Genomic DNA, 112511 nt, shown 5'->3' on the forward strand with positions numbered 1-112511 from the left:
GGTGCGGAAGACCTTCTGCAGGGCCGGGTCCTGGCTGGTGAACAGGTGCTGGATGGCGAAGCTGAGCACCAGGTTGTTGAGGCGCTGCATGCCCAGGCGCGCGATCACCTCCTGCAGGTTCACGCCCTGGCGCAGGTTGCGCAGCATCGGGGTCTCGGCGAATTGCAGCAGGTAGGCGGCGAGCGGCGGGTTGCTGTGCAGCAGACGGGTGACCTGTTCCAGTGAGGCGTGCTCGGACGCCAGCAGCTTGCGCAGGCGCAGGGACGTCTCCGGCATCTGCGGCACCTTGGCGTTGCCCTTGAGGAAGCTGCTGTAGAGCGAGAACTTCAGGCCATCGTGGCGGTTGTCCATCGGATGCGATCTCCATGTTCCACCTTGATTGACAAGAGTAGAGGGCATTTTTTAGGGTGCCCGACCATTGAGCGGCCTTCGCCCGCCTCATCCGCGCCGCAAGGCGCCAGAGAACTGGAAGAGACATGACCGAGACCGTTGATCGGATAAAGCTCGAAGCGGGCTGGAAAGAAGCCCTGCGCGAGGAGTTCGACAAGCCCTACATGAAGGCGCTGGGTGAGTTCCTGCGCGCCGAGAAGGCCGCCGGCAAGGTGATATTCCCGCCCGGCCCCTTGATCTTCAACGCGCTGAACTCCACCCCGCTGGACGAGGTGAAGGTGGTGATCATCGGCCAGGACCCCTACCACGGCCCCGGCCAGGCCCATGGCCTGTGCTTCTCGGTGCAGCCGGGCGTGCCCATCCCGCCGTCGCTCCTGAACATCTACAAGGAGCTCAAGCGCGACCTGAACATCGACATGCCCGACCACGGCCACCTGCAGAGCTGGGCCGAGCAGGGCGTGCTGCTGCTCAATACCTCGCTGACCGTGGAGCAGGCTCGCGCCGGCTCCCACGCCAACCAGGGCTGGCAGCCGTTCACCGACCGGGTGATAGAGGTGGTCAGCGCGCACCAGCCGAACCTGGTGTTCCTGCTGTGGGGTTCCCACGCGCAGAGCAAGCAGCGCCTGATCGATTCCACCAAGCACCTGGTGCTGCGTTCCGCCCACCCTTCGCCGCTGTCGGCCTACCGCGGCTTCCTCGGCAACGGCCACTTCAGCCGCTGCAACAAGTTCCTCGAACAGCACGGCCTGGCGCCCATCGACTGGCGCGTGCCGCCGCTCTGACGGCACTGGCGCATGGCGTCGCGCGCTTTGGCGTGAGCCGCCATGCGTCGGATCAGCCCTCGCTATAGCCTGCCGGGCATCCCCAACGGCCCAAGACAGGACGCCCCATGCCCGCTTCCACCCCGATGCTGATCCTCCATGTCGGCGGCGAGCTGCTGCTGGCCAGCGCCTGCCTCCTGGCCGCCTGGCTCCACGGGCGCGAGCGCCAGGGCTGGCGCGCGGCGGGCTTCGTCTCGATGGCGCTGGCGGCGCTTTTCGGGGCTGCGCTCTATGCGGGGCTCGGCGCCCTTGACGAGGCGCACCGCCAACTCGCGTTCATCTCTTCGCGCATCGGCCTGCCGCTGATCGCCTTCGTCTGGCTGCGGGGCGCGACGCGTCACCTGGTGATGCTGGGCCTGGCGGCGGCGATGCTGCTGGCGCCGCCCGCCGTCGCGCTGGCGGGCAATGCGCTGGCCCTGGCGACGCTGGCCTGGCCGGGGCGTTCCCGGCGCTGGGGGCTGGCGGTGGCCGGTTCGCTGGCGTTCCTGTTGGCGGGGCTGGTGATCGGTACCCAGGGCGACTGGCTCGGGATTCCCCGGGTCGACCTGTTCCACCTGTGCCTGGCCACGGCAGTGCTGGCCTGGATCGGCGCGCGCCTGCGCGGCTGAGGCGGGCTCAGGCCGTCGGGCACTGCAACTGCTGGATGTCCTGCCGCAGGTCCTGCAGCCGGGTGCGCAGGCGCTCGCGCTGGCTGGCGCTGGCGTCGTTGAACAGGTCGGCGAGTAGTTGCGACAGGGCGACCTGGCCCCGCTCGAAGTGGACCCGGTAGGCCTCGCTCCAGAACGCCTCCCGCTCCTGCAGCAGGGCGGCGATGCGCGGTGCGAAGCCCGCGCCGTCGCGTTCGGCGAGGGCGTTGCGCAGGGCTGATTGCCAGCGCTTGCGGTTGTCCACCCACAGCGCATTGCTGTCGCCCAGGCTATCGGCCCAGGCATCGACCGTCGCCTGTTGTTGCGCGGAGAGCTTGCCGAACCAGGGCTTGAGGCGTTTCTCCATGCGTTCGCGGCGTTGCTCGATCTGCTCGTCGCGAGGGATCAGGTGTTCCCGGCGCAGCGTGCGCTCCTTCTCGTCCAGCGAGGCGTTCAGCTCCTCCACCTGCCCGGCGCTGAGGCCCTGCAGCAAGGTGACGGTGGTCGGGGTGATCTCCACGGCGACGGCGTCGACCGCCTCCTTGAAGAGCTGCATGTGGCCGAGCAAGGCGTCGGCGTCCAGCTGGTCGGCCTGGCCCAGGCGCTCCACCTCCTGCAGCCAGGCGGCGTAGCGCGGCAACTGGGTGCTGCAATGCCAGCGCAGGTGCGCCTGGATGCGCGGTTCGAGCCAGGTGCGCTGGCTCCTGTCGAGGCTGACGTAGTCGGCGATGGACCAGGGGATCAGCCAGTCGAGGTTGCGGTAGGCGAGGTCCAGCCGGCTGCAGGCGCCGAGGGTCAGCAGCAGCGCCAGGAGCGTCAGCCAGCGGGTGGTGCGGTGGAGGCGCGGACGTGGCATGGGGGATTACCGTCGGCGGCAGGCGATGGGCAGAGGATAGGGCAGGGCCCCCGCCAAGCGGAGCGTGGGGACATATCCGTTAATCAAATGGCCGCTCCTCGTGGGAGCCAATCCATTCGCGATACGGCCTCGCTGTACTGGGTGCCAACCTACGGGCGGGCGCGCTGGCGCCAGCGGCGGTAGATGGGTTCGGCGAGGAACAGCACCAGCAGCAGGCGCAGCACCTGCAAGGCGGTGACCAGGGGGACGGAGAGCTGCAGGGTCTCGGCGGTGAGGCTCATCTCGGCGATGCCGCCGGGCATCATGCCCAGGGTCAGCGAGCGGATGTCCAGGGCGGTGAGCCAGCCCAGGCCGAGGGCGCAGAGGGTGGCGGCGCCGATCATCAGCGCGGTGCCCAGCAGGGTGCGGGCGAGGAAGCTGGGGGCGCGGCGGAAGAAGGCGCGGTCGAAGTGGCAGCCCAGGCCGCTGCCGATCAGCAACTGGCCGACCTGGCTGGCGCCGGGCGGCAGGCCCAGGTGCAGGTCGTAGAGGATGCTGGCGCCGGCGCTGACCAGCAGCGGGCCGAACAGCCAGGGATTGGGTTGGCGCAGGCGTTGCCAGAGCAGGGCCAGCAACCCGCCGGCGGGCACTAGCAGGGCCAGCCAGGCCCAGTCCACCGGCGCCGCCGGGTGCAGCGCCGGGCCGTCGCCCAGCAGCAGCTTGAACACCGCCGGCACGCAAAGCACCACGGCCACCACGCGCAGGCTCTGCCCGGCCGCCACGCGGCTGGGGGAGGCGCCGTTGCGCAGGCCGAGGTTGACCATTTCCCCCGAGCCGCCGGGCATGCTGGAGAAGAAGGCGGTGGCCGGGTCTTCCCCGGTGCGCCGCAGCAGCCACACGGCGGCGACGCTGGAAAGGGTGGTGAACAGGGCACCGAAGAGGATCAGCCAGAAGTGCGCCAGCACCTGCTCCACCACAGCGGGGGAGAAGTGCAGGCCGATGCCGATGCCGATGATCCATTGCCCGGTCTTGCGGCCCCCCGGCAGGTCACGGATCTGCCAGGGGGTGGTGCAGCGGAACAGGATGACCGCCACCAGGGCGCCGATCATCCAGGGCAGCGGCCAGTGGGCGAGGCTAGCCAGCAGCCCGCCCACCGCGCCCACCAGCGGGGTGGCCCACCAGGCGCGCCAGCCCTCAGGCACCGGCCAGCGCCTTGCGCTGGGCGCTGCGGCGGCGCCAGATGCGCACCAGCGGCAGGGCCAGCATCACCAGCACCAGGGCCCAGGTGCCGAGGGTGATGGGGCTGGACCAGAGGATGCCCAGCTCGCCGTTGGAGATCGACAGCGCACGGCGCAGGTTCTGCTCCATCAGCCCGCCGAGGATGAAGCCCAGCAGCAGCGGCGAGAGGGGGAAGTCCAGCTTGCGCAGGATGTAGCCGAAGATGCCGATGGCGACCATCAGGAACAGGTCGAAGGTGGTGGCGTGCACGGCGTAGACGCCGATGGAGGTGATGATGGCGATCACCGGCACCAGCACCCAGTTGGGCACGTTGAGGATGCGGGTGAACAGCCGGATCATCGGGATGTTGAGGATCACCAGCATGAGGTTGGCGATGAACAGCGAGGCGATCAGGCCCCAGACGATGTCCGGCTGCTGCTGGAACAGCATCGGGCCGGGGGTGATGTTGTAGAGGGTCAGTGCGCCGATCATCACCGCGGTGGTGCCGGAGCCGGGAACGCCCAGGGTCAGCATCGGCACCATGGCGCCGCAGGCGGAGGCGCCGATGGCGGTTTCCGGGGCGGCCAGGCCGCGCATGTCGCCCTGGCCGAACTTGCCGGAGTCGCCGGCCAGCTTTTTCTCGGTCATGTAGGCCACGGCGCTGGCCAGGGTGGCGCCGGCACCCGGCAGCACGCCGAGGATGAAACCCATCACCCCGCAGCGCAGGTTGACCACGGCCACCGAGGCGGCTTCCTTGACGTTGAACAGCATGCGCCCGGTGGCCTTCACGGCAACGTGGCCGTGATGGGTCTTCTCCAGCAGCAGGAGGATCTCGCTCACCGAGAACAGGCCCAGCACCAGCACCACGAACTGGATGCCGTCGGCGACGTGGATGCTGTCGAAGGTGAAGCGGTAGACGCCGCTGTTGGCGTCGATGCCGATGGTGGAGAGGAACAGGCCGAGCAGGGCGGCGATGAAGGTCTTCATCGGCCGGTCGCCGGCCATGCCGCCGAGGGCGACGATGGCGAACACCATCAGCACGAAATATTCCGCCGGACCGAAGGCGATGGCCCATTTGGCCAGCAGCGGGGCGAACAGCACCATGCCGCAGGTGGCGATGAAGGCGCCGATGAAGGAGCTCCAGGCCGACAGCGACAGGGCGACACCGGCCAGGCCCTGGCGGGCCATGGGATAGCCGTCGAGGGTGGTCATCACGGTGGAGGCTTCACCGGGGATGTTGAGCAGGATGGAGCTGATGCGCCCGCCGTACTCGCAGCCCAGGTAGACGGCGGCCAGCAGGATCAGCGCCGACTCCGGCGGCAGGCCGAGGGCGAAGGCGACGGGGATCAGCAAGGCCACGCCGTTGATCGGGCCGAGGCCCGGCAGCAGGCCGACGATGGTGCCGATGAGGGTGCCCACCAGCGCGGTGACCAGGTTGTAGGGGGAAAGGGCAACGCCGAAGCCCTGGCCCAGGTAGCTCAAGGTTTCCATGTCATCACTCCAGGAAGTCGAGGACGCCCAGCGGCAGCGGCACGTCGAGGGTCTTGTCGAACAGCAGGTAGAGGCCGACGCTGATCAGCAGCGCGGCGATGGCGCTGGGCAGCCAGCGACCGCCGTAGAGGCGCGCCATGAAGACGCCGACGAGGCTGCTGGAGAGGATGAAGCCCAGCGGCTCGAAGAGCGCGGCGTATACCAGCAGCAGGGCGATGCAGGCGGCCACCTTGCGCAGGCTGGCGGCGTCCAGCGGTTGCTCGTCGTGCTTGTGCGCCACCGGGGTGGGGCGCAGCGTCAGCCAGAGCAGCGCGGCGGCCATCAGCCCCAGCATCAGCAGGGGGAAGGCACGCGGGCCGACCGGCTCGTAGGAGAAGGCGGCGCGGTAGTCCCAGGCCAGCACGGCAAAAACCAGGCATGCAGCGAGCCAGCCCAGACTGAACAGGCGTTGAAAAAGCATGGTGAATTCCTCGCGGGTCGAAGGCGCGGAGGGCCGGCTGGCGGGGCGCTCAGCCGGCTGCGGAGGTGAGCCTTACTGGGTCAGGCCGAATTCCTGGGCCATCTGCTTGTACTGGGCGACCCGCGTCTTCACGTAGGCGTCCAGCTCCGGGCCGGTCATGGCGAAGGGGAACAGCTCGCGCTGGTCGCGCAGCTTGATGAAGTCCTCGGAGGCCAGCAGCTGGTCGAAGGCGGCCTTCCACCAGGCGTAGTCCTCGTCGCTGACCTTCGGGCCGAGGTAGAAGCCGCGTACCACCGGCCAGGTGATGTCGTAGCCCTGCTCCTTGGCGGTGGGGATGCCCGACTTGTCCTCGCCCGGCAGGCGCTCGTCGGAGAGCACGGCGAGGATGCGCATGTTGCCGGCGAGGATGTGCGGCATGGAGTCGGAGATGTCGGTGCTGCCGACCTGGATGTGCCCGCCGAGCAGGGCGGTGGCGATTTCGCCGCCGCCTTCCAGGGCCACGTAGCGCAGGTTGCGCGGGTCGATGCCGGCGGCCTTGGCCAGGAGGGCGGTCTGCATCCAGTCCTGGCTGCCGACGGTGCCGGAGGAGCCGATCACCACCTTGCCCGGGTCGGCCTTGAGGGCTTTGACCAGGTCGTCGAGGTTCTTGTAGGGCGAGTCGCTGCGCACGGCGATGGCGCCGTAGCTGGTGCCGATGCCGGCGAGCCAGCGCACGGCGTTCTCGTCGAAGCGGCCGAACTTGCCCTGGGCCAGGTTGAGCAGCGAGCCGCTGGACCAGGCGGTGATGGTGCCGGCGTCACCGGGGCGCTGGGCGACCACGGCGTTATAGGCCACCGCGCCGACGCCACCGGGCATGTAGGTGACGCGCATGGGCTTGCTCAGCAGCTTGGCGTCCATCAGGGCGCTCTGCGCCAGCTTGCAGGTGAGGTCGAAACCGCCGCCGGGCGCGGCCGGGGCGATGCACTCGGGGCGCTTGGGCTCGGCCAGCAGCTGGCTGGAGAGCAGCAGGCCGGTGGCGAGGAGGGCGAGGCGGGTGAGGGCGATCTTCATCGGTGTTCTCCTGTGGAGTCTTATTGTGGATCACCAGATCGGCAGGGCGTAGCTGACGATCAGGCGCAGCTCGTCCGCGTCACGGGCGAAGGTGGAACGGAAGCCGGCGTGGCGGGCACGGAAGGTGAGGTCCTTGAGCGTGCCGCTCTGCACCACGTACTTGAACTCGACGTCGCGCTCCCAATCGCGGCCTTCCTCGGCGCTGGCGGTGACCTGGGCGTTGTCGCTGGTGATGTAGCGGGTCATGAAGCTCAGGCCGGGCACGCCCATGGCGGCGAAGTCCAGGTCGTAGCGGGCCTGCCAGGAGCGCTGGTCGGCGTTGGCGAAGTCGTTGATCTGCACGAAGTTGACCAGGAAGGGGTCGGTGCCATCGACGTAGGCGAAGCCGGTGTCGCCGCTCATGCGCTGGTAGCCGAGGCCGACCTTGTGACTGCCCTGGCCGTAGCTGACCATGCCGTTGAGCGCGCGGTTGTCCACCTTGCCGGCGGCGGCGCGGCCGCTGTCGTCGCTGATGGCGTAGCGCAGGTCGGCGCTGAGGGTGCCGGCGCCCAGGGGCTGGCTGGCGAGCAGGCCGAAGAAGTGCTGGCGGTAGACGTCGTCCAGCTCGGCGAAGTAATAGCGCCCGGTGAGCTGCTTGCTGAAGGCGTAGTCGGCACCGGCGAGGTCGAAGTGCGAACCGCTGGCAGCGCTGGCGAAGCGGCGGTTCTTGTTGTTCAGGGCGATGTCCTCGGAGTTGGTCGAGGCGCGGTCCTTGACCTCGCGCAGGCGACCGCCGTTGAAGGTCAGGCCTTCGATCTCCCTGGAGGTGAGCAGGCCGCCTTCGAACACCTGGGGCAGGATGCGGCTGTCGCTGGCCTTGACCACCGGCAGTTCGGGGATGTGGCTGCCCAGGCGCAGCTCGCTCCTGGAGAAGCGCACCTTGGCGGTGAGGCCGAGCTTGCCGTATTCGTCCGGGGTGCCGCCGTCGTCCTGCACCGGCAGCAGGTCGGTGCCGCTCTGGCCGCGACCGGAGTCGAGCTTGATGCCGAGCATGCCGAGTGCGTCCAGGCCGAAGCCGACGGTGCCTTCGGTGTAGCCGGACTCGATGTTGAGGATGAAGCCCTGGGCCCATTCGTCGCGGCGGGACTGGCCGTCGCCGTCACGGAAATCGCGGTTCAGGTAGATGTTACGGGCTTCGAGGGTCGCCGAGCTGTCCTTGAGGAAGTCGGCCTGGGCGAAGGGGGCGAGGGTGCAGCCTGCGAGGGCGAGGGTGAGGGTGCGAACAGGCGGCAGCGCCTGCCGGGAGGCAGTGAGCATCGTTGGTCTCCAATTCTTGTTTTTGTTAGCGCGGGCCCGACCAGGAGCCTGCGTCTGTGGGTGGTTCTTGCCACCCTGGCCGGATGCTAGGGCCTGAAACTTTCGCCAGGCTTTCAACGTGAAAGAAATCTCCGGCGTCATTCACAGCGGCTTTCCGGCCGTTACACTTCAGCCCGATCGCCGTTCTCCGGAGTACACCGCCTTGCGAATCCTGCTGGTCGAAGACCACCCCCAACTGGCCGAGAGCGTCGCCCAGGCCTTCAAGGCCGTGGGCTGGACGGTGGACGTGCTGCACGACGGCGTGGCCGCCGACCTGGCCCTGGCCAGCGAGGACTACGCCCTGGCGGTGCTCGATGTGGGGCTGCCGCGGCTGGATGGCTTCGAGGTGCTGGCGCGCCTGCGCGGGCGGGGCAAGACGTTGCCGGTGCTGATGCTCACCGCGCGTGGCGAGGTGAAGGACCGGGTGCACGGCCTCAACCTCGGCGCGGACGATTACCTGGCCAAGCCCTTCGAGCTGTCCGAGCTGGAGGCACGGGTCAAGGCGCTGTTGCGGCGCAGCGTGCTCGGCGGTGAACAGCAGCAGCGCTGCGGTCCGCTGCTCTACGACCTGGGCACCCGGCGCTTCAGCCTGGACGAGGAGGTGCTGACGCTCACCTCCCGCGAGCAGTCGGTGCTGGAGGTGCTGATCGCCCGGCCCGGCCGGGTGATGAGCAAGGAGCAGCTGGCTTCCCAGGTGTTCGGCCTGGACCAGGAGGCGAGCCCGGACGCCATCGAGATCTACATCCATCGCCTGCGCAAGAAGCTGGAAGGCAGTGCGGTGCGCATCGTCACCTTCCGTGGCCTCGGCTACCTGCTGGAACACCAGGATGCGTGAGGCCGGCAGCCTGCGCGGGCGGTTGCTGCGGCGCCTTGCGGCGCTGCTCGCGGTGCTGCTGGTGATCGGCAGCCTGACTGCCTACTTCAACGCCCGCGATGCCGCCGACACCGCCTACGACCGCACCCTGCTGGCCTCGGCCCGAGCCATTTCCGCCGGGCTCTACGAGGCTGACGGACGGCTCAAGGCGGACGTGCCCTATGTGGCCCTGGACACCTTCGCCTACGACAGCGCGGGGCGGATCTTCTACCAGGTGACCGATATCGAGGGGAAGCTGGTTTCCGGCTACGAGAACCTGCCCGGCCCGCCCAGGGGGACGCCGCGCACCGACGACTACCCGGCCCTGGCGCGCTTCTACGATGCGCGCTACGACGGCGTCGACGTGCGTGTGGTGAGCCTGCTGCGGCCGGTGAGCGAGGAAAGCATCAACGGCATGGCGGAAATCCGCGTGGCCGAGACCGAGGAGGCCCGCGAGCGCCTGGCGCGGGGCCTGCTGGTGGATACCCTGTGGCGCCTGGCGGTGATGTCGCTGGCGGCCCTGGCCCTGGTGTGGATGGTGGTGAGCGCGGCCCTGCGCCCGCTGAACCAGCTGCGCAACGCCGTGGAGGAGCGCCAGGCCGATGACCTGCGCCCGCTGCCGGTGGTGGCGGTGCAGACCGAGCTGAAGCCGCTGGTGGATGCGCTGAACCAGTTCACCGAACGCCTGCGCGGGCTGTTCCAGCGCCAGGCGGATTTCATCGCCGATGCCTCCCACGAGTTGCGCACGCCGCTGGCGGCGCTCAAGGCGCGGGTGGAGCTGGGATTGCGCGAGCGGGAGCCTGCGCAGTGGTATCGCACCCTGGAGGACACCGCCGCCAACACCGACCGGCTGACCCATCTGGCCAACCAGCTGTTGTCCCTGGCGCGCATCGAGAGCGGCGCGCGGGCCATCGCCGAGGGCGGTGCCGAGCGCATCGAACTGGGCGCACTGGCCCGTGAACTGGGCATGGCCCTGGCGCCGCTGGCCCATGCGCGGGGCATCGCCCTGGCCCTGGAGGCGGAGGATTTGGCCTGGGTGATGGGCGAGCCGACGCTGCTCAACGAGCTGCTCAGCAACCTGGTGGACAACGCCCTGGCGCACACGCCCAAGGGCGGCAATGTGACCCTGCGGGTGCTCGCGCCGGCGGTGCTGGAGGTGGAGGACGATGGCAGCGGCATTCCCGCCGAGGACCGCGACAAGGTGTTCGAGCGCTTCTACCGGCGATCGTCGCAGGTCAGCGGCGCGGGGCTGGGCCTGGCGATAGTCGGGGAAATCTGCCGGGCGCACCTGGCGGACATCAGCCTGCATGACGGTGTCTCGGGTGGCTTGCGGGTGCGGGTCAGCTTTCCGCCGGCCTAGGGCAGCATGCTCAGCGGTTGCTGGGCTTCGAGCAGGTAGCGGGCGACCTTGCCGCTTTCGCGCAGGTGTGCCAGGCCTTGGTTGAAGCGGGCCATGCGCTCGGCGTTGGCCGGGTCGGCGCGCGACAGCAGCAGGTGCAGGGTGTCGCTGCGCAGCGGTTGGGCATGGAAGCTGACGCGAGCGCGCTCGGCGCTGGTGAAGTTGTCCTGGAGCATGGCGATGGCGACGATCTTGTCCACCGGGAACACGTCGATGCGCCCGGCCAGCAGCATGCGCAGGCCCTGTTCCTCGCTGGGCAGGCGCTGCACCTGGAGGTGCCCCTCGGCCTCGGCGCGCTGGAAGGCTTCGCCATAGTCGTAGCCGAGGGTGGCGCCGAGGCGCAGGCCGGCGAGGTCCTCGACCCGCTGCCAGTCGAGCGGGAGGTCCTTGCGGTGGAACAGGTAGTAGCCGCTCTCGATCACCGGGTCGCTGACGAAGAAGCGCGCCTCGCGTTCGGGATTGCGCAGCCAGACCGCGCTGCCGTCGCGTTCGCCGCGTTCGGCCAGGCGCAGGGCGCGGGCCCAGGGATAGAACTCCCAGCGCACGTCGATCCCTTCGAGGGCGAACGCTTCGGCGACGATGCGCGAGGCGACGCCCTGGTGAGGCAGCTTCGCGCCGAGATAGGGCGCCCATTCACCATTGGTGAGGCGCAGTTCCTGGGCGGCGCAGGCGCCGCTCAGGCAGAGGGAGAGGAGCAGGAGTAGGGCGCGCATCCGTGACTTCCTTGGACTCCGGAATGACCGGAGTCTAGCGACGTTTTCGCGGATGCGCGTTGCAGCAGTATTACTGCAGCATGCCCATGGCCGCTTCCATGGCGGCGGAGAGGTCTTCGTCGGCCTGCATGTCCACCTGCGGGTCGAGGCCCAGCTTGGCGAACGCCGGGATCTGGCTCCAGTCGAGCTGGGTGTAGGGGTGCTCGCTGCCCAGGTAGCTCTGCAGGGTGGCGACCTGGACGATGTCGACGTAGTCGGCCTTGGGCGAGTTGCGGGTGAAGTCGAGGAACTGGCTCGGCACCTGGGCGATCGGTTCGGGGAATTCCCAGGCACGCAGGATGCGGTCGCCGATGATCGGGTGGATGCGCTCGATCACGTGGTTGAGGCTGATGGAGTCGGCCAGCAGCTCGTAGTGTTCCTCGGCGTAGGTGAGGATCGGCAGCACGCCGATCTGGTGCACCAGGCCGGCCAGGGTCGCCTGGTCCGGGGCGAGGCGGGTGTAGTGGCGGCAGAGCACGTGGCAGATGCCGGCGATCTCGGTGCTCTTGTTCCACACTTCGCGCATCTTGCGGTCGACCACGTCGGAGGTGGCCTGGAACATCTGCTCCATGGCAAGGCCCGTGGCCAGGTTGCAGGTGTAGTTGATGCCGAGACGGCTGATGGCCATCTGCAGGTCGGTGATTTCCTTGTTGGTACGCAGCAGCGGGCTGTTCACCACCTTGATGATGCGCGCGGTGAGGGCGGCGTCGTTGCCGATCACCTTGGACAGGGCCGGGATGCTGACATCCGGGTCTTCGGCAGCTTCGCGCACCTTGAGCGCGACTTCGGGAAGGGTGGGCAGGACCAGCTCATCGTTGTCGATGGCGTTGATCAGGTCTTGTTGGACGCGTTCTGCAAGCTTGCTCATGGATGCTCTCTTGAAAAGGGGACGGGCCGGTGCTGTCTAGCGCTGAATCTCGCGGTCGGCATCCAGGGTATAGGGCAGTGTCAGCAGGTCGAGGGTAGGGCCATCGGCCGTCCCCAGGTGGATCCGTCCGTCATTCACCGCATCTTCCTGGAGTACGGCGAGCAATTCGAATCCCTGGCCTGTCGGTGCGGCCAGCACCACCTCGCCCACGCTGCTCGAATGCACGGGCGAGAAGAGTTCGGTGCCCGGCGCCGGGCGTTCTCCGGCGGACAGGGCGAGGCGTTGCAGGCGGCGCTTGAGCTTGCCCAGGTACTGCATGCGGGCGACGATTTCCTGCCCGGTGTAGCAGCCCTTCTTGAAGCTGACGCCGCCGACGGCCTGGAGGTTGATCATCTGCGGGATGAACAGCTCGCGGGTGGCGGCGAAGACCTGGCCGACGCCGGCGCGGACCTGGGCGAGCAGCCAGGCGTCCAGGGGCGCCTCGGGCAGGTGCGCGGCGATGCGGGTGCGCAGGGCCTCGGCTTCGGAACGTGGGGCCCAGAGTTCACTGCGGCCGTCGGACAGGCGCAGGGCAATCAGGCCGTTGGCGCGGGCGACGCTGTCGGCGTCCTGCGGCAATTCGAGGCCCAGGCCCTGCAGCACGTCGTCGCCCTGGGCGAGGCCGAAGCGCACCCAGTCGGGGCTTTCGTCACCGAGGGTAGACTTGGAGAACACGGCGTATTTCTTCAGGTCGGCCAGTTGCGCTTCCAGCAATTGGGCATCGAGCGCCAGCAGGAAGCCGTCGCCTTCGGCGAGGATGCGGAAGCTGGAGACCATGCGGCCCTTGGGGGTGCAGCGGGCGCCGAGGCTGGTGGTGCGCTCGTCCAGGTAGGCGAGGTTGCAGGTGACCTGGCCCTGGAGGAACTTGGCGGCGTCCACGCCACGTACGGCGAGCAGGCCTTCGTGGGTGAGCGGGCAGAAGAATGCTGAGTCGGCCATCGGTGATCGCAGGAATTGGGGGCTGGGGCGTCATGATAGAGCCCGCCATGCCGGTTGTCAGCGGGTGCCGCATGCGGCTCGGGTCGTTATAATGCCGGCCTCTTCCCTGGAGGCGCTCTGATGGCCGACGCAACTGAACTGAACCGACTCTTCTGGCACAGCCGCCGCGGCATGCTGGAGCTCGATGTGCTGCTGGTACCTTTCGTCCGGGAGGTGTACCCGAGCCTCGATGAGACGGACCAGGCGCGCTTCCGCAAGCTGCTCGAATGCGAGGACCAGGACATGTTCGGCTGGTTCATGCAGCGCGGTGAGCCGGAAGATTCCGACTTGCGGTACATGGTGAAAATGATCCTGGACCGTGTCCAGCCCAAGTAGCGCCTTCGAATGCCACTGGCGCCCTTCGCGGCGCCTGCTGGTGCTCTACCTGTCGCTGTTGTCCCTGGCGTTGGTCGCCGTGGCCTGTGCCGAGCTGCCCCGGTGGGTGCAGCTGGCTTGCCTCTTTGCCTGCCTGGCTCATGCGGCCTGGACCTTGCCGCGCCAGGTGCTGCTGGCGTCTGCCTCATCCATCCGTGGTTTGCGCCTGGACGCCGACGGCTGGCGTCTGCGGCGCCACGACGGGCAATGGTGCGCCGTGCGCCTGAGCCCGGACAGCCTGGCGCTGCCCATGGCGGTGCTGCTGGTCTATCGCCCCGAGGGCGCGATCATGACGCGGGGCCTGTGCATCCCCGCGGATTCACTGGATGCGCGGAGCCACAGGCGCCTGCGCGTGCACCTGCGCTTCAATCGCCATAGATGGGTGGCGCCAGGATAGTGTCGCGGGCCTCGGGCAGCTGGTCGGGATAATCGAGCGTGTAGTGCAGGCCGCGGCTTTCGCGGCGTTGCATGGCCGACTCGATCATCAGTTCGGCGACCTGGGCCAGGTTGCGCAGCTCGATCAGGTCGCGGCTGACCTTGTAGTTGGAATAGAACTCGTCGATCTCGCTGAGCAGCAGGCGCACCCGGTGCTGGGCGCGCTGCAGGCGCTTGTTGGTGCGCACGATACCGACGTAGTCCCACATGAATCGCCGCAGTTCGTCCCAGTTGTGCGCGATGATCACGTCCTCGTCCGAGTCGGTGACCTGGCTGGCGTCCCAGGCCGGGAGGCGGGCGGGCAGGGGGATGGTGTCGAGCTGGGCGAGCATGTCGTGGGCGGCGGCGCGGGCGTAGACGAAGCATTCCAGCAGCGAGTTGCTGGCCATGCGGTTGGCGCCGTGCAGGCCGGTGAAGCTGGTCTCGCCGATGGCGTAGAGGCCGGGGATGTCGGTGTGGCCATCGCGGTCGACCACCACGCCGCCGCAGGTGTAGTGGGCTGCGGGGACCACGGGGATCGGCTGGCGGGTGATGTCGATGCCGAAGTCCAGGCAGCGCTCGTAGACGGTCGGGAAGTGGCTTTTGACGAACTCGGCCGGCTTGTGGCTGATGTCCAGGTAGACGCAGTCGATGCCCAGGCGCTTCATCTCGTGGTCGATGGCGCGGGCGACGATGTCGCGCGGGGCCAGTTCGGCACGGGGGTCGAAGCGCTGCATGAAGCGTTCACCGTTGGGCAGCTTGAGCAGGCCGCCCTCGCCACGCACCGCTTCGGTGATGAGGAAGCTCTTGGCTTGCGGGTGGTAGAGGCAGGTGGGGTGGAACTGGTTGAACTCCAAGTTGCCCACCCGGCAGCCGGCGCGCCAGGCCATGGCGATGCCGTCGCCACAGGCGCCGTCGGGGTTGCTGGTATAGAGGTAGACCTTGGCCGCGCCGCCGGAGGCGAGGGCGGTGAAGCGGGCGCCGTAGGTGTCGACTTCGCCACTGGCGCGGTTGAGCACGTAGGCGCCGAGGCAGCGATGCCCCTCGAGGCCGAGCTTGCGCTCGGTGATCAGGTCGACGGCGACGCGTTGTTCCAGCAGTTCGATGTTCGGGCGCCGGCGGGCCTGTTCCAGCAGGGTGTTGAAGATGGCGGCGCCAGTGGCGTCGGCGGCATGGATGATGCGTCGATGGCTGTGGCCGCCCTCGCGGGTCAGGTGGAATTCGAAGCCACCGTCTTCGCGGGCGTTTTCGTCCTCACGGGTGAAGGGCACGCCCTGGTCGATCAGCCACTGGATCGCCTGGCGGCTGTTCTCGACGGTGAAGCGCACGGCGTCTTCCCGGCACAGGCCGGCGCCAGCGACGAGGGTGTCCTGGACATGGGAATCGACGGTGTCGGTGTCGTCCAGGACCGCCGCCACACCCCCTTGTGCCCAGTAGGTTGACCCGTTGGAAAGGTCACCTTTACTCAATACCGCGATGCGCAGGTGCTCGGGCAACGTCAGCGCCAGGGTGAGGCCGGCGGCACCGCTGCCGATCACCAGGACGTCGTGCTGAAAGTGTTGGCTCATGTCGGGATCCCGCGTAAATGCGGCCACTAGTATATAGAGGGGGTGGGCGGCACAATAGCGGGCTTATGTCCGGCAGAGAATCCCGGGAACTTTCTTAGTCCCCCTGGTTTCTTACATCCGTCGCACATGAGGTGACGTGCTTGCTGAGTTGTGCCGCGGAGCGTTTCCTGCGTTCCTGGCAGCGGCAAATCAGGCGAAAAATTATCCGCGCAGCAGTGGCCAGTGCTCTGCTGCGCGATTCCGTGCAAGACGGAAACAGTCTTGTAGGAAGCTTGCTTGGAGGGGAGAACTTTTGCGCAACGCCCGAGTCTATTTTGGCAAGCCGATCCAGTGGCTGGCGCAGTGCCCCTCGAGCTCCAACGAGGAGTGTCCATGCTAACCCAGGAACAGGATCAGCAACTGGTCGAACGGGTGCAGCGAGGCGACAAACGAGCTTTCGATCTTCTGGTGCTGAAGTATCAGCACAAGATTCTGGGTTTGATCGTGCGATTCGTCCACGACGCCCAGGAAGCTCAGGATGTTGCTCAGGAGGCCTTCATCAAGGCCTATCGCGCACTCGGGAATTTTCGCGGTGACAGTGCTTTCTATACATGGCTGTACCGCATCGCCATCAACACGGCGAAGAATCATCTGGTGGCGCGCGGTCGGCGCCCGCCGGATAGCGATGTGAGTGCCGAGGATGCGGAGTTCTACGATGGCGACCATGCCCTCAAGGACAACGAATCACCGGAACGTGCATTGCTGCGGGATGAGATCGAAGGCACCGTCCATCGGACCATCCAGCAACTGCCGGAAGATTTGCGTACTGCGCTGACTTTACGTGAATTCGATGGTCTGAGTTACGAGGACATTGCCAGCGTCATGCAATGCCCGGTTGGTACGGTTCGCTCGCGTATTTTCAGGGCGCGAGAAGCTATCGATAAAGCCCTGCAACCTCTGTTGCAGGAATCCTGAGACAGCGGCGACAGCTAAGAGAGGAATCGCCATGAGTCGTGAAGCCCTGCAGGAATCGCTGTCCGCGGTAATGGATAACGAAGCGGATGAACTGGAGTTGCGACGTGTGCTCGCGTCCAGCGGCGATGAGGAGCTCCGTTCCACCTGGTCTCGCTACCAGATAGCGCGTGCCGTCATGCACAAGGAACTGATCGAGCCGCGCCTCGACATCGCTGCTGCGGTTTCCGCCGCGTTGGCTGATGAGGCGGTGCCGGCACAGGCCGCTCGTGGTCCTTGGCGCAGCCTTGGGCGCCTGGCGGTTGCCGCTTCGGTGACGCTGGCCGTGCTCGCTGGTGTGCGCATGTATAACCAGGACGAGGTGGGTGCTCAGCAGTTGGCCCAGCAAAGCGCTCCGCAGCCGGTGATCAGTGCGCCGCAAGCCAGCAAGGACACCGTTCTTGCCGGTTACAGCACTGACTCCCAAGGCGTGCGTCCGCCGCTGTCCGGTGCCGCGCAAGCGACCTCGGGTTGGCACGATCAGCGCCTGCCGGCCTATCTGCGCCAGCATGCCCAGCAGGCCGCCATGAGTGGGTCTGACAGTGCGCTGCCTTATGCGCGCGCCGCCAGCCTGGAAAGCCGCTAAGGAGAAACATGCGCGCATTTCCACTCTTCGTGTTGCTCGGCGGTGGTTGGCTGGCTCAGGCCGCCCACGCCGCCGATGCACAGGACTGGCTGAAGCGTCTCGCTGACGCCGAGCAGCGGCAGAATTTCCAGGGCACCTTCGTCTATGAGCGAAGCGGCAGTTTCTCCACTCACCAGGTCTGGCATCGCGTCGATGCCGGCAAGGTGCGTGAGAGGCTGCAGCAACTCGATGGGCCCGCCCAGGAAATCCTCCGTGTGGATGGACGTACCGAGTGTGTGAGTGGGGCGCTTTCCGACCAGATGGTCGATGGCCAGGTCTGGCCGGCCCGCGATCTCGACGTCGCCCAGGTGGCAAAGTCCTATGACCTGAGCCTGGTGGGTGAGTCGCGGGTGGCGGGGCGCCAGGCCGTGGTGCTTTCCCTCAACCCGCGCGACCAGCATCGGTACGGCTTCGAATTGCATTTGGACCGGGAGACCGGCCTGCCGCTCAAGTCGTTGATGCTCAACGAGAAGGGCATGTTGCTCGAGCGTTTCCAGTTCACCCAGATCGACACCACGCAAGCACCCAGCGACAGCCAGCTTCAGGCGGGGCAGGGCTGTGAGCCCGTGCGCTACGCCGAGGCGCCGAAGGCCCTGGCCAACAGCTGGCGCTCCGATTGGCTGCCGGAAGGGTTCGCCCTCACCAGTGCTGTCCAGCGTCGTAGCCCGGTGTCGTCGGATCCGGTCGCTTGCCTGCTCTATGGCGATGGCCTGGCGCGCTTCTCGGTCTTCCTCGAGCCCCTGCACGGTGCGTCCGTGGAAGATGTGCGGGTCGAGCTTGGTCCGACCGTTGCCGTATCCCGTCGGCTCGGCACCAGCGAAGGTGACGTGATGGTGACGGTGGTGGGCGAAATCCCCGTGGGAACTGCGGAGCGTATCGCGTTGTCTATGCGTACGGCCGGAACCGCAGCCCCCCAGGCGGCCCAGTGAATTGAGCGACGCCGGGGCGGAGCGGCCATGTCCATGCGAGCCCGTCTGGGTTCATGGTCTGAGCGCTCCTCGGCGTTGGTCCCCGCAAGCGAATTCTTGGTTATGGTGTATCGGGCTGGGGGATTTCCCCGGCCCGAATTGCGTTTGCCCGCCGGGCCGTTCGGCTCGTCACGGGTTCACATTCCTCGTTTCATGACGGGAGCTGTATGTCGATGCTAAGCATGAAATCCTGCATGTCCGCGGTCGCGGCCCTGCTGCTGCTCGGTCAAACCCTTGTCGCCCGGGCAGAGCTGCCCGACTTCACCCCGCTGGTGGAGGAGGCCTCTCCGGCGGTCGTCAACATCAGTACGCGGCAGAAGCTTCCGGATCGCGCCGTTGCCGGCAACCAGGCCATGCCCGACCTGGAAGGCCTGCCGCCCATGCTTCGCGAGTTCTTCGAGCGCAGCATGCCGCAGATGCCGCGTAACCCGGGCGGTGGTCGCCAGCGCGAGGCGCAGTCCCTGGGCTCGGGTTTCATCATTTCCAAGGACGGTTACGTCCTGACCAACAACCATGTGGTGGCCGACGCCGACGAGATCATCGTGCGCCTGTCCGACCGCAGTGAGCTCGAAGCCAAGCTGATCGGTGCCGACGCGCGCACCGACGTGGCCCTGCTCAAGGTCGAAGGCAAGGACCTGCCCATCGTCAAGCTCGGCAAGTCCGACGCCCTGAAGGTCGGCAGCTGGGTGCTGGCCATCGGCTCCCCCTTCGGCTTCGACCACTCGGTGACCGCCGGTATCGTCAGCGCCAAGGGGCGCAGCCTGCCGAACGAGAACTACGTGCCCTTCATCCAGACCGACGTGGCCATCAACCCGGGTAACTCCGGTGGCCCGCTGTTCAACCTGGACGGCGAGGTCGTGGGCATCAACTCGCAGATCTTCACCCGCTCCGGCGGCTTCATGGGGCTGTCCTTCGCCATCCCGATCGACGTTGCCATGAGTGTCGCCGACCAGCTCAAGGCCGAGGGCAAGGTCAGCCGCGGCTGGCTCGGCGTGGTGATTCAGGAAGTGAACAAGGACCTGGCCGAATCCTTCGGCCTGGACAAGCCCGCCGGTGCCCTGGTGGCCCAGGTGCTCGACGACGGTCCCGCCGCCAAGGGCGGCCTCCAGGTCGGCGACGTCATCCTCAGCATGAACGGCCAGCCGATCGTCATGTCCGCCGACCTGCCGCATCTGGTCGGTGCCCTCAAGCCGGGTAGCAAGATCGACCTCGACGTGGTCCGCGAGGGTTCGCGCAAGAAACTGGCGCTGACCATCGGTTCCCTGCCCGAAGATGGCGAGGAAGTGACCTCCACTGGCGCGCCGCAAGGTGCCGAGCGCAGCAGCAACCGCCTGGGCGTGCTGGTCGCCGAACTGTCCGCCGAGCAGAAGAAGAGCCTCGACATCAAGGGCGGTGTGGTGATCAGGGAAGTTCAGGACGGTCCCGCCGCCCTGATGGGCCTGCGTCCGGGTGACGTGATCAGCCACCTGAACAACCAGTCCATCGACTCGGTGCAGACCTTCGCCAAGGTGGCCAAGGAACTGCCGAAGAATCGCTCGGTGTCCATGCGCGTGCTGCGCCAGGGCCGTGCCAGCTTCATCACCTTCAAGCTTTCGGAGTAATCCGATGCACTGAAAAAGGGCGACCCGGGTCGCCCTTTTTCATGTCTGCGCTCCGCCATGCGGACGTGACGCCCGCGCTGCCGATCAGGTAAACTCCCCGGCTATTTTTCGGCAAGCAACCGGCTTGCGGCTTTTTTCGAGTGTCGACCCCGTGAGTGACCTGAGTCATATCCGCAATTTTTCGATCATCGCCCACATCGACCATGGCAAGTCGACCCTGGCCGACCGCTTCATCCAGATGTGCGGCGGCCTGTCCGATCGCGAGATGGAGGCCCAGGTGCTGGACTCCATGGACCTGGAGCGCGAGCGCGGCATCACCATCAAGGCCCACAGCGTGACCCTGCACTACAAGTCGCAGGATGGTAAGACCTACCAACTGAACTTCATCGATACCCCCGGCCACGTCGACTTCACCTATGAAGTCAGCCGCTCGCTGGCCGCCTGCGAAGGCGCGCTGCTGGTGGTGGATGCCGGCCAGGGTGTCGAGGCGCAATCGGTCGCCAACTGCTACACCGCCATCGAGCAGGGCCTGGAAGTGATGCCGGTCCTGAACAAGATGGACCTGCCCCAGGCCGAGCCCGAGCGGGTCAAGGAAGAGATCGAGCACATCATCGGCATCGACGCCTCCGACGCGGTGCCGTGCAGCGCCAAGAGCGGCATGGGCGTGATCGACGTGCTCGAGCAGCTGGTCAAGGTCATCCCGCCGCCCGAAGGCGAGATCGACGCGCCGCTGCAGGCGCTGATCATCGACTCCTGGTTCGACAACTACCTGGGCGTGGTCTCCCTGGTCCGCGTCAAGCACGGCCGGGTGAAGAAGGGCGACAAGATCCTGGTGAAATCCACCGGCAAGATCCACCAGGTGGACAGCGTCGGCGTCTTCACCCCCAAGCACACCGAGATGGCCGACCTCAAGGCCGGTGAAGTGGGCTTCATCATCGCCGGCATCAAGGACATCCTCGGTGCCCCCGTGGGCGACACCCTGACCCTGTCCAACACCCCGGATGTCGATGTGCTGCCGGGCTTCCAGCGCATCAAGCCGCAGGTCTACGCCGGCCTGTTCCCGGTCAGCTCCGACGACTTCGAGGACTTCCGCGAAGCGCTGCAGAAGCTGACCCTGAACGATGCCGCCCTGCAGTACGAGCCGGAAAGCTCCGAGGCCCTGGGCTTCGGCTTCCGCATCGGCTTCCTCGGCATGCTGCACATGGAGATCATCCAGGAGCGCCTGGAGCGCGAGTACGACCTGGACCTGATCACCACCGCGCCCACCGTTATCTTCGAAGTGGTGCAGAAGAACGGCGAGACGATCTACGTCGACAACCCGTCCAAGCTGCCCGACCTGTCGTTCATCGAGGACATGCGCGAGCCCATCGTGCGTGCCAACATCCTCGTGCCCCAGGAACACCTGGGCAACGTCATCACCCTGTGCATCGAGAAGCGTGGCGTGCAGCGCGACATGCAATTCCTCAGCAGCCAGGTTCAGGTTTGCTACGACCTGCCGATGAACGAAGTGGTACTCGATTTCTTCGACCGCCTGAAGTCCGTGAGCCGCGGCTATGCGTCCCTGGACTACAGCTTCGACCGTTTCCAGTCGGCCAACCTGGTCAAGCTGGACGTGTTGATCAACGGTGAGAAGGTCGATGCCCTGGCGCTCATCGTGCACCGCGATCAGGCCCACTACAAAGGCCGCGCGCTGACCGAGAAGATGAAGGAGCTGATCCCACGGCAGATGTTCGACGTGGCGATCCAGGCGGCGATCGGTGGTCAGATCGTCGCGCGTACTACCGTCAAGGCGCTCAGGAAGAACGTTCTGGCCAAATGCTACGGCGGCGACGTGAGCCGTAAGAAAAAGCTGCTGGAAAAGCAGAAGGCCGGTAAGAAAAGGATGAAGCAGGTCGGCAGTGTGGAGATTCCACAGGAAGCCTTCCTCGCAGTGCTCAAAGTGGATAGCTAGGGTCTATGTCGATCAATTTCCCGCTTCTGTTGGTTCTCGCCGTGGCTGTCTGCGGCGTGCTCGCTCTCATCGATCTGGTTCTGCTGGCTCCGCGCCGGCGCTCCGCGATTGCCGCCTACCAGGGGCAAGTCAGCGAGCCCGACCCGGAGGTGATGGAAAAGCTCGACAAGGAGCCCTTGCTGGTGGAATACGGCAAGTCCTTCTTCCCGGTGCTGGCCATCGTGCTGGTGCTGCGGTCGTTCCTGGTCGAGCCTTTCCAGATTCCGTCCGGGTCGATGAAGCCGACCCTGGAGGTGGGGGATTTCATTCTGGTCAACAAGTTCGCCTACGGCATACGCCTGCCGGTGGTGGACACCAAGGTGATCGAAGTCGGCGACCCGCAGCGTGGTGATGTCATGGTGTTCCGCTATCCCAGCGATCCGAACATCAACTACATCAAGCGCGTGGTCGGCCTGCCGGGCGACCGCATCGCCTACAGCAGCGACAAGCGCCTGACCGTCAATGGCGAGCAGGTGGCCGAGAAACTGGTCGGCGACGAGCCCGGCACCCTGGGCAGCTCCCGCCTGTACGAGGAGAAGCTGGGCGAGGCCGAGCACCTGATCCGCAAGGAAATGAAGCGCTATCGCATGGAGCCGGGCAAGGAGTGGGTGGTGCCGCAAGGGCATTACTTCATGATGGGCGACAACCGCGACAACTCGAACGACAGTCGCTACTGGAACGACCCCAACATTCCCAAGGACCTGCTCGGCATGGTTCCGGACCGCAACATCGTCGGCAAGGCCTTCGCCGTGTGGATGAGCTGGCCGGACCCGAAGATGAACAACCTGCCCAACTTCTCCCGCGTAGGCCTCATTCACTGAGGCCAGCCGACTTTCGCTTTTGCGGCGCTGTTCAACGCAGCGCCGCCCGCTATATATAGTCTTGCAACGGGCCAGCCGGCCCGCATAACAACACCGACATTGAGGTCATCATGACGTTTGCGCATTCGCAGAGGGGCTTGTCGATACTGGGCTGGCTGGTTGTCCTGGCCATCGTGGCGTTCCTGGCCAGCACTGCTTTCAAGGTCATACCGCATTACATGGACTATTACGCGCTCGAGAAGCTCATCAAGTCCGTGGAGAACGAAAAAGGCCAGGCCATCTCCACGCCGCGCGACTTCCTGGACTACGTGCGCAAGGGCATGATGGTCAACAGCATCCGTGACATCGACCTGGAGAAGGCCCTGCAGGTCAAGGTCGAGAACAACGACTTCTATGCCACGCTGAAATACGAAAAACGCGAGCCGCTGATCGAGAACCTCGACCTGGTGGTGCATTTCGACAAAGAATTCCGTGTGCGAGTCCCGTGAGCGTATCCCTCAGCCGTCTCGAGCGTCAGCTCGGCTACACCTTCCAGGACCAGGGTCTGATGACCCTGGCCCTGACCCATCGCAGCTTCGCCGGGCGCAACAACGAGCGCCTGGAGTTCCTCGGTGATGCCATCCTCAACTTCGTCGCCGGCGAGGCGCTCTACGAGCGCTTTCCCCAGGCGCGCGAAGGCCAGCTCTCGCGCCTGCGCGCCCGCCTGGTCAAGGGCGAGACCCTGGCACTGCTGGCCCGGGGCTTCGAGTTGGGCGAGTACCTGCGCCTGGGCTCCGGCGAGCTGAAGAGCGGTGGTTTCCGCCGCGAGTCCATCCTCGCCGATGCGCTGGAAGCGCTGATCGGGGCCATCTACCTCGATGCCGGCATGGATTGCGCGCGTGAGCGCGTGCTGGCCTGGCTGCACAACGAGTTGGAAGGCCTGACCCTGGTCGATACCAACAAGGACCCCAAGACCCGCCTGCAGGAATTCCTCCAGTCGCGGGCCTGCGAACTGCCCCGCTATGAAGTGGTGGATATCCAGGGCGAGCCCCATTGCCGCACCTTCTTCGTCGAGTGCGAAGTCGCCCTGCTGAATGACAAGACCCGAGGCCAGGGTGCCAGCCGACGTATCGCCGAACAGGTGGCGGCGGCGGCAGCACTGGTGGCCCTGGGCGTGGAGAACGGCCATGACTGAATCGAACAACCCGCGCTGCGGCTACGTGGCTATCGTCGGGCGTCCTAACGTCGGCAAGTCCACGCTGCTCAACCACATCCTCGGGCAGAAGCTCGCGATCACCTCGCGCAAGCCCCAGACCACCCGCCACAACATGCTCGGCATCAAGACCGAGGGCGAGGTCCAGGCCGTCTACGTCGACACCCCCGGCCTGCACAAGAACAACGAGAAAGCGCTCAACCGCTACATGAACAAGACCGCCTCGGCCGCCCTCAAGGACGTCGACGTGGTGATCTTCGTAGTGGACCGCAACCGCTGGACCGACGAGGACCAACTGGTGCTCGAGCGCGTCCAGTACGTCCAGGGCCCGGTGATCCTGGCCATCAACAAAACCGACCGCCTGGACGACAAGGCCGACCTGATGCCGCACCTGGCCTGGCTCCAGGAGCAACTGCCCAACGCCGAGGTGGTGCCCATCTCCGCCCAGCAGGGGCACAACCTCGACACCCTCGAGCGCCTGGTCGCCGAGCGCCTGCCCGAGGGCGAGCACTTCTTCCCCGAGGACCAGATCACCGACCGCAGCAGCCGCTTCCTCGCCGCCGAACTGGTGCGCGAGAAGATCATGCGCCAGCTGGGTGCCGAACTGCCCTACCAGATCACCGTCGAGATCGAGGAGTTCAAGCAGGAAGGTCGCATCCTCCATATCCACGCGCTGATCCTGGTGGAGCGCGACGGCCAGAAGAAAATCATCATCGGCGACGGTGGCGAGCGCATCAAACGCATCGGCCAGGAGGCGCGCAAGGACATGGAGGTGCTGTTCGACTCCAAGGTCATGCTCAACCTCTGGGTCAAGGTGAAGGGCGGCTGGTCGGACGACGAGCGTGCCCTGCGTTCCCTGGGCTACAACGACCAGTAACCGATGCAGACCAGTGCGCAACCGGCCTTCGTGCTGCATAGCAGGGCCTACCGCGAAAGCAGCGCACTGGTGGATTTCCTCACCCCGGAAGGTCGCCTGCGCGCCGTCCTGCGGGGTGCGCGGGGCAAGGCCGGTACCCTGGCCCGGCCCTTCGTGCCGCTTGAGGTCGAATTCCGCGGCCGCGGCGACCTGAAGAACGTGGGGCGCCTGGAAGGCGCCGGCATCCCCCACTTCCTCACCGGCGAGGCCCTCTTCAGCGGGCTCTACCTCAATGAGCTGACCATCCGCCTGCTGCCGGCCGAAGCGCCGCACCCCGCGATGTTCGACCACTATGCCGCGACCCTCCAGGCCCTGGCCGCCGGCCGACCGCTGGAGCCGCTGCTGCGCGCCTTCGAATGGCGCCTGCTGGACGAGCTGGGCTATGGTTTCGCGCTGGACCTCGACCTCAGCGGCGCGCCCATCGTCGCCAGCGGCATCTACCGCCTGCTGCCCGACGCCGGCCTGGAGCCCGTCGGTCAGTTGCAGCCCGGCCTGTTCCAGGGCGCCGAGCTGCTGGCCCTGGCCGAGGCCGACTGGAGTGCCCCCGGTGCCCTCGCTGCGGCCAAGCGCCTGATGCGCCAGGCCCTGGCGCCCCATCTCGGCGGACGGCCGCTGGCCAGCCGCGAACTCTTCATGACGATCAAGGAACTTACCCGTGACTGAAGCCAACCGTGTTCTGCTCGGCGTCAACATCGACCACGTCGCCACCCTGCGCCAGGCCCGCGGCACCCGCTATCCGGACCCGGTGAAGGCCGCCCTGGATGCCGAGGAGGCAGGCGCCGACGGCATCACCGTGCACCTGCGCGAGGATCGCCGACACATCCAGGAGCGCGACGTGCGCGTACTCAAGGAGGTCATGCAGACCCGCATGAACTTCGAGATGGGCGTGACCGAGGAAATGCTCGCCTTCGCCGAGGAAATCCGCCCCGAGCACGTCTGCCTGGTGCCGGAAACCCGCCAGGAACTGACCACCGAAGGCGGCCTCGACGTTGCCGGCCAGGAAGCGCGGATCAAGGCCGCGGTCGAGCGCCTGGCCCGCCTGGGCAGCGAAGTCTCCCTGTTCATCGACGCCGACCCGGTGCAGATCGAAGCGTCCCATCGCGTCGGTGCCCCGGCCATCGAGCTGCACACCGGCCGCTATGCCGACGCCCACACCCCGGAGGAGGCTGCCCGTGAGCTGCAGCGCATCCGTGAAGGCGTGGCCCTGGGCCTGAAGCTGGGCCTGGTGGTCAATGCCGGCCATGGCCTGCACTACCACAACGTCGAGCCGGTGGCCGCCATACCCGGCATCAATGAGCTGAATATCGGTCACGCCCTGGTGGCCCACGCGCTGTTTGTCGGCTTCAAGCAGGCGGTGGTCGAGATGAAACAGCTGATCCAGTCGGCGCAAGCGTCACGAGCTTGAAGCTTGAAGTGCCGTGTAGGGTGGGTCGGGCGGCGTTCCGTGAGCGTAGCGAAACCCACGTGGTCGCGGTTCGATATGACTCCGAAAGGGTGGACCGGTGAAGCGGGGTCCACCCTACGCCCAGGCTGTGAAAGCAGATAAGCCCGGGGGTTGACGATCTCCACCGATCCCCCAGGCTCTTCCAGCTTCCAGCTTCCAGCTTCCAGCTTCCAGCTTCCAGCTTCCAGCTTCCAGCTTCCAGCTTCCAGCTACGGCTTGCGTGCCACCACCACCGCCCGTGCCGGGGCAGGGAGCCCCTCGATCGTGCGGCTGTGGTCGGCGGGGTCGAGGAACTCGGGCAGCGACTGGAAGCGCATCCACTCGGTGCTGCGCTGCTCGTCGACGCTGGTGACGCTGACGTCCACGCAGCGCACATCGACGAAGCCTGCACGGCGCAGCCACAGTTCCAGCGCCGGCACCGATGGCAGGAACCACACGTTGCGCATCTGCGCATAGCGGTCCTCGGGCACCAGCACCTGCTGGGCGTCGCCTTCCACCACCAGGGTTTCCAGCACCAGCTCGCCGCCACGCACCAGGCAGTCCTTGAGGTCGAACAGGTGGTCGATGGGCGAGCGGCGGTGATAGAGCACGCCCATGGAGAACACCGTGTCGAAGCCCTCCAGCCTGGCCGGCAGCTCTTCCAGGGCCAGGGGCAGGTGCCAGGCGGGCAGGTCCGGCAGGAAGCGCTTCATCGCCAGGAACTGGCAGAAGAACAGCCAGTTGGGGTCGATACCCACCACGCTCTCGGCGCCGGCGCCGAGCATGCGCCACTGGTAGTAGCCGTTGCCGCAGCCCACATCCAGCACCCGCTTGCCGCGCAGGTCGAGGTGCGGCGAGACCCGTGTCCATTTCCAGTCCGAGCGCCATTCGGTGTCGACGTGCACGCCGAACAGCTCGAAGGGCCCCTTGCGCCAGGGGATCAGCCCCTGCAGGGCCGCCTTCAGCGTGGCGCGGGTGGCGTCGTCGCAGGGGCCGTCGAGGGCGAAGCGCCGGGCCAGCTCCACGCTGGTCGGGGTCAGCGCGGGCAGGGCCTCCACCGCCGCGCCCCAGCGCGCCAGGTCACCGTGGCCGACGGCCAGCTTGGCGTCGAGCTGGGCGGGCAGGTCGGCGGCCCAGTCCTGCAGCGGGCTGCCCATCAGCGTCTGCTGCAGGGCGTCGAGATCGAGCGTACGGATCATGGCAGGGCGATCAGCGAGGCGAAGTTGAGGCACTGGAACCAGGGCACCACGCGGGAGAAGCCGGCCGCCAGCAGGCGTTCGCGGTGCTCCTCCAGGCTGTCCGGGCGCATCACGTTCTCCAGGGCGCTGCGTTTCTGGGCGATTTCCAGCTCGCTGTAGCCGTTGGCGCGCTTGAAGTCGATGTGCAGGTCGGTGAGCAACTCGTGCTCCGCCGCGTCGTTGAAGCGCAGCTTCTCCGAGAGGATCAGCGCGCCGCCCGGCAGCAGCGCCTGGCGGATGCGCGCCAGCAGCGCCTGGCGCTCCTCGCGGGCGACGAACTGCAGGGTGAAGTTCATCGCCACCAGGGATGCGGGCTCGAAGTCCAGAGCGAGGATGTCGGCCTCCAGGACTTCCACCGGCAGCAGCTCCTGGTACATCGAGTCCTGGGCATGCAGGTATTCGCGGCAGCGCTCGACCATCGCCGCGGAGTTGTCCACGGCCAGCACCCGGCAGCCTTCGCTGCGCACATGGCGACGCAGGGCCTGGGTCACCGCGCCGAGGGAGGCGCCGAGGTCGTACAGGCGAGTATTGGGTTGCGCGAAGCGGGCGGCCAGCACGCCGATGTTCTCGACGATGGTCGGGTAGCCCGGCACCGAGCGCTTGATCATGTCCGGGAACACCTTGACCACGTCCTCGTTGAACGCGAAGTCGGTGACTTGTGCCTGAGGCGTGGCGTAGATGCGGTCGGGGTTGTGCTTCACGGGGCCGGTACCAGCTGGTGGAAAGGCCGGCATTCTAGCCAAGACCGCGCCCGGCCAGAATCCCGGCGTGCCGATCGGTCGAAAATCAGCGTCGCCCGTGCAGCACCGCCGAGGCGACGATGCCCAGCTGCCCCAGCCAGTAGGTGAGCATGATGGCCAGCCCGGCCGCCTCGAAGGGCGCCACGAAGCGGTTGATTCCCAGCAGGCTGTCCGAGACCACGAAGCACAGCGCCCCCGCCGCCGCGACCCGCACCGAACGCCGCCCCGGCTCGCTGGTGCCCAGGCGGGCCAGGGCGCGCCAGAGCATCGCGCTGATGGTCAGGGCATAGAGTGCCACCGGCACCAGCAGGCCGCCGAGGCCGCCCCGGGCCAGCACCGCGAACATACCGATGCCGAACAGGGCCGCCGCCAGCAGCGCCAGGGGCGCCAGGCGCCGGGTATCGGACAGGTAGGCGCCGATATAGGCCAGGTGGCCGAGCAGGAAGGCCGCCAGGCCGAAGACGAAGAAGTCCGGCGACCCCTGCAGGAGCATGTCGCCGGCCAGGCACAGCAGCAGGCCCAGCACCACCCAGCGTCGATAGTGGCCGGGTGGGGCGCTGCGCGACAGCCAGGCGAGGAGGGCGAGGATGGGCACCGGCTTGGTCAGCAGGCACAGGGTCGACAGGTCGTTGGCATCTCCATACAGGTAGGCCAGCGCACCGGCCTGCCCGATCAACAACCACGGCATGGAGAGCTCCTCGTGCTGGGGGGAGGGCGCCGTGCGGCGGCCCGGCGGGCTTCATGGCCCTGCGCCAGTCTGCGCATCGACGCGATCGGGCTCCAGGCGCAAAACGCCAGGTGCAGTCGCCGATTGCGCCGCTAGACTGAAAACGCACCCCGCTACGAGGACAACGATGTGATGAAGACGGTGACTCGTCTGCAGGCCGGATTCCTGCTGGCGATCGGCATGCTGGCACTCAATATCGTGCTGCCGCTGGCCACCACCCGCTGGGTCGGCAGCGCCGAGCGCCAGCTGGAGCGGCATGAACACACCGCGCGCGAGCTGACCGACCTCCTGTCCTCCCTCAAGGACGGAGAAACCGGCCAGCGCGGATTCGCCCTGACCGGCCGCGACGACTACCTGACCCCGCTCTACCAGGGCTACGGCGATGTCGACAAGGACATGGCTCGCTTCCGCGTCACCCTGGCCGGCGACGAACTGTTCGACGACCTGCAGCTGCTCGCCAGCCTGATCGCCGAGCAGCGCGCGTTCTTCGCCCGGGTCATCGAGCTGCGCCGGAGCGACGGGCTGGCCGCCGCCAGCGAGCTGGTCGGCACCGGCAAGGGCAAGCAACTGATGGATGCGATCCGCCTGCGCCTCGGCGAGATGCAGGGGGTGGTCGAGCAGCGCGTGCTGCTGGCCAAGCAGGAGATCGACTGGCGTGGCTGGGCCGGGATGGCGATGCTGGGGCTGATCACCCTGCTGGACCTGCTGGTGATCGCGCTGCTCTTCCATTTCACCTTCCGCCTGCTGCGCGAGGGCCGCGAGGCCCGTCTGGCCCAGAACCTGCTCAGCGAGCAGCTGAGCCTGGGCATGCAGCGCGTGGAACTGCGCAACCACCAGATCTCGTTGTTGAGCCGCATGGCTGGTGCCCTGCATTCGGTGAACGAGTTCGACGAGTGCTTCGGCATCATCAGCCGCTTCGCCGGCCAGCTGTTCCCGCAGAGCGATGGTTGCCTGCACCTCTACCATCCCTCGCGGGACGTACTCGAAGAAGCCGGCCGCTGGGGCGGCTGGGAGGCCGGCAGCGTCGAGCTGTTCGAGCCCGACGACTGCTGGGCCATCCGTCGCGGGCAGAGCCACCTGGTGCTGGACGTGGACAAGGACCTGGTCTGCCCGCACCTGCACGAACGTCACCTGGCCCGGAACGGGTCGCTTTGCGTGCCCCTCATGGCCCAGGGCGAACCCCTGGGGGTGATGACCCTGTGTGGCGGGGGCACCGACCTGGAGCTGGCCGAAGCCTTCGCCGAGCAGGTGTCCCTGGGCGTGGCCAACCTCAGCCTGCGTGAGAGCCTGCGCCAGCAATCGGTGATGGACGCCCTGACCGGCCTGCACAACCGCCGCTTCCTCGACGAGACCCTGCGCCGCGAATTGCTGCGTGCCGGTCGCAAGCAGTCGCCGGTGATCGTCGTGCTGCTGGATGTGGACCACTTCAAGCGCTTCAACGACACCTTCGGGCATGAAGCCGGCGACCTGGTCCTGCGCCACCTGGCGCTCGAAATGAAGCGCCACGTGCGCTCCAGCGACCTGGCCTGCCGCTACGGGGGCGAGGAGTTCGCCCTGGTGATGCCGGAGATCAGCCTCGAAGATGCCATCGATCGCTGCGAGGCGCTCCGTCTCGGGGTCACGCGCCTGCAGATCCGCTACGGCGGCCAGCCCCTGGGGCCCATCGCCATTTCCCTGGGCCTGGCTTGCTTCCCGGCCGATGGCGAAAGTGCCGATGCACTGCTGCACGCAGCCGACAGCGCGCTGTACCAGGCCAAGCGCGCCGGTCGCAACCAACTGTGCCTGTACCAGGGCATGCGCGGCCAGCACAGCGTCACCGCCGAGCCCTAGGCGTGGCGGTGGACTGCATGGGGATTGTGAGCGTTTCGCCAGCAGGGCCCGCCAGGTCGCGGGCCCGCGCGGTCAGTCGACGCTGACCTGGCAATCGAAGGTCTGCTCCGGCGCCACATCGGCTTCCCAGGGGCGCTGGTAGACCAGCAGCAGACGGCCTTCGCCGCTCTGCGCGGCGTTGAAGCGCCAGGTGGATTCGCCGGCGCCGCCTACCAGGCCGGCTTCCTCCGGCGTGTCGTACACCTCAGGGCCGAGGCTGCGCAGCACGCCTGGCGCGGCGTCCTTCACCACCCAGCGAAAGCCCGTGGTGGGGTTGCTCGGCAGGGTCAGGACCAGCAACTGGCCCTTGTCCAGCTCGATGGGGCAACTGCTCTGTTTCTGCACCACCAGGCTGGTGGATTCGTGGGCGCACGCGGCCAGCAGCATCAGGGCGGCGGGCAGCAGCAGGCGGGGAAGGCGGGCAGGTTTCATGGACGGCTCCGTCGTTCAAGGGCCGGAGCAGCATATCCGCTGCTCCGGCCCCTGGGTAGGCACCGCAGGGCTCAGCCGAACAGCACCTTGGCGACATCCGAGAAGCGCCGGGCGAAATGCACCGTCATGCCCTCGCGCAGGTAGTCCGGCAATTCCTCGTAGGAGCCGCGGTTGGCCTCCGGGATGACCAGTTCGAAGATCTTCTGCCGCCGCGCGGCGATCACCTTCTCGCGCACCCCGCCGATGGGCAGCACCTGGCCGGTGAGGGTCAGCTCGCCGGTCATGGCCACGCCCTTCTTCGGTGCCTGGTCGCGGGCCAGGGAGAGCAGGGCGCTGGCCATGGTGATGCCGGCGCTGGGGCCATCCTTGGGCGTCGCGCCTTCCGGCACGTGGAGGTGGACGAAGGCCTGGTCGAAGAAACCGGCGTCGCCACCGAACTTCTTCAGGTTCGAGCTGATGTAGCTGTAGGCGATCTCGGCCGACTCCTTCATCACCTCGCCCAACTGGCCGGTGAGCTTGAAGCCCCGGTTCAGCGTATGGATGCGCGTCGCCTCGATCGGCAGCGTGGCGCCGCCCATGCTGGTCCAGGCCAGCCCGGTGATCACGCCGGTGCCCGAGAGCAGCTGCTCCTTGCGGAACGGCGGCATGCCGAGGAAGGGTTCCAGATCCTTCTGCGCGACCTTGATCCTGGTCGCCGGGTCCTCCAGCAGCCTGACCACCGACTTGCGGATGATCTTGCCCAGCTGCTTCTCCAGCTGGCGCACCCCGGCCTCGCGGGCGTAGCCCTCGATCACCGCGGTCAGCGCGCCGTCGGTGATCGACAGGCGCTCCTTCGGCACCCCGGTGCGCTCCAGCAGGCGCGGCCACAGGTGGCGCTTGGCGATGGCGTGCTTCTCCTCGGTGATGTAGCCGGACAGGCGGATCACCTCCATGCGGTCCAGCAGGGGCCCGGGGATGGAGTCCAGGGTATTGGCCGTGCACACGAACAGCACCTTGGACAGGTCCATGCGCAGGTCCAGGTAGTGGTCGAGGAATTCGACGTTCTGCTCCGGGTCCAGCGTCTCCAGCAACGCCGACGCCGGGTCGCCCTGGTAGCTGGCGCCGAGCTTGTCGATCTCGTCGAGCATGATCACCGGGTTCATCACCTCCACCTCCTTCAGCGCCTGCACCAGCTTGCCGGGCAGGGCGCCGATGTAGGTGCGGCGGTGGCCCTTGATCTCGGCCTCGTCACGCATGCCGCCGACGCTGAAACGGTAGAAGGGGCGCCCCAGCGATTCGGCGATCGACTTGCCGATGCTGGTCTTGCCCACGCCGGGCGGGCCCACCAGCAGCACGATGGAACCGGCGATCTCGCCCTTGAAGGCGCCGACGGCGAGGAATTCGAGGATGCGGTTCTTGATGTCGTCGAGCCCCGCGTGGTGCGCATCGAGCACCTTGCGCGCATGGCCGAGGTCGAGCTTGTCCTTGCCGTACACGCCCCAGGGCACGCTCGTGGCCCAGTCGAGGTAGTTGCGTGTCACCGCATATTCCGGCGAGCCGGTCTCGAGGATCGACAGCTTGTTCAGCTCCTCGTCTATGCGCTTCTTCGCCTGCTCCGGCAGGACCTTGCCCGCCAGGCGCTGCTGGAACTGCTCGGCATCGGCGCTGCGGTCGTCCTTGGTGATGCCCAGCTCCTGCTGGATGATCTTCAACTGCTCCTTGAGGAAGAACTCGCGCTGGTGCTGGCCGATCTTGCGGTTCACCTCGGCGGAGAGCTCGCTCTGCAGGCGCGCCACCTCCACTTCCTTGCGCAACAGCGGCAGCACCTTCTCCATGCGCTTGAGCACCGGCACCGTGTCCAGCACTTCCTGCAGCTCCCGGGCCGGGGCACTGGTCAGCGCGGCGGCGAAGTCGGTGAGCGGCGAGGGGTCGTTGGGGCTGAAGCGGTTGAGGTAGTTCTTCAGCTCCTCGCTGTACAGCGGGTTGAGCGGCAGCAGCTCCTTGATGGCGTTGATCAGCGCCATCCCGTAGGCCTTCACCTCGTCGCGCTGGTCCGCCGGGTTGCGTGGGTAGTCCACCTCCACCAGGTAGGGCGGGCGATGGCGCTTGAGCCAGCCCCGGATGCGCACCCGTGACAGGCCCTGGGCAACGAACTGCAGCTTGCCGCCCTCGCGGCTGGCGTGGTGCACGCGCACCAGGGTGCCGTGTTCCGGCAGGGTGGACGGGTCGAAGTGGCGCGGGTCCTCCGGCGGGTTCTCCATGAAGAACAGCGCCAGGCAGTGGTGGTCGGTCTTGGCCACCAGCTCCAGGGTCTCGGCCCAGGGCTCCTCGTTGACGATCACCGGCAACACCTGGGCCGGGAAGAACGGGCGGTTGTGGATGGGGATGATGTAGACCGTGTCCGGCAATGTCTGTCCGGGCAGGACCAGGCCTGTGCTGTGCGGGGCGGTCGCTTCTTCGACCAGATCGGCGTTGATGTCCTGATCGCTCATTGGGCACCTGGTAGCTGGGAATTTAAGGCGTGTGGTCGGGGCATGTGAGGCAGATGGGGCTGTATCGCGGGCTTTTCAAGCGCCTGGATCGCCCTCGTGCTGCCGGGCGGTGCTGGGCAACGGCTGGCCACTTGCCTAAAATGCGCACATTCTGACCACGACCCGCCATGCTAGTTGCCCGCCTTCTGCGCCTCGATGAACAGGCCCACGCCCACGCACACGGTCATCACCAACTGGTGATGTCCCTGGCTGGCCGCGCCGAATTCGAGGTGAACGGCCGGGGCGGCGAGGTCTGCCGCATGCGCGCCTGCCTGGTGCCGGGGGATGCCGAACACCAGTTCGCCGGCATGGGCGAGAACCGCATGCTGATCCTCGACCTGGACGAGCAGGGCACCAGCAGCGAAGACCGCGAACTGCTCGTGCGCCTGTTCGAGACCCCGCGCTACCCCGAGCTGGACGCCGATTTCCAGAACCTCCTCAGCTACGCCGGCGCCGAGCTGGCGCGCTACGGCAGCGACCCGATCCTCGCCCGCTCCCTGGGGGGCGTGCTGCTGCGGGCCCTGCACCTGCGCCTGTTCGGCGACTCGCCCCGGCGCCCGGTCGGTGGGCTCGACCTGGAGCCCCTCGACGCGCACATCCGCCAGAACCTGGCGCGGCGCATCAGCGTCGCCGAGCTGGCCCAGGTCGCCTGCCTCAGCCCCAGCCATTTCCACGCCCAGTTCAAGGACAGCGTGGGCCTGAGTCCCCACCAGTACCTGCTCAAGACCCGCCTCGATCGCGCCGCCCGGCTGCTGCGCGAAAGCGACCTGGCGCTGGTGCGCATCGCGGAGGAATGCGGCTTCTCCAGCCAGAGCGCGCTGACCAACGCCATGCGCCGCTACCTCGGCCTCACCCCCCGGCGGCTGCGCAGCGGCCATTGAGGCGAAGGTGATGGCCAGTTGCTTCCGTCCCCCGCGTGAAGTTCCGCCGATCGACAGCTAATCTGCAATCCAACTGGTTCGCACAGGCCAGGGGCATGGCGCACGAACCGGCCCCTGCCAGCCGTTGAAAGGGTGGAAGACGACATGCTGCGCTTCACTCCATGGGCCCCCGTGGTGGGCCTGATCGGTCTTTTGTGTTGCCTGGGCGGTACGCTCTCGGCGGCAACCCTGCAGGCCGAGGTGGTCGATGGCCATGGCCAGCCGCTGGGCGATGCGGTGCTCAGCCTGAAGGGCCCCACCGGCAGCCTCCCCCTTCCCGACAAGGGCGTGATGGACCAGCGCGACAAGCAATTCGCCCCCTACGTACTGGCGGTGCGCACCGGCACCGCCGTGAGCTTCCCCAACAGCGACAACATCCGCCACCACGTCTACTCCTTCTCACCGGCCAAGCGCTTCGAGCTGCGCCTCTACCAGGGCACGCCGGCGGCCCCGGTGGTGTTCGACAAGCCCGGCGTCGTGGTGCTCGGCTGCAACATCCATGACTGGATGCTGGGCTACGTCTACATCACCGACGACCCCTTCTTCGCCGTCACCGATGACACCGGCCGCCTGGCCCTCGACCTGCCGCCGGGGCGCTATGTCGCCAGCCTCTGGCACCCCCAGATCGCCAACATGCTCCCGGTCGCGGTGGGAGAGATCGAGATACCCGCCAGCGGCCTGCAGCGGCGTTTCCCGCTGACGCTGCAGGGGGCGCCGGCCGCGCAACCTCCCGCGCCGCAGGAGAAGGGCTTCGGCGCCGCATTCAAGAGGGCCACGGGTGAGGCTCAGTAACAGCTTCCAGGCGCGCATCGCCTGTGTCCTCATTCTCCTGCTGCTGGTGGTGATCGGCGCGCTGTACTTCGCCGTCAAGGTCGCCACCGGCGCCGCCGTGCAGGCCCAGGCGCGCGAGGAGCTGGACATAGGCGGGCGCGTCTTCGAGCGCCTGCTGGAGTCGCGCAGTCGCCAGCTGCACGATGCCGTGCAGGTGCTGGCGGCCGACTTCGGCTTCAAGGAGGCGGTCGCCAGCGGCGACGAGGAAACCATCCGCTCCGCCCTGGGCAATTCCGGTGCACGCATCAACGCCGGTGCGGTCATGCTCCTGGGCATGGACGGCAAGCTGCAGGTCTCCACCGCCGGGCAACTCGGCAACGACTCCTCAGCGCGCCTCGCCGAACTGATGCAGGAGCACCAGCGCAATGGCGGGCAGGGCTTGCTGCAACCCATCGACGACGACATCTACCTGCTGGTCGAGGCCAACGTCACCGCGCCCATCCCCATCGCCCGCGTGGTCATGGGCTTCCGCCTGGACGCCGACTTCGCCAGCGAGATGCGCGATCTGACCCATCTGGACATGAGCCTGGTGGCGACCCAGGTGGGCAAGCCGGACATCTGGCTCAGCACGCTGCCGGGCGACATCGAGGAGGCGCTCAGGAGCGAGATCAAGACCCGCGATGGCGACATCCTGCGCATCGGCGAGCAGCGCTACATGGATCGCCGCCTGGTGCTGTCCAGCGGGGCGGACTACCAGGTGCTGCTGCTCCTGCACAAATCCCTGGAGCAGGCCCAGGAGGCCTTCGCGCCGCTGGACCGGGACATCCTGCTGATCGCCCTCTGCGCGCTGCTCGGCTCCCTCGCCGGCGCGCTGCTGCTGGCCCGCAGCGTTTCGCAGCCGGTGCGGCAACTGGCCCTCGCGACCCGGCGCATCGGTGAAGGCGACTACCAGAGCACCGTCGAACTGCACCGATCCGACGAGCTCGGGCAGCTCGCCGGCACCATCAACCGCATGCGCGAGGACATCGCCGAGCGCGAGCGCCAGCTCGCCCACAACGCCCTGCACGATTCGCTCACCGGCCTGCCCAATCGCGCCCTGGCGCTCGACCGGCTGGGCAGCGCCATCACCGCCGAACGTCCCACCGCGCTGCTGCACCTGGGCATCGGCAATTTCCGCGCGGTCAACGAAGCCTGCGGGCCAGGCGGCGGCGACCTGGCCCTGCAGCAGATCTGCCGGCGCCTGCAGGCCACCTTGCGGCCCGGCGACAGCCTGGCGCGCCTGGTGGCCGACGAATTCCTCCTGCTGCTCGAAGGCGCCGACCGCGACAGCGCGGTGGCCGCGGCGGACAAGCTCCAGCAACTGCTGCTCCGCCCCCTGCGCGTTGGCAGCCTCGACGTTGCCATCGACTCGCGCATCGGCATCGCCTGTTACCCCGCCGACGGTGGCACGCCGGACGAACTGCTGCGTCGCGCCAGCATCGCCATGCAGGACGCCGCCCAGGCGCCCGGCCACCTGCAGCTCTACCAGCAGGGCCGTGACGACGCCCAGCAGCGCCAGGTGGTGCTGATCCGCGACCTGCGCCACGCTGCCGGGCGCGGCGAGCTGTTGCTGCACTACCAGCCCAAGCTCGACATCGCCGAAGGCCGGGTGCTCCAGGCCGAGGCGCTGCTGCGCTGGCAGCACCGGCAGTTCGGCATGGTCTCGCCCGGCGAATTCATCCCGCTGGCCGAGCGCACCGGCAGCATCCAGTCGCTCACCGCCTGGGTCATCGAAGAGGTGCTGCGCCAGCTCCAGGAGTGGGCCGGGCGGGGGCTGGATCTGCAGGTCTCGTTGAACATCTCCGCCGAGGACCTGATGAGCCGCGACCTGGTCGAGCGGGTATCGGCCCTGCTGCACAGCTACCGCGTGCACCCCGAGCAGGTGGTCTTCGAGGTCACCGAAAGCGCGGTCATGGGCGACCCCGTGCAGGCGCTCCGCGTGCTCAACGGCCTGCGCGATTTGGGCATCAGCCTGTCGGTGGACGATTTCGGCACCGGCTACTCCTCCCTCGCGCAACTGAAAAGCATGCCGGTGCAGGAGTTGAAGATCGACCAGTCCTTCATCCGCGAACTGGACGAGACCAGCGAGGATGCGGTCATCGTCCGCTCCACCATCGAGATGAGCCACAGCCTCGGCCTCAAGGTGGTCGCCGAGGGCGTCGAGCACGCCCACAGCCTGCGCCTGCTCGAACGCTGGCGCTGCGACACCGCCCAGGGCTACCTGATCAGCCGGCCGCTGTCGGCCAGCGCCTTCGAGGCCTGGATCGCCCAGCCGCTCCGTTCCCCCCTCGCCGCAGTGAACTGCCCATGAACTCGATCCTCGCCCTGTTCATCGCATTGACCCTGCCCGTCGCCGCGATCGCCGACGACGGGCGCCTGCTGGCCACCGGCGGCGCGACCAGCGTCGAAGGCGCCGCCGGTGGCGGCATCACCCCTTGGGCGGTGCTGGCCGGTTATGGCGAGAAAGGCGAGTGGGGCGCCACGGCCTTCGCCACCCGGGTCGAGACCGGCGACTACCGCCTCGACGCCGCCGGGGTGGCCGCCTCCTGGGACAACCGCGTGGAGCTGTCCTACGCCCGCCAGCGCTTCGACCTCGGCACCCTGGCCCGCGACCTGGCGCTGCCGGAGAACACCCTCAGCCAGGACGTGCTGGGGCTCAAGGTGCGGCTGTTCGGCGATCTGATCTACGACTCGCTGCCGCAGGTCTCCCTGGGCCTGCAGTACAAGCGGCAGAAGGATTTCCTCATCCCTTCCCTGGTCGGTGCCCGGCGCGACGAAGACACCGAGGGCTACCTCGCCGTCAGCCGCCTCATCCTCGGCGGCGCCTTCGGCTACAACCTGCTGCTCAATGGCGGGCTGCGCTACAGCCGGGCCAACGAGCTGGGCCTGCTGGGCTTCGGTGGTGACCGCCGCGACGAGCGCTCGCTGCTCAAGGAGGGCGCCATCGCCGTGCTGCCCGACCGCCACTGGGCCGTTGGCGTCGAGTACCGGGAAAAGCCCGACAACCTGAGCTTCGCCGGTGAAAGCGACTGGGCGGACCTGTTCATCGGCTACTTCCCCACCAAGAACCTGGCGGTGGTGCTGGCCTATGCCCGCCTCGGCGAGATCGCCACCCTCGACCACCAGGACGGCGTCTACCTGTCCGTGCAGGGGAGCTTCTGACATGCACCGCCTGACGCTCGCCGTCGCGCTGGCCCTGGTGGCCGCCTGTGCCCAGCAGCCGCCCAGGGACGACAGCCTGTACCAGGACCTGGGCGGCAAGGCCGGCATCACCCGGATCGTCGAAGGCATGCTGCTGAACATCGCCGGGGACCCGCGCATCGTCGAGCACTTCCGCAACATCGACATCGAGCGCCTGCGCGACAAGCTGGTGGAGCAGTTCTGCGTCGAGGCCGGCGGCCCCTGCCGATACACCGGCGACAGCATGGAGGAGAGCCACAAGGGCCAGCAGCTCACCGAAAGCGACTTCAACGCCCTGGTGGAGAACCTGCAGGACGCCATGGATGCCGAGGGCATCGCCAGCCGCACGCAGAATCGCCTGCTCGCGCGCCTCGCTCCGATGCGCGGTCAGGTCATCCGCAAGTAGCATTGCAGAGCGGTGGTTGCACCTTGTGGTGCAACCGGGTTGCACGTCTTGTCGGACAGTCGGAGGATTTGGCAATAACTCCGGAGCTTTTCGAAAGAAAAGCAGGCCTGCGCTCTCTACATTCCGCTGTCCCTTTCGCGCGCCCGGGTCGACACTTGACCGGGAGGCGATCCGACGTAGCCAGACCGGACCAGGATGACACGGTGCAGTCCGGGTGGCTGGGCGTCTCGTCCTGCGGCGAGGCATGACGCCTGAGCACCGATGACGGGCAGAGGTTGCACCCCAAGGGTTGCGCCGGGCCTGCAAACCAATCGGTAATTGCCACGAGCAACTGCCAAATGCCAACCAGAGAGATGCGGAATACCCGTCCCGTCTCAATAACAACAAACGACAGGGGAGACCCCCAATGAGTATGAGCAACCCGATGCTGATCACCTTCGTGATCTATATCGCTGCCATGGTTCTGATCGGCTTCGTGGCCTATCGTTCCACCAACAACCTCTCCGACTACATCCTCGGTGGCCGCAGCCTCGGCAGCTTCGTCACCGCGCTGTCGGCCGGCGCTTCCGACATGAGCGGCTGGCTGCTGATGGGCCTGCCGGGCGCCATCTACCTCTCCGGCCTGTCCGAGGCCTGGATCGCCATCGGCCTGATCGTCGGTGCCTACCTCAACTGGCTGCTGGTGGCCGGCCGCCTGCGCGTGCAGACCGAGCACAACGGCAACGCCCTGACCCTGCCGGACTTCTTCACCAACCGCTTCGAAGACCACAGCCGCGTCCTGCGCATCTTCTCCGCCGTGGTGATCCTGGTGTTCTTCACCATCTACTGCGCCTCCGGCATCGTCGCCGGCGCCCGCCTGTTCGAAAGCACCTTCGGCCTGTCCTACGAGACCGCGCTGTGGGCCGGTGCCGCCGCCACCATCGCCTACACCTTCGTCGGTGGCTTCCTGGCGGTGAGCTGGACCGACACCGTGCAGGCGACCCTGATGATCTTCGCCCTGATCCTCACCCCGGTCGTGGTGATGATGATCAACGGCGGCATCGAGCCGACCTTCGCCGCCATCGAGCTGCAGGACGCCGCCCACTTCGACATGCTCAAGGGCGCCACCTTCATCGGCGTGATCTCGCTGATGGCCTGGGGCCTGGGCTACTTCGGCCAGCCGCACATCCTGGCGCGCTTCATGGCCGCCGATTCGGTGAAGTCCATCCCCAACGCCCGTCGCATCTCCATGACCTGGATGATCGCCTGCCTGGGCGGCGCGGTCGCCGTCGGCTTCTTCGGCATCGCCTACTTCTCCGCGCACCCGGACGTGGCCGGCCCGGTCACCGCCAACCCCGAGCGCGTGTTCATCGAACTGGCCAAGCTGCTGTTCAACCCCTGGGTGGCCGGCGTGCTGCTGTCCGCCATCCTGGCGGCCGTGATGTCCACCCTGAGCTGCCAGCTGCTGGTGTGCTCCAGCGCCCTGACCGAAGACTTCTACAAGGCCTTCTTCCGCAAGAACGCCAGCCAGAGCGAACTGGTCTGGGTCGGCCGCGCCATGGTGCTGCTGGTGGCCGTGATCGCCATCGCCATCGCCTCCAACCCCGAGAGCAAGGTGCTGGGCCTGGTGTCCTACGCCTGGGCCGGCTTCGGTGCCGCCTTCGGCCCGGTGGTGATCCTCTCCCTGGTGTGGAAGGGCATGACCCGCAACGGTGCCCTGGCGGGCATGATGCTGGGCGCCGTCACCGTGATCCTGTGGAAGAACCTCCTCGGCTGGACCGGCCTGTACGAAATCATCCCGGGCTTCATCCTCGCCACCCTCGGCATCCTGATCTTCAGCCGCATCGGCAACGGCCCCTCCGCCGCGATGATCAAGCGCTTCGACGAAGCCGAGAAGGAATACCAGGACGCCAGCGCCTGATGCCTTGAGCGCCCGGGACGCAGAGCCCGGGCTGCGAAGAGTTTGATAGTGCTTCAACGGCCCTCGTCCTCGGACCTGGGCCGTTTTTTTTTAGCGGTGCCTGCATCAGGTGTTGCCGGGAGCTCTCGAGTTCAGCCGATTGCCGAGTTCCGCTGGGGCTTTCGGTTTCGCCCCTCCCCAGGCGAGTCCCTCGCTTCATCATCGATGTGCGCATCACGCTCGGTGCGAAGCGGCTTCCGTAGGGGGGGGCGAGCGAAGCGAAACCCACGCGGTGAGCGTGACAGGGCACCATGAATACCCTGAAGGCATCGTGCTTGAGCGTGTTCGTCGAGCCCGCGACGGATGACGCAGACAGGCATTCTTTATGCCCGCAGACATCCCCGCCCCACGGGGGCGGGGCGAGTTGCACCTTGTGGAAGGGAAAGGCCCGGCGCAGGGCCGGGCCTGGTCGCATCGCGAATGATCAGCTCATGCCCAGCCAGGTGGGCAGTGCCAGGGAGATCCAGGGCACGTAGGTGATGAGCAGCAGGAAGGTGAGCAGGATCATCAGCCAGGGCATGGCGGCGCGGATGGTGGCGGTGAGCGGCATGCCCGTCACCGCGGAGGTGACGAACAGGTTGAGGCCCACGGGCGGGGTGATCAGGCCGATCTCCATGTTCACGACCATGATGATGCCGAGGTGGATCGGGTCGATGCCCAGCTTCATGGCGATGGGGAAGAGGATGGGCGCGAGGATCAGGATGATCGCCGAGGGTTCCATGAAGGCGCCGGCCACCAGCAGCACGATATTGACCATGAGCAGGAACATGAAGGGGGTGAGCCCCGCTTCGATGACCCAGGCAGTGATCTGCTGGGGCAGTTGCTCGGTGGTCAGCACATGGGCGAAGAGCATGGCGTTGGCGATGATGAACATCAGCATGATCGACAGCTTGCCCGACTCCAGCAGCACCTTCGGCGCCTCGCTGAGCTTCATGTCCTTGTAGACGAACAGCGCGATGAAGGCCGAATAGACGGCGGCCACGGCGGCGGCCTCGGTCGGCGTGAACATGCCGGAATAGATGCCGCCGAGGATGATCACCATCAGCAGCAGGCCCCAGATCGCCTTGCGCGCGGCGCTGAGCCATTCGCGGAAGGTGGCGCGGGGCATCGCCGGCAGGTTCTTCTTCACCGCGATGATGTAGATCGCCACCATCAGCACCGCGCCCAGCAGCAGGCCGGGGACGACGCCGGCCATGAACAGCTTGCCCACCGAGGTTTCGGTGGCGGCAGCGTAGACCACCATCACGATGGACGGCGGAATGAGGATGCCCAGGGTGCCCGCGTTGCACACGATGCCGGCGCCGAATGCCTGCGGGTAGCCGGAGCGCACCATGCCGGCGATGGCGATGGAGCCCACCGCGGCCACCGTGGCGGGGCTCGAGCCCGAGAGCGCGGCGAACAGCATGCACGCCAGCACCGCCGCGATGGCGAGACCGCCACGGATGTGACCGACGCAGGCGTTGGCGAAGTCGATCAGGCGCTTGGCCACGCCGCCGGTGGTCATGAAGGCGCCGGCCAGCAGGAAGAAGGGAATGGCCAGCAGGGTGTAGTGCTCGGAGGTCTCGAACAGCTTGATCGCCAGCGAGCGCACCGAGTCGGGGCTGAACAGCATGATGGTCACCGAGCCCGCGAGGCCCAGTGAAATGGCGATGGGCACGCCGATGAACATCAGCAGGAACAGCAGCAGGAAGAGGAACAGGATGGTCATTGCTTGCCTTCCTCGTGCTCGGTGAGTTTCAGCGCGTCGGCGGCTTCGTCGGCCAGGCCGAGGCCGGTTTGCTGGTTCTGCAGCAGGCGCACGAGGATTTCACCGTAGCGGATGAACACCATGGCGAAGCCGAAGGGCACGATGAGCGCGATATGCCATTGCATGACGCCGTAGTGGCCGAGGTCTTCCGCGCCTATGGCGGCGGTGAACAGGGTCTGCACCCATTCGAAGCTGGCCACGCCCAGCAGGCCGGCATAGGCCAGGCAGCAGAGGCAGGCGATGATGCCGATGATGCGTTGGACCTTGCGTGGGGTGAGCTTGACCAGGGCGTCGACGCCGATGTGGCCGGCGGTGCGCACGCCGTAGGAAAGGCCGAAGAAGATCAGCCAGGCGAACAGGGCCTTGGTCAGCGAGGTGCTCCAGGTCATGGCCTGGGCCATGCCCATGATGCTGTCGCCGATGGCGAAGAGGCGCTCGCTGGCGCCCTCCCAGCGGTCGGCGAGGCTGTAGAACAGGGTGTAGAGGTTGTTGAGGATCACGTAGACGAAGGTGACCAGCGTCATGGCCGCCAGGAGGAAGGCGATGAAGCCTTCCTCGAAGTGGTCCCAGACGCGCCTTAGGGTGTTCATGGATGGCGTCTCCCGAGCTGTGGAAGCGGTGCCGGCGCGGTGGGCCCGCGCCGGCCGGCGTTTACTGGGCCTGGTTGGCCGCTTCGGCGGCCTTGATCAGGTCGGCGCCGATCTCGCCTTCGAACTTCTTCCACACCGGCTTCATCGCGTCGCGCCACTCGTTGCGCTGCTCGGGGGTGAGCTCGATGATCTCGCTGGTCTTGGCGTCGATGATGCGCTGCTTGTCACCCTGGTTGAGGGCTTCGGCCTGCTTGTTCACCTCGGCGGTGACTTCCTGGGTGATCTTCTCCAGCTCGCTGCGTACATCCGGCGGCAGGTCGTTCCAGAAGGTGGTGTTGGTGATCAGCATGTAGTCGAGCACACCGTGGTTGGACTCGGTGATGTACTTCTGCACTTCATGCATCTTCTGCGAGTAGATGTTCGACCAGGGGTTCTCGGCGCCGTTGACCACGCCGGTCTGCAGGCCCTGGTAGACCTCGGCGAAGCTCATCTTGCGCGGGTTGGCGCGCACGGCCTTGAACTGCTCCTCGAGCACGGCGGAGGCCTGCACGCGGAACTTCAGGCCGCGTGCATCCTTGGGCTCGCGCAGGGGCTTGTTGGCCGAGAGCTGCTTCATGCCGTTGTGCCAGTAACCCAGCCCGGTGATGTTCTTGCTCTCCATGGACTTCAGCAGGCCCTGGCCCTCGGGGCTGAGCTGGAAGCGGTCGACGGCCTGGATGTCGTCGAACAGGAAGGGCAGGTCGAACAGCTGCACCTGCTTGGTGTACTGCTCGAACTTGGCCAGCGACGGCGCGATCATCTGCACGTCGCCCAGGAGCAGCGCTTCCATTTCCTTGCCGTCGCCGAAGAGCGAGGAGTTCGGGTAGACCTCGACCCTGACCTTGCCGGGCAGGCGTTCCTCCGCGAGCTTCTTGAACAGCAGCGCGCCCTGGCCCTTGGGCGTGTGTTCGGCGACGACGTGGGAGAACTTGATGACGATGGGGTCGGCAGCATGCGCCAGGCTGGCGGCACCCAGGGCGAGTGCGCAGGCGAGAGCTTTTAGCGTGGGTTTGAACATGGGACTTCCTCTTGTAGTTGTGAGCAGATCCATGCGCGCGTAGCGCAACAACGGCTGACAAGAGCAAGTCTAGGCGCTGGCCAGGGGGGAAGCGGTCAGTACCCGGATCACGGCCAGTCTTGTTCTTGTCGGCTCGCTGGCGATCCGATGGCAAGTCCCGTACCAGCCGCGCGGTCAGGTCCGGATGCCCGGGTCTCGAGGCGCTTGGCGGTGAATCCGGGCGGGCAGGAAGTGGCGGAAATCCGCCCTTTTATCGTGTTTGGATGGCGACAATCCGCCAGGTCCGGGCGCCTGCCGTGGCCGCTCCATGCAAGCCGGGTCAGGGCTGCCGTATCGAACCGCATTCGCGGCTCAACCAGTCGAAGAACGCCTTCACCGGCGGGTGCCGCTCGCGGCCGGGGACGCAGAGGGTGGAATACCCCGCGCCCTCCACGCTGATCTCCGGCCGGTAGGGCACCAGCAGGCCGCTGGCGACGCTTTCGGACACCAGGATCGAGCTCGCCAGCACCAGCCCCTGGCCGGCGATGGCCGCTTGCAGGGCGTAGTGCTCCTCGTCGTACTCGCGTTGCGCCGCGGTCTCCAGCAGGCGCTGCTCGCCGGCGGCCTGGCACCAGGCCTTCCAGCCCAGTTCGTAGAGCTGCGCGTTGCGCCAGCGGATGGTGATCAGCGTCGGCTGGCGGTTGCCCAGCTCGGCCACCAGCGCCGGCGAGCCGTAGACGCCGAAGCACTCGTCCAGCAGGCACTGGCTGTGCAGGCTGGGGTAGCTGCCGATGCCGTAGCGGATCACCAGGTCGATGCTGGCGTCCTGGTGCAGGTCCACCAGGGTATTGCGGGTGTCCAGGCGCAGGCTGATCGAAGGGTGCGCGGCATAGAAGCGCCCCAGTCGCGGGATCAGCCAGAGCGCGGCGAAGGCCGGTGTGGTGGACAGGGTCAACTGGCCGCCGCTGCGCTGCGGGCGCAACTGGTCGAGGGTCTGGGTCACGTCCAGCAGCGCCCCGTGCAGGCTGCCGAACAGCTGCTGGCCACAGGCGGTCAGGCGCACGCTGCGGGGCAGGCGCTCGAACAGCGGCACCCCGAGCCAGCCTTCCAGGCTGCGGATCTGGTGGGACACCGCCGTCGGCGTCACCGCCAGCTCCTCGGCGGCGGCCTTGAAGCTCAGCAGGCGGGCGGCGGACTCGAAGGTGCGCAGGGCGGTCAGGGGCAGGTTGGCGAACATCTGGGCTCCACGGATGAAATGGATTCATCCTGATGAACTATCGGTCATTTGTCCGGGAAAACGGCTGGCCCTAGCTTAGTGCCTGTATTCAGGCCGGTCACCGGCCGCGAAGAAATTACCCGGACCCAGGAGTAACAGATGAATCGCATTCTCTCGATCCAAGGCAGCCCCCGTGGCGAACGTTCCCACTCGCGCCGCCTGCAGGACGCCTTCCTCGCTGCCTGGCAGGGCCAGGATGCCGCCCGCCAGGTGGTGCACCGCGAAGTCGGGCGCTCACCCATCGCGCCGGTCACCGAAGGCTGGATCGCCGCCGCCTTCCACCCCGAGCCGGAGAACCGCACCGAGGTGATGAAGGCCGACCTGGCCCTGAGCGACCTGCTGGTGGACGAAGTCTTCGCCGCCGACGGCCTGGTGATCTCGGCGCCCATGTACAACTTCGGCATACCCAGCGGAGTCAAGGCCTGGGTCGACCAGATCGTGCGCATCCGCCGCACCTTCGACTTCGACCCGAGCCGCCCCGGCAACCCCTACACACCACTGGTGCTGGGGCGCAAGGCGCTGATCATCACCACCCGTGGCGACCACGGCTACGGCCCCGGCGGCGCCAATGCCCACATGAACCACGCCGACACCTACCTGCGCACCGTGCTCGGCTACATCGGCATCACCGAGGTCACCGTGGTGGCGGTGGAGAACGACGAGTTCGGCGGCGACGCCTTCCAGCAGTCCTACCAGCGTGCCGAGCGCGCCCTGGTGGAACTGGCCGAGGTCTTCTGAGGAGGTCGCCATGGCCTGGTTGTTCCTGCTGATCGCGGCGTTCTTCGAAGTGCTCTTCGCCATGAGCATGAAGTACGCCAACGGCTTCACCCAACCGCTGCCCAGCGCCCTGGTGGTGCTGGCGGCCATCGCCGGCATCTACTTCCTGACCCTGGCCATGCGCGTGCTGCCGGTGAGCGTCGCCTACCCGATCTGGACCGCCATCGGCACCCTCGGCACCGTCATCCTCGGCGTGGCGCTGCTGGGCGAATCCATCACCCCGATGAAGCTGCTGTCGGTGGCGCTGATCATCGCCGGGGTGGCGGGATTGAAGTGATCAGGGCCGCCACTGGGCATGATCGATGCGTGGTGGAGCCGCTTTTTACCTCCACCAAAGGTTGCCGGGCTTGGTACGTTCTTGTGTCTGATGCGCCCCATCGATGGGTTTCGTACCTCTACCCATCCTACGAAGGCCGCCGTCACGCGCGTGCCGAGCCCGTAGGATGGGTAGAGCAAAGCGAAACCCATGCTGACGCACGCTTCGCGAATGGATTCGCTCCCGCGATGGCGGCACTGCGCGCCGCTTGGCGACTGAAGTCGCCCCTACGGGAGGTTCCCCTTCGCAAGGCACGGCCATTGCCCTAAGCTGCCACGCTTTCCCACCCATCGAGGCGTTTACGTGAGCTCCCAAGACCCCCTGCACGGCATGACCCTGGCGAAGATCCTCGAAGAGCTGGTCGCCAAGTACGGCTGGGACGGCCTGGCCAAGCGCATCGATATCCGCTGCTTCAAGAGCGACCCGAGCATCAAGTCGAGCCTGACCTTCCTGCGCAAGACGCCCTGGGCGCGGGAGAAGGTCGAGTCGCTGTTCATCGACGTGCGCCGCCGCCAGGAGTGAACCCTCAGAGCCGGCTGGCCTGCACCGAGGCTTCCGGCATCTGGCACAGGGTGGCGCGGCCGGGTTCCAGGTAGGGCTGGAGGATGGGCGCCATGCCCTTCATCACCTGCACCGGCAGCGCCGAGGTGAAGCGGAAGTTCGAGGCCTGGCTGCCTGCCACGTAGGCGGTCAGCGTGCCGAAGTGCCGGGGCCCAAGGTAGAAGACGAAGGTGGCGGTGCGGTTCAGCGCCTTGGAGCTGATCACCTGGCCGCCGCGCCCCACGGTCTGCAGGCGGTTGTCGCCGGTGCCGGTCTTGCCGCCCATCACCAGCGGCTTGCCGTCGGGCTGGGTGAAGGTGCCCTGCAGGCGCCGCGCGGTGCCGGCGTCCACCACCTGCGAGAGCGCCTCGCGCAGCGCCGTCGCCACTTCCGAGGCCATCACCCGCTTGCCCGGCACCGCCGCATGGCTGAGCTGGGTTTCATAGGGCGTGTCGGCGGCGAAGTGCAGGCGGTCGATGCGCACCGTGGGCAGGCGCACGCCGTCGTTGACGATGATCCCCATCAGTTCCGCCAGCGCCGCCGGGCGGTCGCCGGAGCTGCCCAGCGCGGTCGCCAGCGACGGCACCAGGTGATCGAACGGATAGCCCAGCTGCCGCCACTGCTGGTGGATGTCGAGGAAGGCCTCCACCTCCAGCATGATGCGGATGCGCTTGTCCCGCGCGTTCTTGCGCTGCGACTTGAACAGCCAGCCGTACACCTCGCTGCGTGGCCCGCCGCTGGCTTCCACTGCCTCGCGGTAGGTCGCCTGCGGGTGGCCCTGCAGGTAGGCCAGCAACCACAGCTCCAGCGGGTGCACCCGCGCCACGTAGCCCTGGTCGTTGAGGTTGAAGGCGCCGGGGCCATAGCGGTCGTACAGCTGGTCGAGGCGCTTCTCGCCCAGGGCCTCGTTGGGCAGGCGCTCGCGCATGAAGGCGGCGAAGGTGGCACGGTCGGCCTGGGGTTGCAGGTAGCGGTGGATGGCGGCGAGGCGCGAGGCCCAGGGGCGCAGGCCGTCGAGGAAGGTGGCCATGCGTTCGTCGGTATCCTTGCCCTTGTACTTGTTCCAGAAGCGCAGCAGGTAGGTCTGGCTCTCGCGGGAGACGAACAGGTCCAGGTAGCCCTGGCGGCGCGGGTCCTTGTCGTCGGACAGCAGCGCCACCTTGCCGCCGTCGGGGCGGTAGATGTCGTGGCGCACGATGTCGCGCAGCAGGCGTACGAAGGGCAGGTTGATCGACTCGCGCAGGGCATCGCGCAGGGTGGGGTTGCGGCCGTTGTCCTCCTTGCGGAAGTTGCTGAAGGTGTGCAGCCCGCCGCCGGTGAAGAAGCTCTCAAAGGGGCTGGCCGAGTAGGTGCGGTCCAGCGCTGCTGCCAGCATCGGCGCCAGGCTGCGGTCGCGGGTGCCGGCCAGGTAGTCCAGGGCCCAGCGGCTCAGGGCGTCCAGCGGGTCGACCCGCACCTTGCCCAGCTCCGCCGCCGGCATCTCGCCGTAGCGCGCGTGCAGCGCGGCGATGTAGTCGAGGTAGGTGGCCAGCACCCGCAGCTTGGCGGTGGAGCCCAACTCCAGCTTGCTGCCCTCGTTGATGTCGAAGGGCTGGTCGGTGTTGTCGGTCTGCACCCGCACCTGGTTGCCCGAGGGGGTGCGCTCGAAGAGGGTGAAGCTGTAGCGCACCTCGCGGGTCTTCTCCGGCGACAGCAGGCGCTCGCCGAACAGCCCGGCCTGCTCGGCGAACGCCGGTTCGGCGAGGTCGTGCAGGTAGGTGGTGACGGCCTGCTGCAGCTCGCCCTGCAGGCTGCTGCTGGCGGCGAGGTCGAGGCGGTCGAGGTCGTACAGCGGCATCTGCAGCAGGCTCGACAGGCGCGCCCGCGCCAGGCTGACGCCCTTGTTGCCTTCGATGCGCGACAGCGCCGGCTCCTGCTGCAGGTCACGGAAGACCAGGCGCGCCTCCAGCGCCGCCCGGCCCAGGGCCGGGTGGAGCACGCCGGCGTTGCCCAGCAGGCGCAGGTGGCTGTCGGTCAGCGCCTCCAGCTCCTCGCGCCCGCGTGACAGGTAATAGGAGGGCCGCCGCTGGGCGATCATCAGCGACACCACTTCGCGCAGCGCCTGGCCCCGTGCCTGCAGGCGCTCGGGCTCCTGCTGGTCCTCGGCGAGAAGGCGGTTGGTGCGCTCGAAGTCGGCGCCGTACCAGACCCGCAGGCCATCGGCCATGCCGTGCACCTCGCCGTGGCCCGGCACCGCGGAGAGCGGCACGCTGTTGAGGTAGTCGAGCACCACGCGTTGCCGTGCGGCGAGGGTCTCGGGGCCGCCCTGGTAGGCGCGCACGCTGGCCGAGGCCATCTGGCGGATCTTCTCGCCCGCCGAGAGGGTGAGGCCGGAAGGCGAGTGGCGGTACTTTTCCAGCTGGGTCGCCAGGGTGCTGCCGCCGGCGCTCTGGCCGGGCATGTCGAGCACCTTGCCGGCCTGGGTCAGCGCCGCCTTGATGAAGCGCGGCCAGTCCACCGCCGGGTTGGCCAGGGGCTGGTCGGCCAGCAGGTAGCGGTTCTCGATGAACAGCAGGCTGCGGGTGAGCAGCGGCGGGATGGCGGAGAAACCGGAATACAGCTGTTGCGGGTAGCTGAAGCGGTACAGCGGCTCGCCCCGGCAGTCGCTGATGTCGATGCCCGCCTGGACCTTCTCCCGGTACGGCGGAAACAGGCCATGGCGGCTGTAGTCCATCAGCTCCGGGGAGAAACGCACCTGCCGGCGGATGGCGTAGCCGCGCGCGTCGAGGCGCTGCAGCATCTGCGGCAGGTAGACGTAGCCCAGGCGCTTGTCGAAGGGGCCGTCGTGGGGGTAGAGGATGGCGTCGCTGGGGCCCTCGTCGAGGCGGTAGGTGAGGGTCGCGGCGTAGCGGCTGATTTCCCGGGACTGCAGCCAGGAGCTGCGCATTTCCTCGCGGGCGGCGTAGCCGAGCAAGGCGGCGGAGGCGAGCATGAAGCTCCAGAACGCCAGGCGGTGTTTCTTGCGTCGGGGACGACGGGAGCGCGAGGTCACGTCTTCGAGGCTACCTTTGGGTACCTGGGTGGACGATGCGTCGGTTTGCCATAAAACGCCCATGATCGGATGGCCTGGCTGGCGCGTTACCGCTCTTGTACAAAGCGTAGTTGCTGGGAACCGGAGAGCGCTCCGAAACGACGGAATACGAGGCGATCAGCCATGTCAGACGATAACCGGCAGCAGATCGAGCGCAGCTGGCGCGCCAACGCCGCCGCCTGGAGCGACGCGGTGCGTGGCGGACGCATCGAGAGCCGCCGCGTGGCGACCGACCGGGCGATGCTCGAGGCGATCGACGCGCGTGCCCCGCAGCGGGTGCTGGACCTGGGGTGCGGCGAGGGTTGGCTGTGTCGCGCGCTGGGCGAGCGGGGCATCGCCGCCCTGGGCGTGGATGCGTCGCCCGCGCTGGTGGAGCTGGCCCGGGCTGCCGGCGGCCGTTTCGAGTGCTGTGACTACCGGGGCCTCGCCGAACAGCCCCTGCGCTTCGGCCGCTTCGATGCGGTGGTGTGCAATTTCGCCCTGCTGGACGAGGACCTGCAGCCGTTGCTGGCGGCGATCTCCCAGGCGCTGGCACCCGGCGGCGCCCTGCTGCTGCAGACCGTCCACCCCTGGAGCGCCGCCGGCGAGGAGGGCTACCGCGATGGCTGGCGCCTGGAGACCTTCGCCGCCTTCGAGGGCGCCTTCACCGAGCCGATGCCCTGGTACTACCGCACCCTGGCGTCCTGGCTGGCGTTGCTGGGGCGCAGCGGCCTGGTGCTGGAAGCGCTGCACGAGCCCCGCCACCCCGGCAGCGGCCTGCCGCTTTCGCTGCTGTTGATCGCCCGGCCTCAGGGCTGAATGCGGTAGAGGGTGCGGGGTACCCCGTAGCCCGGGTTGGCCAGGCGCACCGGCGCGGCCTTCGGCGGCTTGCGCTGGTTGAGCCGGTTGCTCAGGTCCAGCCAGCCTGCCAGGGCCGACATCAGCAGCACCCCGGCGCAGGCCAGGGCCACCTGGCCCACGGCATCGAGCGCATAGAGCGTGGCGATGGCATCGGCCAGCGGCGCCAGCAGCACGCTGAGGCAGAACACTTCCAGCGAATGCATGCCCATGCGGCACACCTCGCGGGCCGGCCAGCGGGTCAGCCAGTCGGTACGTGGCAGCAGCACGGCCACGACGTGGGCGAGGGCGAGGAAATGCAGCAGGCGCAGGGGCGAGAGATCGGTCTTGTCCAGCGGGTAGAGCACATCGCCCAGCCACTTCGGCATCCAGGCGTCATGCAGGCCCGGCACCTTCCAGCTGAGGGCGACCACGGCGCTGAATACCAGGTAGCCGGCGGCGGCGAAGAACAGCGGCGACCTCCAGGTGGCCGGCGGTGCATCGGCCGGGCGGGCCTGGGCATGGCGCGCGGCGACGCCACCGAGAACGAAGAGGAATTGCCAGGCCAGCGGGTTGAAGAACCATTCGCCGCCCGGGTGGGAACTGAGGTTCCACCCGGGCGCGCACAGGTACAGCGCCCCGGAGAGTGCCAGGGCGGCGTAGCGCCAGCGCATCAGCAGCGGCAGGATCAGCGGCAGCCCGGCCAGCAGCACGACGTACAGCGGCAGCGGGTCCATCAGGTTGGGCTTGAAGCGCAGCAGCAGTTCGTCGATCAGCGCCTGTTGCGGGTTGGCGAGGAAGTAGTCCAGGCCCATTTCGTTGATGAAGTTGCGGCTGTCCACGTGGTTGTTGGTGTAGAACACCACGCCCATCAGCACGGCGAGCAGGAAGATGTGGGCGACGTACAGCACCCACACGCGGCGCAGTACGCGCAGGCAGGCCACCGCGTAGCCGTCGCGCAGCAGCAGCTTGCCGTAGGCGAGCACGGCCGCGTAGCCGGCGAGGAAGACGAAGATCTCCGCCGCGTCGCTGAAGCCGACGTTGCGGGGCGTGACCTGGCCGAGCGGGTTGTGCGGTATGTGGTCCCAGAAGATGAACACCAGGGCCAGCCCTCGGAAGAAATCGATACGGAGGTCGCGTCCTGTCTGCATGGCGGCGTACTCGCGGCAAGTCCCGCCCGGGCTGGGCGAGCGGTGGGTCCTGATGGTTCTGACTGCGGCCCCGGGGCGAGTTTCCCCATGCAAGACGGACGGTCGTGCCCGCCCCGACGCACGGCTTTACCGACGCGGCGGGAAGCCGCACTATCCGCGCGTTTCGATGCGTGCATTCAAGGAGTGGAAATGAGCAAGGCATTGCTGGTCGTGGACATGCAGGCGGGGCTGTTCCTCACCCCCCCGGAGCCCTGGCGCGCCGGGCAGGTACTGGAGCGGATCAACCGCCTGGCCGACCGTGCACGCAGCGCCGGGGTGCCGGTGATCTACGTGCAGCACGACGGCGAGCCCGGCAGCGAGCTGGAGCCCGGCTGCATCGGCTGGCAGCTGCACCCGGGGCTGGAGCGAGGCGACAACGACTGGGTGCTGCGCAAGACCGCCTGCGACGCCTTCTTCGAGACCGAGCTCAAGTCCACCCTGGAGAAGCTCTACGTCACCGACCTGGTGGTGACCGGCTACGCCACGGAATTCTGCGTCGATACCTCCATCCGCCGTGCCGCCAGCGAGGGCTTCAACGTCATCCTGGCCAGCGATGCGCACACCACCCGCGACCGGCCGCACCAGAGCGCCGAGGCGATAGTCGCCCACCACAACTGGGTCTGGGGCGAGTTCATCCAGCCCCGCAACCCCATGCGCCTGCAGCAGGCCGAAGACATTCATTTCTGAGGAGAACCGCCATGGGCAGCATCACCTTCCCCGACGGCACCGCCGTACCCGCCATCGGCCAGGGCACCTGGCACATGGGCGAGCGCCCCGACCAGCGCGCCCGCGAAGTCGCCGGGCTGCGCCTGGGCCTGGAGCTGGGCATGAGCCTGATCGACACCGCCGAGATGTATGCCGAAGGCGGTGCGGAGCAGGTGGTGGGCGAGGCCATCGCGGGGCATCGCGAGCAGGTCTTCCTGGTCAGCAAGGTCTACCCGTGGAACGCCAGCCGCACGGGCGTCGAGCAGGCCTGCGAGCGCAGCCTCCGGCGCCTGGGTACCGACCGCATCGACCTCTACCTGCTGCACTGGCCGGGCGAGCATCCGCTGGAGGAAACGGTGGAAGGCTTCGAGCGCCTGCGCGAGCAGGGCAAGATCCTGCGCTGGGGCGTCTCCAACTTCGACCTGGCCGACCTGCAGGGCCTGCCCGCTGGCTGCGCCGCCAACCAGGTGCTGTACAACCCCGAGTCGCGCGGCATCGAGTTCGACCTGCTGCCCTGGCAGCAGCGCCAGCGCATGCCGCTCATGGCCTACTGCCCGGTGGGGCAGGGCGGCAGCCTGCTGCGTGATGCGGCGTTGCTGGAAGTCGCCCGCCGTCACGAGGCCACCCCGGCGCAGGTGGCCCTGGCCTGGGCGCTGCGCCAGGACGGCGTGATCGCCATCCCCAAGGCGGTCGATCCCGTGCACATCCGGCAGAACGCCCGCGCCGCCGATCTCGGCCTGAGCGCCGACGACCTCGCCCTGATCGACCGCGCTTACCCGGCGCCGACCCGCAAGCAGCGACTGGACATGGTCTGACCCGCTTCGCACCCTAGGTGGGCGCCGAGCGCAGCCGTGTGGGTGCGCGGGTGGGCGTAGGGTGGGCTTCAGCCCACCGTATTTTCGGCGGGCTCGAGGCTTGGCTGATCACGGAGCCCGGAGGGTGGGCTGGGCGGCGCTCCGCGAGCGGAGCGAAACTCGTCTCCCTGCAGCGATCTCCCGGTCCTATCCGGCCAATATCCGAAGAAGCGCCCGTCACCTAGATTCCTATTGTCCTACGGCTCCCATAGACTCGCGGGTCTGTGACCCAGGGAAGGATTGTTATGAATCGCATGCTGTGGACGTTGTTCGGCCTGATGGGGTTGGCGATGAGCGCCGGGGCGCAGGACCTGTCGACGCCGGACCCGCTGCTCGATGCGCCCGCCGCGTCCGCCACCCCCGGCAGCGCCGCCCGCGGCGTGTTGCGCGCTCGTGACCAGGCCGTGCTGGCCAGTGAACTGGCCGGTCGCATCACCGAGATGCCCTATGCCGAAGGCCAGGCCTTCAAGAAAGGCGAGGTGCTGGTGCGCTTCGATTGCGCCGCCTACCAGGCCCAGCTCAATGCCGCCAACGCCGCCACCCGCGCCGCCCGCGAGGAGCTGAAGAACAAGCAGCAACTGGCCGCGCTCAACTCCGTCGGCCGCTTCGAGGTCGCCCTGGCCGAGGCGCGCCAGGCGCAGTCCCAGGCGGAAGCCCAGGTCTACCAGGTGCAGGTGCAGCGTTGCCAGGTGAAGGCGCCCTTCGATGGACAGGTGGTCTCGCGTCGCGTGCAGCCCCACGAAAGCGTGCCCAGCGGCGCACCGTTGCTGGAGGTGGTGGACAACCGCACCCTGGAGATCCACCTGCTGGTGCCATCGCGCTGGCTCGGCGGACTCAAGCCCGGTGAACCCTTCGAATTCGTGCCCGACGAGACCGGCAAGCCGCTCAAGGCCACGGTCAAGCGCCTCGGTGCGCGCATCGACGAAGGCAGCCAGACCCTGCTGCTGATCGGCGCCCTGCCCGAGGACGCGCCCGGCCTGCTGGCCGGCATGAGCGGCAGCGCACGCTTCCCGGAGAGCCGATGAACGCGCCGCTGCCCGGCTTCGCCGAGCGGGTCTTCGCGGTCTTCCTCGGCCTGCAGGCCCAGGCCCGCAAGGCCGGGACGTCTTCGCAACTGGCCTTCGCCATGGTCAACGACGGCCAGGGTGTATTCGGCTATCGCCATGCCGCGCTGCTGATCACTGGCAAGGTCCGCGCGCTCACCGGCATCAGCGTGGTGGAACCCAACGCCCCCTTCGTCGCCTTCGTCGAGCGTGCGGCGGCCCAGCGCCTGGCTGCGGGCCAACTGGGCGAGCCCGGCGTCGTCGAGCCGAGCAGCCTGGACGAGAGCAGCCGCGAGGACTGGCAGGCGCTGTCCGCCGCCCAGGCCTTCTGGCTGCCGTTGAAGGATCGCCAGGGCGAGGTCTTCGGCGGCCTGTGGATCGCCCGCGACACCCCCTGGAGCGAGGCCGAGCAGGCCTTGCTGGTGCAGCTCGGCGACACCTACGCGCACGCCTGGCTGGCCCTGCAGCCGCGCAAGCCCTGGCGCCTGCGCTGGCCGAAGAAGAAGCTCCTGGCCCTGGCCGGCGCGCTGGCCCTGGTGCTGCTGGTGCCGGTGCGCCAGTCGGTGCTGGCGCCGGCCGAAGTGGTGCCCCAGGGCGGGCGCGTGGTGGCTGCGCCGCTGGACGGGGTGATCGCCGAATTCCTCGTCAAGCCCAACCAGAGCGTTGCCGCCGGCGACCTGCTGGTGCGCTTCGACGCCACTACCCTCAAGGCCCAGGCCGATGTCGCCGAACGCGCCCTGGGGGTGGCCGAGGCGGAGCTGAAGGCCAACAGCCAGCGCGCCTTCGCCGACGCCGAATCCAGCGCCCGCATCGACCTGCTGGCCGCCCGCGTGGAGCAGAAGCGCGCCGAGCGCGACTACGCCCGGCAGTTGCTGGCGCGCAGTGAAGTCCGCGCCGAGCGCGCCGGCATCGCCGTGTTCGCCGATGCCGAGCGCCTCACCGGCAAGCCGGTGCAGACCGGCGAGCGGCTGATGCAGATCGCCGACCCGGCCCAGGCCGAGCTGCGCATCGAACTGCCCGTGGGCGACGCCATCGCCCTGCAACCCGGCGCCGAGGTGGCGCTGTTCCTCGACAGCGACCCGCTCAACCGCCACGACGCACGCCTTGAACGCGCCGCCTACGAGGCCCAGGCCACCGCCGCCGGGCAACTGGCCTATCGCCTCGACGCCGCCTTCGCCGATGCCCCGCCACGCATCGGCCTGCGCGGCACCGCCAAGCTCTTCGGTGACCGCGCGCCGCTGGCCTACTACCTGTTGCGCCGCCCTCTGGCCGCGCTGCGCCAGGGCCTGGGATTCTGATGCTGCCCGCCCTGCGCCCCGACCTGCAGCTCTCGCCCGCCGCGCCGGACCGCGACGGCGCGCCGCAATGGACCCTGGCCGACCCCCTGCGTGGCCGCTATTTCAAGCTCGGTGCCGCCGCCGTCCGCCTGCTGCGCCACTGGTCGCGGGGTGAGCCCCAGCAGGTGCTGGCGGCCGCCAACGCCGAGCCGGGCGCGCCCCTGGGCGCCGGCGAGCTGGAGCAGATGCTGCGCTTTCTGCGCGGGCACGACCTGATCGCCGCCCTCGACCCGGAACAGCGGGCCAGCTATGCCCTCAAGGTCGCCAGCACGCGCCACAGCCTGTGGCAGCAGGTGCTGCACCAGTACCTGTTCTTCCGCATCCCGCTGTGGCGGCCGGATCGCTTCCTCAACCGTGCCTGGCCGGTGCTGGAACGCAATGGCCCCTGGCTGCTGCGACGCGGCCTGCCGGTAATCCTGCTGCTCGGGCTGTTCCTGGTGGCCCGGGACTGGGAGCGCTTCCTCGCCACCTTCCCGCACCTGTTCAGCTTCGGCGGCGCGCTGGCCTTCGGCATCGCGCTGACCTTCGCCAAGCTCTGCCACGAGTTCGGCCATGCCTTCATGGCCAAGCGCGCGGGGTGCCGGGTGCAGAGCATGGGCCTGGCCTTCATGGTGATGCTGCCGATGTTCTACACCGACGTCAGCGACGCCTGGCGGGTGCAGGACCGGCGCTCGCGATTACTTATCGGCGCCGGCGGCGTGCTCGCTGAGCTGGTGCTGGCGGTGCTGGCCCTGCTGGCCTGGTCGCTGCTGCCGGACGGCCCGGCACGTACCGCCGCCTTCATGCTGGCCAGCGCCACCTGGATCACCACCCTGGCGATCAACCTCAACCCCTTCATGCGCTTCGACGGCTACTTCCTGCTGAGCGACCTGTGGGGCGTCGACAACCTGCAGAACCGCGCCTTCGCCCTGGGGCGCTGGCGCCTGCGCGAGGCGCTGTTCGGCTACGGCGAACCGGCCCCGGAGCCCTGGTCGCCAGCCATGCAGCGCCGCCTGCTGCTGTGGAGCTACGGCTCGTGGATCTGGCGCGCGGCGCTGTTCTTCGGCATCGCGCTGACGGTCTACCACCTGTTCTTCAAGGTGCTGGGCATCTTCCTCATGCTGGTGGAACTGGTGTGGTTCATCGGCCTGCCGATCTGGAAGGAATTCGGCGAGTGGTGGCAGCGCCGCGACCAGGCCGACCCGCGCAAGGTGCTGCTCACAGGCTCGGCCCTGGGGCTGGTGCTGCTGGTGCTGCTGGTGCCCTGGCGCAACGCCGTGGACGTGCCGGCCATGCTGGAGGCCGCGCGCACCGGCACCCTGCACGCGCCCATCGGCGCGCGGGTCAAGGCGGTACGGGTGAAGGACGGCGACACGGTGGAGCAGGGCGCCCTGCTGGTGGAGCTGGAATCCCCGGACCTGGACGCGCGCCAGGGCATCGTCCGCCGCGAGATCGACATCCTCCAGTTGCAGCTGCGGCGCCAGGCCGGGCGCAGCGAGACCGCCGCCGAGACCGGGGTGATCGAGCAGCAACTGGCCGAGGCCGTGGCCGAGTATCGCGGCCTGGCCGCCCAGCGCGAGCGCCTGCAACTGCGTGCGCCCCTGGCCGGCGTGGTGCGCGACCTGCCACCGGACCTGGTGGTGGGCCGCTGGCTGCACAGCGGCGAGACCCTGGCGCGGGTGATCGCCCCCGGGCTGCGCCTGCGCGGCTACCTGGCCGAGGAAAACCTCTGGCGCGTGGCGCCGGGGGCCGAGGGCCGCTTCATCGCCGACGACCCGGCGCGGCCCGCCTTCGCGGTGCGCCTGGACGAAGTGGACACCACCGGCGTCGCCTACCTCGAACTGGAGGCGCTGACCTCCGACCACCACGGCCAGGTGGCCGTGCGACGCAACGCCCAGCAACGCGCCGAGCCGGTGCAGGCCCAGTACGGCGTGCGCCTCAGCCTGCTGCAGGACCTGCCGCCCCCCGCCCAGCCACTGCGCGGCGTGGTGGTGCTGGAGGGCAGCCGGCAGTCGCTGCTGGGCTTCGCCTGGCGCCGCATGGCGGCGTTGGGTGTCAGGGAAAGCGGTTTCTAGCCCATTTGCCAAGGAAGGTTCCATGGACGTAACCCTGCCGATCTGTTCCCGCCTGCCCTGGCGCTTCGACCTGGCGCCGCTGCTCGCGGCCCTGGAGCGGATCGACCCGACGGCCTGGGTGGCGCATTTCAACACCGCCTACTACCAGGGCGACTGGAGCGGGATCGACCTGGTGGCGGCGGTGGACGCGCCGATTCCCCTGGCGCCGGGCTTCGGCCCGGTGGCCCGCAGCGCCCTGTGCGCGGCCGACCCGGCCTGGCCGGCGGCCATCGAGCGGTTCGGCGAGGGCCTGCGCAGCGCGCGCCTGCTGCGCCTGGGCGCCGGCGCCAGCATCCGCGAGCATTGCGACCCCGACCTCGGCGCGCCGGAGGGGCCGTTGCGCCTGCACGTGCCGCTGCTCAGCCCGCCCGGGGTGGAGTTCCTGGTGGACGGCCGGCAGGTGCCGATGGCGCCCGGTGAGTGCTGGTTCATCGACCTGTCCCGCCCGCATCGGGTGGACAACCCCGGTCCGGGCCCGCGCATTCACCTGGTGCTGGATTGCATGATGGATACGCGCCTGCGCGAGGCCCTCGCCGACGGGTTGCCGACGACGCCTGCGCTGCAACCGAGCCGGGGCGTACGGGCCTTCGCCGCGTTCAACGAGCAGGTGCAACAGCGCCCGGAACTGGCCCAAGCGCTGCAACGGATCACCGACCCCACCGACTTCTGCCGTGAGGCGGTAGCCGCCGGCCAGGCCCTCGGGCTGGTGTTCGGCGAGGCCGATGTGCGCATGGCCACGCGCCAGGGACGCCAGGCCTGGAGCCGGCAATGGAGTGTGCGATGACCCCGTTGGATTTCACCGAATGGCTGCCGATCCGTGCCTTCGAGGAGGCCGGCACCTGGCAATTGGACTGGGCCTGGTTCGGCACCGCGCCCCTGGTACGGCCCTTCTTCAGCGACGACGTGGACGAGGCGCTGCGCCTGCCGTTCAACCTGGCCCTGCGCCGCCAGACCGGCCTGGACGCGTTGTTCGACTGGCAGGCCCGCAGCCCCGGCCTGGAACCTTCGCTGCTGGTGTTCCACACCTCCCGCTGCGGCTCCACCCTGCTGGCGCAGTTGCTGCGAGCCCTGCCGGGGCACGTGGTGCTGTCCGAGCCGCCGCCGCTGGATGCCTTGCTGCGCGCGCACTACCGCGACCCCACGGCCTCCGCCTGGCAGGCGGATGCGGTGCGCGCCTTGTGCTCGGCCTATGGCCAGCGGCGCTGCGGCGACGAGACCCGGCTGGTGGTCAAGCTGGACGCCTGGAACCTCTTCGAGGCGCAGCTGCTGCGCCGGCTCTACCCCGAGGTGCCGTGCCTGTTCCTCTACCGCGACCCGCTGGAGGTGGTGGTGTCCCAGCGGCGCCAGCCCGGGCTGCACGCGGTCCCCGGGTTGCTGGGCCCGTCCGGGCTGGACGGCCTGCCGGGGCGGGAGGCGCTGGCGCCCGGCGATTACCTCGCCTGGATGGTCGGCCACCTGCTGCAGGCCGGGTTCGGCCTGTGCGCGGCCGGCGAGGCGGTGGCCCTGAACTACCGCGAACTGCCCGATGCCCTCTGGGGCCGCCTGGGGCCGCTCCTGGGCATCGACCCGGCCGCCGTGCCGCACCTGCAGGCCGTGGCCGGGTGTGACGCCAAGCGCCCCGGACAAGCCTTCAGTGCCGATGGCGAGGCCAAGCGCAACGAGGCGGACGAGGCCACACGGGCGGCTGTGGAGCGCTGGGCGAGGGCGCCCTATCAGGCGCTGGAGGCGCTTGCACCTCGGCAGTTGTGAATGCGCTTTCACATTCATTGCCCAAACCGCCGAACGGTGATTTTTCGATGGTGGCCAACTGAAATCCTCGTCTATGCTGCAAGCAGGGAAACTGTAACCACAGTTGTAGGCTCTTTCCCCGGGCCAGCAAGGATGCACGTCGTATGTCTTTCCAGACCTTGAACCTCCGCTTGGCAACGTCCGCCGATCGCGCTTTCCTGCGGGCGCTGTACGGCACCACCCGTGCCCACGAGATGCAGCACACCCCCTGGGACCAGGCGGGCTGCGAGCGTTTCCTCGACCAGCAGTTCGAATCCCAGTGCGGCTACTACCAGGTGCATTACGCCGACGCCGAGCAATACGTCATCGAAGAGGCCGGCCAGCCCGTAGGCCGGGCCTACCTGCTGTGGACCGACACCCACCTGCAAATCATCGACCTGGCCCTGTTGCCCGAGGCCTGTGGCCGTGGCATCGGCGGCGAGCTGCTGGGCCGCTTTCTCGAACGGGCCGACCGCGAGGGCCTCAGCGCGGGGCTGCACGTGGAATCCTACAACCCGGCCCAGCACCTCTACAGCCGCCACGGCTTCGAGGTGGTGGGGGAGAACGGCGTGTACCTGAAGTTGCGCCGCGCCCCTCGCAGCCCGCAGGCCATGGCCGTGCCTGCGCAACGTCCGGCCGGTCTGTCCTGAGGAATTGCCCATGCACCCGATGCCTTCCTTCGCACTGCTCACCGAGATCGTCGGCCAGCCTTTCCACCTCTGGCTGTCGCCGGAGCAGGTGCTGCCCATCGAACTGCTCGCCGTCGAGGAGGGCACCGCCATGACCCCCCGGCACCAGTGCTACCTCGCCCACTTCGCCCTGCCTTCCCAATGCAGCCTGCCCCAGGACGTCTACCGCCTGGGCTTGCCGGGGGAGCCGGGCTGGGAGCTTCTGCTGACCCCCGCAATGCCCACCCCGGACGGGCGCCCTGTACTCCAGGCCGTGTTCCACACCGACCGGCCGGCATAGACCACAACAATAAACATGCACACGCGCCGAGCCTTAAGGGCGCGCAAAACCAGAGCCAGAGGAGAGTCAACACGTGGAACCTTTCATCGGTGAGATCAAGATGTTCGGCGGCAACTTTGCGCCCCGGGGCTACGCATTCTGCATGGGGCAGATCGTGGGGATTGCGCAGAACACCGCGCTGTTTTCCCTGTTGGGCACCGTCTACGGCGGTAACGGCCAGACCACCTTCGGGCTGCCGGACCTGCGCGGCCGCTCGCCGGTCGGCCAGTTCCAGGGGCCGGGCCTCTCGATGATCGACCTCGGCGAGGTCGGCGGCACCGAGAACGTCACCCTGCTCCAGACCCAGATGCCGATGCACACCCACGTCGCCACCGGCACCAGCACGATTTCCGCTGCCGGCACGCCGACCAGCCCGGCACTGGTTCCGAGCGCCACCAACTCCGTACTGGGTGGGTCCGTCGGCGGGTCGGCCTCTGCGGCGGCCATCTGGTCGACCGCGATGGCGAATCCGGTTCCGCTGACCAACCCCAGCACCGTCAACGTGACGGTGCAGGTCGCCGGCGGCAGCCAGCCGGTGAGCCTGCGCAATCCCTTCCTCGGGGTGAACTTCATCATCGCGATGGAAGGGGTCTTCCCCTCCCGCAACTGATGAACCTGCGCCGCCGGTGCCTCGCGGCACCGGCGGCTCCGTGATCGGGCAGAGACTCATCGACAGGCAGACGTACACGCAGACCATGGCCAATTCATCACCCGCCTTCCATTTCATCTCGGGGCTGCCACGCTCGGGGTCCACGCTGCTGGCGGCGCTGCTGCGGCAGAACCCGCGCTTCCACGCCGGCATGACCAGCCCGGTGGGCAGCTTCTTCTCGGCCCTGCTCAAGCAGTTCGGCGCCGAGAGCGAGTTCGGCCCGGTGGTGACCCAGGAGCAGCGCAAGCGCCTGCTCGCCGGGCTGTTCAGCAACTACTACGCGGACCAGGCCGGGCGGGACGTGATCTTCGACACCAACCGCCAGTGGTGCGCGCGGTTGCCTGCCCTGCTGGACCTGTTCCCCCAGGCCAGGGTGATCGCCTGCGTGCGCAATGTCGCCTGGGTGATGGACAGCATCGAGCGGCTCTACCGCGCCAACCCGTACGAGATCACCAAGCTGTTCAACGACGACAACGAGCGCAACACCGTCTACAGCCGGGTCGAGACCCTGGCCCAGCGCAACCGCCTGGTGGGCCTGCCCTGGTCGGCGCTCAAGGATGCCTATTACGGCGAGCACGCCCGCTCCCTGCTGCTGGTGGACTACGACCTGCTGGTGGCCACGCCCGAGCGGGTGCTGCGGCTGGTCTACGAGTTCCTTGGCGAGCCCTGGTTCGAGCACGACTTCGAGCATGTCGAGTACGACGCCCCGGAGTTCGACCAGGCCCTGGGCCTGCGCGGCCTGCACAAGGTGCGGCCCAAGGTCGAAGTGGCGGCGCGGCGCACCCTGCTGCCGCCGGATCTGTTCGAGCAGTACGCGCAACTGGATTTCTGGAAGGACTCGCGTAACAGCGAGGCCCATGTGATCAGGACCGCCCGGGATGCCCGGGCCCTGGAACAAGAACGCAACTGAGCACCCGCCGAGGCGGGCGCCGGAACGAGGAGGTAGAGGTCATGGGCTGGGGTCATTCGAGGAAGGCTGGTCGCAACGGCAAGGCCAAAGGTGCGGAGGCTGCGCCCCTGGCGTGCCCGCTGCCGCTGATCAGTGCGCTGGAGCCGCGCATGATGTTCGACGGCGCGGTGGCCGCGACGGTTGCCGATACCGCCGCCTCGGCGGCCACCTCCGCCCCCACGGCGGCCGACGCGGCCCATGACACCGGCGCCAGCGACAGCAGCCATGCCGGCACCGCCGACAACAGCCACGGCACCCAGGACCTGCAGGCCAGCCCGGTGACCGACGGGCAGAACGGCGTGCGCAAGGAAATCGTCTTCGTCGATACCCGTGCGCCGAACTACCAGGAGCTGCTCAAGGCCGTCTCGCCCAATGCCGAGGTGGTGCTGCTGTCCACCAACAAGGACGGCGTGCAGCAGATCGCCGACGCCCTGGCCGGGCGCACCGGCATCGACGCCATCCACATCATTTCCCACGGCGATTCCGGGGTGCTGCTGCTGGGCAACGGGCCGCTGTTCGAAGGCAACCTCGGGCAATACGCCTCCCAGCTTTCCAGCATCGGCAAGGCGCTGACCACCGATGGCGACATCCTCCTCTACGGCTGCGAAGTGGGGGCCGGCAGCGAAGGCCAGGCCTTCGTCACCAAGCTGGCCGGCATGACCGGGGCGGACATCGCCGCTTCCGACGACAACACCGGCGGCAACGCCAAGGGCGGTGACTGGGACCTGGAGATCGCCACCGGCCAGATCGCGGCCAGCAGCGCCCTGAACCTGTCGCGCCTGGGTGGTTACGACCACCTGCTGGTGACCACGGCGGTGAACAACATCGCCGCCCTGAAGAGCGCCATTGCCACGGGCAATACCGACGGTGTCGACGACGTCATCACCCTCACCGGCAACATCACCTTCGCCAGCAGCAGCGACGGCATCACCATCAACGTCACCGACGGCCATACCTTGCAGATCGTCGGCGGCGGTTTCGCGCTGGACGGGGCCCACAAGACCCGGGTGCTGGACGTGACCACCAGCGGCGCCAACTCCAAGGTCGCGCTGGACAACATCACCATCCGCAACGGCCTGCTCGTCGGCAACGGGGCCAATGAAGGTGCCCCCGCCATGGACAGCCTGGGCGCGGCTATCCGCAACGCGGGCGTACTGACCATCACCAACAGCACCATCACCGCCAACAAGGCATCCGGCGGCGGCGGTGGCGGTGGCGACTTCGGTGGCAACTACGCCGGCGGCGGCGGCGGCGGTGGTGGTTTTGGCACCTCCCTCGGCGGCACCGGGGGAACCAGCGCCGGTGCCGCCATAACGCCCACCTCACCTGCCACTGTCACCGGAGGTAATGGCGGCGGTCCCAACCCCGACTTCGGGGGGCGTGGCGGCAGCGCTGCGGCAGGTTCGGGTGGCAGCTACTTCGGTAACGGTTCGAACACTGCCGGCTACACCGCCGGGGGATCGGGCGGGGTGGCCAACAACGGCAGCATCAGCATCGGCGGCGGCGGCGGTGGTGGTGGCTCATCGGCGGCCGGCGGCAGGGGGGCTGCTGCCGCAGGCGGCATCTACAACACCAGCAGCGGCATCCTGACTATCGTCAACAGCAGCGTGACCAACAACCTCGGTGCCGGTGGCGGCGGTGGCGGCGGGGTTGCCAGCGACCAGGCCGCAAACTACGGCCGGACGGGCAGTGGCGGTGATGGTGGTGCCGGGGTCGGGGCCATCTGGAACGCCGGCGGTACGGTGCGGATGGACGCCACCAGCGCCGGTACCCTCGCCACCGGCAACGTGGGCGGTGGCGGCCTGGGCGGCAAGGCGGCCGGAGCCGGCAACGTCGATGGCAACAACGGTGCGTCCACCTCGACCATCTACACCACCAACGGGGGCACCACCGATACCAACTACAACCCCAACGCGGCACCGACCCTCGGCAACCTCAACGGCGACAGCGTTGCCTGGGCCGGTGCGGGCAACACCGTGCGCCTCGATCTGGGCAGCAACGCCAGCCTGGCCGATGCCGAGCTGGGCGCGCTGAACAGCGGCAACGGCAACTGGTCCGGTGCCAGCCTGGTGATCCAGCGCAATGGCACGGCGGTGAGCAGCGACGTGCTGGGCTTCGACACCACCGGCGGGCTGTTCACCGTCAGTGGCAGCAACCTGCAGTCCGGTGGGCAGACCTTCGCCACCTTCACCAACACCGGCGGCGTGCTGACCATCACCTTCACCAGCAGCGGCACCACGGCCACCACCGCCCTGGTGAACGATGTGGCGCAGCGCATCACCTACCGCAACGACACGCCGGCCGGCGATGCCAACGTCAAGGTCACCCTCAACGACGGTGCCGGCGCCAGCGCCACCGCCAACGTCACCGTGGCCACGGACTTCATCTACGTCACCAATACCAGCGACACCGCCACCATCGATGCCAGCAACGGCACGAGCTTCAGCGAGGCCGTCGCCATCGCCGCGGCCGACAGCACCGGCAGCCAGACCATCGTCTTCGCCAGCAACCTGGCCGGCCAGACGCTCAACCTCAATGCCGGGTCGATCAACGAGAGCCTGACCTTCGACATGGACCAGGCCAGCGGCCTGATCCTCACCGGCGGCACCCTCACCCTGGGCGGCGGCACCACCCAGACCTTCACCCATGGCGCGGGCGACACCGCCACCATCAGCAGCGTCATCACCGGCAGCGGCGCCCTGACCAAGGCCGGGGCGGGCAACCTGACGCTCTCCGGCTCCGGCAACACCTTCAGCGGCGCCACCACCATCAGCGCGGGCACCCTGACGGTCAGTGGCGGCGATGCGCTCGCCTCCAACACCAGCGTGTCGGTCGCGGCCGGGGCCACCCTGGCGCTGGCCGGCAACGAAGCGCTCGGCAACCTCTCCGGTGCCGGCTCGGTGACGCTCGGCAGCTTCAACCTCACCAGCAACCAGACGGCGGACACCACCTTCTCCGGCGGCATCAGCGGCACCGGTGGGGTGACCTTCAACCAGACCGGGGCCGCCACCTACTCGACCACGCTTTCCGGCACCAACACCTACAGCGGGTCCACCATCCTGGCCAACTACGGCTGGCTGAAGCTCAACGGCGACGCCTCCATGGCGGACACCAACGCCGTGCGGGTCAATGGCAACAGTGTCCTGACGCTGCTCTCGGACCAGACCGTCGGCAGCCTGGCGAGCAACAACGCCAACGCCAGCATCCAACTGGGCAACTACACCCTGACCGCCGGGGGTGACAACACCTCCACCTCGGTTTCGGGTGCAGTGTCCGGCACCGGCTCGCTGGTCAAGCAGGGCAGCGGCACCCTGACCCTGTCCGGCAGCAACAGCTATGGCGGCACCACCACCGTCTCCGGCGGCACCCTGTCCATCGCCGGCGACGGCAACCTGGGCAGCGGGGCCGTCAACCTGGCGAGTGGCACCGTGCTCGACGTCACGGGCGCTACCACCATCGACAACGCCATCGTCCTGGCCGGCAACAGCAGCATCGGCAACAGCAACGCCGTCACCCTCAGTGGTGCCATCAGCGGTGCCTACGACCTGACGAAAACCGGCAGCGGCACCCTGAGCCTGTCCGGCAGCAACGGCTACGGCGCCACCTACGTAAGCGCCGGCACCCTGTCCATCGACAACGACGGCAACCTGGGCTCGGGCGCGGTTAACCTGGCCGCCGGCACCACCCTGGCGCTCACCGGCGCCAGCACCATCGACAACGCCATCGTGCTCGGCGGCAACGCCTCGGTGAGCACCTCGGCCGCCGCGACCCTGTCGGGCGTGATCAGCGGTGCCTTCACCCTGACCAAGGCCGGCGCCAGCACCCTGACCCTGTCCGGCAGCAACACCTACGGTGCCACCACCGTCAGTGCCGGCACCCTCAGCGTGGCCAGCGACAGCAACCTCGGCAGCGGCACGCTGACCCTGGGCGCCGGCACCACCCTGGCGGTGACCAGCGCCACCACCATCGACAACGCCATCGCCCTGAGCGGCAGTGCCACGGTCAACACCGGTGCCAATACCACCCTGTCCGGGGTGATCAGTGGCAGCAGCCTGACCAAGACCGGCGCCAGCACCCTGACCCTGACCGGCAACAACACCTACAGCGGCAGCACCAGCGTCAACACCGGGACCCTGAGCATCGCCAGCGACGCCAACCTCGGCGCCGGGGCGCTCAACCTGGCCAACGGCACCACCCTGCAGATCACCGGCACCACCACCCTCGACAACGCCCTGGCGCTGACCGGCCTGGTGACCGTCAATGCCGGCGCTGCGGCCACCCTGTCCGGCACCATCAGCGGTACCGGCAGCCTGATCAAGGCCGGCGCCAGCAACCTGACCCTGTCCGGCAGCAACACCAACAGCGGCACCACCACCGTCTCCGCCGGCACCCTGGTGGTCGATGGCAGCACCGCCAGCGCCACCACCGTGGCCAGCGGCGCGACCCTGGCCGGCAGCGGCACCCTGGGCGGCGACGTCGTCGTGCAGAGCGGCGGCACCCTGTCCCCGGGCGGCGCGGGCGTCGCCATCCTGACCGTCAACGGCAACCTGACGCTGGCCTCGGGCAGCACCCTGTCCCTGGACATCAACGGCACCACCGCCGGCACCGGCTACGACCGGGTGGTGGTCAACGGCACCGTCGACGTCTCCGGCGCCGCCCTGGCGGTCACCCATGGCTACGCGGCCGGCAGTGGCGACAGCTACACGGTGATCGTCAACGACGCCGCCGATGCCGTGGCCGGCACCTTCAGCGGTGTCAGCGAGGGCGGCACGTTCAACGCCGCCGGCAACGGCACCCAGCTGACCACCAGCTACATCGGCGGCAGCGGCAACGACCTGTCCCTGACCGCGCCCATCGCCCCGACCGTCACCAGCGTCTCGTCCAGCACCGCCAACGGCACCTACAAGATCGGCGATGTCATCACCGTCACCGTGCGCTTCGATTCGGCGGTCAACGTCACCGGCACCCCGACCCTGACCCTGGAGACCGGCGCCACCGACCGGGTGCTCAACTACGTGTCCGGCTCGGGCTCCGACACCCTGAGCTTCACCTACACCGTGCAGGCCGGAGACGCCTCCGCCGACCTCGACTACGCCTCCACCTCGGCCCTGAGCCTCAATGGCGGCACCATCAAGGACGGTGCCAACCAGAACGCCATCCTCACCCTGGCCACCCCCGGTGCGGCAGGCTCCCTGGGCGCCAACAAGGCCCTGGTGGTGGACGGTGTGCGCCCGGCGGCCATCAGCATCACCCTCAGCGACACCAACCTGCGCATCGGCGAGACCGCCACCGTCACCATCACCTTCGCCGAGCAGGTGGTCGGGCTGGACACGGCGGACTTCGCGGTGTCCGGCGGCTCGCTCTCGGGCCTGGGCACCAGCGATGGCGGTCTCACCTGGACCGCCACCTTCACCCCGAGCGGCAACGTCAGCGACGCCACCAACATCATCACCCTGAACAACTCCGGGGTGATGGACCTGGCGGGCAACATCGGCAGCGGCAGCACCGACTCGGGCAACTACGCCATCGACACCCAGCGTCCGACGGCCACCATCGTGGTCACCGACACGACGCTGAAGGCCGGGCAGACCACCACCGTCACCATCACCTTCAACGAGGCGGTGACCGGGCTGACCACGGCGGACTTCAGCGTGGAAAACGGCACCCTGAGCGGCCTCAGCTCCAACGACGGCGGCATCACCTGGACCGCCACCCTGACGCCCGGCGCCAACGTCAATGACACCAGCAACCTGATCACCCTGGACAACACCGGCTACACCGACCTGGCGGGCAACGCCGGCAGCGGCAGTACCGATTCCAACAACTACGGCATCGATACCCAGCTGCCCACCGCCACCATAGTGGTCACCGATACCGCCCTGAAGGCCGGGCAGACCACCACCGTCACCATCACCTTCAGCGAGGCGGTGACCGGGCTGACCACGGCGGACTTCAGCGTGGCCAACGGCAGCCTGAGCGGGCTCAGCAGCAGTGACGGCGGCATCACCTGGACGGCGACCCTGACGCCGAGCGCCAATGTCACCGACACCAGCAACCTGATCACCCTGGACAACACCGGCTACACCGATGCCGCCGGCAACGCCGGCCTCGGCACCACCGACTCCAACAACTACGCCATCGACAGCCGTGCCCCGGCGGTCACCTCCGTCGGTGTACCGGCCAACGGCACCTACCTGAATGGCAACACCCTCGACTTCACGGTGAACTTCGACGAAGCCGTGACCGTGGACACCACCGGCGGCACCCCGCGCCTGGCCATCACCCTGGACACCGGCGGCACCGTCTACGCCGACTACGTCAGCGGCTCGGGCGGCACCGCCCTGGTGTTCCGCCTGACGGTCGCCAGCGGCCAGGCGGACGCCAACGGGATCAGCGTCGGCGGCGCAATCGACGCCCACGGCGGCACCCTGCGCGATGCCGCCGGCAACGACGCGACCACCACCCTCAACAGCGTCGGCGACACCAGCGCCGTGCTGGTGGATGCGGTACCGCCACGGGTCACCAACATCGCCCTGGACGGCACCTCGCCCACCACCAACAGCTCGGTGAGCTTCACCGTCACCTTCAGCGAAGAGGTGGCCGGGGTGGACCTGAACGACTTCGTCCTGCTCACCGGCGGCAGCGCCAGCGGCACCCTGCAATCGCTGGTGCAGCTGAGCCCCAACACCTACCGCATCACCGTCAGCGGCGTCACCGGCCAGGGCAGCCTGGGCCTGTCGCTTTCGGCTGCGGGTGCCGGCATCACCGACGTCCCGGGCAGCGCGATGGTCGACTCCTACTCCACCATCGGCTACCAGATCGGCTCGCTGGACAACGGCGATCCGGAATTCCGCGCCAACCCGCCGGTGACCACGCCGATCGACACCCCGGCGCCGCTGCAGCCCACCGTGCCCAGCGCGCCGCCGCCCTCGACCACCACTTCGCCGCTGATCCCGCCGCCGCTGTTCGAGCAACCGACCCTCGGCAGCGGGATTCCCACCGTGGGCAACATCTTCATCAACAACGGCGCCCTGGCACCCAGCTTCATCGCCCAGGTGTTCGCCAGCAGCGACAGCGGCGGCGATGGCGGCGGTGCGGGCTTCCTCGGCTTCGGTGGCGGGGATGGCGGCGTATTCGGCGCCAGCACCTTCTCCGGCCTGTTCAGCAAGGACAAGCCGCAGGAAAGCAACGAGAAGATCTTCGACAAGCAACGCGGCAACGGGCAGGGCGGACGCAGCTTCGGCGCGCCCACCCTCGGCCAGCAGCTGCATGAGATGAAGGAAGCCGAGCAGCGCCAGGTGCGCCAGCTGGCACAGGCCCTGGGCCAGGTCGCGGGGGCGGCCGCCCAGGGTTGAACCGAGTCAGGGAAATCCAATTACCAGCCGTACCAGGGGGCGGCACAAGGATGACCAACCACAACAAGTACAAGGTATTCGCCGCCAGCCTGCTGGCATTGGCAATCAGTGGCTGCGCCGTGACGACCCAGCCCATCGACAAGAGCGTGAGCGAGGAGCGCGCCCGCACCGACCTGCAGGCCATGTTCAAGGGCCAGGAGCCCTTGTCCGGCCCGCTGACCCTGCACCAGGCCATGGCCCGCGCCGTGAAGTACAACCTGGAGGCGCGCCTGAAGGTGATGGAGCAGGCCATGGCCGAGCGCCAGATCGACCTCGCCAGCTTCGACATGCTGCCGCGCATGGCGCTGTCGGCCGGCTATGCGGGGCGCAACAACGTCAGCGCCTCCAGCAGCCAGAGCATCGAGACCGGCACCCAGTCGCTGGAACCCTCGACCTCCCAGGACCGCGACCGTGGCGTGGCGGACCTGACCATGGTGTGGAACGTGCTCGACTTCGGCGTCAGCTACATGAGCGCCAAGCAGCAGGCCGACCAGCGCCTGATCGTCGAGGAGCGCCGCCGCAAGGTCATCCACACCATCACCCAGGACGTGCGCTCCGCCTACTGGCGTGCCGTGGCCGCCGAACGCCTGCTCAAGCAGATCGACAGCCTGATGAGCCGTGTCGACAAGGCCCGTACCGACAGCCGCGACATGAGCCGCCAGCGCATCGGCGACACCGTGCAGGTGCTCAGCTACCAGCGCGCGCTGATCGAGGCCACCCGCCAGCTGGAAGAGCAGCGCCGCGCCCTGACCCTGGCCAAGACCGAGCTGGCCGCGCTGATCAACCTGCCGTTGAACACCGACTACCAGCTCGCCTCAACCGACACCTACAACGTGCCCGAGCTCAAGGTCGACTTCACCCAGCTGGAGCAGCAGGCCCTGGCCAGCCGCCCCGAGCTGCGCGAGCAGGACTACCAGGCACGCATCAGCGCCGCCGAAACCCGCAAGGCCATGCTGCGCCTGCTGCCCGGCCTCGAGTTCTCCGCCGGCGGCCACTACGACAGCAACAGCTTCCTGGTGAACCAGAGCTGGGCCGACTACGGCGTGAAAGTCACCTGGAACCTGTTCAACGTGCTCTCGGCGCCGGCGGCCATCGACGTCGCCAAGGCCGGCGAGAGCGTGGCGGCAGCCCGTCGCCAGGCCATGTCCATGGCGGTGCTGGCCCAGCTGTACGTGGCCAACGCCAACTTCCACGAGGCCCAGCGCCAGTTCCAGACCAGCCAGCAACTGGCCGACCTGGACGGGCAGATCGCCGAGCAACTGCGCAATCGCTACAGCACCCAGAGCATCGGCGAACTGGAGTTGATCCAGGGCGAGCTCAACACCCTGCAGGCACAGCTCAAGCGCGACCTGTCCTACGCCGACCTGCGCAACGCGTACAGCCAGCTGTTCATCAGCGCCGGTGTCGACCCGTTGCCGGACGCGCTGCCGGACGCCAACCTGTCGACCATCGCCGGGGCGCTGGCCAACAGCGAATCGCGTTGGGAAAACGGCGATATCGGCACCGCGAAGTAACGCGCGGTTCGCTGGGAAAAGGGGCTTCGGCCCCTTTTTTCATGGGCGCGTGGTCGTTCAGTGGGCCCCCGCGTGCGCGGGGGTGACGGAGTGGTCCGGGCTTCCCCGCACCCGGTCATCCTCGCGAACGCGGGGACCCACTAAAGGGCGCAGCGGGGAAACCACGTAGCCCAGGGATCGGCTTGCCGTCCAGTGGCCCCCCGCGTGCGCGGGGGTGACGAGTGATTCGGGCTTCCCCGCACCCTGTCATCCTCGCGAACGCGGGGACCCACTAAAGGACGCAGCGGGGAAACCATGCAGCCCAGGGATCGGCTTGCCGTCCAGTGGGCCCCCGCGCGCGCGGGGGTGACGGAGTGGTCCGGGCTTCCCCCACACCTCGTCATCCTCGCGAACGCGGGGACCCACTAAGGGCGCAGCGGGGAAACCATGCAGCCCAGGGGTCGGCTTGCCGTCCAGTGGCCCCCCGCGTGCGCGGGGGTGACGGAGTGGTCCGGGCTTCCCCGCACCTCGTCATCCTCGCGAACGCGGGGACCCACTAAAGGACGCAGCGGGGAAACCACGTAGCCCAGGGATCGGCTTGCCGTCCAGTGGCCCGCCGCGTGCGCGGGGGGGACGAGTGATCCGGGCTTCCCCGCACCCCGTCATCCTCGCGAACGCGGGGATCCACTAAGGGGAAGAGCGGGAGAGTCGAGCAGCCGCTCAGTGCACGCTCTGCGCCTGTTCCTCGAACAGGCGCTGGGCGGTGCTGAGGCGTTCCAGCTCGCGGCGGACCATGGCGGCGTATTCCGGGGGCTTGAGCTGGTAGAGCTCGGTGGCGACCCAGGCCAGCCAGCGCGGGCCGAGGACCGCGCGCTCCTCCAGCAGGCGCAGCGCATCGGCAAGGGCGCGTTCGGCGTTGTCCTGGTGGAAGCGTTCGCGGCCCATGGGCTCAGTTGGCCTGCAGGCCGACGTAGATGTTCTGCACGTCGTCGTGGTTGTCGAGGGCGTCGAGGAAGGCCTCGACCTCTTCCAGCTCGGCACCGGACAGGGCGACCGGGTTCTTCGCCTTGTAGCCCAGGTTGGCCGAGGCCACGGTGAAGCCGAATTCCGGCAGCGCCTTGCACACCGCGTCCAGGTCGGTGGGGTCGGTGTAGAAGGTGGCGCCTTCCTCACCGGCTTCGAAATCCTGGGCGCCGGCTTCGATGGCGGCCAGTTCCGGGTCGGCATCGGCGCTGGCCGGTTCGGCCTCGATCATGCCCAGGTGGTCGAAGTCCCAGGACACGGAGCCCGAGGTGCCCAGCTGGCCCTTGCGGAACAGCACGCGGATCTCGGCGACGGTGCGGTTGAGGTTGTCGGTCAGGCACTCGACGATCACCGGCACGCGATGCGGGGCGAAGCCTTCGTAGAGGGTGCGCTCGTAGTTGACCACTTCACCGGACAGGCCGGCGCCTTTCTTGATGGCGCGCTCCAGGGTGTCCTTGGGCATCGAGGCCTTCTTGGCCTGGTGCACGGCAAGGCGCAGCTTGGGGTTCATGTCCGGGTCGGCGCCGTTACGGGCGGCGATCATGATTTCCTTCACCAGCTTGCCGAAGATCTTTCCTCGGGCGTTGGCGGCGGCTTCTTTGGGTTTGGCTTTCCACTGGGCGCCCATGGCGGTTCTCTCGCAGGTTGCACGGGGAGCGGGCCGGTGCCCGCTCGTGACAGGTGGGCGATTCTACCGGGCACTCGGGGGCGCCTGCCAGTTGCGGCGCCGGTCGGCGTGGTCGCACCCCGGCGTCGCAACCAAACCACACGGAAAGTCGCCGAGCGAAGGTCAGGCGAGGCAAAAAACGGTGAGGAAGCGGAGTCTACGAGCTGTAAATGAGCATTCCGAACCGCTTTTTAACGAAGCATCACCGAGCGCAGGCACTTTCCATTCAAAAGGCTGAGCGCACGACGCCGCCATCTACCCGCAGGGCAGCACCATTGGTGGCCGAGGACGCCTCGGAGCAGACGTAGACCACCAGGTTGGCCACTTCCTCCGGGCGGGCGAAGCGCTTGAGCAGCGAGCTGGGGCGGGCGCTGGCGAAGAACTCCTGCTCGAATGACTCGAAGCTCTGGCCGCCGGAGAGCTTGTCGACGAACTCGCCCACGCCCTCGGAGTGGGTCGGGCCGGGCAGCACGGCGTTGACCGTCACGCCGGTGCCGGCGCAGGTCTCGGCCAGCCCGCGGGAGAGGCCCAGCTGTGCGGTCTTGGTGACGCCGTAGTGGATCATCTCCACCGGGATCTGCACGCCGCTCTCGCTGCTGATGAACACCACGCGGCCCCAGTTGCGCGTCTTCATGCCGGCCAGGTAGGCGCGGGTCAGGCGCACGCCGGACATGACGTTGGTGTCGAAGAAGCGCTGCCAGTCCTCGTCGGGGATCTCGTCGAAGGGCTTGGGATCGAAGATCCCCAGGTTGTTCACCAGCACGTCTACCTCCGGGTGGTGCTGCACCAGCCGGGTGATCTCTTCGGGTCGGGTCAGGTCGCCGGCGAAGCCTTCGACCCTGGCGTCGGGCTGCTGGGCGCGCAGGCGGGCGAGGGCCTCGTCCACCGAGCCCTGGCTGCGGCCGTTGAGGATGACCCGCGCGCCTTCTCGGGCGAGCCCGGCGGCGATGGCGAAGCCGATGCCCTTGGTGGAGCCCGAGACCAGGGCGCGTTTGTTGGCCAGGTTGAAGTTCATGTTGCCTCCGTGGGTTGAGGGAGCGGTACCGGAGATTGGGTATAGACGCTTTCCTCGCCCCGTGCCGTGGCCCGGGCTTCAGCCCGGGACAATCAGGGGGCTGCCGGTCAGATCCGCCCCGCCAGCGTGCGCGCATCCTCCAGCCAGCCGGCCAGGCGCTGTTCGCTGGCGCCCCTGATCGGCCCCAGCGCCAGGGTGCGTACCGGGGCGATGCCGCAGAACTTCAGCGTGGTGCGCTCCATCTGGTTCAGGCCCGGGGCTCGGTAGACCCAGCGGAAGTACCAGGGCGGGGTGTCGAGGCTGACCAGCTGATGCGCCGAGCGGCCCTTGAGCAGCCGCGCGGGGAAGGGGTTGCCGTTGCGGTAGGCGAAGGCGAAGCCCGGTAGCAGGATGCGGTCGAGAAACCCCTTGAACAGCGCCGGCACGCCGCCCCACCAGATGGGGTAGGCGAAGCACAGGTGCTCGGCCCAGGTGATCGCCTCCTGGGCGCGGAGCAGGTCCGGCTCCAGCGGCTGGATGCGCCGGTAGCCCGCGTGGAGGATGGGGTCGAAGTCCAGCTGGTGCAGGCACAGCGTGCGCACTTCGTGGCCCGCCTGCTGCGCCGCCTGTGCATAAACCTGCGCCAGTGCCGCGCAATAGCTGTCGCCGGAGGGATGCCCGAGTACCACCAGGACGCGTTTCGTTGCCATGGGCCACCTGCCTGTAGAAGGAAAGGCGGCAGTCTGGCGTCTGCCCCTAGGGGCAGAGTCAAGCCTCGTGCAGCAGGGCGCTGCGCTGGGCGGGCTCGGCGGCGCAAAGCGCCTGGTCGGCCTGGGGCTGGCCGGCGATGCAGGCGTGGATGTCTGCGCCGATACGGCCCAGCTGCGCGTCCAGGTGCTGCAGCCGGCGGATCTCTGCGCGCAGGGCGGCACGCTTGCCCTGCAGGCGCTGGTACAGCTCGGGCCAGTCGGGCTCTTCGCCACCGGCCAGCAGGGGATGCAGTTCGGCCAGGCGGAAGCCCACCGATTGCGCCTGGCGGATCAGCAGCACCTGCTGCAGGTGGCGCTCGCCATAAACGCGATACACGCCCTGGCGCGGCACCGGGCCGAGCAGGCCCTGCTCTTCATAGAGGCGGATGGCCTTGGCGCTGGCGCCGGTGCGGCTGGCGAGTTCGCCGATGTGCATGGTGGGTCCCCGTGAAGTGGAAGAGGCGACGGTAATGCGCGAGGGCTCGCGGTTCAATGGCGCGCTTGTGGCTGCGACCCTCGGGCGCGCGAGGCGGGCCTCGGCAGTGGCGGGGGCGGTCGCTACAATGCCGCCTTTTTCGAGGAGCCCGAGCCTTGAGCAATCCACCCTTCGGCGTCGGCGATGCCTCCTACCAGGCCGCCGGCGGCATCGACGGCCTGCGTCGCCTGGTCGACGACTTCTACCGGCTGATGGACGAGCTGCCGGAAGCCCGCGAGCTGCGCGGCATGCACCCGGAGAGCCTGGAACTGTCGCGGGACAAGCTCGCCTGCTTCCTCAGCGGCTGGCTCGGCGGCCCGCGCCTGTTCAGCGAGAAATACGGCTCCATCGCCATTCCGGCCTTCCACGCCCAGTGGCCGATCGACGAGGCCCGCAGCGCCGCCTGGCTGCTGTGCATGGAGCGGGCGATCGCGCGGCAGGGCTACTCCAGCGAATTCGCCGACTACCTCCTGGCCCAGCTGCGCATCCCCGCCGGGCGGGTGGTGCAGGCCAGCCGCAACCGCCACGGCTGACGGCTTGCCCGTCATCTGCCGCCATCCATACTTCACCGGCCGCCCTGGCCATTACCCATCGAGGTCCCCATGAAACCCGTACGCATCGTCGCCCAGTGGGCCGAAGACGAAAGACAGACCCTGGTGATCGTCGCCCTGCAGGCCGACGACATGAGCATCGACAAGACCGTCGAAGCCTTCGGCTACGTGAAGGACTACGACGACGAAGACCGCATGTACGTGCGCTACCCCTTCGTGCTGGAAGAATACTCCGACACCGAGGCGCTGATGGACTGGGGCGCCCTGGACGACACCCGCACCCTGATCGACCTCTACGGCCGCCGCATCGTCCCCGGCGAAGCACTGGTCCGCAACGAGCGTGGCGAGCGCTATGACTACCAGGTGGTTTCGGTGGAGCCGTTCGTGCCGGCGTGAGCCTCACGCATCCCGCAGCAGGTCGTGGGCGTTGAGTAGGGCGAAGAGGACGTCCGGGTTCCTCTCCAGGCCGCGGCGGATGGCGGCGGGGATGGACTGGCGGGTCTTGCGGCAGAGGCCGGCCTGCTCGGCGATGTCGATCTCGATGCCGCGCCCGCTGCGCACCTCGTTGAAGCCGGGGGCGATGGCCAGGCGGATGCCGAGCTGCTCGAACATCTTCTGCTGCAGGCGCCCGAGGTCGTCGAGGCTGGTGATGTTCTCCAGCCGTTCGAGCAGGCGCAGCTCTTCCTGGCGCGTGAGGCGCAGGATGCGCAGGTCGGCGCCGGGCGCGGCCAGCAACTGGTCGCGCTCGCAGATGCAGGTGCCGGGCGGGCAGGGGTTGCGCAGGGGGATGGATGGCGTCATGCATCGATCATAGCGACAGGCCGGCGCGCTTGCGTATGGCCGTAGGTACCGAACGATGGCATCGTGCTGCACATTTCCCCGCCGGGGTTGTCCAACCGGGGTATTCGGGCCTGACGGCCTTGCGTCCCGGCCACCTGTTCAAGCAGGCTGGGGCGCGCCAGGGGTGATATCGCATTGCGCCGGACGGATTGGAATCGCGCATCACGAGCGCTATCAGGTGAGGGAGGTTTCCATGGGGGGCATGCATCGCGTGTCGCGGCTCGCGGCTTTGGCGTTCGGGGTGGTCATGGCCACCAATGCCGTGGCCAGCGAGGAGTCGCAACTGGTCGAATCGATCAACCTGTACCGCAGCCAGGTGCAGAGCTGCGCGGGCGAGGCGTCCCTGGAGCTGCCACCGCTGGCGGCGGACCCGCGCCTGGTGCTCTCGGCCAGCAGCATCGGCGACCTGCAGCAGGCGCTGGCGCAGTCGTCCTATCCCATGGTCAACGTGCAGGCCATCAGCCTCTCCGGCCCGCGTGACGCCAAGTCCGCCATGGGCGCGTTGCAGGAGAGCTTCTGCCATGTATTGCTGGACCCGCAGTTCGTCGATGTCGGCGTGAGCCGCGAGGACCGCGACTGGCGCATCGTCCTCGCCCGGCCGCTGCTGGCCGCCGCCCTGGGCAAGTGGGAGAAGGAAGGGCAGACGCTGCTGGAACAGATCAACGCGGCACGCGCCCAGCCCCGCCAGTGCGGCGGCCAGGCCTTCGCCGCCACCACGCCGCTGGCCTGGAACGCCACCCTGGCCACCGCCGCCGAAGGCCACGCGCGCTCCATGGCCAACCAGAACTACTTCGATCACAAGGGCCGCGACGGCCGCACCCCCGGCGACCGCGCCGAGCTGGCGGGCTATGTCGGCCAGCTGATCGGCGAGAACATCGCCGCCGGCCAGGACAGCACGCGCAAGGTGCTCGACGGCTGGCTGGCCAGCCCCGGCCATTGCGCCAACCTGATGAACCCGCAGTACCGCGAACTGGGCGCCGGCTACGCGGTGGACCCGAAAAGCGATGCGGGCATCTACTGGACGGCGATGTTCGGGACGCAGTGACGAGGGGCGACCCGGGGCCCTGCCCGGGGGCCGCCATCGGTGAGCATCGACCTTCCCCGGGCGAGCCCGGGCTACAGGCGATCAGGCGCGGCCCGGGCTGTCGCGCTCGTCGAGGAATTCGGTGGCGTCGCTGCCGTCGGCGTTGAGCTGGAAGATGCGCGCCGGGCGGCCCTGCGCATCGAAGAACACCTGGCCGAGGCCGGCCGAATTCCACAGGCGTTCGCCCGCCTTGCTGTGGGCCGGGGTGCGCGGCACCACCTGCATGCGCCGACGCTTGGTGAACCAGTTGAGCGGCGAGTGGGGCGAATAGAGCCAGCGGTTGAGGCGGTCGAAGACGTCCAGCAGGCGCCGGGGAAATTCGTTCTTCACGCCGCTGCTGGTGATCTGCCAGATGCGCGGCCCCTGCTTGCGGTGGCGGATCAGCACCTCGTAGACGAAGGAGTAGTGCACGTCCCCCGAGAGGATCACGTAGCTGCCCGGCGTGCGCGAGTGGCGGAAGATGTTGAGGATCACCTGGGCCGCGCCCCGATGGGCCATCCAGTTCTCCGCGTCCACCAGCAACGGGTGGCCGAACCAGCTGAAGACCTTCTGCACCGTTTCGATCAGCTTCACGCCGAACACCGGCGCGGGCGAGACGATGATGGCCGACGGATGGTCGAGCAACTCCTGCTGCAACTCGCTCAGCGCTTCCCAGTCCAGCAGGCCGGAGGGCCGCTTGAGGTTCATTTCACTGCGCCAGCGGCGCGTGCGGGTGTCCAGCACCACCAGCGCCGGCGTGGTGGGCAGCGTGTATTGCCAGTGGTTGAAGGCCAGCAGTTCGTCGATCAGGTCGTCCAGCGCCGGGCTGGCGAGGTGGCCGTCCGTTTGCGCGCCGGTCGTGAGCGCCTGGATCTTCGGCAGCACCTCGGCGAAGGCGTCCGGGTCGTTGCCCCAGCCCTGGCAGAGCAGGTAGGCGAGCAGGGCGTTGCCGATGATGCGCTTGGAGAAGGGATGGCCGTAGGCGGTCTGCTCCCACTGGGCGGAGAGGTTCCAGTCGTCGGTGATGTCGTGGTCATCGAAGATCATCAGCGTCGGCAGGTGGGCCAATACCCGCGCCGCGCCCGGCAGGCCCTCGCGGAAGGCTTCCAGGCGCTGGCGCTCCAGCTGGTAGCGCTCGACCTTGTCCGCCGGCAGCGACGGCATCTCCGTTTCCAGCAGCGTCCAGGGCACCGGTGACCACACCAGCAGGTACATGGCCAGCACCTCGGCCAGGGTCACCAGGTGGTTATCGGCGTTGCTGCTGGTGAAGATGGGTTTCTTCGAACCCCCGAAGAAGCGCTCGCGCAGGGTCTCGTTGCTCTCCAGCGCCGGCAGCAGGTCGGCGCGCCGGTAGTAGCTGGCCGGGTGGCGGTAGAGGGCCTGGCTGTCATCGACCACGGCGCCGTCCAGGCGCTCGTCGAACAGCCCGAGGCGGGCGATCAACTGGTGGATGGCGCGCAGCATCGGCCCGGCCACATCGTCGGCGTAGACCTGGTCGCCGCTGAGCAACAACAGCGCCGGGCGCTGCTCCGGCGCGGGCTGTGCCGCCAGCAGGCGGTCGGCGCAGAGCAGGCCCTCCGCCGCCGGGTGATGGGGCTTGCGGCAGGACCCATGGAGCAACTGGTCGATGCGCGAGCGCAGCACGAAGCCCGGCTGCTGCGCCTCGCCATAGAGCAGGTGCGGCGCCCATTGGGCGATGCCCTGGCCATCGAAGCGCAGGTCGTAGTCGATCTGCCGGTCGCAGGGCAGGGGCGTATCCAGGCGCAGGTCGATCAGGTGCAGAAAGGCGTGCCGCCCCAGCGGCACCACCTGGCACGCCTCGGCATCGAGCCTGTAATCGCGGGCGTTGCCGTCGACGGCCAGGTGCAGGCTCAGCGCCAGCTCGCGAGTCGCCACCAGCCACAACACCAGGCGCCGGGCCTCCAGCCGCCGCAGCATGGGGCCGGCGAGGACGGGCGGAAGGTGATCGGGCGTGGCGAGCTGGGGTGCGGGCATCGGGGCGAACGGAATCGGGCGAACAAGCGCGGAAGAATAGCGCGACTGGCCAGGGCGGCTGAACAGCAAGGGCGACTGTTTCGTTAGCGGGCGTGACAGGGTTCAGTTCTGCCGGTTATGCCCATCGCGAATGAATTCGCTCCCACGGGTTAGCGCCAGGAGGCACCGTTGTGGGGGCGAATTCATTCGCGAAGGGAGGTTCGCTGGGTGAATGGATTGGCTCTGTCTGCGTTAGCTGTTGTGGTCTTGATGCAAGCGCTCAAGCACGCTCCTTCCCGGGCGCCCAAGGGGGGCTGCCACCTCCACCGCATGGGTTTCGCTTCGCTCTACGCCATCCTACGAAAGCCGCCACCACGTGCGCGCAGGTGTGGGGTTGCATCCGACCTACATGCCCCACGGGAGCCACTCCTTGTTCAAACTGCCTTGACGATCTGCTCGCGCAGCCACTGGTGTGCGGGGTCGCGGTGGGAGCGTTCGTGCCAGAGCATGGCCATCTCGTAGCCGGGGACTTCCAGCGGGGCGTCGACCACCTGCAGGGTGCCGCTGTTGCCCACCAGGCGTTCGGGGAGCATGGCCACCAGGTCGGTGCTTTCCAATACCGAGCGCAGGAACAGGAAGTGCGGCACCGAGAGCACCACGCGGCGTTCCAGGCCGTGCTCGGCGAGCGCTGCGTCGGTGACGCCGGAGAAGCCGCCGCCATCGGGGGAGACGATCACCTGGTCGAGGGTGCAGAACTGCTTCAGCGTCGGGCGTCGCTTCAGGCGCGGGTGGCCGGCGCGGCCGGCGAGCACGTAGCGCTCGGCGAACAGGGTGCGGCGGCGCAGGTTGAGGGGAGAGCCTTCGGCGGTGTGGAAGGCCAGGTCGATATCGCCCAGCTCCGCCTGTTTGGCGATGCGCGAGGGCACCATCTCGACCACGGCGATGCGGGTGCCCGGTGCGGCGGCGCGCAGGCCGGCGAGGGCGGGCAGGAGGATGGCCGACTCGCCGTAGTCGGTGGCGGCGACGCGCCAAGTGTCCCGCGCCTGGGCCGGGTCGAAGGGGCTGGCCGGGGCCACGGCGCGCTCCAGGGCTTCCAAGGCCTGGCGCAGGGGCTCGCGCAGCTCCTCGGCGCGGGCGGTGGGGCGCATGCCGCGCGGGCCGGGCAGCAGCAGCGGGTCGTCGAAGATCTCCCGCAGCTTGGCCAGGTGCACGCTCACCGAGGGCTGGGAGAAGTTCAGGCGCTCGGCGGCGCGGGTGACGTTGTGCTCGGCGAGCAGCACGTCGAGGGTCACCAGCAGGTTGAGGTCCAGACGCCTGAGATTATTCATTCACATACCTGGAATATGGGTTATTCATTTCCAATATACCTGGCGGGCCACCATCCTGCGCTCATCCCGTTATGGAGGTTTGCCATGAATGTCCTGATCGTTTTCGCCCACCCCGAACCCCGCTCGCTGAACGGCGCGCTGAAGGATTTCACCGTGCAGCGCCTCGAGGCTGCCGGCCATGCGGTGCAGGTGTCCGACCTGTACGCCATGGGCTGGAAGGCGCCCATCGATGCCGGCGACAGCCTGGACCGCGACCCCGAGGCGCGCTTCGATGCCTCGCAGGATTCCAGGCGTGCCTTCGCCAGCGGCCGGCAGAGCGCGGACATCGCCGCCGAGCAGGACAAGCTGCGTTGGGCGGATGCGCTGATCCTGCAGTTCCCGCTCTGGTGGTTCTCGATGCCGGCGATCCTCAAGGGCTGGGTCGACCGCGTGTATGCCTACGGCTTCGCCTATGGCGTGGGCGAGCATTCGGACGTGCGCTGGGGCAACCGCTACGGCGAGGGTTCGATGGCGGGCAAGCGGGCGATGCTGCTGGTCACCACCGGTGGCTGGGATTCGCACTACAGCGAGCGCGGCATCAACGGCCCGATGGACGACCTGCTGTTCCCCATCCAGCACGGCATCCTGCATTACCCCGGCTTCGACGTGCTGCCGCCCTTCGTGGTGCATCGCACCAGCCGGGTCGACGCGGCTCGCTTCGCCAGCATCCAGGAGGAACTGGGGCAGCGCCTGGACGCGCTGTGGAGCACCGAGCCCATCGCCTATCGCCAGCAGAACGGCGGGGACTACGAGATTCCCGCGCTGACCTTGAAGCCCGACGTGGCACCGGGGGAGGTGGGGTTCGCGGCGCATGTGAAGCGGTAGCCCGGGCTTCAGCCCGGAACGGGCCTCATCGGGGCATCCCTGGGCTGAAGCCCAGGCGACGGAGCCCTTTGCGGCACCGCAGAAACGACGACGGGAGCGCTGGGCTCCCGTCGTTTGGATCAATGGGCCTGGTTGAGGGTCAGGCGCATGTGGCGGTTCACATCCTTGTACAGCAGGTAGCGGAAGCGACCCGGGCCACCGGAGTAGCAGGCTTGCGGGCAGAAGGCGCGCAGCCACATGAAGTCACCGGCCTCCACCTCGACCCAGTCCTGGTTCAGGCGGTAGACGGCCTTGCCTTCCAGCACGTACAGGCCGTGTTCCATCACGTGGGTTTCGGCGAAGGGGATCACGCCGCCCGGCTCGAAGTTGACGATGTTCACGTGCATGTCATGGCGCATGTCGGCCATGTCGACGAAGCGGGTGGTGCTCCAGCGGCCTTCGGTGTCCGGCATCACGCGCGGCTCGATGTCCTGCTCGTTGGTGACGAAGGCGTCCGGCAGCGGTACGCCGTCGACCTTCTGGTAGTGCTTGCGGATCCAGTGGAAGCGGGTGTGCTGGCCGCTGGTGTTGCGCACCTTGTAGTCGGCGCCCGGCGGAATGAAGGCATAGCCGCCCGGTTGCATGCTGTGCACCTGGCCTTGCAGGGTCAGGGTCAGCTCGCCTTCGACGATGAACAGCACCGCTTCGGCGTTGGGGTCCTGCTCGGGCTTGTCGCTGCCGCCCTGCGGAGCCAGTTCGACGATGTACTGGGAGAAGGTCTCGGCGAAGCCGGACAGCGGGCGGGCGATGACCCACATGCGCATGTTGTCCCAGAAGGGCAGGTGGCTGGTGACGATGTCACGCATCACGCCCTTGGGGATCACGGCATAGGCTTCGGTGAACATGGCGCGGTCGGTGAGCAGCTCGGTCTGTGCCGGGTGCCCGCCGTGCGGCGCGTAATAGGTGGATTTGGCCATGGGGTATTTCCTCATTGTTGTCTTGCTGCCCGGCGCGTGCGGCGCCGTGGTGAGCAATGGTGCGGAGCGGCGCGCCGTTGGGCGCTGGCCGTCGCTGGAGAGCACGATATCCAGCGATCTATCCATGCACAAATTAAATGTTGGAATCCGCTGTATTCGTTTTTCGAATGCGGGCGGGTCTCTGTCAGCCTTTCGTATCCTGCGCCAGCACCCGTGACAGCACACGCGCCAGCTCCTTCACCATCGGGTCCGCCGCCGGGCGGTGCAGCAGCGCCACCTCGAACGCGTCCACCGAGGGTAGCCCAGCTTTCCTGGCCAGCACGGCGTGGTCCGCCGTCACCGCCCGTTGCGGCAGCAGGCCGATGCCCATGCCGTCGGCAATGGCCGACTGGATGCCCGACAGGCTCGAACTGGTGAAGCTGATGTGCCAGCGCCGGCCCACCGCCTCCAGCGCCGCGATCATCTCGTCGCGGTACACCCCGCGCGGCGGGAAGGTGACGATGGGCAGCGGGTCGAGGTCGATGCAGGGGTTCTTCGCGCTGTCCACCCAGCGCGTCTTCTCCGGCCAGCAGGCCACCGCCTCGCGGGCGTTCTGCCGCTGCTTGAGCAGCACCAGGTCCAGCTCGCCACGGTCGTAGCTGGCGGAGAGGTCGCGGCTCAGCCCGCTGGTCACCTCCAGCTTCACCTGGGGGTAATGGCGGTTGAACGCCGCCAGCTGCTCGGTGGTGCGCCCGGTGGCGAAGTCGTCCGGCACGCCGATGCGCACCGTCAGCGCCACCGTGGCCCCGGACAGCGCCTCCTGCAGCTCGTCGTTCAGCGCCAGCATGCGCCGCGCGTAGCCGAGCAGCGTCTCGCCGGCGTCGGTGGGCAGCACGTCGCGGTTGCCGCGTTCCAGCAGGCGGTGCCCAGCCATCTCTTCCAGCCGGCGGATCTTCTGGCTGACGGTGGACTGGGTGGAGTTCAGCCGGCTGGCCGCCGTGGTGAAGCTGCCGCAATCGGCCACCGCGACCAGGGCGCGGAGCAGGTCGAGCTCGAACACGCGACTATTCGAACGGTCACTGTGGTCCATGGCGGTATTCATCTTTCGAATGGGGATGAGGGCTTTTAGCAGCTTGGAGAAAGGGGGGCAACGATGAGGGAGGGGGGGTTAGCAAGCAGGCTGTGGATGGAGTCGATTGCCGACCCCATCCACGGGGTTTTCAGCGGGCCAGCTTGGTGTCGGCCACGGCCTTCTTGCCTTCGGACTCGGAGACTTCGCTCAGAGTGGCGCCGCCGGCGAACACACCGATCCGGATGGACTGGCGTACGTAGTGGTTCTTGCCGGGCTGGGCACTGAGGTTGAGGGTGTTGTCACCGAACTCGGACTCGGTCGACAACACGTGTGCGCCCGGGGTGATCAGGCGGTAGAAATAGGTGTTGGGTGCGGTTTCCCCGATCACCTTGTCATCGATCTTCACGGTCTTCTTCAGCGCAGCGCCCAGGGACGTGTCGCGGAAGATGTAGACCGCAGACTGGTCCTGCGGCGGGTTCGGGAAGGCCTTGAGGGCTGCGTCTTTTTCGGGGGATTCCATCGGTACCGAAGCGCAACCGGAGAGCAGCGCAACTGCCAGCGCCGCCGTGCACATCATGATCTTAGTCATGGATTACTCGTTCCTGAGTGAAGGTTCTTGCGGTGATGTCATTTCGCCGCTGCGCTACTTTATCGAGACCGATGGAGAGTGCAAGGGTGAGTGGTAATGGGGCGTGTTTGGCAAGGTCGTTTGCAGCGATATCCGGTCTTTTTGCGGCGATTGACGACTGAAGTGGCGGCGACACAGAATCCACCACCCTGTCGATCACAAGGAAGTCTGAAATGGATGCAACCGAAGCGCGCTTGCGAGAAACCTACAGCGGAAGACGCACGGAGGTCCTGGTCGATCTGCTTGAGCAGGGTGGGTTGACCGAGGTGGCCGAGCGGGTCATCCGCGGTGTGCTCATCGAGCGCGAGGCGAGCCCGGGCGAGCGCGTGGCGCCGCAACCGCCCCGTGTTCCCGCAGCGGCTCGGCGCGAGCAGCTCGACCAGCAACTTGCCCCGCTCTGGGCACGGTTCGTGGCCTCGCAGATCGACTTCTGGGGCGCGCTGCTGGTGCTGGGCCTGATCAGCTTCATCATCGATTTTGTGTTCTTCCGGCCGGCCACCAGCCCGGACATTTTCGGCAAGGTCTGCATGCTGCTGCTGTTCGCCTACCTGCTGTTCAAGGACGGGTTCAACGGGCAGGGAATCGGCAAGCGCCTGCTGAAGATCCGCGTCGTCGACAGCGAGACCGGTGCCCCCTGCGAACTGCACAAATCCTGCCTGCGGGGGCTGGTGAGCCTGCTCGGCATCCTCGATGTGATCTTCATCTTCGGGCAGCGCCGCCAGCGCCTTGGCGACCATGCAGCGAGGACCCTTGTGGTCAGGGCTTGATCCATGCCCGAGCCCCGCATCCTCTCGATCCTCCTGCACGTCGGTGACTGGCGTGCAGCCACCGACTGGTACCAGCGCGCCTTTCCCGAGGCGAAGCGCGTGTCGCCACCGACGGATGACTACGGGCACCTGGAGATGGGCGGCGTGGTGCTGGAGATCGTCAACGCCGACGACAAGGTCGCCAGCGGCGCGGCGGGCACCGTCGTCTACTGGGCGGTGGCTGATCTGGATGCCGAAGTGCTGCGACTCGTACAGCTTGGCGCCTCGTTGTATCGAGGGCCGCTGGCGCTGGAGGACGGCGACCGCATCTGCCAGGTGCGCGACCCCTGGGGCAATTGCATCGGGTTGCGGCAGCGGGGCTGTATTCGCGGCTCTCACTAAGCCGCGCCGTTACGTCACGTACGGGGGCCCAGGTCGGTAATCGGCTTGAGGCCGGGAATGTCCCTGTCGTCATCCTCCACCCCCATCGCGAAGCCCCATTGGCCGGCTTGCCGCAACGTCAGCCCGTATGGGGTCGTCTGATTTGCCGAGAAGGCGCCAGGAGGCGTCAGCAGCCTGCTCGCGGAGCGACCTATCCATTTGCCTCGGATTCGTTCATCGGCGAAGCAGATGTCCGGTACGTCCTCACTCTCCTTCAGGTTTCGTTCGAGGTGGCCGTGCGAGCGGTTGATTCTTGGCACAACCCGCAGCATCAGCACGTAGGCGTAACCCAGCTGGCCAGCGAGGTTCCTGCTCAGCGCATGGTCGTAGTCGACCTTCCAGGAGCAGGGGGCGAAAACCAGGCCGGCTGTGCGGCGGTATCCCCTGTAGTCCGGCCTCACGTACAGCAGTGACAGCACCCCTTTCTGCACCACGAAGGCATTCTCGGTATGGATACGGCCTATCTGGTAGGCGGTACCACCCAGTTTCTTCGCGATGAGTTCAATGGACTTGCCCGCGATGGGGATGGCCTGGATTTGCAGGCCCTGCACGCGTTGACCCACGTATCGCCAGGTACCTCTTCCGATGATCTTTTCCAGGTTCAACATGGGGGACCTCCCTTGAATGCAGGGGCAGTGAGATGTCACAGGGAAGACAGGGATCTGTCTGACGCAGCGCTCGAAATGGCTCATGCCTTGTTGTGTTTTCGTCTGATTAAACCAGCTCAGCGGGAAAGCACCGGTAAGCGGGCGCGCCTGGGTCAGTGGCGAATTTTTTCTTAGATTCTTGGATGGCCTCGATTCTGGCGTAAGCCTCTTCTTTTTGCGCCAGCTTCATACCCCTCTCTCTACAGCGCCGAGCAGCTCCGCATTTTTCAAGCGAGCCATAAGCCGCAAGTTCACCCGATAGACTTTTGTACTTGAAATCACCTGGTTCCTGACCCTCCGCAGACGCGATGGCTATCGTCCCAAAATGGAGCCGTCGCTATCCTGGATAGAGACCCAACCGATGCTTGACGCTTCTATCACCCGCGCGCTCTCTTCGCGTTACTGGAAAATCGCTCTTGTGCTGGCCTTGGTAACGCTGGCGAAGCTCACGTCGATAGCGGTGCCGCTGTTGCTTGGCCATATCGTCGACGGCCTGGCTTCGGGCAACGGAACGTCTGCACAAAGCGTCCCTTTGCTGCTCCTGGCTTTTTGTATTGCAGGGGGCGTTCAGGTGGTTGTCATGCCGATCCAGTCGCTTCATCTGTCCCGGCTGGTTCAGGAATGCGTTTGCGAAAGCTCGTTGCACTGGGCGCGTTGTGTCATGGGGAAGGAGTTCGAAGCCTTCTCGGCAATGCGCCTAGGCAACTTGATCAGCACCGTCGACCGCGGTGTAAATGCCCATGAGCGTCTGCTGTCCTTCATCCTGCTCTCTGGCCTTCCCCTGGCGGTGGAAACACTGATCGTCAGCGTCGTACTGCTGGTCTACGGAGGCGCCTGGGTGTTTCTTTCCGTGCTGGTTGGCGCTGCCGGGTACCTGTACCTGAACCATCGGATCATCCGTTGGCGGCGTGTTCACATCGACGCGTTGAACGACCAGGAAGACGAGGTCGCATCGACCTTCGCCCAGACCTTCGGTGTCGCCAAGGCCATCAAGTGCGAGGGAGTACCAGAGTCGGCTTTCGCGTCGCTGGATGCGGCATACCGGGGCTATGCAGCCGCGGCGACTCGCATCGGCTTTTCGGCCTCTTTGCTGGGGGCTGCCAAAGCGCTTTTCATCTGCCTGTCCACGGCGGGCATTCTGTTCTTCGGCTTCATGGACCAACGCTCGAGTGATCCGTACATGTCGATTGGCGAGATGGTGGCGATGTTCACCCTCGCTATCGCCTTCTTCAACAGCGTGGCCTCGATGGCCGAGGCTCAGCGTTTCACCGATCAGTTCGCCTCCGATCAGAAGCGCTTCCAGGAGGTGCTGGGCCTGGAAGACTTCAGGGCTGTGGCCGCCTCGCTTGATGATGCTCCCGGCATGGGCCTGGTGCTGCAGCCCGTGCGGGTGCTTCGCGCCGGGGCGCGCCTGCTGCAACTGACGCAGCCCCTTTCGCTGGCGAGCGATGAAAGCGTTGCCATCATCGGCAGCAGCGGTGCGGGCAAGACGACCTTGCTCGAGGTACTGGCCGGCATAGTGCGCGAGTCACGGAATTGCCTGCGCATCGGGGCGGGGCATCGGGGAGAGCCGGCTGCCGAACGGCAATTCTCATTGCTGCGCTACTGCCCGCAGTCGCCAGCCTTGTTGAGCGGGGAGTTGATGGAGGCCGTGCTCTTTGGCCAGCCGCACGATCAAACGCTACTCAGGGACTATTTGCGGCGGATGGGTTTGATGCGTCTCGCTGCCGAGTTGTGCGGATTCAAGGTGCAGAACCAGGGGACGAATCTGTCCGGGGGCGAGATGAAGCGTTTGTCATTGCTGCGTGTGCTCATGAGGCCCGGGGCTTTCAATCTGTTCGATGAGCCCACGGCTTCGCTGGATACCGTTTCAGCCCGGCAGGTATGGGATTTGTTGTTCGAGCGTTTCAAGGGCATGGCATTGATTTGCGTGACACACGATATGCAGGCATTGCCCCGCTTCGACCGCGTTCTAGTCGTCGACGGTGGAGAAATCGTTGCTAGCGGAAGCTGGAGCGAGTTAGAGCAGGATGCGCGAGTTCAGGATGTACTTCAGCGAATGCAGGAATGCACGGTGCAGGCTGATGCTCACGCCCCTTCTTGAACTACTCTTCGCCGCTAGATTTCTCCTGGCGCCAGTTTCATGAGCACCCACCGTTTCACCCTGGTCATGCCGGCCTCCGCCGACGCCACCTTCGAAGCCTTCCATAACCATCGCGTGCGGTTGCAGTGGGACACGTTGCTGGCCGTCGCGCATATGGAGGCGGGCGATAGTCATCCTTCCATCGGCGCGGTTTCCTTCAATCGGGGCAAGGGCTGGAAGCGCCTGCTGGCGATGCGTACCCGCTTCGTGAACTATCAGCCGGGCAAGGTGGCGGCGGCCATGCTGGTGGAGCCGACGGGGCTGTTCGAGTCGTGGGCGGCGTCGATGCGCCACCGCGATATCGAAGCGGGGCGCTCCGAGCTGATCTACAGCTTCAGCCTGACGCTGCGGCCGCGTTGGCTGGGCGTGCTGCTCGACCCATTGGCCAACCGCCTGTTTGCCTGGGAGGCACGCAGGCGTTTTGCGGCGCTGGCGGTGTTCCTGGCGAGAAAGTAGGGGCGATTCACGCGGCTAGGGCACGACGGAGCAGCTGGAAGACAACGCATCTCTTGCTGTCGGCATCGGTGGCGAAGGAGTTCACGAGTGCCGCCCGGGTCGTGAGCTGCTCATTTTACAGAGGGTTGAATCTGCTAGATGACCTTCACCGCCCGGCCAATGAATTGAACGGGCCCCATCGGCCGGCCCGTGGTGGAGCCCCCCGGGTTTTCCAGGGTCAGCTCGAACAACTGGCTCGGCTCCAGCGGCGGCAATTGGTCCAGGGGGACGCTGAGTTGCGCGCCAGGCTTGACCAAGCCGAGGGATACCGGCGCTTGCCAGCCCTCCGCCTTGGTCCAGAACTGCAGCACTTTGTCGCCCGGAACCTCGCTACGCCCGAGCGGGATCAGTTGGACCCGGCGGCTGTCGCTGGCCTGCACCACCCAGCCGGGGGTCTGGTCGGTGGGGGCCACCAACACCACCATGTAGGTGATGCGCGGTGCGCTGGTGGTCAGCAGCATCGTCGCCAGCACCAGGCTTGCGGCCAGCCCGGCGCCCGCCAGGCCCCGCCATACGCCCAAGCGCCGATGCCAGGGGACGGCCACCTGCCGCGGTGCCTTGGCGTCGCCATCGAGTTGCGCGTCCAGGGTGCGGGATACCCGGCTCCACAGGCGTGGGCTGGGGGTTTTCGGCTCGACGATCGCGGTCAGCTCCAGCAGACGGTTTTCCCAGGCAGCCACGGCTGAACGCAGATCGGCGTCGTGTTTGAGGCGCTCATGCACGGCATGCCATTGGCTGGCCGGCAGGCTGCCCAGTACATATTCCCCGGCGAGGGTGTCCAGGTCTTCGGGACCGGTGCCATTGTGCTCGGTGTTCATCCCATGCACTCCCGCAGCGACGCCAGGCTGCGCTTGATCCACGCCTTGACCGTGCCCAAGGGCGCGCCGAGCAGGGCGGCGATTTCGGCATGCGTGCAGCCGTCGACGTAGGCATGCAGGATGCAGCGCCGCCGCGCCGGCTCCAGCTGCTCCAGGCATTGATGAATTCTGGCTGAACCGTGCGCCGCCAGGCTGTCGTCCACCTCCGCCACCTGCGCGTGCAGCACCGCCGCGCCTGCATCATCCAGGGGCGCCTCCCGGGCACCATCGCGGACATGGTTCAGCGCCAGGTTCCGCGTGATGCTGTAGATCCAGCCGCGCGCGGAGCCACGCGCCGGGTCGAAGCTGGCAGCGCGCGTCCAGATACGGATGAAGGCATCGTGCACGATGTCTTCGGCCAGGGCGTCGTCCCGCACGATGCGCCGGGCCACGCCGAGCAGCCGCGCACCTTCCTGATCGTAGAGCGCCTGCAAGGCCGGCCGCTCACCTCGGGCGCAGGCGTCGAGGTGGCTCTGGTAATCGAAGGTGCTGGCAGGCTGGTCCACTTTCTGCGCTCGAGGGTGCCCCGGCCCGTCTGGCCGGGGTGTGTCGTTGAGCGTAGCCGACGGCTCGCCTCGCGCCTGCCCGGGCGAGCTCAGTTGGCCCCCCAGAATAGGTAGTCGGCCTGGTACTTGACGACCTGCCGCTGCCCCTTGTTCTCGGCGGCGCAGGTATCGCTGGGCGCGACGCCACCCCGGGTCGCCAGGCGCTGCACGAAGCTGACGCCGCTCATGGCGCCCTTGCCCTCGGCAGGGTTGGCCTTGACCAACTGGTACGGGATATCGCCCGTGCCGGCCGGCGCGACGGCCACCTGCGTGCCGGTGATCTTCGACCCGTCACGGGCCTGCCAGGTGGCCGGCGGCCCGAAGTAGTCCCCTACCGGCTTTCCGGCCCGGTCATTGAGCACGGCCTTGGGGCCGACGAAAAACCACTCGGTCTGGCCTGGCGCACCCGCCTTGTCGCGGCATTCGTAGGTGATTTCGCCCACGCCGACGGTTTCGAGCACGAGCTTGTGGCCATCGGGCACCTTCACGGCGTCGGGCACGGCCGCCTGGGCATTGAGGCTTTGCAGGGCGAGGCACAGGACGAGGCCGCTGAGCAGGCCACTGGCAGGTTTTACGTTCATGGGGCGATCTCCTGATAGGTAATCGAAGAGGCAGATTCGGGCTGCCCATCTGTACTACCCGCCAGGCATCGTTATGGATGCAGGGCTCGACAATTTTTTTCGAACGGAGGGGCGTTGGCCCAAGTCCCCCACGGCAGCCATGGGCAGCGCTGCCGTGGGGCGCGGGTTCAGGCGTCGTCGGCGCCGCGATAGCGGGGGTAGGGCAGGCTGTTCCAGGTGCGGTTGGCCAGGCGGTTGGCATCCATGGCCGCCGGGATGTCGTCGAGCAGCGCACGGGCGGCGCTCAGTTCCTGCTGCACTTCCGCCTGGCCCTGGTACATGAACTCATCGGACGCGAGCTCCGGCGCCTGGCTGAATTTCTCGTCCAGGTCATCGAGCAGGCGCCGCTGCTGCCGGTGCAGGGCGTCGCGCGCGTCCTCCACCCAGGCCGGCTGCAGGCTGCGGTTGTGGTCCAGCAGGGCGCTGTACTCGCGGTAGACGCCGTCGTAGACGTCGCCTGTGTGGCTGCGCGCCTCGTGGCAAGCCAGTTCCAGGTCGCGCACCGTGAGGGCGTCCGCTTCCAGGGGCTGCTGGCGCGGTACGCCGCCCAGGCGGGTGAAGCGGGTGTAGAAGGGGAACAGGCTCTGGATCACCTTGGCCACGGGCAGGGTGCCTTCGCCGTCGTCCCCCAGGCCCTTGGGCTGGATGCCCTGCATGGCCGCCAGGGCCGACTCCGGGCGCACCACCTCCTTGGGCGGCACCAGGCCGTGGCGCAGCATCTCGCGGATGCCGGTGCCGGAAATGTTCAGCCGGTAGCGCTCGTCGTGGGGGCAGGTTTCGGTCGTGGCGTGGCTGGCGCAGCGCACGCAGTAGAACACCTCGTGGAACAGGCGCACCTCGATGCCCAGCTCGTCCGGGGTGAACTGGTCGAAGATGCTGTGGCTGGCGTACTTGTCGTAGTAGCTGCCGATCCCCGCGTGGTCGCGGCCGATCAGCGCGTGGGTGCAGCCGTAGTTCTTCATGATCAGGGCGTGCAGCACCGTCTCCCGGGGGCCGGCGAAGATGTAGGTGACCCGCAGCGGCGAGAGCATGGCGCGGTCCTTCGGGTAGTAGGTTTCCAGCACGTTGCGGTAGGCCTGCATGCGGTACTCGTGGCGCACGTATTCACGCTTGGCCATTTCCACCAGCGGTTGCAGCAGCAGGCCGTCGATGCCTTCCAGGGCGTTGCGGTGGATGTATTCGTGGCCGCGGTGCAGCGGGTTGGCGCCGGTGATGAAGCCGGCCACGGAGCGGAAGCCGCGTTCCTCGTAGAAGCGCTTCCAGGTGTCCCGGGGCTCCAGGCGCAATGATTCGAAGGGGCCCCAGTCGACCCGTTGCAGCAGCTGCAGCGGGCCGCCCAGGGCCACGTCGCCCATGCGCCGGTGGATGGCGTCCACCCCGGGGTGGTTGCGGTCGGTGGTGCCGAACAGCTGCCGGGCGCGCTCCTCCTTGTCGTAGTCGAAGATGTCGTCGATGGCGAGGATGGCCACCGGCTCGTTGCGCTCGTCGATCAGGGCCACTTCATCGCCCACCGCCAGGGCGGCGATCACCTCGCGGTTGCGCTCGCCCACCGGCGCGAAGCTCAGCGGCACCGGCCACACCGTGCCATTGGCCAGCCGGCCATTGCCCAGCACCGACAGGTAGTCGGCCTGGTTCATGAAGCCCTTGTTGGGCGAGAGCACGCCGGTGGTGATCATCTCGATGGTGATCACCGCCTCCAGGTCGATGCGGATCGACGGCAATGCGCGTGCGCGCGCTATTTCTGCCCGTACCCGGTCGGCGGGCACCACCTGGTTGACCAGGGTTCCACCGTGGGGCTGCTGGGGGTAGCGATCGAAGGCGAGTTCCATGTTTCCTCCTGCTCGGCTCTGGCCTCGCTCGAAGGTCGCGGGACCTTCGAGCGAGTCGCACTGTGCCGTCTTGTTGGGGGTAGGACATGGCCAGTCACGGCGGCCGTCCACACAGCCCGTGGGCGCACCGGGCTGGCTGAACGGTATTGGCGAGGGGCGGCGGCGGACAAGGTCGTTGCCCTGTGGGGAAATTCCGTAAGTTTCGAGCGGGGCGTCTGCCGGGCGGGCGGTGTGCCTGGCCAGCAGCCGGAAGAGGGCGGTGAGCCCGGTCGACTACGGCGATGCCCCTTCGCAGTTGTCGAGCTCGTCCTGCGTCTTCAATTCCGTGGCGATCCCCAGGCGATACCGGCAGTAGTCGATCACCTCCTGCCGCTCCTGCGCGTTCAATCGGCTGAGGGGCTTGCTGTCGGCATCGGTGGCGAAGGGGTTCACGAATGCCACCCGGAAGGAGGGCTGCCGCTTGATGAAGAAGACCAGGCGGTTGTCCTCGGCGAAGCGCGTCTTGTAGACGCCGGTGGTGAGCCAGGCAGCCAGAAGCGTGGCGGTCACCAGGCTGAGCGCGAGTATTTTCGGCCAACGCCGGGTCCTGTTTTCCACATGCATTCCTTGGCGATGAATCGGGGAGCGGGATAGTACGAAGCGGCGATGGGCACGTCATCAGCCGGGGCGCTGGGCAGGGGCGAAGGTGCCTTGGGCACGTTGCGACTTAGGTCGTCATCCCTCTTGCCCCCGTCACCTTCCTTGGTACTGCCATCCCGCGAATTCCTTGACCCGCCGCTCCCCGCATCCCGATTCTTCCGCCGGCAAGACGCGCCTTAAAACAATAACGATGCCCACTGCGGCAACGGAACAAGGAGTTCTGTGATGCTTGGTTACTACGCGCCATACAGCCGGGAATACCTCGCCACGCTGATGATCGTGACGACGCTGTTCTTCGCCCTGCCCATCTTCGTCGCCCCCATCGCCTGGGCGCGGCTCATGCGCTGGAGGATTCCGGAGCACCAGCACCTGGCGATCTACTTCGGCCGCTGCCTGGGGGCGTTCATCCTGATCATCGAGCTGGCCATGCTGCGTGCCGTCACCACGGGCACCGGGTACAGCTACGCGTTCGACCTGCTGTTCCTGGTCTTCACCCTGATGTTCGGGGTGCATGTGTATGGCGCGATCCGGCGCATCCAGCCGATCACCGAGACGCTGGAGATCGGCTTCTGGATGATCCTCTTCGGGCTCAATGTGCTGTTCTATCCGGCGACGGTTATCACGCTCTGAGGGGCGGCGATGAGGGCTGGAGTCTCCAGCCCTCGGTCGTGCTAGCCGATCACATGGGGCGGCCTGGGCAGCAGGCGCGGGCAGTCCTCAAAGGGCAGCCAGACCACGTCCTGCCAGTGCAGCACCTGCAACTCCTGCCCCATCCATTGCGCCACCGAACGGACGGGCCAGTGGCCGACCTGAGGCTGTTCGGCGCGCAGGCAGGGGATCACCTGCTGGGTGATCCATTGGCGGATGCAGCGGTTTTCCGGGTGGTAGTAGTGGATGAGCGCGGCATAGGCGCCGGATTCGCTCACCAGCCATTCGCACTTGAAGTCGCCATGGCCGTTGCGTATCCAGGCGATCTGCATCTGGTCGTCATCCAGGTTGTGCGGCAGGCGCTCGGCCAGGGGCGGGTGGTTCATCAGCCGGGCCAGGTCGGTCACCACGAACCAGGGTTGGTCTTCCAGCAACACGGCGCGCAGCAGGCGCTTGTGGCGGGTGAAGAGGGTGGGGATGAGGATTTCTTGATCGGGGCGGGGGTGGGTGGAGTCAGGCATATCCGTTACCTCTGCTTGATGAAGCAGCTTTCTTAGGGCTGCTGGCGTCGGGAGTTAAGAAAACCCCAAGCAGAGGGCCGGACGTATTCCCCTTTCAGGTCTTGTATTAGTCCACTCCCGACATAACAGAGATTTTTGCGTGCGCGAGTATGCCGCGAGCACAAAAAAGCCGCTGAACTTTCGGGAGCGGTGGACCGCTGCTTGATGGGCGTTTCTTAGGCGCCGGGTACGGAGGCTATGGGCGCACCCGGAAAGTGGCAATGCAGTTACCGCGTGGGAAATGGCTGATCGGCGAGCGGAAACGTGAAGGCAGCGTAGGGTGGATGACGCTCTTTTCATCCACCAGACGAGGCCCGAACCCGCCTCATTCTCCCCAGCGAATAGCGTCGTCCGCCAAGCCATCCCCGGCCCAGTCCATCGGATCGATGTTGATGCACGCGTAGGGTGGATGACGCTCTTTTCATCCACCAGACGAGGCCCGCCCCAGCCTCATTCTCCCCAGCGAATAGCGTCGTCGTCCGCCACGCCATCCCCGGCCCAGTCCACCGGGTAGATGCCATCCCGCACCGCCCGGTGAAAGCTCGAATACGGCCAATCGCACACCCGCCGCACATGGCCGTGTTTCACCGGGTTGATGTGGATGTAATCGAAGTGCCGTTGGTAATCGAGGTCGTCGCGGATCAGGTGTTCCCAATAGCGGCGTTGCCAGATGCCGCGTTCGCCCCGGGCACGTTGAGCCTCGGTGCGGGATTCGGTGTCGGCCAGGCGTTTGGAGAAGGCGAATTTGATCGAGCGCCAGCGCATGGCGAAGTCGTCGTCGCCCGGTGGCAGGGTCCAGAGGCAGTGCATGTGTTCGGGGAGCACGACCCAGGCATCGATATGGAAGGGGCGGCGGTGTTTGACCGCCTGTACCACGGTGCGCAGTAGGTGGATTTCGCGGACCAGCAGGTCGCTGTGCCGGTTACGCAGGTTGACGGTGAAGAAGTAGGTGCCCCCGCGCATCCGGGCGCGACGGTAGTTGGACATGACCCCTCCTTGAGCCATTGGTGTTGCGGGTGGAAAAGCTGGTGGATGAGAAGAGCGTCATCCACCCTACGCGCTTGTTGCTTACGTTGATATGAATCAGAAGTAGGTGGAATACAGTTTCTCGCCCATTTGTCTGTATTGGCTGGATTTGTAATTTTTAAAATTGAAGTTGTTGATTGCTGTTAATTTGCTGCTGTAGCCTTTAGATTTGTCTAGTTTTTTATTTTTGGTGAGAAGTCTAAGGCAGTTTAGAATGCCATTGATTGTGGTGACGCTAAGAATGCAGTTTGGATCTTTTCTGTCAATTTTCCACTTACTGCTATCAAGTTGACTTTTAAAGGCAATAAATATCTCTCGAATCTCTGTTGTGCAATATTCTTTGTATTGGGTCAGGAGTTCATAGCTTTCGCTGTTGAAGGCGCGTAGTTTTTCTTTGTCAGGGTGGCTCCATGAGGAAAATAAACTTTCATTCCCATCAAGCTTTACAAGCTGATTTAATCCATAGCTAATTACAGAGGATGTTTTTAGTTTGCCTTTTTCATACCAGAATTCCTCAAAAAGCCCAGAGAGTGGACCGGAGTTATTAAGCGAATTAAGTACTGCTTTGGCAATTGAAATAGTGGAGAATGGGTCTATCATTAGTTCAATTTCTTGTTTTAATTGTGAGCTGGCACCAGCTTGATTCGCATTGATCTCTAAGAAAAGATTGGCTTCGAATTTTAATCTTTTTTCTTTTGCTTCGCTTTGTGGGTAAAGAATGCCAGTTATCAAAAGATTTTGTATTTCACGGAGTTTAGATATTGTTACTTCGTAATTGTCATCGCCTTCGTGGTAAGCAAAGGTCCTATGCTGGCCGTCAACGACGCCAATAATATTGGGTTCGTTGTTGATTTCTATCTTTGTGGGAGTAACAGCTGTTTGCCCTTGGCCAATTATTTGACCGTCGGAAGATATTGCGATCTGCTCGTCATTCTCATCGTAGAGTTTGATCTTGTCGAGAGATAGAGTGGCTATAATATTATTTACAAATACTCTATTTTTTTCGTGGAGATATTTCCGCATGCCACTTATTTTTGAGGGGATTAGCATTCTTTGGTAGTGACCCACATTTTCCTTCTTGCGCCAGCCTTCCTTTCGAAGTACATAAGATCGACGTAATAATGAGTTGGCGTCCATGTAAAAGGATACGATCTTATATCCCTCCGAAAATGAGCTGTGCTCTTCCGGAAGAATATGGCCTGAGAAAGTTTCCTTTGATACGCTATGTGACTTTAGTGAGTTTTCTCCAAATGATTTGTAAGGGATACCGAGGAAGTCTATGAACTCATGTATTGTGGAGCGTTTTATTACTTTTGAAAGGCTTGAGAAGTATTTTACAAGATGATAGTCAAAATATAGTGGGGATGTTGCTACCCTTTTGTGCTCTGGGGAAATGGTTTTCTTAGAGCAGTACAATATTTTGACAATTATCTTGCTGAGTGAATATTTGCTCGATATATGAGTATTGTATGCTGAGGCAAAGCTCTTCAGTTTTGGTTCTTGAATCGCAAATTTAATGAATTCAGAAGGGTTTTCGCAGACACGTTGATAAAAATGCTCCTTGTTCAGTAGATGGGCTCCAGGGTCGTTTGTGATCGTATATTCCATTAATAGAATGACGTTCTCATGGAAGAATATGTCATCTATTTCAGAGGTCCTATTGTTAAATATAAATTCCTTCCCATCAATTGATGGGATATTTTTGAAACCTATATTCTTTAGTAAGGTTGATATTTCTTTTCTTTGTGCCTTTTGCTCTTTTAACTGAGCCTTTTGTTCAGCAGTCAGTTTTGGCTTCTTCTTATTTTTTATTATTTTTTTTGTTATTCCTTTACTCATAATCGCTTTCCTTAAGGCTGACAAATATATCGCTTATGATTCTAGCTTTTCCCGTTTGTGAGAGGGTCTCGATCTTTCCTGTGGAAAAATGTGTGTTTGTCTCGGTATATCCGTATAGGCTGAGTTTCTCGAGGTTTATATCTTCGCTGCTTAGAAACTCGAACTCTGGTTCAATACCAAACTTTGAGAGGGGGGGGGATTTTATGGAATTTTCTAGTGCCTCCAAGATCTCATTTTTATCGGAGCTGTCGATAAGTGTGTATCTCACTTTGATTAGTTTGTGTTGCTCTTGGCTTTTTCCTGTGATTTTTACCAATATTAAGCTGCTTTGATGTTTGGCGATCTTCAGGTTTTTATAAATTATTTTTGCAAATTTTAATGCTCTTAAGTTCAGTATCAGTTCTTCAAATTTTGCCTGCTCTTTGTTCTGAAGACTGAACTCCTTGTATTTTCTTGATCCTTCTTCATGAGTCTCTTTCAAGTATTTCTCAAACATTTTTATGTATTTTTTATTGAGCTCTACTCCGAAGTAGTTTCTGCCCATATAGGCTGCTTGCGATAGAACAGATCCGCTACCAGCAAAGGGGTCCATTACCAAATCCCCTTCATTGCTCGAGAGCTGAATCATATTACCTATCATGTCAGTAGGGAGCGGGCAAAAGTGTCTAACATATTTATCACCCCATGAGCCTTGGGTCGGTATTGGGTACTCCCATACTTCATCAAGAGACTTACCTTTGGGGTTATATCTCTCTGGGTATTTTACCCACCATTTTTTTAGGTGGGCTGTATCATATTTTTTTACTCGATCCTTGAAATAATTGAATTTCTCGGACTTAGAGAAGAACAGTATGTATTCAAATTTTCGCTGAACAAATCCATTTCCAGACCAAGGAACAGTCTTGTCCTTTTTCCATATGATCACGTCTTGAAGTAGCCAGCCTATTTCGGATAGTTTGGCAGCGAGATCAAATGGAAGGGGAACTACTTTTCCTTCGCTTTTGAATGTATCAATGACTATCCATAGGGTGCCGCAACTTTTAGTTGACTCATAGATGCTTTGAAATACCTTTTGGAGGTCATCTAAGTACTGCTTGTATGTTTGGCCAAATCCTATTTGATTCTTACTTCCATAATCCTTCATGTCAAAATATGGAGGGGAGGTTATTGTGGTGGTTATCTCTTTTATTCTGAGATCGGCTATCTTCCTAGCATCGCTATTAGATATGGTGTTGTTGGTTTCCATAGTTTTATTTTTTGTCACGGCGAAAACGTAACTCGCAGAGATTGCTAATTTATTTTTAAGAAAAACCCCGCACAAGGCGGGGTTTTGTCTTTCTTCGCTACCCCGAAAATCCGTATCAGGTTGAAGCGTTTTATGTGTTCCTAATGGTTCGACCCGGAATCAATCCCAGCTCAGCGCACCGCCGGTCTGGTACTCGATGACGCGAGTTTCGAAGAAGTTCTTCTCTTTCTTCAGGTCCATGATCTCGCTCATCCAGGGGAACGGGTTGGTGGTGCCCGGGTATTCCTCTTTGAGGCCGATCTGGGTCAGGCGGCGGTTGGCGATGAACTTGAGGTAGTCCTCCATCATCGCGGCGTTCATGCCCAGTACGCCGCGCGGCATGGTGTCGCGTGCGTATTCGATTTCCAGTTGGGTGCCCTGGAGGATCATCTGGGTGGCTTCGTCCTTCATGGCGGCATCCCACAGGTGCGGGTTTTCGATCTTGATCTGGTTGATCACGTCGATGCCGAAGTTCAGGTGCATGGATTCGTCGCGCAGGATGTATTGGAACTGCTCGGCGGTGCCGGTCATCTTGTTGCGGCGGCCCATGGAGAGGATCTGGGTGAAGCCGCAGTAGAAGAAGATGCCTTCCAGTACGCAGTAGTAGGCGATGAGGTTGCGCAGGAACTGGCGGTCGGTCTCCGGGGTGCCGGTCTTGAACTCGGGGTCGGAGATGGAGCGGGTGTACTTGAGGCCCCAGGACGCCTTTTTAGCGACGCTCGGGATCTCGTGGTACATGTTGAAGATTTCGCCCTCGTCCATGCCCAGCGATTCGATGCAGTACTGGTAGGCGTGGGTGTGGATCGCTTCCTCGAAGGCCTGGCGCAGGATGTACTGGCGGCATTCGGGGTTGGTGATCAGGCGGTAGACGGCGAGCACCAGGTTGTTGGCAACCAGGGAGTCGGCGGTGGAGAAGAAGCCGAGGTTGCGCATGACGATGCGGCGCTCGTCTTCGCTGAGGCCGTCCTTGCTCTTCCACAGAGCGATGTCGGCGTTCATGTTCACTTCCTGCGGCATCCAGTGGTTGGCGCAACCATCCAGATACTTCTGCCAGGCCCAGTCGTACTTGAAGGGTACGAGCTGGTTGAGGTCGGCGCGGGCGTTGATCATTTGCTTGTCGCCGACCTGTACGCGCGCGGAGGCGCCTTCGAGGTCGTCCAGGCCTTCCTGGATGTCGAGGGCGTCGAGGGCCTTCTTGGCGCGGGCGACGGCGTCGGAGTCAGCGGCGGATACGGCGCGGGCTTCCTGTACGGAGCCGGCGGCCTCGTCATCGAGCTTGTCGGCGCCGGCAGCGGCTGCGGCGTTGGTCGCGGCGTTGGGTTGGGCGGCGGCGGGTGCGGCGGCGTCTTCTTTGTCGAATTCGTCCCAGCTGAGCATCTGTCCTCTCTCCTGGTTGGTTCGGCCGTTCTCTGCCGGCCTGGGTAAATGGTGCGTGGGTGGGTGCACGCTGAAGCTTTTACTGCCGAACTGCTTGTCCGCCGGGGCCTGGTCACGGGCGTCTGTGTCAGCGCTGCCCGATGGATGCCGCGTTCGCGGTTGACGGTGTTCGGTCTTGCTGCGCGGCCTGGGCCTGCGCGTGTGGCTTCTCTCTATAAGGGAGCGGCCATGAAATTCGGTGGTGCTGTTACTGCTTGAGCTCCTCTCCCCGAAGGGAGAGGGCTACTGCGATCGAGCGCGAAGCTGAGCGAGTGAGCGCTAGGCGCCGGGTTGCTCTGGCCCCGGAGCGTACGACCGTACGTGAGGAGCCGGAGCGGCCCGGCAACAACGCGGGTGCCGCTCAGATTCGCGCGTCACCTGTCACTGACAGGCTTCGCAGTCGGGGTTGTCGATCGAGCACGCTTGCGGCACGGGTGCCGGTACCGGCGCGGCGGCGGGCGCTGCGCTGAAGCCTTCATCGCTACCGGAGGACACTGCGTTGAGCTTGCCGGTGTTGATGGTGGACTTCTCGGTGCTGGTGGCGGCCAGGGCACGGAGGTAGTAGGTGGTTTTCAGGCCACGGTACCAAGCCATGCGGTAGGTGACGTCGAGTTTCTTGCCCGAGGCGCCGGCGATGTAGAGGTTCAGGGACTGGGCCTGATCGATCCACTTCTGGCGACGGCTGGCGGCGTCGACGATCCACTTGGTTTCCACTTCGAACGCGGTGGCGTACAGGTCCTTGAGGTCCTGCGGGATGCGTTCGATCTGCTGCACGGAGCCGTCGTAGTACTTCAGGTCGTTGACCATGACCGGGTCCCACAGGCCGCGGGCTTTCAGGTCGCGAACCAGGTAGGGGTTGATCACGGTGAATTCGCCGGAGAGGTTCGATTTCACGTACAGGTTCTGGTAGGTCGGTTCGATCGACTGCGACACGCCGGTGATGTTGGCGATGGTGGCGGTCGGTGCGATGGCCATGATGTTGGAGTTGCGGATGCCTTTCTGTACGCGAGCACGTACCGGGGCCCAGTCGAGGGACTCGGTCAGGTCGACGTCGATGTACTTCTGGCCACGGGCCTCGATGAGGATCTGCTGGGAGTCCAGCGGCAGGATGCCCTTGCTCCACAGCGAGCCGTCGAAGGTCTCGTAGGAACCGCGCTCGTCGGCCAGGTCGCACGACGCCTGGATGGCGTAGTAGCTGATGGCTTCCATGGACTTATCGGCGAAGTCGATGGCGGCGTCGGAACCGTAGGGGATGTGCTGCAGGTACAGCGCGTCCTGGAAGCCCATGATGCCGAGGCCAACCGGGCGGTGCTTGAGGTTGGAGTTCTTCGCCTGCGGGACCGAGTAGTAGTTGATGTCGATGACGTTATCGAGCATGCGTACGGCGGTCTTGACGGTCTTGGCGAGCTTGGCGGTGTCCAGCTTGCCGTCGACGATGTGGTTCACCAGGTTCACGGAACCCAGGTTGCACACGGCGATTTCGTCTTTGTTGGTGTTGAGGGTGATCTCGGTGCACAGGTTCGAGCTGTGGACCACGCCCACGTGCTGCTGCGGGCTGCGCAGGTTGCACGGGTCCTTGAAGGTCAGCCACGGGTGGCCGGTCTCGAAGAGCATGGAGAGCATCTTGCGCCAGAGGTCCTTGGCGGCGATGGTCTTGTGCAGCTTGATCTTGCCGTAGCCGGCCATGGCTTCGTAGTACTCGTAGCGCTCTTCGAAGGCCTTGCCGGTCAGGTCGTGCAGGTCGGGCACGTCGGACGGGGAGAACAGGGTCCAGGGGCCGTCGTCGAACACGCGCTTCATGAACAGGTCCGGAATCCAGTTCGCGGTGTTCATGTCGTGGGTGCGGCGGCGGTCGTCACCGGTGTTCTTGCGCAGCTCGATGAACTCTTCGATGTCCATGTGCCAGGTTTCGAGGTACGCGCAGACGGCGCCCTTGCGCTTGCCACCCTGGTTCACGGCAACGGCGGTGTCGTTGACCACTTTCAGGAAGGGCACGACGCCCTGGGATTTGCCGTTGGTGCCCTTGATGTAGGAGCCCAGCGCGCGGACCGGGGTCCAGTCGTTGCCCAGGCCACCAGCGAATTTGGACAGCATGGCGTTGTCGTGGATGGCGCTGTAGATGCCCGAGAGGTCATCCGGCACGGTGGTCAGGTAGCAGCTGGAGAGCTGCGGACGCAGGGTACCGGCGTTGAACAGGGTCGGGGTCGAGCTCATGTAGTCGAAGGACGACAGCAGGTTGTAGAACTCGATGGCGCGCTCTTCACGGTCCTTCTTCTCTTCGATGGCCAGGCCCATGGCCACGCGCATGAAGAAGATCTGCGGCAGTTCGAAGCGGATGCCGTCCTTGTGGATGAAGTAGCGGTCGTACAGGGTCTGCAGGCCCAGGTAGGTGAACTGCTGGTCGCGCTCGTGGTTCAGCGCGCGGCCCAGTTTCTCCAGGTCGTAGGTCTTCAGTTGCGGGTCGAGCAGTTCGAACTCGGCGCCTTTCTCGACGTAGGCCGGCAGAGCCTTGGCGTAGAGCTCGGCCATCTCGTGGTGGGTGGCGCTCTCGGCGACGCCGAGGAAGCCCAGGCCTTCGGCACGCAGGGTGTCCATCAGCAGGCGGGCGGTGACGTAGGAGTAGTTCGGCTCGCGCTCTACCAGGGTGCGGGCGGTCATCACCAGGGCGGTGTTGACGTCTTTCTCGGCCACGCCGTCGTAGAGGTTCTTCAGGGTTTCGCGCTGGATCAGGTCGCCATCGACTTCGGCCAGGCCTTCGCAGGCTTCGCTGATGATGGTGTTGAGGCGGCCCAGGTCGAGCGGAACGACGCTGCCGTCGGCGCGGGTCACGCGGATGCTCGGGTGCGGCTGGGCGATGTCGGCGGCGCCGCTCTTGCGGGCCTGGGCGCGGGATTCGCGGTACAGGACGTAGTCACGGGCGACTTTCTGCTCGCCGGCGCGCATCAGGCTCAGTTCGACCTGGTCCTGGATCTCTTCGATGTGGATGGTGCCGCCCGAGGGCATGCGACGCTTGAAGGTGGCGGTGACCTGTTCGGTCAGGCGCGCGACGGTTTCATGGATACGCGAAGAGGCAGCGGCAGTACCGCCTTCCACGGCGAGGAACGCCTTGGTGATGGCAACGGTGATCTTGTCGTCGGTGTAGGGCACGACGGTACCGTTGCGTTTGATCACGCGCAGCTGGCCGGGCGCGGTGGCGGCCAGATCCTGGGTGGAATCGGCTGCCTGCGGCGCGTTGGCCTGCGGGTTCTCGCGAGTGGTTTCGGTCTGCATGGGGGTCTCCATGTTCTCTATTTGTTGAGTCGGGCGCGTGAGCGTCCGTCATTCCGTTTTACAAACGCCGCTGGCTCGGCCGAGGCCGGGTTCGTGGCGCTTACTACAAGGCAGGAAGGGCAGGGGACTCGAATGCCTCCCTGGCCCAGCAAGTCTAAGGTCGCTGTGTTAAGGCGCAGCGACAAACACAATACCTAGTGGTGCGACACCCTGGGGTGGTACACCGCTCTTCCGGTTCCAGTCACGTCATTCGTGTCCCGGGCCGGCACTGTCGGCCGGGGCCGCGCAGCGGGTTGGACTCCTAATGCATCACGGGGTTCGAAGCCTGCGAAAAAGGCATTTCGTGCTTGATTCTGATTGTGTCCCGTGATCTAGCCAAACCCAATATGTAGGGGTCTGGCGTGATGGGGGTACAAGATAATGCGCTCTGGGGGGTATTGCAAGGCGAGGGGAACTGGAAAAGCTGTGGATAACTTGTGGGTGAATTGTGGGTGAGGCGGGGAGAGTTTGCGGTAGCCCTCGTGGGGCCTGGCGTACGCCGTTCGTCGCGGCTGCGACACTCTGGAGCGGGCTGTTTCGAGGATGTCGGACGGTGCGCACGCTAACACAATATCTAGTGTTTCGTGGGGTTTTTGGCATGCACTGTGCAGAATGCGGGGCGTTGCTACAATGCCGCCCGTTTCACGGCCTTGATGCAGTCTATTAGGAGTACGTGGTGGAGCAAGAATCCTGGCGCATCCTCATCGTCGAGGACGACCAACGACTGGCCGAGCTGACCCGCGAGTACCTCGAGGGCAACGGCCTGAAAGTGGCTATCGAGTCCGATGGTGGCCAGGCCGTGGCGCGCATTCTCAAGGAGCAGCCCGACCTGGTGGTGCTGGACCTCATGCTGCCCGGCGAGGATGGCCTGTCCATCTGCCGCAAGGTCCGTGGCCGCTACGACGGCCCCATTCTCATGCTCACCGCGCGCACCGACGACATGGACCAGGTGCTGGGCCTGGAGATGGGCGCGGACGACTACGTGTGCAAGCCGGTACGCCCGCGCGTGCTGCTGGCGCGCATCCGCGCGCTGCTGCGGCGCAGCGAGGGCGGCCTGTCCGAGCCTGTCGAGGAGAACGTGCGGCGCCTGGAGTTCGGCCCGCTGGTGATCGACAACGCCATGCGCGAGGCCTGGCTCAACGAGCGCAGCATCGAGCTGACCAGCGCCGAGTTCGACCTGCTCTGGCTGCTGGCGGCCAACGCCGGGCGCATCCTCTCGCGCGAGGAGATCTTCAATGCCCTGCGCGGCATCGAGTACGACGGCCAGGATCGCTCCATCGACGTGCGCATCTCGCGCATCCGCCCGAAGATCGGCGACGACCCCATGCACCCGCGCCTGATCAAGACGGTGCGCAGCAAGGGCTATCTTTTTGTCAGGGAGGCGGCCGAAGGCCTGCTTTGAGCCTTATATAAGGAGGCGCCGCTCCGCTTCGGGACGAAGGCGCTCCATTCTCCAGCCGAGAGCGCCATGTTTCCCACCCTAGAAACCACCCGATTCCGCCTGCGGGAAATTGGCCGGGCCGACACCCGCGCCATCTTCCTGGGCCTCTCCCACCCGGATGTGATCCGTTACTACGGCGTCTCCTACGGCAGCCTGGAGGCCACCCGTGTGCAGATGGACTGGTACCGCTCGCTGGTTCGCGAGCGCACCGGCCTCTGGTGGGGCATCTGCCGGCGCGACAACCCCCAGCAGTTGCTCGGCGCCTGCGGTTACCACGATTGGGACCACAGCCATCGCCGTGCGGAGCTCGGCTACTGGCTGATGCCCGAGCACTGGCGCAGCGGGGTGATGCGCGAATGCCTGGAGGCGGCCATCGGCCACGGCTTCGATGCCATGCGCCTGCACCGCATCGAGGCGGTGGTGGACACCGAAAACGGTGCCAGCAGCGGCCTGCTGCGCCGCCTGGGCTTCGTCCACGAGGGGGTGCGCCGCGAGTGCGAGTACAAGGACGGGCGCTACCTCAGTCTGGATTGCTTCGGCCTGCTCGAACGTGACGGTGGGCGTCGATGAACTCGATCTTTCTGCGCATCTACGGCGGGCTGCTGATCACCCTGGTGCTGGTGGCGCTGCTGGGGGTGTTCACCTTCCACCAGGTCAACGAGGTGCGCGCCGACCAGTACCGCGAGAGCCTGGCGCGCGGCACCTTCCGCCTGATGTCCGACAACCTCGAGCCCATGACCGCCATCGAGCGGCGCCGCGCCCTGGTGCTGTGGAGCCGGCTGATGGGCATCCCCCTGGCACTGCAGGACCTGGACGAGGATCGCCTCGACAGCGGCGTGCGCAGCCGCGTGCTGCGCAAGCAGGTGCTGGTGGAGCAGACCGGCCCCCACGCCGCCAAGGTCTACAGCCTGGTCAGCGAGCAGGAGCACCTGGTGCTCACCGGCGAGGTGCAGCAGATCAGCGAGCAGCTGGCCCGCGCCACCGTCTACCTGCTGATCGACGAGCTGGTGCGCTTCCCGGTGCGCGAGCAGCCCCAGCGCCTGGCGGCCTTGAAGGAGGGCAAGGAGTTCGGCTTCGACCTGCACCTGATCACCCTCAAGGACGCCGACCTGGATGAGGACCAGCGCCGCCGCGTGGACGAGGGCGACACGGTGATGGCCCTGGGCAAGGGCGGCGATTCGGTGCGCATCTTCGCCGGCATCGTCGACACGCCCTGGGTGCTGGAGATCGGCCCGCTGTACCTGATGAACCCCTACCCGCCGGAGCTGCTGGTGCTGATCGGCCTGCTCGGCCTGAGCTTCATCGGCCTGACCATCTACCTGCTGGTGCGTCAGCTGGAGCGCCGCCTGCTGGGCCTGGAGAGCGCCGCCACGCGGATCGCCCACGGCAAGCTCGATGCCCGCGTGCCGGCCAGGGGCGCCGACTCGGTGGGGCGCCTGGCGGCGGCCTTCAACGGCATGGCCGAGCAGTTGCAGCAGCTGCTGTCGGTGCAGCGCGAGCTGGTGCGGGCGGTCTCCCACGAGTTGCGCACGCCAGTGGCGCGCCTGCGCTTCGGCCTGGAGATGATCGCCGACGCGGAGACCGAGAGCGCCCGGCGCAAGTACATGGAGGGCATGGACGGCGACATCCAGGAGCTCGACAAGCTGGTGGACGAGATGCTGACCTACGCCCGCCTGGAGCAGGGCACGCCGGCGCTGAACTTCCAGCGCGTGGACCTGGATGCGCTGTTCGACCAGGTGATCGCCGAACTCGCCCCGCTGCGCGTCGCCGTGCGCGTGGAGCGCGGCCAGTGCCTCACCGCCAGCGGCGAGGGCGCCTGGGTCGAGGCCGAGCCGCGCTACCTGCACCGCGCTCTGCAGAACCTGGTGAGCAATGCCATGCGCCACGCCGAATCGCGGGTGCGGCTGAGCTACCAGATCGGCCACAAGCGCTGCCGAATCGATGTCGAGGACGACGGCCCCGGCGTGCCGGAAAGCCACTGGGAGCGCATCTTCACCCCCTTCCTGCGCCTCGACGACAGCCGCACCCGCGCCTCCGGCGGTCACGGCCTGGGGCTCTCCATCGTGCGGCGGATCATCTACTGGCACGCCGGCCGCGCACAGATCGGCCGCAGCGACACCCTCGGCGGCGCGCGCTTCAGCCTGGTCTGGCCCCGCCGCCAGGGCGATGGGGATTTGCCGCCGTAGATTGCACACAGCCCGTAGGATGGGTGGAGCTCCGCGAAACCCATCACCTCCGAAGCGATGGGTTTCGTACCTCGCGGAACGCCGCCCGACCCATCCTGCGTCGAGGCCGGGTCGGGCTTTTGTGAGAGTGGTTCAACCGCACGAGGAAGCCGGTCAAGAAAAAGGGACGAAGCCCGCAGGCTCAGGCGCTGATCAGCGCACCGCCACCAGGCTCAGCAGCCGGTCGTCATACAACTGGAAATGCCCCTCCAGCTCGCTGCCCGTCATCCACTCCCCAGCCAGGTCGATCAGCAGCCCGAGGCGTGCCGTCCGCGCGTCGTGGTCCACCGCCAGCAGCTCGGCGTCGTGGAAGTAGAAGCGCTTGCCCACCAGCGGGTAGAGCGCCTTGAACAGGCTTTCCTTGAGGGAGAAGGTCAGGGTCACGCGCTCGGCCTGTTCTTCGGCGGGAAGCAGGGCGAGGCGTTGCAGCTCGGCAGGGGTGAGGATCTCCTCGGCCAGGCGCAGGGCGCGCTCGGTTTCCAGGCGCTGCTCCATGTCCAGGCCCAGGCCGCGCCAGTCCGCCTGGCGCGCCACCAGCGCCGCGGCCCAGCCGGCGCCGTGGGTGATGGAGCCGCTGATGCCCGCCGGCCAGATTGGCGCGCGGTCCTCGCCGGTGCCCGGCACGTCCGCCCGGCCGGTCAGCGGCAGCAGCGCCGCGCGGGCACAGAGGCGGCCGGCCAGGTACTCGGCGCGGCGCTTGGCCACCGAGCGCTGGATGTTGGCGGGCGCCGCGATGGCGCAACGGTCGAAGTCGTGGTCGGCGAGCTGCGCCGGGTCGAAGCGGCAGGCGCGCAGGGCGATGCCGGGCAGCGCGGTGGCGAAGGGCCAATCGGCATCCAGCGGGGTGCAGAAAGCGGGGAGGGCAGGCGTCATGGGCGCATTCTGCCGTGCCGGCCCGACGGGAGCCAGCGCCCGTGCCGGTTACATATGTTTGCAATCGGGTTACCAAAGCTAAACGGATGCCTGGCGGCCTATTTGCCAGACTAGCGGCGCGTTTCTTCTGGAACGCAGGTGAGGTTGTAGCTTGGAGTCCTGGCCACTGGTCGACTCCGGGCGTTTTCTCTGAATCGAGAACGGGAGCCCTTTTGGGGCTCCCGTTTTTTTTGCCCCGGGCGGCGTATTCAGTGGGTCCCCGCGTTCGCGGGGATGACGGTGTGTGCCGAGGACTTTCCGCCAACCCGTCACTCCCGCGCGCGTCCTCGTGTCCATTGCAGATCGTTCAGCCGAGGTTCAGTGAGGGTTCAGGGGCGGTTCAGTGCCCCGCCGGCAAGATGGCTCCCGTGTTCAAGCACGAATTGAAATCCATCGGAGGAACGCCTCATGAAAACCATCCTGACTCCTATCGCTCTCGCCGCCGGCCTGGCCTTCGCCGCCACTTCCGCCCAGGCTGCCGACCCCTTCGTCGGCCTCACCTGGGGCCAGACCAACAACAACATCCAGAACTCCTCGGCGCTGAATGCCAACCTCGGTGACCCGAGCCTGGACAAGGTGATCCACAAGACCGGGACCTGGGGCGTACGCGCCGGCCAGATGGATGACAACGGCCGCTACTACGCCACCTACGAGAACTTCTCGGACACCGACCGTGGCAACAAGCTGCGCCAGCAGAACCTGCTCGGCAGCTACGACGTCTTCCTGCCCCTGGGGGACAACAACACCAAGCTGTTCGGTGGCGCCACCCTGGGCCTGGTCAAGCTGGAACAGGACGGTGTCGGCATGCGCCGCGACAGCGACATCGGCTACGCAGCGGGCCTGCAGGCCGGTATCCTCCAGCAGCTGAACAAGAACACCTCCATCGAGGCCGGCTATCGTTACCTGCGCACCAACGCCAGCACCGAAGTCGCGCCCCATGGTGGCGAGAAGCTCGGCTCGCTGGACCTGCACAGCAGCTCGCAGGCCTACCTGGGCGCCAGCTACAAGTTCTGACCAGTGCCACGCACGGCCGGGCCCAGCGCCCGGCCCTTGCCTGAGGAAATGCAGATGAAATTGCTGGTTGTGGAAGACGAGGCGCTGCTGCGCCATCACCTCCATACGCGCCTCGGCGAGCAGGGGCATGTGGTCGACGCGGTGGCCGACGCCGAAGAGGCGCTGTACCGCGCCAAGGAGTACCACCACGACCTGGCGGTGATCGACCTCGGCCTGCCCGGCATGAGCGGCCTCGATCTCATCCGCCAGCTGCGCAGCAGCGACAAGGTCTTTCCCATCCTCATACTCACCGCGCGCGGCAACTGGCAGGACAAGGTCGAAGGCCTGGCCGCCGGTGCCGACGACTACGTGGTCAAGCCGTTCCAGTTCGAAGAGCTGGAGGCGCGCCTCAACGCCCTGTTGCGGCGCTCCTCGGGCTTCGTCCAGTCCACCATCGAGGCCGGCCCGCTGCTGCTGGACCTCAACCGCAAGCAGGCGCAGATCGACGGCGCGCCCATGGCGTTGACCGCCTACGAATACCGCATCCTCGAATACCTCATGCGCCATCACCAGCAGGTGGTGGCCAAGGAGCGGCTGATGGAGCAGCTCTACCCCGGCGACGAGGAGCGCGACCCCAACGTCATCGAGGTGCTGGTGGGGCGCATCCGCCGCAAGCTGGAGGGCGAGCACGGCTTCAAGCCCATCGAGACGGTGCGCGGCCAGGGCTACCTGTTCACCGAGCGCTGCCGTTGAGCCACGCGGCCAGCCCCCGCCGTCGCGCCGGGTTTTCCCTGCGCCTGCGCCTGATGCTGGGCGCCACGGCGCTCGCGGTGCTGTTCATGCTGGTGCTGCTGCCCCTGCTGCGCAGCGCCTTCGACTACGCCCTGGACCAGGCCATCGAGAAGCGCCTGGCCGCCGACGCCAGTGCCCTGATCGCCGCCGCGCGCATCGTCGATGGCCGCCTGGACATGCCGGACAAGCTGCCCGACGAGGAATTCGACAACCTCGACGCCACCCAGCTCGGCTACATCTACGACAGCGAAGGCCGGCTGGTCTGGCAGTCGCGTTCCTCTGCCGATGAATCCGTGCACTACGAGCCGCGCTACGACGGCCGTGGCCACGAGTTCACCCGCGTGCACGATGTGCGCGGCCGCGAGTTCTTCGTCTACGACGTGGAGATCGACCTGCTGCGTGGCCAGGCCGCCGCCTTCAGCGTGGTCACCATGCAGCCGATGAGCGACTACCAGGTGATGCACGACGGCTTCGTCCACCAGCTCTACCTCTGGCTCGGCGCCGCCCTGGTGCTGCTCCTGACCCTGCTCTGGTTCGGCCTCACCTGGGGCTTCCGCAGCCTGCGCCGGCTCAGCGAGGAGCTGGACCAGGTGGAAGCCGGCGCCCGCGACTCCCTCAGCGAGGAGCACCCGCGCGAACTGCTGCGCCTCACCGGTTCGCTCAACCGCCTGCTGGAAAGCGAGCGCCAGCAGCGCGAGCGCTACCGCAATTCCCTCGACGACCTGGCCCACAGCCTGAAGACTCCGCTCTCGGTGTTGCAGGGCGTCAGCGAGACCATCAACAAGTCGGCCAACCCCGAGCAGGCGCATGTGCTGCGCAGCCAGATCGAGCGCATGAGCCAGCAGGTCGATTACCAGTTGCAGCGCGCCACCCTGCGCAAGAGCGGCCTGGTGCGCCACCGGGTGCGCCTGGCGCCGCTGCTCGACCTGCTCTGCGAGGCGCTGGACAAGGTCTACCGCGACAAGAAGGTGCAGGTCGAACGCGCCTTCGACCCCGCCCTCGACGTGCCGGTGGAGCAGGGCGCCTTGCTGGAGCTGCTCGGCAACCTGCTGGAGAACGCCTACCGCCTGTGCCTCGGCCGCATCCGCGTCAGCGCCGTGCAGGGCGCCGGCTTCTGCGAGCTGCGGGTGGAGGACGACGGCCCGGGTGTGCCGGTGGACCAGCGTGCGCGCATCCTCAAGCGCGGCGAACGCCTCGACGCCCAGCACCCCGGCCAGGGCATCGGCACCGCCGTGGTCCGCGACATCGTCGAGAGCTTCGACGGCGAGCTGGCGCTGGACGACTCCAGCCTCGGCGGCGCCGAGTTCCGCATCCGCCTGCCGCTGCACTGAGGGGTGGCGGGTTTTCCCCGCTCATCCGGCTTTCTTCCTGGTGGCGGCTGTTCGCGGCGCTGGCAGGGGGCTCCTGGTGCTCATCCACGGGGCGCCGTCCGGCGTTCCGTCCCTCCTGTCACCTGCGTGATTCCGAAGACCCACTAAGCTGTGATGCGCCTCCGCGCCCGCTTGCATCCACGTGGGGGGCGATGCGCGCGATTTTTTTTCGACGGGCTGTCGAAACCGGCGAAGCCCGTTCGACTAATGGACAGAACCGCCAGCCTGGCGGGCATGAAACCTGACAGAAGGAGCGACACGATGCGATTCATGGTGATGGTCAAGGCGACGAAGGAATCCGAAGCCGGCGAAATGCCCAGTGAAGAGCTGCTCGCCGCGATGGGCGCGTACAACCAGGAACTGATCGACGCCGGCATCATGCAGGCGGGCGAAGGGCTGCACCCCAGTTCCCGGGGGGCGCGGGTGACCTTTTCCGGCAGCAGCCGCACGGTGACCGACGGTCCCTTCGCCGAGACCCGCGAGCTGGTGGCCGGCTACTGGATCTGGGAAGTGGAATCCCTGGAGAAGGCCATCGAGTGGGTCAAGCGTTGCCCCAACCCGATGAGCGGCGAGTCGGACATCGAGATCCGCCAGATCTTCACCGCCGAAGACTTCGGTGCCGAATTCACCCCCGAGCTGCGTGAGCAGGAAGAACGCCAGCGCGCCCAGATGGCCGCCAGCCAACAACAATAAGGAGACGACCATGCGTATCAATGCCTACCTGATCTTCGCCGGCAACTGCCGCGAGGCCTTCGAGTTCTACCACCAGACCCTGGGCGGCGAGCTGCAGGTGATGACCTTCGGCGAATCCCCGGCGGCCGAACACGTGCCCGCAGAGTTCCACGACCGCGCCATCCACGCCTGCCTCTGCGTCGGCGACCAGTCGCTGATGGCCTCGGACACCACGCCGGAACACCCCTACGACGGCATCCGTGGTTGCTCGGTGTCGCTCAACGTCGATTCCATCAAGGAAGCCGAGCGCGTGTTCGCCGCGCTTTCGGCCGGTGGCAAGGTGCAGATGCCGCTGGAGGCGACCTTCTGGGCCGCCCGCTTCGGCATGCTCGAAGACCGCTTCGGCGTGCCGTGGATGGTCAACTGCGAGAAGGATCAGTAAGCCGCGCAAACGCGCAGCGACTGTGTCGGGCGTCGGT

103 protein-coding genes and 2 pseudogenes (1 of these 105 running past the window's edge) are annotated in these 112511 nt (G+C 66.5%); 59 read left to right on the top strand and 46 right to left on the bottom strand.

The genetic code is table 11. The features are described 5' to 3' along the window. Positions 1 to 351: the beginning of an HDOD domain-containing protein gene (locus ACYJSS_RS07640; RefSeq protein ID WP_111260496.1), read on the bottom strand. The gene continues 501 nt to the left of window position 1, outside the view; only the first 351 of its 852 coding nucleotides appear in the window; the start codon lies at positions 349 to 351; its stop codon lies off the left edge, out of view. A gap of 125 nt (positions 352 to 476) precedes the next feature. Here ACYJSS_RS07640 and ung point away from each other — a divergent pair, with 125 nt between their 5' ends. Further along, positions 477 to 1172, top strand: coding sequence for a uracil-DNA glycosylase (gene ung, locus ACYJSS_RS07645; RefSeq protein WP_111260497.1), 696 nt, complete (start codon positions 477 to 479; stop codon positions 1170 to 1172). Between the two features lie 107 nt (positions 1173 to 1279). After that, positions 1280 to 1819 carry a hypothetical protein gene (locus tag ACYJSS_RS07650; protein WP_236204481.1) on the top strand — a complete coding sequence of 180 codons (540 nt, stop codon included), beginning with the start codon at positions 1280 to 1282 and terminating at the stop codon, positions 1817 to 1819. A gap of 7 nt (positions 1820 to 1826) precedes the next feature. Here ACYJSS_RS07650 and ACYJSS_RS07655 read toward each other — a convergent pair whose 3' ends face one another. The 6 genes from ACYJSS_RS07655 to ACYJSS_RS07680 form a co-directional block, all read right to left on the bottom strand. Then, positions 1827 to 2693, bottom strand: a complete 867-nt coding sequence (locus tag ACYJSS_RS07655) for a DUF6279 family lipoprotein (RefSeq protein ID WP_236204480.1) — start codon at positions 2691 to 2693, stop codon at positions 1827 to 1829. Positions 2694 to 2842: 149 nt separating this feature from the next. Continuing rightward, positions 2843 to 3874: an AbrB family transcriptional regulator gene (locus ACYJSS_RS07660; protein WP_236204479.1), complete on the bottom strand. Its 1032-nt coding sequence runs from the start codon at positions 3872 to 3874 to the stop codon at positions 2843 to 2845. Continuing rightward, complete coding sequence (locus ACYJSS_RS07665; RefSeq protein WP_111260500.1) at positions 3867 to 5381, bottom strand: tripartite tricarboxylate transporter permease; 1515 nt, start codon at positions 5379 to 5381, stop codon at positions 3867 to 3869. Before ACYJSS_RS07665 ends, ACYJSS_RS07660 begins: the two co-directional genes overlap by 8 nt. A gap of 4 nt (positions 5382 to 5385) precedes the next feature. Continuing rightward, positions 5386 to 5841: a tripartite tricarboxylate transporter TctB family protein gene (locus tag ACYJSS_RS07670; RefSeq protein ID WP_111260501.1), complete on the bottom strand. Its 456-nt coding sequence runs from the start codon at positions 5839 to 5841 to the stop codon at positions 5386 to 5388. Between the two features lie 72 nt (positions 5842 to 5913). Next, positions 5914 to 6891 carry a Bug family tripartite tricarboxylate transporter substrate binding protein gene (locus ACYJSS_RS07675; protein ID WP_236204478.1) on the bottom strand — a complete coding sequence of 326 codons (978 nt, stop codon included), beginning with the start codon at positions 6889 to 6891 and terminating at the stop codon, positions 5914 to 5916. A 30-nt stretch (positions 6892 to 6921) separates the two neighbouring features. Further along, positions 6922 to 8187, bottom strand: a complete 1266-nt coding sequence (locus tag ACYJSS_RS07680; RefSeq protein WP_236204477.1) for an OprD family porin — start codon at positions 8185 to 8187, stop codon at positions 6922 to 6924. A gap of 202 nt (positions 8188 to 8389) precedes the next feature. Between ACYJSS_RS07680 and ACYJSS_RS07685 the strand changes: the two genes are divergently transcribed. After that, the gene (locus tag ACYJSS_RS07685) at positions 8390 to 9061 is read left to right on the top strand and encodes a response regulator (protein WP_111260504.1); all 672 of its coding nucleotides are present in this window, start codon (positions 8390 to 8392) and stop codon (positions 9059 to 9061) included. Continuing rightward, entirely contained in the window at positions 9054 to 10439 is a 1386-nt protein-coding gene (locus ACYJSS_RS07690) for a sensor histidine kinase (RefSeq protein ID WP_236204476.1), read from the top strand. Before ACYJSS_RS07685 ends, ACYJSS_RS07690 begins: the two co-directional genes overlap by 8 nt. Here the strand turns inward: ACYJSS_RS07690 and ACYJSS_RS07695 are convergent. The 3 genes from ACYJSS_RS07695 to ygfZ form a co-directional block, all read right to left on the bottom strand. Beyond that, entirely contained in the window at positions 10436 to 11191 is a 756-nt protein-coding gene (locus ACYJSS_RS07695) for a substrate-binding periplasmic protein (RefSeq protein ID WP_236204475.1), read from the bottom strand. The genes ACYJSS_RS07690 and ACYJSS_RS07695 overlap by 4 nt on opposite strands. A 70-nt stretch (positions 11192 to 11261) precedes the next feature. Next, entirely contained in the window at positions 11262 to 12098 is an 837-nt protein-coding gene (locus ACYJSS_RS07700; protein ID WP_111260507.1) for an HDOD domain-containing protein, read from the bottom strand. 36 nt (positions 12099 to 12134) lie between these two features. Next, positions 12135 to 13076 carry a CAF17-like 4Fe-4S cluster assembly/insertion protein YgfZ gene (gene ygfZ, locus ACYJSS_RS07705; RefSeq protein ID WP_236204474.1) on the bottom strand — a complete coding sequence of 314 codons (942 nt, stop codon included), beginning with the start codon at positions 13074 to 13076 and terminating at the stop codon, positions 12135 to 12137. 120 nt (positions 13077 to 13196) lie between these two features. Between ygfZ and ACYJSS_RS07710 the strand changes: the two genes are divergently transcribed. Both ACYJSS_RS07710 and ACYJSS_RS07715 read left to right on the top strand, forming a co-directional pair. Then, positions 13197 to 13451 (top strand): FAD assembly factor SdhE, encoded by a 255-nt coding sequence (locus ACYJSS_RS07710; RefSeq protein WP_111260509.1) that lies wholly within the window; start codon positions 13197 to 13199, stop codon positions 13449 to 13451. Then, positions 13435 to 13887, top strand: a complete 453-nt coding sequence (locus ACYJSS_RS07715) for a protein YgfX (protein WP_111260510.1) — start codon at positions 13435 to 13437, stop codon at positions 13885 to 13887. The genes ACYJSS_RS07710 and ACYJSS_RS07715 overlap by 17 nt, the downstream gene beginning before the upstream one ends. Here ACYJSS_RS07715 and nadB read toward each other — a convergent pair. Continuing rightward, the gene (nadB, locus tag ACYJSS_RS07720; protein ID WP_111260511.1) at positions 13856 to 15472 is read right to left on the bottom strand and encodes an L-aspartate oxidase; all 1617 of its coding nucleotides are present in this window, start codon (positions 15470 to 15472) and stop codon (positions 13856 to 13858) included. The two genes, ACYJSS_RS07715 and nadB, sit on opposite strands and share 32 nt — an antisense overlap. 372 nt (positions 15473 to 15844) lie before the next feature. Here nadB and rpoE point away from each other — a divergent pair, with 372 nt between their 5' ends. From rpoE to pdxJ, 11 genes are all read left to right on the top strand, one after another. Beyond that, positions 15845 to 16426, top strand: a complete 582-nt coding sequence (gene rpoE / locus ACYJSS_RS07725) for an RNA polymerase sigma factor RpoE (protein ID WP_021221243.1) — start codon at positions 15845 to 15847, stop codon at positions 16424 to 16426. A 31-nt stretch (positions 16427 to 16457) separates the two neighbouring features. Then, complete coding sequence (locus tag ACYJSS_RS07730; RefSeq protein ID WP_111260512.1) at positions 16458 to 17048, top strand: sigma-E factor negative regulatory protein; 591 nt, start codon at positions 16458 to 16460, stop codon at positions 17046 to 17048. Between the two features lie 8 nt (positions 17049 to 17056). Continuing rightward, entirely contained in the window at positions 17057 to 18016 is a 960-nt protein-coding gene (locus ACYJSS_RS07735) for a MucB/RseB C-terminal domain-containing protein (protein WP_111260513.1), read from the top strand. Positions 18017 to 18228: 212 nt separating this feature from the next. Further along, positions 18229 to 19656, top strand: a complete 1428-nt coding sequence (locus ACYJSS_RS07740) for a DegQ family serine endoprotease (RefSeq protein ID WP_178082926.1) — start codon at positions 18229 to 18231, stop codon at positions 19654 to 19656. A 151-nt stretch (positions 19657 to 19807) separates the two neighbouring features. Beyond that, positions 19808 to 21607, top strand: coding sequence for a translation elongation factor 4 (gene lepA, locus ACYJSS_RS07745; protein ID WP_236204473.1), 1800 nt, complete (start codon positions 19808 to 19810; stop codon positions 21605 to 21607). A gap of 5 nt (positions 21608 to 21612) precedes the next feature. Then, a complete protein-coding gene (gene lepB, locus ACYJSS_RS07750) occupies positions 21613 to 22467 on the top strand; it encodes a signal peptidase I (RefSeq protein ID WP_111260516.1) in 855 nt (284 codons plus the stop codon). 110 nt (positions 22468 to 22577) lie between these two features. Further along, on the top strand, positions 22578 to 22955 hold the full coding sequence (locus ACYJSS_RS07755) for a DUF4845 domain-containing protein (protein WP_111260517.1): 378 nt from the start codon (positions 22578 to 22580) through the stop codon (positions 22953 to 22955). Beyond that, a complete protein-coding gene (gene rnc, locus ACYJSS_RS07760; protein WP_111260518.1) occupies positions 22952 to 23641 on the top strand; it encodes a ribonuclease III in 690 nt (229 codons plus the stop codon). Before ACYJSS_RS07755 ends, rnc begins: the two co-directional genes overlap by 4 nt. Next, entirely contained in the window at positions 23634 to 24536 is a 903-nt protein-coding gene (era, locus tag ACYJSS_RS07765; RefSeq protein ID WP_111260519.1) for a GTPase Era, read from the top strand. Before rnc ends, era begins: the two co-directional genes overlap by 8 nt. 3 nt (positions 24537 to 24539) lie before the next feature. Next, positions 24540 to 25238: a DNA repair protein RecO gene (gene recO / locus ACYJSS_RS07770; protein ID WP_236204472.1), complete on the top strand. Its 699-nt coding sequence runs from the start codon at positions 24540 to 24542 to the stop codon at positions 25236 to 25238. Next, positions 25231 to 25980, top strand: coding sequence for a pyridoxine 5'-phosphate synthase (pdxJ, locus tag ACYJSS_RS07775; RefSeq protein WP_111260521.1), 750 nt, complete (start codon positions 25231 to 25233; stop codon positions 25978 to 25980). Before recO ends, pdxJ begins: the two co-directional genes overlap by 8 nt. Before the next feature lie 248 nt (positions 25981 to 26228). Here pdxJ and cmoB read toward each other — a convergent pair whose 3' ends face one another. From cmoB to ACYJSS_RS07790, 3 genes are read right to left on the bottom strand one after another with little or no spacing between them, the layout of a single operon-like run. Beyond that, positions 26229 to 27197: a tRNA 5-methoxyuridine(34)/uridine 5-oxyacetic acid(34) synthase CmoB gene (cmoB, locus tag ACYJSS_RS07780; protein ID WP_236204471.1), complete on the bottom strand. Its 969-nt coding sequence runs from the start codon at positions 27195 to 27197 to the stop codon at positions 26229 to 26231. Then, positions 27194 to 27970, bottom strand: a complete 777-nt coding sequence (cmoA, locus tag ACYJSS_RS07785; RefSeq protein ID WP_178082927.1) for a carboxy-S-adenosyl-L-methionine synthase CmoA — start codon at positions 27968 to 27970, stop codon at positions 27194 to 27196. Before cmoA ends, cmoB begins: the two co-directional genes overlap by 4 nt. 52 nt (positions 27971 to 28022) lie before the next feature. Next, on the bottom strand, positions 28023 to 28664 hold the full coding sequence (locus tag ACYJSS_RS07790) for a lysoplasmalogenase (RefSeq protein ID WP_236204470.1): 642 nt from the start codon (positions 28662 to 28664) through the stop codon (positions 28023 to 28025). Between the two features lie 171 nt (positions 28665 to 28835). Between ACYJSS_RS07790 and ACYJSS_RS07795 the strand changes: the two genes are divergently transcribed. After that, the gene (locus ACYJSS_RS07795; protein ID WP_236204469.1) at positions 28836 to 30533 is read left to right on the top strand and encodes a diguanylate cyclase; all 1698 of its coding nucleotides are present in this window, start codon (positions 28836 to 28838) and stop codon (positions 30531 to 30533) included. Between the two features lie 72 nt (positions 30534 to 30605). Here ACYJSS_RS07795 and ACYJSS_RS07800 read toward each other — a convergent pair whose 3' ends face one another. Together ACYJSS_RS07800 and lon are read right to left on the bottom strand one after the other, a co-directional pair. Further along, positions 30606 to 31004 (bottom strand): protease inhibitor I42 family protein, encoded by a 399-nt coding sequence (locus ACYJSS_RS07800; RefSeq protein WP_111260526.1) that lies wholly within the window; start codon positions 31002 to 31004, stop codon positions 30606 to 30608. Positions 31005 to 31075: 71 nt separating this feature from the next. Then, complete coding sequence (gene lon / locus ACYJSS_RS07805) at positions 31076 to 33475, bottom strand: endopeptidase La (protein WP_236204468.1); 2400 nt, start codon at positions 33473 to 33475, stop codon at positions 31076 to 31078. A 167-nt stretch (positions 33476 to 33642) separates the two neighbouring features. Between lon and ACYJSS_RS07810 the strand changes: the two genes are divergently transcribed. The 6 genes from ACYJSS_RS07810 (at position 33643) to putP (ending at position 40730) form a co-directional block, all read left to right on the top strand. Further along, a complete protein-coding gene (locus ACYJSS_RS07810; protein WP_111260528.1) occupies positions 33643 to 34395 on the top strand; it encodes an AraC family transcriptional regulator in 753 nt (250 codons plus the stop codon). Positions 34396 to 34539: 144 nt separating this feature from the next. Further along, positions 34540 to 35226 (top strand): methylamine utilization protein, encoded by a 687-nt coding sequence (locus ACYJSS_RS07815; RefSeq protein ID WP_236204467.1) that lies wholly within the window; start codon positions 34540 to 34542, stop codon positions 35224 to 35226. Beyond that, positions 35213 to 37555, top strand: coding sequence for a putative bifunctional diguanylate cyclase/phosphodiesterase (locus tag ACYJSS_RS07820; RefSeq protein WP_236204466.1), 2343 nt, complete (start codon positions 35213 to 35215; stop codon positions 37553 to 37555). Before ACYJSS_RS07815 ends, ACYJSS_RS07820 begins: the two co-directional genes overlap by 14 nt. After that, positions 37552 to 38406, top strand: coding sequence for a DUF3034 family protein (locus tag ACYJSS_RS07825; RefSeq protein ID WP_459479580.1), 855 nt, complete (start codon positions 37552 to 37554; stop codon positions 38404 to 38406). Before ACYJSS_RS07820 ends, ACYJSS_RS07825 begins: the two co-directional genes overlap by 4 nt. A 1-nt stretch (position 38407) precedes the next feature. Beyond that, positions 38408 to 38830 carry a group I truncated hemoglobin gene (locus tag ACYJSS_RS07830; protein WP_111260531.1) on the top strand — a complete coding sequence of 141 codons (423 nt, stop codon included), beginning with the start codon at positions 38408 to 38410 and terminating at the stop codon, positions 38828 to 38830. 406 nt (positions 38831 to 39236) lie between these two features. After that, positions 39237 to 40730, top strand: a complete 1494-nt coding sequence (gene putP, locus ACYJSS_RS07835) for a sodium/proline symporter PutP (RefSeq protein WP_111260532.1) — start codon at positions 39237 to 39239, stop codon at positions 40728 to 40730. 463 nt (positions 40731 to 41193) lie between these two features. Here the strand turns inward: putP and dctM are convergent, their stop codons facing one another. The 4 genes from dctM to ACYJSS_RS07855 all read right to left on the bottom strand — a co-directional run bounded on the left by dctM (position 41194) and on the right by ACYJSS_RS07855 (position 45379). Then, complete coding sequence (dctM, locus tag ACYJSS_RS07840; protein WP_111260533.1) at positions 41194 to 42477, bottom strand: C4-dicarboxylate TRAP transporter large permease protein DctM; 1284 nt, start codon at positions 42475 to 42477, stop codon at positions 41194 to 41196. Next, positions 42474 to 43106, bottom strand: coding sequence for a TRAP transporter small permease (locus ACYJSS_RS07845; RefSeq protein WP_236204464.1), 633 nt, complete (start codon positions 43104 to 43106; stop codon positions 42474 to 42476). Before ACYJSS_RS07845 ends, dctM begins: the two co-directional genes overlap by 4 nt. Before the next feature lie 61 nt (positions 43107 to 43167). After that, the gene (gene dctP / locus ACYJSS_RS07850) at positions 43168 to 44163 is read right to left on the bottom strand and encodes a C4-dicarboxylate TRAP substrate-binding protein DctP (protein ID WP_236204463.1); all 996 of its coding nucleotides are present in this window, start codon (positions 44161 to 44163) and stop codon (positions 43168 to 43170) included. Positions 44164 to 44482: 319 nt separating this feature from the next. Then, positions 44483 to 45379 carry a LysR substrate-binding domain-containing protein gene (locus ACYJSS_RS07855; protein WP_236204462.1) on the bottom strand — a complete coding sequence of 299 codons (897 nt, stop codon included), beginning with the start codon at positions 45377 to 45379 and terminating at the stop codon, positions 44483 to 44485. Between the two features lie 138 nt (positions 45380 to 45517). On the opposite strand from ACYJSS_RS07855, the gene ACYJSS_RS07860 reads away from it, so the two are divergent. The 3 genes from ACYJSS_RS07860 to ACYJSS_RS07870 all read left to right on the top strand — a co-directional run bounded on the left by ACYJSS_RS07860 (position 45518) and on the right by ACYJSS_RS07870 (position 47033). Next, on the top strand, positions 45518 to 46156 hold the full coding sequence (locus tag ACYJSS_RS07860) for an FMN-dependent NADH-azoreductase (protein WP_111260537.1): 639 nt from the start codon (positions 45518 to 45520) through the stop codon (positions 46154 to 46156). Positions 46157 to 46166: 10 nt separating this feature from the next. Next, complete coding sequence (locus tag ACYJSS_RS07865) at positions 46167 to 46472, top strand: DMT family transporter (RefSeq protein ID WP_111260538.1); 306 nt, start codon at positions 46167 to 46169, stop codon at positions 46470 to 46472. A 342-nt stretch (positions 46473 to 46814) separates the two neighbouring features. Next, positions 46815 to 47033: a VF530 family protein gene (locus ACYJSS_RS07870; protein WP_021222097.1), complete on the top strand. Its 219-nt coding sequence runs from the start codon at positions 46815 to 46817 to the stop codon at positions 47031 to 47033. A 4-nt stretch (positions 47034 to 47037) separates the two neighbouring features. Here ACYJSS_RS07870 and ACYJSS_RS07875 read toward each other — a convergent pair whose 3' ends face one another. After that, the gene (locus ACYJSS_RS07875; RefSeq protein WP_373875093.1) at positions 47038 to 50145 is read right to left on the bottom strand and encodes a transglycosylase domain-containing protein; all 3108 of its coding nucleotides are present in this window, start codon (positions 50143 to 50145) and stop codon (positions 47038 to 47040) included. A 99-nt stretch (positions 50146 to 50244) separates the two neighbouring features. Between ACYJSS_RS07875 and ACYJSS_RS07880 the strand changes: the two genes are divergently transcribed. Further along, on the top strand, positions 50245 to 50919 hold the full coding sequence (locus tag ACYJSS_RS07880) for a class I SAM-dependent methyltransferase (RefSeq protein WP_236204461.1): 675 nt from the start codon (positions 50245 to 50247) through the stop codon (positions 50917 to 50919). Here ACYJSS_RS07880 and ACYJSS_RS07885 read toward each other — a convergent pair. Next, positions 50910 to 52088 carry an OpgC family protein gene (locus ACYJSS_RS07885; RefSeq protein ID WP_236204460.1) on the bottom strand — a complete coding sequence of 393 codons (1179 nt, stop codon included), beginning with the start codon at positions 52086 to 52088 and terminating at the stop codon, positions 50910 to 50912. The two genes, ACYJSS_RS07880 and ACYJSS_RS07885, sit on opposite strands and share 10 nt — an antisense overlap. 189 nt (positions 52089 to 52277) lie before the next feature. Between ACYJSS_RS07885 and ACYJSS_RS07890 the strand changes: the two genes are divergently transcribed. The 14 genes and pseudogenes from ACYJSS_RS07890 to ACYJSS_RS07955 all read left to right on the top strand — a co-directional run bounded on the left by ACYJSS_RS07890 (position 52278) and on the right by ACYJSS_RS07955 (position 71440). Beyond that, positions 52278 to 52814: a cysteine hydrolase family protein gene (locus tag ACYJSS_RS07890; protein ID WP_111260542.1), complete on the top strand. Its 537-nt coding sequence runs from the start codon at positions 52278 to 52280 to the stop codon at positions 52812 to 52814. A gap of 11 nt (positions 52815 to 52825) precedes the next feature. Continuing rightward, positions 52826 to 53647, top strand: coding sequence for an aldo/keto reductase (locus tag ACYJSS_RS07895; RefSeq protein WP_236204459.1), 822 nt, complete (start codon positions 52826 to 52828; stop codon positions 53645 to 53647). 317 nt (positions 53648 to 53964) lie between these two features. Then, a complete protein-coding gene (locus tag ACYJSS_RS07900) occupies positions 53965 to 54711 on the top strand; it encodes an efflux RND transporter periplasmic adaptor subunit (RefSeq protein WP_371921681.1) in 747 nt (248 codons plus the stop codon). Further along, positions 54708 to 56027 (top strand): efflux RND transporter periplasmic adaptor subunit, encoded by a 1320-nt coding sequence (locus tag ACYJSS_RS07905; RefSeq protein ID WP_111260545.1) that lies wholly within the window; start codon positions 54708 to 54710, stop codon positions 56025 to 56027. Before ACYJSS_RS07900 ends, ACYJSS_RS07905 begins: the two co-directional genes overlap by 4 nt. Continuing rightward, positions 56024 to 58120: an efflux RND transporter periplasmic adaptor subunit gene (locus ACYJSS_RS07910; protein WP_031288790.1), complete on the top strand. Its 2097-nt coding sequence runs from the start codon at positions 56024 to 56026 to the stop codon at positions 58118 to 58120. The genes ACYJSS_RS07905 and ACYJSS_RS07910 overlap by 4 nt, the downstream gene beginning before the upstream one ends. A 22-nt stretch (positions 58121 to 58142) precedes the next feature. Further along, positions 58143 to 58943 (top strand): aspartyl/asparaginyl beta-hydroxylase domain-containing protein, encoded by an 801-nt coding sequence (locus tag ACYJSS_RS07915; RefSeq protein WP_236204458.1) that lies wholly within the window; start codon positions 58143 to 58145, stop codon positions 58941 to 58943. Further along, entirely contained in the window at positions 58940 to 59908 is a 969-nt protein-coding gene (locus tag ACYJSS_RS07920; RefSeq protein WP_111260548.1) for a sulfotransferase family protein, read from the top strand. The genes ACYJSS_RS07915 and ACYJSS_RS07920 overlap by 4 nt, the downstream gene beginning before the upstream one ends. Positions 59909 to 60051: 143 nt before the next feature. Then, positions 60052 to 60576 (top strand): GNAT family N-acetyltransferase, encoded by a 525-nt coding sequence (locus ACYJSS_RS07925; protein WP_111260549.1) that lies wholly within the window; start codon positions 60052 to 60054, stop codon positions 60574 to 60576. Positions 60577 to 60586: 10 nt separating this feature from the next. Further along, positions 60587 to 60895 (top strand): DUF6916 family protein, encoded by a 309-nt coding sequence (locus tag ACYJSS_RS07930; RefSeq protein WP_236204457.1) that lies wholly within the window; start codon positions 60587 to 60589, stop codon positions 60893 to 60895. Positions 60896 to 60968: 73 nt separating this feature from the next. Next, a complete protein-coding gene (locus ACYJSS_RS07935) occupies positions 60969 to 61544 on the top strand; it encodes a phage tail protein (RefSeq protein ID WP_236204456.1) in 576 nt (191 codons plus the stop codon). A gap of 85 nt (positions 61545 to 61629) precedes the next feature. Then, complete coding sequence (locus ACYJSS_RS07940) at positions 61630 to 62493, top strand: sulfotransferase family protein (protein WP_111260554.1); 864 nt, start codon at positions 61630 to 61632, stop codon at positions 62491 to 62493. Positions 62494 to 62645: 152 nt separating this feature from the next. After that, positions 62646 to 63323 (top strand): annotated as a pseudogene (locus ACYJSS_RS07945) (DUF4347 domain-containing protein); the annotation flags it as partial. Positions 63324 to 64442: 1119 nt separating this feature from the next. After that, a pseudogene (locus ACYJSS_RS07950) lies at positions 64443 to 68679 on the top strand (beta strand repeat-containing protein); the annotation flags it as partial. 1258 nt (positions 68680 to 69937) lie between these two features. Next, entirely contained in the window at positions 69938 to 71440 is a 1503-nt protein-coding gene (locus tag ACYJSS_RS07955; RefSeq protein WP_111264038.1) for a TolC family protein, read from the top strand. Positions 71441 to 72139: 699 nt separating this feature from the next. Here ACYJSS_RS07955 and ACYJSS_RS07960 read toward each other — a convergent pair. The 5 genes from ACYJSS_RS07960 to ACYJSS_RS07980 form a co-directional block, all read right to left on the bottom strand. Then, the gene (locus ACYJSS_RS07960; protein WP_111264039.1) at positions 72140 to 72364 is read right to left on the bottom strand and encodes a hypothetical protein; all 225 of its coding nucleotides are present in this window, start codon (positions 72362 to 72364) and stop codon (positions 72140 to 72142) included. Positions 72365 to 72368: 4 nt separating this feature from the next. Further along, a complete protein-coding gene (locus tag ACYJSS_RS07965; protein WP_236204455.1) occupies positions 72369 to 73070 on the bottom strand; it encodes a YebC/PmpR family DNA-binding transcriptional regulator in 702 nt (233 codons plus the stop codon). A gap of 265 nt (positions 73071 to 73335) precedes the next feature. Next, positions 73336 to 74124, bottom strand: coding sequence for an SDR family NAD(P)-dependent oxidoreductase (locus ACYJSS_RS07970; protein ID WP_111264041.1), 789 nt, complete (start codon positions 74122 to 74124; stop codon positions 73336 to 73338). Between the two features lie 107 nt (positions 74125 to 74231). Then, positions 74232 to 74813, bottom strand: a complete 582-nt coding sequence (locus ACYJSS_RS07975) for an NAD(P)H-dependent oxidoreductase (protein WP_236204454.1) — start codon at positions 74811 to 74813, stop codon at positions 74232 to 74234. Positions 74814 to 74871: 58 nt separating this feature from the next. Continuing rightward, positions 74872 to 75288: a MerR family transcriptional regulator gene (locus tag ACYJSS_RS07980; RefSeq protein WP_236204453.1), complete on the bottom strand. Its 417-nt coding sequence runs from the start codon at positions 75286 to 75288 to the stop codon at positions 74872 to 74874. A 155-nt stretch (positions 75289 to 75443) separates the two neighbouring features. Between ACYJSS_RS07980 and ACYJSS_RS07985 the strand changes: the two genes are divergently transcribed. Both ACYJSS_RS07985 and ACYJSS_RS07990 read left to right on the top strand, forming a co-directional pair. After that, the gene (locus ACYJSS_RS07985) at positions 75444 to 75860 is read left to right on the top strand and encodes a group II truncated hemoglobin (protein WP_236204452.1); all 417 of its coding nucleotides are present in this window, start codon (positions 75444 to 75446) and stop codon (positions 75858 to 75860) included. Between the two features lie 69 nt (positions 75861 to 75929). Continuing rightward, positions 75930 to 76274: a hypothetical protein gene (locus tag ACYJSS_RS07990; RefSeq protein WP_111264045.1), complete on the top strand. Its 345-nt coding sequence runs from the start codon at positions 75930 to 75932 to the stop codon at positions 76272 to 76274. A gap of 3 nt (positions 76275 to 76277) precedes the next feature. Here the strand turns inward: ACYJSS_RS07990 and ACYJSS_RS07995 are convergent, their stop codons facing one another. Beyond that, positions 76278 to 76679, bottom strand: coding sequence for a hypothetical protein (locus ACYJSS_RS07995; RefSeq protein WP_236204451.1), 402 nt, complete (start codon positions 76677 to 76679; stop codon positions 76278 to 76280). 241 nt (positions 76680 to 76920) lie between these two features. Between ACYJSS_RS07995 and ACYJSS_RS08000 the strand changes: the two genes are divergently transcribed. Continuing rightward, positions 76921 to 77763 carry a CAP domain-containing protein gene (locus ACYJSS_RS08000; RefSeq protein WP_236204638.1) on the top strand — a complete coding sequence of 281 codons (843 nt, stop codon included), beginning with the start codon at positions 76921 to 76923 and terminating at the stop codon, positions 77761 to 77763. 81 nt (positions 77764 to 77844) lie between these two features. Here the strand turns inward: ACYJSS_RS08000 and ACYJSS_RS08005 are convergent, their stop codons facing one another. Continuing rightward, the gene (locus tag ACYJSS_RS08005) at positions 77845 to 79776 is read right to left on the bottom strand and encodes an alkaline phosphatase D family protein (protein WP_111264048.1); all 1932 of its coding nucleotides are present in this window, start codon (positions 79774 to 79776) and stop codon (positions 77845 to 77847) included. 413 nt (positions 79777 to 80189) lie between these two features. Continuing rightward, positions 80190 to 81083, bottom strand: a complete 894-nt coding sequence (locus ACYJSS_RS08010; RefSeq protein ID WP_236204450.1) for a LysR family transcriptional regulator — start codon at positions 81081 to 81083, stop codon at positions 80190 to 80192. 84 nt (positions 81084 to 81167) lie between these two features. Between ACYJSS_RS08010 and ACYJSS_RS08015 the strand changes: the two genes are divergently transcribed. Next, positions 81168 to 81947 (top strand): NAD(P)H-dependent oxidoreductase, encoded by a 780-nt coding sequence (locus tag ACYJSS_RS08015; protein WP_236204449.1) that lies wholly within the window; start codon positions 81168 to 81170, stop codon positions 81945 to 81947. Between the two features lie 119 nt (positions 81948 to 82066). Here ACYJSS_RS08015 and ACYJSS_RS08020 read toward each other — a convergent pair whose 3' ends face one another. The 3 genes from ACYJSS_RS08020 to ACYJSS_RS08030 form a co-directional block, all read right to left on the bottom strand. Further along, positions 82067 to 82903, bottom strand: coding sequence for a bifunctional allantoicase/(S)-ureidoglycine aminohydrolase (locus ACYJSS_RS08020; protein WP_021222068.1), 837 nt, complete (start codon positions 82901 to 82903; stop codon positions 82067 to 82069). 184 nt (positions 82904 to 83087) lie between these two features. Beyond that, entirely contained in the window at positions 83088 to 83972 is an 885-nt protein-coding gene (locus ACYJSS_RS08025) for a LysR family transcriptional regulator (protein ID WP_111264051.1), read from the bottom strand. Positions 83973 to 84102: 130 nt separating this feature from the next. Continuing rightward, entirely contained in the window at positions 84103 to 84543 is a 441-nt protein-coding gene (locus ACYJSS_RS08030; RefSeq protein WP_111264052.1) for a DUF2846 domain-containing protein, read from the bottom strand. A 212-nt stretch (positions 84544 to 84755) separates the two neighbouring features. On the opposite strand from ACYJSS_RS08030, the gene ACYJSS_RS08035 reads away from it, so the two are divergent. Beyond that, complete coding sequence (locus ACYJSS_RS08035) at positions 84756 to 85349, top strand: RDD family protein (protein ID WP_236204448.1); 594 nt, start codon at positions 84756 to 84758, stop codon at positions 85347 to 85349. Positions 85350 to 85352: 3 nt separating this feature from the next. Continuing rightward, entirely contained in the window at positions 85353 to 85730 is a 378-nt protein-coding gene (locus ACYJSS_RS08040) for a VOC family protein (protein ID WP_236204447.1), read from the top strand. 14 nt (positions 85731 to 85744) lie between these two features. Here the strand turns inward: ACYJSS_RS08040 and ACYJSS_RS08045 are convergent, their stop codons facing one another. After that, positions 85745 to 86377 carry a hypothetical protein gene (locus ACYJSS_RS08045; RefSeq protein WP_236204446.1) on the bottom strand — a complete coding sequence of 211 codons (633 nt, stop codon included), beginning with the start codon at positions 86375 to 86377 and terminating at the stop codon, positions 85745 to 85747. Between the two features lie 400 nt (positions 86378 to 86777). On the opposite strand from ACYJSS_RS08045, the gene ACYJSS_RS08050 reads away from it, so the two are divergent. Further along, positions 86778 to 88520: an ATP-binding cassette domain-containing protein gene (locus tag ACYJSS_RS08050; RefSeq protein ID WP_236204445.1), complete on the top strand. Its 1743-nt coding sequence runs from the start codon at positions 86778 to 86780 to the stop codon at positions 88518 to 88520. A gap of 39 nt (positions 88521 to 88559) precedes the next feature. After that, positions 88560 to 89015 (top strand): hypothetical protein, encoded by a 456-nt coding sequence (locus ACYJSS_RS08055; RefSeq protein ID WP_043245152.1) that lies wholly within the window; start codon positions 88560 to 88562, stop codon positions 89013 to 89015. Between the two features lie 134 nt (positions 89016 to 89149). On the opposite strand, the gene ACYJSS_RS08060 is transcribed toward ACYJSS_RS08055, so the two are convergent. From ACYJSS_RS08060 to ACYJSS_RS08080, 5 genes are all read right to left on the bottom strand, one after another. Continuing rightward, entirely contained in the window at positions 89150 to 89872 is a 723-nt protein-coding gene (locus ACYJSS_RS08060) for an anti-sigma factor (RefSeq protein ID WP_236204444.1), read from the bottom strand. Beyond that, a complete protein-coding gene (locus tag ACYJSS_RS08065; RefSeq protein WP_236204443.1) occupies positions 89869 to 90417 on the bottom strand; it encodes a sigma-70 family RNA polymerase sigma factor in 549 nt (182 codons plus the stop codon). The genes ACYJSS_RS08060 and ACYJSS_RS08065 overlap by 4 nt, the downstream gene beginning before the upstream one ends. A gap of 89 nt (positions 90418 to 90506) precedes the next feature. Beyond that, complete coding sequence (locus tag ACYJSS_RS08070; RefSeq protein WP_111264062.1) at positions 90507 to 91037, bottom strand: DUF3455 domain-containing protein; 531 nt, start codon at positions 91035 to 91037, stop codon at positions 90507 to 90509. A 167-nt stretch (positions 91038 to 91204) separates the two neighbouring features. Beyond that, positions 91205 to 92905: a sulfate adenylyltransferase gene (locus ACYJSS_RS08075; protein ID WP_236204442.1), complete on the bottom strand. Its 1701-nt coding sequence runs from the start codon at positions 92903 to 92905 to the stop codon at positions 91205 to 91207. 273 nt (positions 92906 to 93178) lie between these two features. Beyond that, a complete protein-coding gene (locus ACYJSS_RS08080) occupies positions 93179 to 93508 on the bottom strand; it encodes a hypothetical protein (protein WP_373875091.1) in 330 nt (109 codons plus the stop codon). Positions 93509 to 93769: 261 nt separating this feature from the next. Between ACYJSS_RS08080 and ACYJSS_RS08085 the strand changes: the two genes are divergently transcribed. After that, positions 93770 to 94174: a hypothetical protein gene (locus ACYJSS_RS08085; RefSeq protein ID WP_236204440.1), complete on the top strand. Its 405-nt coding sequence runs from the start codon at positions 93770 to 93772 to the stop codon at positions 94172 to 94174. A 41-nt stretch (positions 94175 to 94215) separates the two neighbouring features. Here the strand turns inward: ACYJSS_RS08085 and ACYJSS_RS08090 are convergent, their stop codons facing one another. The 6 genes from ACYJSS_RS08090 to ACYJSS_RS08115 form a co-directional block, all read right to left on the bottom strand. After that, positions 94216 to 94713 (bottom strand): BRO-N domain-containing protein, encoded by a 498-nt coding sequence (locus ACYJSS_RS08090; protein ID WP_236204439.1) that lies wholly within the window; start codon positions 94711 to 94713, stop codon positions 94216 to 94218. Positions 94714 to 95202: 489 nt separating this feature from the next. After that, positions 95203 to 95739 carry an REP-associated tyrosine transposase gene (locus ACYJSS_RS08095; protein ID WP_236204438.1) on the bottom strand — a complete coding sequence of 179 codons (537 nt, stop codon included), beginning with the start codon at positions 95737 to 95739 and terminating at the stop codon, positions 95203 to 95205. A gap of 96 nt (positions 95740 to 95835) precedes the next feature. Beyond that, positions 95836 to 97617 carry a DGQHR domain-containing protein gene (locus ACYJSS_RS08100; RefSeq protein ID WP_236204437.1) on the bottom strand — a complete coding sequence of 594 codons (1782 nt, stop codon included), beginning with the start codon at positions 97615 to 97617 and terminating at the stop codon, positions 95836 to 95838. Then, the gene (locus ACYJSS_RS08105; RefSeq protein ID WP_236204436.1) at positions 97610 to 98863 is read right to left on the bottom strand and encodes a DNA-methyltransferase; all 1254 of its coding nucleotides are present in this window, start codon (positions 98861 to 98863) and stop codon (positions 97610 to 97612) included. Before ACYJSS_RS08105 ends, ACYJSS_RS08100 begins: the two co-directional genes overlap by 8 nt. Positions 98864 to 99022: 159 nt before the next feature. Then, a complete protein-coding gene (locus ACYJSS_RS08110; RefSeq protein ID WP_236204435.1) occupies positions 99023 to 100279 on the bottom strand; it encodes a ribonucleotide-diphosphate reductase subunit beta in 1257 nt (418 codons plus the stop codon). 420 nt (positions 100280 to 100699) lie between these two features. After that, positions 100700 to 103588 (bottom strand): ribonucleoside-diphosphate reductase subunit alpha, encoded by a 2889-nt coding sequence (locus tag ACYJSS_RS08115; RefSeq protein ID WP_111263366.1) that lies wholly within the window; start codon positions 103586 to 103588, stop codon positions 100700 to 100702. A 715-nt stretch (positions 103589 to 104303) separates the two neighbouring features. Here ACYJSS_RS08115 and ACYJSS_RS08120 point away from each other — a divergent pair. The 3 genes from ACYJSS_RS08120 (at position 104304) to ACYJSS_RS08130 (ending at position 107254) form a co-directional block, all read left to right on the top strand. After that, complete coding sequence (locus ACYJSS_RS08120; protein WP_173172217.1) at positions 104304 to 105029, top strand: response regulator; 726 nt, start codon at positions 104304 to 104306, stop codon at positions 105027 to 105029. A 66-nt stretch (positions 105030 to 105095) separates the two neighbouring features. After that, the gene (locus tag ACYJSS_RS08125; RefSeq protein ID WP_236204434.1) at positions 105096 to 105638 is read left to right on the top strand and encodes a GNAT family N-acetyltransferase; all 543 of its coding nucleotides are present in this window, start codon (positions 105096 to 105098) and stop codon (positions 105636 to 105638) included. Beyond that, entirely contained in the window at positions 105635 to 107254 is a 1620-nt protein-coding gene (locus tag ACYJSS_RS08130; protein WP_236204433.1) for an ATP-binding protein, read from the top strand. The genes ACYJSS_RS08125 and ACYJSS_RS08130 overlap by 4 nt, the downstream gene beginning before the upstream one ends. 192 nt (positions 107255 to 107446) lie before the next feature. Here ACYJSS_RS08130 and ACYJSS_RS08135 read toward each other — a convergent pair whose 3' ends face one another. Then, entirely contained in the window at positions 107447 to 108166 is a 720-nt protein-coding gene (locus ACYJSS_RS08135) for a 4'-phosphopantetheinyl transferase family protein (protein ID WP_236204432.1), read from the bottom strand. A 447-nt stretch (positions 108167 to 108613) separates the two neighbouring features. Between ACYJSS_RS08135 and ACYJSS_RS08140 the strand changes: the two genes are divergently transcribed. The 5 genes from ACYJSS_RS08140 to ACYJSS_RS08160 all read left to right on the top strand — a co-directional run bounded on the left by ACYJSS_RS08140 (position 108614) and on the right by ACYJSS_RS08160 (position 112474). Further along, the gene (locus ACYJSS_RS08140; protein ID WP_111263361.1) at positions 108614 to 109219 is read left to right on the top strand and encodes an outer membrane beta-barrel protein; all 606 of its coding nucleotides are present in this window, start codon (positions 108614 to 108616) and stop codon (positions 109217 to 109219) included. A gap of 54 nt (positions 109220 to 109273) precedes the next feature. After that, the gene (locus tag ACYJSS_RS08145) at positions 109274 to 109951 is read left to right on the top strand and encodes a response regulator (protein ID WP_111263360.1); all 678 of its coding nucleotides are present in this window, start codon (positions 109274 to 109276) and stop codon (positions 109949 to 109951) included. Between the two features lie 53 nt (positions 109952 to 110004). After that, entirely contained in the window at positions 110005 to 111321 is a 1317-nt protein-coding gene (locus ACYJSS_RS08150) for an ATP-binding protein (RefSeq protein WP_111263372.1), read from the top strand. A 300-nt stretch (positions 111322 to 111621) separates the two neighbouring features. Continuing rightward, the gene (locus ACYJSS_RS08155) at positions 111622 to 112053 is read left to right on the top strand and encodes a YciI family protein (protein WP_111263359.1); all 432 of its coding nucleotides are present in this window, start codon (positions 111622 to 111624) and stop codon (positions 112051 to 112053) included. A gap of 10 nt (positions 112054 to 112063) precedes the next feature. Beyond that, positions 112064 to 112474 carry a VOC family protein gene (locus tag ACYJSS_RS08160; RefSeq protein WP_111263358.1) on the top strand — a complete coding sequence of 137 codons (411 nt, stop codon included), beginning with the start codon at positions 112064 to 112066 and terminating at the stop codon, positions 112472 to 112474. The last annotated feature ends 37 nt before the right edge of the window (positions 112475 to 112511 follow it).

Source organism: Pseudomonas sp. No.21, assembly GCF_054558415.1.

Excerpts from the sequence above, each read along its gene's own strand:
- ung (WP_111260497.1), top strand. The coding sequence starts at position 477 with ATGACCGAGACCGTTGATCGGATAAAGCTCGAAGCGGGCTGGAAAGAA.
- ACYJSS_RS07650 (WP_236204481.1), top strand. The coding sequence starts at position 1,280 with ATGCCCGCTTCCACCCCGATGCTGATCCTCCATGTCGGCGGCGAGCTG.
- ACYJSS_RS07655 (WP_236204480.1), bottom strand. The coding sequence starts at position 2,693 with ATGCCACGTCCGCGCCTCCACCGCACCACCCGCTGGCTGACGCTCCTG.
- ACYJSS_RS07665 (WP_111260500.1), bottom strand. The coding sequence starts at position 5,381 with ATGGAAACCTTGAGCTACCTGGGCCAGGGCTTCGGCGTTGCCCTTTCC.
- ACYJSS_RS07670 (WP_111260501.1), bottom strand. The coding sequence starts at position 5,841 with ATGCTTTTTCAACGCCTGTTCAGTCTGGGCTGGCTCGCTGCATGCCTG.
- ACYJSS_RS07675 (WP_236204478.1), bottom strand. The coding sequence starts at position 6,891 with ATGAAGATCGCCCTCACCCGCCTCGCCCTCCTCGCCACCGGCCTGCTG.
- ACYJSS_RS07680 (WP_236204477.1), bottom strand. The coding sequence starts at position 8,187 with ATGCTCACTGCCTCCCGGCAGGCGCTGCCGCCTGTTCGCACCCTCACC.
- ACYJSS_RS07690 (WP_236204476.1), top strand. The coding sequence starts at position 9,054 with ATGCGTGAGGCCGGCAGCCTGCGCGGGCGGTTGCTGCGGCGCCTTGCG.
- ACYJSS_RS07695 (WP_236204475.1), bottom strand. The coding sequence starts at position 11,191 with ATGCGCGCCCTACTCCTGCTCCTCTCCCTCTGCCTGAGCGGCGCCTGC.
- ACYJSS_RS07700 (WP_111260507.1), bottom strand. The coding sequence starts at position 12,098 with ATGAGCAAGCTTGCAGAACGCGTCCAACAAGACCTGATCAACGCCATC.
- ygfZ (WP_236204474.1), bottom strand. The coding sequence starts at position 13,076 with ATGGCCGACTCAGCATTCTTCTGCCCGCTCACCCACGAAGGCCTGCTC.
- ACYJSS_RS07710 (WP_111260509.1), top strand. The coding sequence starts at position 13,197 with ATGGCCGACGCAACTGAACTGAACCGACTCTTCTGGCACAGCCGCCGC.
- nadB (WP_111260511.1), bottom strand. The coding sequence starts at position 15,472 with ATGAGCCAACACTTTCAGCACGACGTCCTGGTGATCGGCAGCGGTGCC.
- rpoE (WP_021221243.1), top strand. The coding sequence starts at position 15,845 with ATGCTAACCCAGGAACAGGATCAGCAACTGGTCGAACGGGTGCAGCGA.
- ACYJSS_RS07730 (WP_111260512.1), top strand. The coding sequence starts at position 16,458 with ATGAGTCGTGAAGCCCTGCAGGAATCGCTGTCCGCGGTAATGGATAAC.
- ACYJSS_RS07735 (WP_111260513.1), top strand. The coding sequence starts at position 17,057 with ATGCGCGCATTTCCACTCTTCGTGTTGCTCGGCGGTGGTTGGCTGGCT.
- ACYJSS_RS07740 (WP_178082926.1), top strand. The coding sequence starts at position 18,229 with ATGCTAAGCATGAAATCCTGCATGTCCGCGGTCGCGGCCCTGCTGCTG.
- lepB (WP_111260516.1), top strand. The coding sequence starts at position 21,613 with ATGTCGATCAATTTCCCGCTTCTGTTGGTTCTCGCCGTGGCTGTCTGC.
- ACYJSS_RS07755 (WP_111260517.1), top strand. The coding sequence starts at position 22,578 with ATGACGTTTGCGCATTCGCAGAGGGGCTTGTCGATACTGGGCTGGCTG.
- era (WP_111260519.1), top strand. The coding sequence starts at position 23,634 with ATGACTGAATCGAACAACCCGCGCTGCGGCTACGTGGCTATCGTCGGG.
- recO (WP_236204472.1), top strand. The coding sequence starts at position 24,540 with ATGCAGACCAGTGCGCAACCGGCCTTCGTGCTGCATAGCAGGGCCTAC.
- cmoB (WP_236204471.1), bottom strand. The coding sequence starts at position 27,197 with ATGATCCGTACGCTCGATCTCGACGCCCTGCAGCAGACGCTGATGGGC.
- cmoA (WP_178082927.1), bottom strand. The coding sequence starts at position 27,970 with ATGCCGGCCTTTCCACCAGCTGGTACCGGCCCCGTGAAGCACAACCCC.
- ACYJSS_RS07790 (WP_236204470.1), bottom strand. The coding sequence starts at position 28,664 with ATGCCGTGGTTGTTGATCGGGCAGGCCGGTGCGCTGGCCTACCTGTAT.
- ACYJSS_RS07795 (WP_236204469.1), top strand. The coding sequence starts at position 28,836 with ATGAAGACGGTGACTCGTCTGCAGGCCGGATTCCTGCTGGCGATCGGC.
- ACYJSS_RS07800 (WP_111260526.1), bottom strand. The coding sequence starts at position 31,004 with ATGAAACCTGCCCGCCTTCCCCGCCTGCTGCTGCCCGCCGCCCTGATG.
- lon (WP_236204468.1), bottom strand. The coding sequence starts at position 33,475 with ATGAGCGATCAGGACATCAACGCCGATCTGGTCGAAGAAGCGACCGCC.
- ACYJSS_RS07810 (WP_111260528.1), top strand. The coding sequence starts at position 33,643 with ATGCTAGTTGCCCGCCTTCTGCGCCTCGATGAACAGGCCCACGCCCAC.
- ACYJSS_RS07815 (WP_236204467.1), top strand. The coding sequence starts at position 34,540 with ATGCTGCGCTTCACTCCATGGGCCCCCGTGGTGGGCCTGATCGGTCTT.
- ACYJSS_RS07825 (WP_459479580.1), top strand. The coding sequence starts at position 37,552 with ATGAACTCGATCCTCGCCCTGTTCATCGCATTGACCCTGCCCGTCGCC.
- ACYJSS_RS07830 (WP_111260531.1), top strand. The coding sequence starts at position 38,408 with ATGCACCGCCTGACGCTCGCCGTCGCGCTGGCCCTGGTGGCCGCCTGT.
- putP (WP_111260532.1), top strand. The coding sequence starts at position 39,237 with ATGAGTATGAGCAACCCGATGCTGATCACCTTCGTGATCTATATCGCT.
- dctM (WP_111260533.1), bottom strand. The coding sequence starts at position 42,477 with ATGACCATCCTGTTCCTCTTCCTGCTGCTGTTCCTGCTGATGTTCATC.
- ACYJSS_RS07845 (WP_236204464.1), bottom strand. The coding sequence starts at position 43,106 with ATGAACACCCTAAGGCGCGTCTGGGACCACTTCGAGGAAGGCTTCATC.
- dctP (WP_236204463.1), bottom strand. The coding sequence starts at position 44,163 with ATGTTCAAACCCACGCTAAAAGCTCTCGCCTGCGCACTCGCCCTGGGT.
- ACYJSS_RS07855 (WP_236204462.1), bottom strand. The coding sequence starts at position 45,379 with ATGTTCGCCAACCTGCCCCTGACCGCCCTGCGCACCTTCGAGTCCGCC.
- ACYJSS_RS07860 (WP_111260537.1), top strand. The coding sequence starts at position 45,518 with ATGAATCGCATTCTCTCGATCCAAGGCAGCCCCCGTGGCGAACGTTCC.
- ACYJSS_RS07865 (WP_111260538.1), top strand. The coding sequence starts at position 46,167 with ATGGCCTGGTTGTTCCTGCTGATCGCGGCGTTCTTCGAAGTGCTCTTC.
- ACYJSS_RS07875 (WP_373875093.1), bottom strand. The coding sequence starts at position 50,145 with ATGGGCGTTTTATGGCAAACCGACGCATCGTCCACCCAGGTACCCAAA.
- ACYJSS_RS07880 (WP_236204461.1), top strand. The coding sequence starts at position 50,245 with ATGTCAGACGATAACCGGCAGCAGATCGAGCGCAGCTGGCGCGCCAAC.
- ACYJSS_RS07885 (WP_236204460.1), bottom strand. The coding sequence starts at position 52,088 with ATGCAGACAGGACGCGACCTCCGTATCGATTTCTTCCGAGGGCTGGCC.
- ACYJSS_RS07890 (WP_111260542.1), top strand. The coding sequence starts at position 52,278 with ATGAGCAAGGCATTGCTGGTCGTGGACATGCAGGCGGGGCTGTTCCTC.
- ACYJSS_RS07895 (WP_236204459.1), top strand. The coding sequence starts at position 52,826 with ATGGGCAGCATCACCTTCCCCGACGGCACCGCCGTACCCGCCATCGGC.
- ACYJSS_RS07900 (WP_371921681.1), top strand. The coding sequence starts at position 53,965 with ATGGGGTTGGCGATGAGCGCCGGGGCGCAGGACCTGTCGACGCCGGAC.
- ACYJSS_RS07905 (WP_111260545.1), top strand. The coding sequence starts at position 54,708 with ATGAACGCGCCGCTGCCCGGCTTCGCCGAGCGGGTCTTCGCGGTCTTC.
- ACYJSS_RS07915 (WP_236204458.1), top strand. The coding sequence starts at position 58,143 with ATGGACGTAACCCTGCCGATCTGTTCCCGCCTGCCCTGGCGCTTCGAC.
- ACYJSS_RS07920 (WP_111260548.1), top strand. The coding sequence starts at position 58,940 with ATGACCCCGTTGGATTTCACCGAATGGCTGCCGATCCGTGCCTTCGAG.
- ACYJSS_RS07925 (WP_111260549.1), top strand. The coding sequence starts at position 60,052 with ATGTCTTTCCAGACCTTGAACCTCCGCTTGGCAACGTCCGCCGATCGC.
- ACYJSS_RS07930 (WP_236204457.1), top strand. The coding sequence starts at position 60,587 with ATGCACCCGATGCCTTCCTTCGCACTGCTCACCGAGATCGTCGGCCAG.
- ACYJSS_RS07940 (WP_111260554.1), top strand. The coding sequence starts at position 61,630 with ATGGCCAATTCATCACCCGCCTTCCATTTCATCTCGGGGCTGCCACGC.
- ACYJSS_RS07955 (WP_111264038.1), top strand. The coding sequence starts at position 69,938 with ATGACCAACCACAACAAGTACAAGGTATTCGCCGCCAGCCTGCTGGCA.
- ACYJSS_RS07960 (WP_111264039.1), bottom strand. The coding sequence starts at position 72,364 with ATGGGCCGCGAACGCTTCCACCAGGACAACGCCGAACGCGCCCTTGCC.
- ACYJSS_RS07965 (WP_236204455.1), bottom strand. The coding sequence starts at position 73,070 with ATGGGCGCCCAGTGGAAAGCCAAACCCAAAGAAGCCGCCGCCAACGCC.
- ACYJSS_RS07970 (WP_111264041.1), bottom strand. The coding sequence starts at position 74,124 with ATGAACTTCAACCTGGCCAACAAACGCGCCCTGGTCTCGGGCTCCACC.
- ACYJSS_RS07975 (WP_236204454.1), bottom strand. The coding sequence starts at position 74,813 with ATGGCAACGAAACGCGTCCTGGTGGTACTCGGGCATCCCTCCGGCGAC.
- ACYJSS_RS07980 (WP_236204453.1), bottom strand. The coding sequence starts at position 75,288 with ATGCACATCGGCGAACTCGCCAGCCGCACCGGCGCCAGCGCCAAGGCC.
- ACYJSS_RS07990 (WP_111264045.1), top strand. The coding sequence starts at position 75,930 with ATGAAACCCGTACGCATCGTCGCCCAGTGGGCCGAAGACGAAAGACAG.
- ACYJSS_RS07995 (WP_236204451.1), bottom strand. The coding sequence starts at position 76,679 with ATGACGCCATCCATCCCCCTGCGCAACCCCTGCCCGCCCGGCACCTGC.
- ACYJSS_RS08000 (WP_236204638.1), top strand. The coding sequence starts at position 76,921 with ATGCATCGCGTGTCGCGGCTCGCGGCTTTGGCGTTCGGGGTGGTCATG.
- ACYJSS_RS08005 (WP_111264048.1), bottom strand. The coding sequence starts at position 79,776 with ATGCCCGCACCCCAGCTCGCCACGCCCGATCACCTTCCGCCCGTCCTC.
- ACYJSS_RS08010 (WP_236204450.1), bottom strand. The coding sequence starts at position 81,083 with ATGAATAATCTCAGGCGTCTGGACCTCAACCTGCTGGTGACCCTCGAC.
- ACYJSS_RS08015 (WP_236204449.1), top strand. The coding sequence starts at position 81,168 with ATGAATGTCCTGATCGTTTTCGCCCACCCCGAACCCCGCTCGCTGAAC.
- ACYJSS_RS08020 (WP_021222068.1), bottom strand. The coding sequence starts at position 82,903 with ATGGCCAAATCCACCTATTACGCGCCGCACGGCGGGCACCCGGCACAG.
- ACYJSS_RS08025 (WP_111264051.1), bottom strand. The coding sequence starts at position 83,972 with ATGGACCACAGTGACCGTTCGAATAGTCGCGTGTTCGAGCTCGACCTG.
- ACYJSS_RS08030 (WP_111264052.1), bottom strand. The coding sequence starts at position 84,543 with ATGACTAAGATCATGATGTGCACGGCGGCGCTGGCAGTTGCGCTGCTC.
- ACYJSS_RS08035 (WP_236204448.1), top strand. The coding sequence starts at position 84,756 with ATGGATGCAACCGAAGCGCGCTTGCGAGAAACCTACAGCGGAAGACGC.
- ACYJSS_RS08040 (WP_236204447.1), top strand. The coding sequence starts at position 85,353 with ATGCCCGAGCCCCGCATCCTCTCGATCCTCCTGCACGTCGGTGACTGG.
- ACYJSS_RS08045 (WP_236204446.1), bottom strand. The coding sequence starts at position 86,377 with ATGTTGAACCTGGAAAAGATCATCGGAAGAGGTACCTGGCGATACGTG.
- ACYJSS_RS08050 (WP_236204445.1), top strand. The coding sequence starts at position 86,778 with ATGCTTGACGCTTCTATCACCCGCGCGCTCTCTTCGCGTTACTGGAAA.
- ACYJSS_RS08055 (WP_043245152.1), top strand. The coding sequence starts at position 88,560 with ATGAGCACCCACCGTTTCACCCTGGTCATGCCGGCCTCCGCCGACGCC.
- ACYJSS_RS08060 (WP_236204444.1), bottom strand. The coding sequence starts at position 89,872 with ATGAACACCGAGCACAATGGCACCGGTCCCGAAGACCTGGACACCCTC.
- ACYJSS_RS08070 (WP_111264062.1), bottom strand. The coding sequence starts at position 91,037 with ATGAACGTAAAACCTGCCAGTGGCCTGCTCAGCGGCCTCGTCCTGTGC.
- ACYJSS_RS08075 (WP_236204442.1), bottom strand. The coding sequence starts at position 92,905 with ATGGAACTCGCCTTCGATCGCTACCCCCAGCAGCCCCACGGTGGAACC.
- ACYJSS_RS08080 (WP_373875091.1), bottom strand. The coding sequence starts at position 93,508 with ATGCATGTGGAAAACAGGACCCGGCGTTGGCCGAAAATACTCGCGCTC.
- ACYJSS_RS08085 (WP_236204440.1), top strand. The coding sequence starts at position 93,770 with ATGCTTGGTTACTACGCGCCATACAGCCGGGAATACCTCGCCACGCTG.
- ACYJSS_RS08090 (WP_236204439.1), bottom strand. The coding sequence starts at position 94,713 with ATGCCTGACTCCACCCACCCCCGCCCCGATCAAGAAATCCTCATCCCC.
- ACYJSS_RS08095 (WP_236204438.1), bottom strand. The coding sequence starts at position 95,739 with ATGTCCAACTACCGTCGCGCCCGGATGCGCGGGGGCACCTACTTCTTC.
- ACYJSS_RS08100 (WP_236204437.1), bottom strand. The coding sequence starts at position 97,617 with ATGAGTAAAGGAATAACAAAAAAAATAATAAAAAATAAGAAGAAGCCA.
- ACYJSS_RS08105 (WP_236204436.1), bottom strand. The coding sequence starts at position 98,863 with ATGGAAACCAACAACACCATATCTAATAGCGATGCTAGGAAGATAGCC.
- ACYJSS_RS08110 (WP_236204435.1), bottom strand. The coding sequence starts at position 100,279 with ATGCTCAGCTGGGACGAATTCGACAAAGAAGACGCCGCCGCACCCGCC.
- ACYJSS_RS08115 (WP_111263366.1), bottom strand. The coding sequence starts at position 103,588 with ATGCAGACCGAAACCACTCGCGAGAACCCGCAGGCCAACGCGCCGCAG.
- ACYJSS_RS08125 (WP_236204434.1), top strand. The coding sequence starts at position 105,096 with ATGTTTCCCACCCTAGAAACCACCCGATTCCGCCTGCGGGAAATTGGC.
- ACYJSS_RS08130 (WP_236204433.1), top strand. The coding sequence starts at position 105,635 with ATGAACTCGATCTTTCTGCGCATCTACGGCGGGCTGCTGATCACCCTG.
- ACYJSS_RS08135 (WP_236204432.1), bottom strand. The coding sequence starts at position 108,166 with ATGACGCCTGCCCTCCCCGCTTTCTGCACCCCGCTGGATGCCGATTGG.
- ACYJSS_RS08140 (WP_111263361.1), top strand. The coding sequence starts at position 108,614 with ATGAAAACCATCCTGACTCCTATCGCTCTCGCCGCCGGCCTGGCCTTC.
- ACYJSS_RS08145 (WP_111263360.1), top strand. The coding sequence starts at position 109,274 with ATGAAATTGCTGGTTGTGGAAGACGAGGCGCTGCTGCGCCATCACCTC.
- ACYJSS_RS08150 (WP_111263372.1), top strand. The coding sequence starts at position 110,005 with ATGCTGGGCGCCACGGCGCTCGCGGTGCTGTTCATGCTGGTGCTGCTG.
- ACYJSS_RS08155 (WP_111263359.1), top strand. The coding sequence starts at position 111,622 with ATGCGATTCATGGTGATGGTCAAGGCGACGAAGGAATCCGAAGCCGGC.
- ACYJSS_RS08160 (WP_111263358.1), top strand. The coding sequence starts at position 112,064 with ATGCGTATCAATGCCTACCTGATCTTCGCCGGCAACTGCCGCGAGGCC.